Raw genomic sequence first — 115,343 nt, 5'->3', positions numbered from 1 at the left:
ACCAGTTTGTCCAGTTTCAATAGTTCCATCTCCCCAATCTATTGTGTAATTTCTTGCGCCTGTCGATGGAATTGTAATAACATCATTTGCCTTAATATCCCATTTTGTAATAAATGGAATTTCAATTTTAGGACAACTTTTACCAGCATCTTGAAAAACCCATCCATAAGTATCTTTAATATTTTGTCTAGCAGATTCTGCTTCATCACTACAATAATTACTATCTCCAGCCTTAAAAGTAAAAGGTAATTCAGTTAACAATCCACCTCTATTACTCCAGCCAATTAATAATTTGTCGTAGTTTTCACTAGATAATTTTGCTCCTTGTAAAAAATTATTAAGTTTTGAAGCTTCCACAACACCTCTAATATCCCAACTTCCAAGATCTTGATCAAAAGCAGTTGCAGCATTGAACATTCCTGTAATCCAAGTTGCATTACTTACATCCCAACCACTAATATCTTGGTTAAAATTTGGACAGCCAGAAAACATCCAGTCAAATCGATCTCCACTAGAAACAATCCAACCTCCAATTTTCCCATTAAAATTAGAAACACCAAACATGGCATTAAAGTTCTCGACTCCAGAAACATCCCAATTGTTAATAGCATCATTAACTGTTGTTAAATCCGTAAATTGAAATGCATTGCTTAAAAATTTAACATTTTTTGTTGTTAAATCTGGAACATCTGTAGCGTTGATAGCCGTAAGATTTGTACAACCTTGAAAACTCTTGAAGAAGGATGTCCATTCTATACTCCCCCATTGTTCTATGGTTAATAATTTATCTTTAACTGTACCGCTATTATTAAAAAAAATTCGAGGAAAATCTCCAGAAATTTTAATTATTCCGTTAGGACTTGCTCCCATTGTATGAGTAGCATCACCAGTATAATTAGAAATTTCGTTTCCATCACCCCAATCCACGGTATAATTATACCCTCCTCCACTTGTAGGGATTGTAATAACATCTCCGGCACTAACATTCCAAGTTGTAATAAATTCATTCTGGGAAAACCCATCATAAAAAAAGAATAATAGTAAAATCAATAAAGTAATTTTCTTCATAATAAAATATAGTTTGGTTGTATTTAATAATTGTTTGTTATTTGTGTACTCAATAAAAATATGTTCGTTCTAAAAAAAACTATTCCTAAAAATTATTCTTTCTAAAAGTAATTTTAGCTTAATGAATATTTTAAAAATAATTTTTAATTGATTTAAACGAACATCCCGTTAAATGTAGTAAAGTTGGCCTAAATTTAATGAACATATGTATTTTTCAGTAACACAATTGTATTTTTCAGTTAAGCAATCTAAAATCAACTCTTCAAACTATAATTCCTAGCTTCTTTAATTAAGTAGCTTAAATAACCCATCTTATTTGATTTCCCCAACGTTTTAGCTTATTTTTGAGCAACAAATAAAAAGTATAAAAATGAAAAATTTAATAATGTTACTTACCATTATGGTTTTATTTTCTTGCAAAGAAGAAAAAGAGGCTAGAAAACCTAAAAAACAAGTAACTCATGAAGAAAACATCAATGAGATGAGTAATAATTTAAACAAATACACTTCTTTTAAATTAACTTCAGATATAAGTGTGTTATCAGACAATGAACGTAAAATGTTACCCATTTTAATACAAGCAGCTAACAAAATGAATGAGTTATTTTGGTATGAAGCTTATGGCAATAAAAATGAGTTACTTTCAAAAATTAAAGATGACGCAACTAAAAAGTTTGCTGAAATTAATTATGGCCCTTGGGATAGGTTAAATGGAAATGCATCATTTGTTGAAGGTATTGGAGCAAAGCCATTAGGAGCCAATTATTATCCTGCTGATATGACAAAAGAAGAGTTTGAAGCTTTTAAAGATGAAAACAAATCTAGTTTATACACTTTTATAAGAAGAAATGAAGATGGAAGCTTAAAAGTTGTTCCTTACAAAGTTCAGTTTGAAGCGCAAGTAAAAGAAGTTTCAAAATTATTATTAGAAGCATCAAAATTAGCTGAGGATGCAAGTTTAAAAAAATATTTAGAATTACGTTCTCAAGCATTTTTAACAGATAATTACCAACCAAGTGATTTTGCTTGGATGGAAATGAAAACTAATAGATTAGATATTGTAATAGGACCAATTGAAACATATGAAGATCAATTATTTGGAAACAAAGCCTCACACGAAGGTTATGTGTTAATTAAAGATATGGTTTGGAGTAAAAAACTAGAAAAATTTGCTCAGTTTTTACCAGAATTACAAGTTGGATTACCAGTTGACGATGCTTATAAACAAGAAAAACCAGGAACTGATTCTGAATTAAATGCATATGATGTTGTGTATTATGCAGGTGACTGTAATTCTGGAAGTAAAACCATTGCTATTAACCTGCCAAATGACGAAGAAGTTCAGTTAAAAAATGGATCAAGACGCTTGCAGTTAAAAAATGCGATGCGTGCTAAATTCGATAAAATCTTAATTCCAATTTCTAATGTTTTAATAGAAGAAAGTCAACGTAAACATATAAAATTTGATGCGTTTTTTGCAAATACAATGTTTCATGAAGTTGCTCACGGTTTAGGTATTAAAAATACCATCAATGGTAAAGGTACAGTTAGGTCTTCATTAAAAGAATTGGCTTCAGCATTAGAAGAAGGAAAGGCAGATATACTAGGATTGTACATGGTGCAACAATTGCACAAAAAAGGTGAAATTGATGGAGATATGAAAGATTACATGACCACTTTTATGGCTGGTATTTTTCGTTCCGTTCGTTTTGGCGCCTCAAGTGCACATGGTAAAGCAAATATGATTCGTTTTAATTTCTTTAAAGAAAAAGGTGCATTTTCTAAAAATGAAGATGGAACTTATAAAGTAAATTTTGATAAAATGGAAGTTGCAATGAAAGATTTATCTAACGTAATTTTAACCTTGCAAGGAAATGGAGATTATGATGGGGTACTTAAATTAGTAGAAGAAAAAGGTAAAATCCCTGCTGATTTACAAACTGATTTAGATAAATTAAGCCAACAAAATATTCCTGTTGATGTTATTTTTGAACAAGGAATTAAAGTTTTAGGGTTATAAGTTTTATACTAACAAATGTAAAATACCCCTAAAAAGTCAAAACTTTTTAGGGGTATTTTACATTATATCTGAAATTAAATTTAATTAAAATAAGTTAAATGTATTTAAATTTCAAATTTAATTGTAACAAAACAAATTAAATTACTACTTATAACTTGAAAATAAATTAACCTGTGAATAAAGAACTTGAACATAAATTTATTTCTGAATTTCAACAACATCAGAATATAATTCATAAAGTATGTAGGATTTACACTAACAATCAAGATGCACACAATGACTTGTTTCAGGAAATAACTATACAATTATGGAAAGCATACCCAAAATTTAGAGGTGATTCGAAACTAAGTACATGGATGTACAGAATTGGATTGAATACAGCTATTACATTATACAGAAAATCAACGCGAACTGTTAAAACACAAGATTTTGATACGGTTCTTCATAAAATACAATCGAGCGAATATGACAATACTGAAGAAGAACAATTAAAACTAATGTATAAGGCAATACATCAGTTATCAGATATTGATAAAGGTTTAATTTTCTTGTATCTAGAAGATAAGAATTACAAAGAAATATCTGAAACTTTAGGTATTTCAGAAGTAAATGCAAGAGTGAAAATGAATAGAATAAAGACGCGCTTAAAAACAATTTTAAATCCGTAAAATATGGATGAATTAGATTTATTAAAAAAAGACTGGAAAAAGCAGAATGCTAATTATCCAGAATTATCGTATAACGATATATATAAAATGATACATAAAAAATCCTCTTCAATTGTAAAATGGATTTTAATTATTTGTATTATCGAACTACTTTTTTGGAGTTTGTTAAATTTAGCTATCCCTGAAAGCTATATGGAAATATATGATAAATTTAACCTTAAAACCTTTTTATACATTACACAAGGAGCTCACTATCTTATTGTAATAGGTTTTATTTATTTATTTTATAAAAATTACAAATCAATTTGTGTAATCGATTCAACAAGCAGGTTAATGCAAAAAATAATTAATACCCGAAAAACTGTTAATTATTATGTTTACTATAATTTGGCATTATATATTGTTATTTCGGTAGTAATTAATATGATTATGTTTTCTAATCCTGATATCATGTTAGAAGCACTTATGCCAAAAAACACCTCTATTGAAGGTGACACATTTTTAACTATTATGTTAATTACTCAAATAGTAACACTATTTGTAATTATTGGTTTACTATGGCTGTATTACAGAATTATTTATGGAATACTTCTTAGAAAACTGAGTAAAAATTATACAGAATTAGAAACTTTGGAATAAAACTTAAATAAAAAAAGGATTCTGCTCTCAACAGAATCCTTTTTTTTTTCAATATTATATAAATCTCAAATTCTATTATCTCCATCTAATATATCTCCAATACCTCCAAGAATACTTCCCTCTCCTCTTGTTTTATTTCCCGTTCTTGGCGCTAAGGCTAATACTCTACCTGCCAACCTGCTAAATGGTAAAGATTGTACATAAACTGTTCCAGGGCCTTTAAGAGTCGCAAAAAATAATCCTTCTCCTCCAAAAACTGTATTTTTTATTCCTCCAACAAATTCAATATCATAATTAACATCTTTTGTAAAGCCAACAACACAACCTGTATCTACCTTTAAAACTTCTCCTTCTTTAAGTACTTTCTTAGACATATTTCCGCCTGCATGAACAAACGCCAAACCATCTCCCTCTAATTTTTGCATTATAAATCCCTCTCCTCCAAATAATCCTCTTCCAAGTTTTTTAGAAAATTCAATTCCAACAGTTACTCCTTTTGCAGCACATAAAAATGCATCTTTTTGACAAACAAACTTCCCTCCCAATTCGCTCAAATCTATTGGGATAATTTGTCCTGGATATGGAGCGGCAAAAGAAACGTGTTTTTTTCCTTGACCAATATTTGAAAATACAGTCATAAATAAACTTTCTCCTGTTAACAATCTTTTACCCGCCGAAAAAAGTTTTCCTAAAATTCCTTCATCTTGGTTTGATCCATCTCCAAAAATTGTATCCATTTTAATTCCGTCAGTCATCATCATAAAACTTCCTGATTCTGCTACAACGCCTTCTTGCGGATCTAATTCAATTTCAACATATTGCATTTCTTCACCATGTATGTGAAAATCTATTTCATGTGCATTCATATTTTTTAGTTTAATTAATTTTCTTTTTTAGTTTAATACTCCATTCAAATTCATACTGAGAAACCTGATCCCCTTCCTCATCAATTCCAACAGATTTCATAATAATAGTTTGTCCTTCTCCAGTTTCAATAGTTCTTTTTAATGCTTCATCAATTAATTTTCCATCATTACATATAAAATTTATTCGTCCAACAGCTTTTTTAGTAAAGCTTCCATTATGGTTAGTAACTAACATTGAAATTTTTTCGCCAGATTCTCTTATTTTTTTTATTACAATAGACCCAGTAGTTAATTCTGCCGCCATCGATTGAACAGCAAAATACATGGAACTAAAAGGATTTTGATTAATCCATCTATGTTTAACTGATACCACCGCTTTCTTATTATCGAGTTCTTTTAATTTAACCCCACATATGTAAGCAGATGGTAACTTAAACATTAAAAACCTATTCATATTTTTTACATTAACTTCCATTTCTCCAATTTAACAAGCAAACAAGTTACTTAAAAAAAAATTAGTTCAAAAAACAAATTTTTGTTAATATTATGTTAAATTACAGTACTATGTGTTGCATACTACCTTCTTTTATTTATATATTTGCATAAGATATTACTATATACTTTAAATCATGATAACTCAAAACGATAAAAATTACAGTTCAATAACTCATTTAAGTGGCTTCGCAGGTTGGCTATTTCCGTTTGGAAACATTATAGCTCCACTCGTTTTATGGGCTGCAAAGAAAAATGAAAGTACATATATAGATGCTCATGGAAAATCAGCTGTAAACTTTCAATTAAGCATACTTGTTTATTGTTTTTTATTAGCAATATTAATTGTACCTATTGCAATTTTAACTTTAGGCCTAGGGTTAATTGCAATTGTATTAGGAATAATACCCGCAATAATTTTAAAATTCATTTTAATAATTAGCGCCAGTATTAGAGCAAATAATGGGGAAGAATATCATTATCCTTTCACCATAAATTTTATAAAATAGCAATTAGCTTTTAATATAATAAATCTCAACACATGAAGATAGAAAACACAAAAGCGCAAATGCGAAAAGGAGTTTTAGAATTTTGCATATTATCCATTTTACAACATGGTGATGCATATACTTCTGAAATACTTTCGCAGCTGAAAGATGCCAAATTACTGGTGGTTGAAGGCACCATTTATCCTTTATTAACTCGACTAAAAAATGCCGGATTATTAAGTTATAGATGGGAAGAATCTACATCGGGACCGCCAAGAAAATATTATGCTTTAACCGAAACCGGAAAATTATTTTTAAAAGAATTAAGTACAACCTGGAGCGAACTTGTTGAAGCAGTAAACTTAGTAACTTCCAATAAACCAACTGAAAAATGAACAAAACAATAAATATAAATTTAGGAGGCGTCTTCTTTCATATTGATGAAATTGCTTATCAAAAGCTGAAACTATATTTAGATGCCATTAGACGATCTTTAAGCGATGATCCGCAAGGAAGAGATGAAATATTAAATGATATAGAACATCGCATTGGCGAATTACTTTCAGAAAGAGTTAAAGATACACGCCAAGTTGTTAACGAAACAGATATCGATGAAATAACTAAAATAATGGGTAAACCAGAAGATTATTTAGTTGATGAAGAAATTTTTGAAGATGAACCAAAATATGGCCATAAATCCTCTTCTAAAAAACTATTTAGAGATGGTGAAGATAAATTTTTAGGTGGTGTTTCATCAGGTTTAGGGCATTACTTTGGAATTGATGCTATTTGGATTCGTATTTTATGGATAGTATTAGTAGTTGCAGGTTTTGGAACAGGAATCCCAATTTACATTTTACTTTGGATTTTATTACCAGCAGCTGAGACTACAGCTGAAAAATTACAAATGAAAGGTGAACCAGTAAACATAAGCAATATTGAAAAAAAAATTAGAGAAGAATTTAATGAAGTTACATCGCGTGTAAAAGACGGTGTTAATGATGTTTCTGAAAAAGTAAAAAACTCTGATTTTAAAAAAAAAGTAGGTAGCAAAACAAAATCAGGTTTTCAAGAAATATTAGATACCCTAGGTACTATTATAATAACACTTTTTAAAGTTTTAGGAAAAATAATTGGAGCTCTATTAATTTTTATTGCTGCAGCAACTTTAATTGGTTTAATAATAGGAGCATTTTCTGTTGGAAGTTACGAAATATTAGGTTTTGGTGATGATTTTATACACTATCCACCTTTCTTTTTCGATTCCATTATACCTGCTTGGTTGTTAATTCTATTTGCATTCATAGCCATAGGAATTCCATTTGTAGTACTGTTTATTTTAGGTTTAAAAATTTTAACAAGTAATACAAAATCTCTTAGTACTACAACCAAATTATCATTGTTAGGTGTATGGATTATCTCAATTTTAGGGCTCGGTTTTGCAGGTATTAATTTTGCCGCCCAAAATGCCACAGAAGGAGTGCATAATAAAACAGAGGAACTACCAATTATTGCAAATGATACCATTCGTATTAAAATGATTGATAATGAAAATTTATCGAATAACGAAGAACTTCGAAGACGCTATAATTTTGAAACTGTTTATGACAATGATGTTAAAAAATTATATTCTTCTAGAATAAATGTTGATGTAAGACCTACAGACAAGTCGAATGCATTTATAAAAATTAGAAAAGAATCTTCTGGAAAAAGTAGGTTAAGTGCCAATAATAATGCCGAATCAATTGAATACCAATTTAACTTAACAAACAAAGATTTACTATTAAACGGTTATTTTCTAAGTGATTTTAAAAATATAATTAAAGAACAGTTAATTGACATTACAGTTTATTTACCTATTAACAGCGTAATTTATTTAGATAATTCTACTCGAACATTTTTGGATGATGTGGAAAATATTCAGAATATTTATGATAGAGATTTGCCAAAGAACTATTTTAAAATGACCGAAGATGGTTTAGAATGTTTAGACTGTGATCCTAGTATTTTTAGTGACAGCTTTAAAAAAGAAAACGAACATTTTAAACTAAATATTGATAAAAATGGAGTGGAAATTAAAGTAAAAGATGGTGATGATGCAGCAGAAATAAAAATTGGTAAAAACGGTATGAAAATTAAATAATTACAGTTCATAACCAAATATTAACAGTTTGTCCAAATAAATTTACAAATACGATTAAATGAAAATATATTTGAACAAATTAAATAACTAAACAATGAAAACATTAACCAAATTAGCAGCGGTAGTCATTCTATTAATTTCAACAACTTCTTGTTTTATTGATGGTATGACCGGAATTAAAGGAAATAGAAATGTTGTTTCCGAAGAAAGAGCAATTAGTTCAAATTTTGATGAAATAAAGGTTCAACAAGGTATACGATTATTAATAACCCAAGATAATTCAACTAGTCTAAAAGTTGAAGCAGACGAAAACATAATTGATTTGCTAAGAACCGAAATTCAAAATAATCAATTAAAAATATATTTTGAAAAAAATGTGTACAAAGCAAAAGCTCGAAATGTTTATTTAAGTACTAACGATATTAAAAAAATAAAAGCTTCTAGTGGATCTTCCGTTATATCAGAAAACACACTACAATCAAATGCTTTAGAGCTAGATGCAAGTAGTGGAAGTTCAATGAAAATTTATGTTAATGCCGAAAAAGTAACAACAGAATCCTCTAGTGGGGCAAACATAAGAGTAAATGGTAAATCTAAAATACTATCGTGTAGTGCAAGCAGTGGTAGCTCTATAAACGCAGATGACTTAAAAACAATTGATGCCACTGTAAAAGCAAGTAGTGGTGCAAACATAGATGTAAATGTAACAGGAATATTAACTGCAAAAGCAAGCAGTGGCGGAGATATTGACTATGAAGGAAACCCCAAAGATGTAAATAAAAACACCTCTTCAGGAGGAAGTGTATCGGGTAGCTAATTCCAATTTATATATTTAAATTGTAAAAGTCAGTTCAACTAGTTGAACTGACTTTTTGTTATATCACAATATTTTAGTTAAATAATGACAACTATCAGTATTATTAGCAATTAGTTAACTATTTTTGCACACACTAACTGATATAGATATCAATTAAAAATATATAAAATATGTCTGATAAAAATAATTCTCATACTTTCCACATACCAGTTATGGGATTATCTTTTACTTTAGATAGTCCAATAAAAGTGGCCAAGTATGGTATTTCTTCTGTTATTTCAATTGTTGATGATGTTATTATTGAAAAAATGAATGAGTATTACTCATCCAAATTTGAGCTTCCATATAAAGCCATTTCTAATAAGGCTGATGACTATAGAGCTAAAAGAATTACATCTTATTTGAACACAGTAGACTCTATTGTAAAGCGAAAATTTGAAGATCTTAAAAAAAGTTTTGAAGATAAAAGTAGTGAGTTTGAAAAATACATTGAAATGCTTCCAGATTTTTCTGAATTAAAACAAAACTTTACTCATACTTTTCATAATAACAAAGTTAAAGATGAAGTACATCAATGGATTGAAAACAACCTAAAACCAGGTAGCATTGATGTTAACATTATGACCAAGCTTGACAAAGCAAATTACAAAGGAAAAGAAAAACTTTCTTCTGAATATAACGATGCACATGCCGCATTAAGAGGTTTTGCAAATAGTAATTTAGAATCATCTATAATTCTATCTGCAGGAATGAACCCTAGATTATATAGTTATTTCGAAAAATTCAATGATTTTTTCCCAAGAAAAGATGGCTATTTAAAAAAGAAAATAATATTAAAAGTAAGTGATTACAGATCTGCAATTATCCAAGGTAAATTTTTGGCTAAAAAAGGCTTATGGGTTTCCGAATATAGAATTGAATCTGGGTTAAATTGTGGAGGTCATGCTTTTGCCTCAGATGGTTTTTTAATAGGTCCTATTTTAGAGGAATTTAAAAACAACAAAGAAACACTTAAGCAAGATGTATTTAGCATTCTTAAAAGTGCTTTAGAAAATTCAGGAAAAGAAATACCAAGTGATTTAAATTTAAGTATAACTGTGCAAGGAGGTGTAGGAAATTCTAAAGAACATGAGTTTTTAATGGATAACTACAATGTAGATTCCATTGGTTGGGGAACACCCTTTCTATTAGTTCCTGAGGCAACTACAGTTGAACCAGATACATTACAAACTTTAATTAAAGCTAAAGAAAAGGATTTATTTTTAAGTAATGTTTCTCCTTTAGGAGTTCCTTTTAACAGTTTAAAAGGTAGTTCTAATGACAATATTAGAAATGCTAAAATTAAAGCTGGTAAACCTGGAAGTCCTTGTCCTAAAAAATTCTTAGCACTTAGCTTGGACGAAAATGGAAAACCAATTTGTACTGCTTCTAAAAAAATGCAAACTCAAAAAATTGAAGAGCTTAAAGCTCAAAATTTAGATGAAGAAACATACGAAAACAAGTTTAAACTAATTACAGATAAAACGTGTTTGTGCGAAGGTTTATCTAATTCTTCATTAATTGCCTATGGTGTTGAAAGAAAAGGAGAAGATCAAGGAGTTGCAATTTGTCCTGGTCCAAATATGGCTTATTATACAAAAGAAGTATCTTTAAAAGAAATGGTGGGTCATATTTACGGAAAAAATAATGTAATTGATGTAAATCATAGACCTCATATGTTTATTAAAGAATTATCTATGTATATCGATTATTTTTCAAATAAAGTAAACGAGTTTAAAGATACACTTACTTTAAAAAATGAAAAATATTTAACCACTTTTAAAAATAATTTGAAAGATGGAATTGCATACTATGAGGAATTATTTTCTTGTACAAAAAATTATTTTGAAATTAGTAACTCTGCCTTAAGTTTAGAATTAGATAAACTTAAAAATGAGTTAGTTAATATTCAAATTCCAATATTTGAAAAAGCTTAAAACAAAAAACACTGCCAATTGGCAGTGTTTTTTTTTATAATTTAAATTGCAAACTTATTATTCGCCACAATGGAAATTTTCTAATGTTTTATTTTCTAATATTTTTAAAGTACTATCTCTAACTTCGGCCATTAAACGATTTAAGCTACATGCTTCTTCACTTTTACAATCATCGCACCTTTCATAATAATTTAAACTTACGCAAGGTAACATTGCAATAGGTCCTTCTAAAACTCTTATCACTGAAGATATTTTTATATCCTTTGGCGATTTTAACAAATAATAACCTCCTCCTTTACCTTTCTTTGAGGCTAGAAATCCATTTTTTTTGAGCAAAAGTAAAATACTCTCTAAAAATTTTTTTGAAATATTCTCTGATTCTGAAATATCCGAAATCAATACAGGACAGTTTGGCTCTTGCTTAGCCAAATAACTTAAGGCTTTTAACCCATATTTAGTTTTCATTGAAAGCATCCCTAAAAATACTAAATTATCTTATAATATCTATTTCTTTGGAAGAAAAACTTCAGCCATCATACATCTAGCACTTCCTCCTCCACAAGCCTCAATAGTATCTAATGAACTGTGTAAAATTTTACAATGCTTTTCTATAGTTTTTAATTGCGTATTTGTTAAACTATTAAAGGCTGAAGTAGACATTACTAAAAACCTTTCTTCATTTTCTCCAACAACCTGCAACATATTTCCAGCAAAACTATTAACCTGAGCCTCAGTTATAGCAATAATTTCTTTTCCATCTTCTTTTAAATGTTTAACAACACTTTTTCGTTCCTTTTTATCATCAATACTTTCTAAACAAATAACGGCAAAAGTTTCTGCCAAAGCCATCATTACGTTTGTATGATAAATTGGTAAACGATTATTATTTACACTTTGATATGAAATAAAAGGAATTGGCGTAAACTCAAAATCTTCACAAAATTCAATAAATAAATCTTCATCTGCGCGAGGTGACAAAGCACAGTAGGCTTTTCCATGTACTCTATCTAATAATAAACTTCCTGTTCCTTCCAAAAATAAATCTTCCTCTTCTGCTGATGTATAATCAATAAAATTTTCAATTATAAAACCTTCTTCTTCAAGAATATCAAAAATGTCATCTCTTCTTTCAAGTCTTCTGTTTTCAGCAAACATTGGGTAAATACCTACAGTTCCGTTTTCATGAAAACTCATCCAGTTATTTGGAAAAATAGAATCTGGAGTATCTGTTTCTTTTCTATCATTAATTACAACAACATTAACTCCTATGCCTTTTAATTTTTCTACAAAAGAATCAAATTCTTGTAAAGCCTTAAATTGAATTGTTTCTGGACTTAAACTTTCTAAAGATTGTTGATAGTAATTATTAACAGCAGTTTGTTCGTTCATTCTAAATTGAACTGGACGAATCATTAAAATTGAATTTGTAACTTGTTTCATTTCAATCTCTTATTAATGGCATTGTAGAACATCTTAATAAACCTTCTTGTTTTCCAATTTCGGCATATGGAACTTCCTCAACAATAAAATCATTAGCTCTTAACCAATTATTTAGGCGGGTAAAGTTTTTTTCCGAAACTACTACTTTCTCTGATATTGAGAATACATTTGAAAACATTTGATACATTTCATCCTTTGAAATGTGAAACAAATTATCTAAACCAAAAAGATTTACTAAAAACATATAATCACTTTCATTTTTAAATCCTTCTTTATGAATAATTCCCTTGTTTTTACCTACTGGTTGAAAACAACAATCTAGATGCAAAGCATTCTCTTTTGCATTTGTATTAGATTTCACTAGGTCAAATTCTTTTACAATTTTATTGGGAAATAATTTCTTAATAAAATTTACTCCTTTCATATTGGTGCGAGCAGTAATAATATCTTTATAATCTTCTCCTTTATAGGTTCCTATAAAAATATAATTTTCCCATAGCATAACATCCCCTCCTTCAAAATGCACATCTTCTTCTGCCGAAATAATTTTACTTGGATCAATTTCATCAAGCACATACTGGATAGCTTCAATTTCTTTCTCTCTATCGGGTAAAATATTTGATTTAATTAATTTATCTCCTAAAACAAAGGCAATATCTCTGGAGAATATTTGGTTATAATTTTTAATAATTTTTGGCCTGTATACCTTTACATTATATTTTTCAAAAACTTTATTTAAAGCTTCCATTTCGGAAATCATATCCATTTCTGTTGGATATGTTCCTGCTTTAATATGTTCAATAGACTTAGGGTCATAAGCTTCGTCAATAGTTGGAATAGGTCCAATATTGTTTGCAATACCTAAAACCACAGCTCTAAGCCTAGAGGTTTCATTTTGAACATTAAGGTTTATCATATTATAAACATTTTTGGCTAAAATAGAAAAACCCCATAATTTAATATGAGGTTTTAATATTCATTTTATGTACTATTTTATCTATCTCTTATTTTCTGCAACAAAAGCTCTTTCAGTTGCCCCTACATATAATTGTCTAGGTCTTCCAATAGGTTCTTTATTCAATCTCATTTCTCTCCATTGAGCAATCCAACCTGGTAATCTACCTAAAGCAAACATAACTGTAAACATAGGTACAGGAATACCTAAAGCTCTATAAATAATTCCAGAATAAAAATCTACATTTGGATATAAATTTCTTGATTTAAAATATTCATCACTCAATGCTACTTCTGCTAATCCTCTAGCAATATCAAGTACTGGGTCATCAATTCCTAAATCTGCTAAAACTTCATCTGCTGCAACTTTTATAATTTTTGCTCGTGGATCAAAGTTTTTATAAACTCTATGACCAAATCCCATCAAACGGAATGGGTCATTTTTATCTTTTGCTTTTTCTATATATTTTTGAAAATCTCCACCATCTGCTTTAATATCTTCAAGCATTTCAATAACTGCCTGATTTGCACCTCCATGTAAAGGACCCCATAATGCTGAAATACCGGCTGAAATAGAAGCAAATAAGCCAGCATGTGAAGAACCTGCAATTCTTACTGTTGATGTTGAACAGTTTTGTTCGTGATCGGCATGTAAGATTAATAATTTATCTAATGCATTTACAATTACTGGATTTGACTTATACACTTCATTAGGAAGATCAAACATCATTTTCAAAAAGTTTTCAACATATCCTAATGAATTATCTCCATATTCTAATGGTAAACCTTCTTCTTTTCTATATGCCCAAGCAGCCAAAACAGGTAGTTTTGCTAAAATTTTAACAACTGCATTGTACATTGCTTCTTCAGAATCTACATTTACACTTTTTGGATTAAAAGCGGTTAACGCACTGGTTAATGCAGAAACAACTCCCATTGGATGAGCAGTTTTTGGAAATCCATCTAAAATTTTCTGTACGTCTGTATCAACTAAAGATTGTTTTTGAATATCTCTATGAAATTTCTTATTTTGTTCTTTAGTTGGAAGCTCCCCAAAAATCAACAAATAAGCTACCTCCAAAAAATCGGCCTTTTCGGCTAACTCTTCAATTGCATATCCTCTGTAGCGCAATATTCCTTTTTCTCCATCTAAAAATGTTATAGCACTTTGGCATGAGCTAGTATTTTTAAACCCTGGATCAATAGTTGTAATACCACCAGTAATGGTCCTCAATTTACTTATATCAATCGATACTTCATTTTCGGATCCAATTAAAATCGGAAATTCATACCTCTTACCATCTACTTCTAATATTGCTGTTTTCGACATAGTTAATTCTGAATAATATTATGTTAATTCTTAATACTTAATAGTAGCGAATTTAATCAATTTTAAGATATCATAAAAAAAAATAGACTATTGATTTTCTAATTATGTATATATTATTACAAATGCAAAAAAGCCGAGTTAAAACTCGGCTTTTTTTAAATTTTATTCGCTTTTTTTTATAAAACTTTAAAAGCTTTTTCTTGAGGATAGTAAGCTACGCTTCCTAACTCTTCTTCAATTCTTAATAATTGGTTATATTTTGCCATTCTATCAGAACGAGAAGCCGAACCTGTTTTAATTTGACCACAGTTTAATGCAACCGCTAAATCAGCAATTGTGTTATCTTCTGTTTCTCCTGAACGGTGAGACATTACTGAAGTATAACCAGCATTGTGTGCCATATTTACAGCTGCAATAGTTTCAGTTAAAGAACCAATTTGGTTAACTTTAATTAAAATTGAATTAGCAATACCTTCTTCAATACCTTTTGCTAAACGCTCAACGTTAGTAACAAATAAATCATCACCTACCAATTGTACTTTATCTCCAATTAATTCAGTTAAGTATTTTGTTCCTTCCCAGTCATTTTCATCCATACCATCTTCAATTGAGATAATTGGGTATTTAGCAGATAATTCAGCTAAATATTCAGCTTGTTCTTTTGAAGTTCTAATTACACCTTTATCTCCTTCGAATTTAGTATAATCGTATTTTCCATCAACAAAGAATTCAGCAGAAGCACAGTCTAAAGCTAATTTTACTTCAGCACCTGGCTTGTATCCAGCTTTTTCTATTGCTTTTAATACAGTTTCAATTGCGTCTTCAGTTCCGTCAAAAGTTGGAGCAAATCCACCTTCATCACCTACAGCTGTACTTAATCCTCTATCGTGAATTAATGACTTTAAGTTATGGAAAATTTCAGATCCCATTTTAATTGCTTCTGTAAAGTTTTTTGCAGCAATTGGCATAATCATAAACTCTTGGAATGCAATAGGAGCATCTGAGTGAGAACCACCATTAATAATGTTCATCATAGGAACTGGTAAAGTATTTCCACTTACACCACCAACATAACGATATAAAGGCATTTCTAATTCGTTAGCAGCAGCTTTTGCAGCAGCTAATGAAACACCTAGAATTGCGTTAGCACCTAATTTTGATTTGTTTTTAGTTCCATCTAACTCAATCATTGTTTGATCGATTAAATTTTGTTCAAAAACAGACATACCAACTAATTCTTCCGCTATAATTTCGTTAACGTTTTTAACCGCAGTTAAAACACCTTTTCCCATATAGTCTTTTCCTCCATCACGTAACTCAACAGCTTCGTGCTCTCCAGTTGAAGCTCCAGATGGAACAGCTGCTCTACCTAAAACACCATTTTCAGTTACTACATCAACTTCCACAGTTGGATTTCCTCTTGAATCGAATATTTGACGTGCGTGAACACTTAAAATCATACTCATATTTCTATTATTTTATTAAGTTATTTTTTACTTCTTTTTACTACACCAAAGTTACAAAATTAAGCCTAATTGTTATTTAATTTCATCCCTTTTATACGATAACGTTTTCGTTTTTTACCCAAAAAAATAGCCACTAACTTACTTATTTAGTGGCTATTATATTTTACTGTTTAGATGACCTTATATTTTCAATAAATTGATCAAATAAATACGAAGAATCATGAGGTCCTGGACTCGCTTCTGGATGATATTGTACTGAAAAACAGTTTTTATCTTTCATTCTCATACCCGCAAGTGTATCATCATTTAAGTGAACATGAGTAACTTCTAAATCGTTATGTTTTTCTACTTCTTCACGTTTTACAACAAAACCGTGATTTTGTGATGTAACTTCTCCTTTACCAGTAACCATATTTTTAACAGGATGGTTAATTCCTCTATGTCCATTATGCATTTTATAAGTTGAAATGCCATTTGCTAATGCAATAACTTGATGCCCTAGACATATTCCAAATAAAGGTAAATCTCTTTTAATAATTTCTTTTGCAACTTCTTGAGCTTCTTTCAGTGGATTTGGATCTCCAGGTCCATTTGATAAAAAATAACCATCAGGGTTAAATGCATTCAAATCTTCAAATGAAGCATTGTAAGGAAATACTTTTATGTAACAACCTCTATTTGCTAAGTTTCGTAAAATATTCTTTTTAATTCCAATATCAAGTGCTGAAATCTTAATAGGAGCATCCTTATCTCCAAAGAAGTATGGTTCTTTAGTAGAAACTTTTGAAGCTAATTCTAACCCATCCATTTCTGGTACAGCCATTAATTGCTCCTTTAATTCATTAATATTAGTATTTGTAGATATAACTGCATTCATTGCTCCCTTATCTCTAATATAACTTACTACTGCTCTAGTATCAATATCAGAAATTGCCATAACATTTTCTTTTTCAAAGTAATTTTCAAGCGAACCTTGAGAATTAGGTCTAGAATAGTTAAAACTGAAATTTTTACATACTAAACCAGCTATTTTAACTGAATCAGATTCAATTTCATCTTCATTAACTCCATAATTACCAATATGTGCATTGGTTGTAAGCATAATTTGTCCAAAATATGAAGGATCAGTAAAAACTTCCTGATAACCAGTCATACCAGTATTATAACAAATCTCTCCAAAAGCTGTTCCTTCTCTTCCTATAGATTTTCCTTCGAAAACTGTTCCATCAGCTAATAATAAAATAGCCTTTTTTCGTTTTGTGTACTTCATTAGTTGTAGTTGCTTTTTAAAATTTTAATTTCAGGTTCAAATATAAAAAAAAGGATAAACTATAAATAGCTTATCCTTTTAATATTATCAACGAATTATTATCATTAATTATCGTCTTTCTTTTCTTCAACAGAATCAACCGCCTGTGCTTCAACAGTTTCAGAAGATTTAGACCTACCTCTACGAGTAGATTTCTTCTTCTTCTTATTGTTTGGATTATAAGTTGTGTTATAATCAACTAATTCAACCATTGCCATTGGAGCATTATCTCCTTGACGGTTACCTAATTTAATTATACGTACATAACCTCCTGGTCTATCAGCAACTTTTACAGATACTTCTTTAAACAATTCAGTTACAGCATATTTATTTCTTAAATAACTAAATACTACTCTACGGTTATGAGTGGTATCGTCTTTTGATTTTGTAATTAATGGTTCTACAAATTGTCTTAAAGCTTTAGCTTTAGCAACTGTAGTATTAATACGCTTGTGTTCTATTAAAGAACAAGCCATATTAGCAAACATCGCCTTTCTATGAGCTGTTTGTCTTCCTAAGTGATTAAATTTCTTTCCGTGTCTCATCTCTTATTTCTTATCTTAATTAAAACCTAAGTTTTAAACTAATCTTTGTCTAATTTATATTTACTCAAGTCCATTCCAAAGCTTAAACCTTTATTATGAACTAGTTCATCTAATTCTGTCAAAGATTTTTTACCGAAATTACGGAACTTCATTAAATCATTTTTATTAAAAGATACTAAATCTCCTAATGTATCAACTTCCGCAGCTTTTAAACAATTTAGCGCTCTAACAGATAAATCCATATCCACTAACTTTGTTTTTAACAACTGACGCATATGTAAAGATTCTTCATCATATGTCTCAGTTTGAGCTATTTCATCAGCTTCTAATGTAATTCTCTCATCTGAAAACAACATAAAGTGGTGAATTAATATTTTAGCAGCTTCTGTTAATGCATCTTTTGGATTAATAGATCCATCAGTTGTAATGTCAAAAACTAATTTTTCATAATCAGTTTTTTGCTCCACACGAAAATTTTCAATTGCATACTTTACATTTTTTATTGGTGTAAAGATTGAATCCGTAAAAATCGTTCCTAAAGCAACACCAGATTTTTTATTTTCTTCTGCCGCAACAAATCCTCTTCCTTTTTCAATTGTAATTTCAAAATCTAATGAAACTGATTTCTCCATATTACAAATAACTAAATCATGATTTAATACTTGAAAACCAGAAATATATTTTTGTAAATCACCCGCTGTTAACTGCTCCTGATTAGTTATTGAAATATTTACTATTTCTCTATCAGAATCCTCTATTTGTTTTTTAAAACGAACTTGTTTTAAATTTAAAATAATTTCAGTAACATCTTCTACAACTCCTTTAATTGTTGAAAACTCATGTTCAATACCTTCAATACGAAGTGAAGTTATTGCAAATCCTTCCAAAGAAGATAAAAGCACTCTTCTTAAAGCATTACCAACAGTTAAACCAAAACCTGGCTCTAATGGTCTGAACTCAAATCTACCTTCAAAATCAGTAGAATTGATCATTATTACTTTATCGGGCTTTTGAAAATTTAATATTGCCATATTTTTCTTCGTTTTAATTGTTATTTGGTTGCGCGATTTTAAGTTTGAAGACGTTCTTAATTATCCTTTGGCCAAATACCAATATGGTTATTTATTATTTAGAGTATAACTCTACTATTAATTGTTCCTTAATGTTCTCTGGAATTTGAATTCTTTCTGGGACACTAACAAAATTACCTTGTTTAGTATCAGAATTCCAAGTCAGCCATTCATAAACATCATTTCTGTTAGCCAATGAATCTTCAATAGCAACTAAGGATTTCGACTTTTCTCTTACAGCAACAACATCACCAGCTTTTAAAGAATAAGAAGGTACATTAACTAACTCTCCATTCACAGTAATATGACGGTGTGATACTAATTGACGTGCTCCACTACGACTTGGTGCAATTCCTAATCTATAAACCACATTATCTAAACGTGACTCACATAATTGTAATAAAATTTCACCAGTTACTCCTGTAGATGCAGACGCTTTTTTGAACAAGTTAGAGAATTGTTTCTCTAAAATTCCATAAGTATATTTTGCTTTTTGCTTTTCAGCTAATTGGATAGCGTATTCAGATTTTTTTCCTCTACGTCTATTGTTTCCATGTTGTCCTGGAGGATAATTTCTTTTTTCAAAAGACTTATCTTCTCCAAAAATTGCTTCACCAAATTTTCGAGCAATCTTAGTTTTTGGTCCTGTATATCTTGCCATTTTTATTTGTTAATGATAGGGATTATGAATTAAGGCTTATCCTTCGATAATCTAAATTCCTATCGGTTAAAATTTATAATTATACTCTTCTTCTTTTTGGAGGTCTACAACCATTATGAGGCATAGGTGTAACATCAATTATTTCTGTAACTTCAATTCCTAAATTATGAATTGATCTAATTGCAGATTCTCTTCCGTTACCAGGTCCTTTTACATAAACCTTTACTTTTCTCATTCCTGCTTCATGTGCTACACGAGCACAATCTTCTGCAGCCAATTGAGCAGCATAAGGAGTATTCTTTTTTGAACCTCTAAATCCCATTTTCCCAGCTGAAGACCAAGAAATTACGTCACCTCTTTTATTTGTAAGTGATATAATTATGTTGTTGAATGAAGCCGTGATGTGAGCTTCACCAACTGCCTCTACAATAACTTTACGTTTTTTTGAACTTACTTTCGCCATTTTCTTAGTTATTATTTAGTTGCTTTTTTCTTGTTAGCTACAGTTTTACGTTTACCTTTTCTAGTTCTAGAATTATTTTTGGTTCTTTGACCTCTTAAAGGTAATCCACTTCTGTGACGAATTCCACGGTAACATCCAATATCCATTAAACGTTTAATGTTTATCTGAATTTCTGAACGTAACTCTCCTTCAATTGTTAACGTACCAACAGCTTCACGAATTTCATGAATCTCCTCATCCGTCCAATCTTGAACTTTTGTACTTTCATCAACTTTTGCAGTAGCTAAAATCTCTTTTGCTCTGCTTCTACCAATTCCAAAAATATACGTTAAGGCAATAACACCTCTTTTGTTTTTTGGAATATCAATACCTGCTATTCTTGCCATAACTATCCTTGTCTTTGTTTAAATCTAGGATTCTTTTTATTGATTACATATAATCTGCCTTTTCTACGCACAATTTTGCACTCGGCACTTCTCTTTTTTACTGATGTTCTAACTTTCATCGGTTTATACTTTAGTATCTGTAAGTAATTCTTGCTTTTGTTAAATCGTATGGACTCATTTCCAACTTCACTTTATCTCCAGGTAATAATTTTATGTAATGCATACGCATTTTTCCTGAAATATGAGCTGTTACAATGTGTCCATTTTCCAACTCTACACGAAACATTGCATTAGACAATGCTTCTGTAATTGTCCCGTCTTGTTGTATTGCTGGTTGTTTTGCCATTATGCTACTGATTTTCTTTTAGTTCCTTTTTTCATTAATCCATCATAATGACGATTTAATAAATGGGAGTTAATTTGCTGAATTGTATCGATCGCAACTCCAACCATAATTAGCAAAGATGTTCCTCCGTAAAATAATGCCCAAGATTGAGTTAATCCTAATTTCACAACAAACGCAGGTAATATAGCAACTAAGGCTAAAAATAAAGAACCTGGGAACGTTATTAAAGATAAAACTCTATCCAACATATCAGCAGTATCTTTTCCGGGTCTAATTCCTGGAATAAAACCACCACTTCTTTTTAAATCATCAGCCATTTTATTTGTAGGTATAGTAATTGCAGTATAAAAATAACTAAAAATAATTATTAATACAGCAAATAACAAATTATACCAAAAACCAAACATATTTCCAAATTCAATTCCAATTGCCTTTATCGTATCATTACCCGAACGAGCCAACAATCCAGGTGCAAACATAATTGCCTGAGCAAATATAATTGGCATTACTCCAGATGAATTTAGTTTTAATGGTAAGTAATCTCTTGCTCCTGCAACATTTTTAATGTTACCCGCAACCGTTTTTCTAGCATATTGCACAGCAATTCTTCTTACTGCTGTTACTAAATATACACAAACCAATATTACTAAGAACCATAATATCACTTCGATTAAAATCATAATCAAACCACCATTTGATGCGGTTATCTTCGATACAGCTTCCTGAATAAAAGATCCAGGGAATCGAGCAATAATACCAATCATAATTAATAATGAAATACCATTTCCAATTCCTTTGTCGGTAATTTTCTCACCTAACCACATTGCGAAAATAGTACCTGCGGTTAAAATAACCATAGAACTAATCCAAAACATGCTTCCACTAATGTAAAACGCAGATGAAGGAATTAATTGGTAAATATTAGTAATATAAGCTGGTCCTTGAACCATAGTAATCGCGATAGTTAACCAACGTGTTATTTGATTTATTTTCTTCCTACCACTTTCACCATCCTTTTGAAGTTTTTGTAAATAAGGAACCGCAATTCCCATTAATTGAACAACAATAGAAGCTGAAATGTAAGGCATAATACCTAAAGCAACAATAGATGCTTGTGCAAATGCTCCTCCGGTAAACATATCTAATAAACCTAATATACCTCCTCCACTTGTTTGATTTGCTAATGCTGCCTGAGCAACAGTAATATCAATACCTGGAAGTGGAACCTGAGCTGCAAAACGATAAATAGCCATAAATCCTAAAGTAAGAAGAATCTTATTTCTAAGTTCTTCTATACTCCAAATGTCCTTTATGGTTTGAATAAATTTTTTCATCTATATATCTATTTATAAAGTTTCAGCTGAACCACCAGCATTTTCAATAGCCGCTTTTGCAGTCGCTGTAAATTTATGAACAGTTACATTTAATTTTGCTTTTAACTCACCGTTACCAAGTATTTTTACAAGGTCATTCTTTCCCGCCAATCTATTTTCAATTAAAAGATCTAAAGTTACTGTATCTTTAATTCTTCCATTATCAACCAATTCTTGAAGTTTATGTAAGTTAATTCCTACATACTCTTTACGGTTCATATTGGTAAAACCAAATTTAGGCACACGTCTTTGCAAAGGCATTTGTCCACCCTCGAATCCAACTTTTCTTGAATATCCAGAACGTGACTTAGCTCCTTTGTGACCTCTTGTAGCAGTACCACCTTTTCCAGAACCTTGTCCTCTACCTACACGTTTTCCTTGTGTTTTAACCGATCCTTTAGCAGGTTTTAAGTTATTTAATGTCATCTCTTTATAAAATGTTATTTAATTTCCTCAACAGAAATTAAGTGTTTAACTGTATTTACCATTCCAAGGATAGTTGGTGTAGCCTCGTGCTCAACAACTTGATCAATCTTACGTAAACCTAGAGCTTCCAAAGTTCTTTTTTGGTTCTGAGGACGTCTAATTTTACTTTTTACTTGTGTTACTCTTATTTTTGCCATCGTCTCCTTGTTTTATCCTTTAAATACTTTTTCTAAAGATATTCCTCTTTCTTTAGCAATCATACTAGCACTGCGCAACTGTAATAAAGCATCAAAAGTTGCTTTTACTACGTTATGTGGATTTGATGATCCTTGAGACTTTGAAAGTACATCATGTACTCCTACAGAATCAAGTACCGCACGTACAGCACCACCAGCTATAACTCCCGTACCGTGAGATGCTGGCTTCAAAAATACTCTTGCTCCACCAAATTTACCTTTTTGTTCGTGAGGTAAAGTTTGATTTATAATTGGAATTCTTACTAAATTTTTCTTTGCGTCTTCAATTGCTTTCGCAATTGCAGAAGCCACATCTTTAGATTTACCTAATCCGTGTCCAACAACACCATTTCCATCCCCAACTACAACAATAGCTGAAAATCCAAATGCTCTACCCCCTTTTGTTACTTTAGTAACTCTTTGTACACCAACTAAATGATCTTGAAGTTCTAACCCGCTAGGTTTTACTCTTTCTACGTTATTGTATTTATGATACATAATTTACTAAAATTTTAAACCTGCTTCTCTTGCAGCGTCTGCTAGAGCCTTAACTCTACCGTGATACAAAAATCCATTTCTATCAAATGCAACAGCTTCAAATCCAGCTTTGCTCGCTTTTTCGGCAATACTCTTACCTACTAATTTAGCAACTTCTAATTTTGATCCTGTAGCTTCAATTTCCTTATCTCTAGATGAAACTGATACTAAAGTAGTACCTGTAATGTCATCTACTAATTGAGCATATATTTCTTTATTACTTCTAAAAACCGATAATCTTGGTTGCTCAGCAGTTCCAGAAACAATTTTTCTAATTCTATGCTTAATTCTTTGTCTTCTTTCAAGCTTTGATAATGCCATAATACTATAATTTATTATGCAGATTTACCTGCTTTTCTTCTTAATTCTTCTCCTACAAACTTAACTCCTTTTCCTTTGTATGGTTCAGGTTTGCGCATTGAACGAATCTTTGCTGCAATTGCACCCACAAGTTGTTTATCATGTGAAGTTAATTTTACAATTGGGTTTTTACCTTTTTCAGATACAGTTTCAACTTTTACTTCTGGAGCAAGTTCTAAAACTATATTATGAGAAAAACCTAAAGATAAATCTAAAACTTGACCTTGATTGCTAGCTCTATAACCAACACCTACAAGTTCTAACTCTTTAGTCCATCCTTTTGATACACCTTCAATCATATTAAAAATTAAAGATCTATACAAACCATGTTTTGCTTTATGATCTTTACTTTCAGAAGCACGTTCCAATATAATTGAATCTCCTTCTATACTAACAGTAATACCATCTTTTATCTCTTGAGATAACTCTCCCAATTTACCTTTAATTGTAACTACATTGTCTTTAATATCAAATGTAACTCCTGCAGGTAACGTAACTGGGTTTTTTCCTATTCTTGACATATTCCTTTAGTTCTTTATTAATATACGTAACATAAAACTTCTCCCCCAACATGCTCAGCACGAGCTTGCTTATTTGTCATAACACCTTTCGATGTAGAAACTATAGCAATTCCTAACCCGTTTAAAACACGAGGCATGTCATTTGCTCCTACATATTTACGTAAACCTGGAGTACTAATACGTTGTAATTTTTTTATAACAGAAGCTTTAGTAGCTTTATCATATTTTAATGCAATTTTAATAGTCCCTTGAAAACCATTCTCATCAAACTTGTAACTTAAAATATAACCTTGATCAAATAAGATTTTAGTTATTTCTTTTGTAATTTTTGATGCAGGAATTTCCACAACTCTATGGCTAGCCATAATTGCATTTCTAACTCTTGTTAGATAATCTGCGATTGGATCTGTAATCATATTTATTAATTTGCGGTTCCGGTTTTCCTTATTTTATATAACGAACCTAAAACCAATTATTTAAAATTTTACCAGCTTGCTTTCTTAACACCTGGTATAAGACCTTGATTAGCCATTTCACGGAAAGTTACACGCGAAATTCCAAACTGTCTCATATAACCCTTAGGTCTTCCAGTTAATTTACAACGATTGTGCACACGAATTGGCGATGCATTTTTCGGTAATTTTTGTAATGCGTCATAATCTCCAGCTTCCTTCAAAGCTTTACGTTTTTCAGCATATTTAGCAACTGTCTTTTTTCTCTTAACCTCACGGGCTTTCATTGATTCCTTAGCCATTCCTTAGTTCTTTTTAAAAGGTAAACCTAATTCAGTTAATAATGATTTTGCTTCTTTATCGGTTGGAGCAGAAGTTACAAAGGTAATATCCATACCTCCAATTTTGTTTACTTTATCAATATCAATCTCAGGGAAAATGATTTGTTCAGTAATTCCTAAATTGTAGTTTCCTCTTCCGTCAAAACCATTTGCTTTGATTCCATTGAAATCTCTTACACGTGGTAGAGAAGCTGTAACTAACCTATCCAAAAATTCGTACATCTTATCTCCTCTTAAAGTTACTTTTACTCCAATTGGAACACCTTTACGTAATTTAAAAGCTGCAACATCCTTTTTAGATACAGTTGAAACCGCTTGTTGACCAGAAATATTAGTCAATTCTTCAACAGCATAATCAATTAATTTCTTATCAGCTACAGCTGCACCTACACCCTTACTAATTACAATTTTTTGTAATTTAGGAACTTGCATAACGCTTTTGTAACTATATTCTTTCATAAGAGCATCTTTTACTCTACTCTTATATTCTTCTTTTAGTCTCGGTATATAAGCCATGATTAAATTGCTTTATCAGATTTTTTAGAGAACCTAACTTTTTTATCACCTTCCATTCTAAATCCAACTTTTGTAGCAACATCACCTTCCAGTAACATTAAGTTAGAAATATCTATAGAAGCTTCTTTTTTCACAATACCTCCTTGTGGGTTTTGTGCGCTAGGTTTTGAATGTTTAGATATCATATTAACACCTTCAACAATCGCTCTGTTCTTATTTGGAAAAACTGTAACAACTTTCCCTTCTTCACCTTTATGGTCTCCTGCCATTACTCTAACAGTATCCCCTGATTTTATCTTTAATTTCATCTTTTAATAATTTATTAAAGCACTTCAGGTGCTAATGATACAATTTTCATAAATTGTTTTTCACGAAGCTCTCTAGCAACCGGTCCAAAAACACGAGTTCCTTTCATTTCACCAGAAGTTCCATCTAACAATACACAAGCGTTATCATCAAAACGAATATAAGAACCATCTTTTCTTCTGATTTCTTTCTTCGTTCTAACAACTACAGCTTTGGCAACTTGCCCTTTCTTTACTGATCCGTTTGGTGTAGCATCTTTAACACTAACAACAATCTTATCACCAATAGATGCATAACGTTTCTTAGTTCCTCCTAAAACACGAATAACTAAAACTTCTTTAGCTCCTGTGTTGTCTGCTACTCTTAATCTTGATTCTGTTTGTAACATAATTATTTAGCTCTTTCTAGGATTTCTACTAATCTCCAACGTTTAGATTTACTCATTGGACGTGTTTCCATTATTTTAACAGTATCTCCAATATTGCAATCATTTTTCTCATCGTGCGCAACATATTTCTTTGTGCTTAACACGAATTTTCCGTACATAGGATGTTTCACTTTTTTAACTTCCGCAACAACAATAGATTTCTCCATTTTATTACTTGAAACTACACCTATTCTCTCTTTTCTAAGATTTCTTTTTTCCATCTTTATACTACTGAATACAATTATTGTAATTCTCTTTTAGTTAATTCTGTGGCAACACGTGCAACAGTTCTTCTAAGCGCTCTCAATTGCAATGGAGTTTCCAATGGCGAAATTGAGTGTGCCATTTTAAGATCAGTATAACTTTTCTTTAAACTTCCAAGTTTTTCTTGTAACTCTTCAGTTGATAATTCTATAATTTCAGATTGTTTCATTTTCTTAATCGGTTATTAAGCGTTATCAAAATCTCTAGCTACAACAAATTTAGTTTTCACAGGTAATTTTTGAGCTGCTAAACGTAAAGCTTCTTTAGCTACGTGTGCAGGAACTCCACCTACTTCAAACATAATTCTTCCAGGTTTAACTACGGCAACAAAATATTCAGGAGCACCTTTACCTTTACCCATACGTACTTCTAATGGTTTTTTAGTAATAGGCTTGTCTGGAAATATTTTAATCCATAACTGACCTTCCCTTTTCATATGACGTGTTGCTGCAATACGAGCTGCTTCAATTTGACGAGATGTAAGTAAATTCTGCTCCAAAGATTTAATTCCAAACATTCCATTTGAAAGTTGGTGTCCTCTTTGAGAATTTCCCTTCATATTCCCTTTCGCCTTCTGTACTTTACGATATTTAACTCTCTTTGGCTGTAACATCTTTAATTTCTAAATTTTAAAAATTTATTTTCTTCTACGATTTTGTGGTCTTTTTGAATTCCCTCCTCTATCGTTACCCTTTCCTTGTTTTTTAGAAAGTCCAACTAATGGAGATAATTCTCTTTTACCATAAACCTCGCCTTTCATAATCCATACTTTAACACCTAAGCGTCCGTATGTAGTATGAGCCTCAACAAGTGCATAATCAATATCGGCTCTAAACGTAGAAAGAGGAATTCTACCGTCTTTATAGTGTTCAGAACGTGCCATTTCAGCTCCGTTTAAACGACCTGAAATTTGTACTTTAATACCTTCTGCATTCATACGCATTGTAGCTGCAATTGCCATTTTAATTGCTCTTCTATATGAGATTCTACTCTCAATTTGGCGTGCAATACTTGCGGCTACTAAACGTGCATCCAATTCTGGGCGCTTAATTTCAAAAATATTAATCTGAATTTCTTTACCTGTAATTTTTTTAAGCTCTTCCTTTAACTTGTCTACCTCTTGTCCACCTTTCCCAATAATAATACCAGGTCTAGCAGTAGTGATAGTAACGGTTACAAGTTTAAGTGTACGCTCAATAATTACTGTTGAAACACTTGCTTTTGATAATCTGGCATGTACATACCTTCTTATTTTATCATCTTCAGCTAATTTATCACCGTAGTCTCTTCCTCCATACCAGTTAGAATCCCATCCTCTGATAATTCCTAAACGATTTCCTATTGGATTTGTTTTTTGTCCCATTTCTACTTATGATTAATTGCTAACATTTTTACTTCCTAAAACTAATGTCACATGATTAGAACGTTTTCTAATTCTGTGTGCACGACCTTGTGGTGCAGGTCTTAGTCTTTTTAACATTCCTGCGCTATCTACAAAAATTTCTTTTACAAATAAACCTGCATCTTCAATGCTTGAATCTTCATTCTTAGCTTGCCAGTTTGCGATTGCACTTAACAATAATTTTTCAAGATTTATAGATGCCTCTTTTGAGTTAAATTTTAAAATTTGAAGTGCTTTTTCAACTTCAACTCCTCTAACCAAATCAGCAACCAAACGCATTTTTCTTGGTGATGTAGGACAACCTGTAAGCTTAGCAAAAGCTAATTGCTTTTTCTCCTCTTTTATCTGTTGTGCTCTTATTTTTTTTCGAACTCCCATGATTACCTACTTATTTTTTACCTTTATTTTTTGCACCTGCATGTCCTCTATAAGAACGAGTTGGTGAAAATTCTCCTAATTTATGACCTACCATGTTTTCTGTAACATATACCGGTACAAACTGACGACCGTTATGAACAGCAATTGTTTGTCCAACACTATCTGGAGTTATCATAGATGCTCTAGACCAAGTCTTAATCACCGATTTCTTTCCAGATTCTAGGTTTGCTTCAATCTTCTTCTCAAGTTTATGAAAAACGTAAGGTCCCTTTTTTAATGAACGTGCCATATCTTAATTATTTTTTTCTACGTTCTATAATATACTTATTACTCGCTTTGGTCTTAGATCTTGTTTTGAATCCTTTTGCTGGGATACCATTTTTAGATCTTGGATGACCTCCAGAAGATTTACCTTCTCCACCACCCATTGGATGATCAACAGGGTTCATCACTACCGGTCTTACTCTTGGTCTTCTACCTAACCAACGAGATCTACCCGCTTTACCAGATACCAATAATTGATGATCTGAATTAGATACTACTCCAATTGTTGCTTTACAAGTAACAAGAATCATTCTTGTCTCACCTGAAGGCAATTTAACCGTTGCATACTTACCTTCTCTCGCCATTAATTGAGCAAAAGAACCAGCACTACGAGCTAAAACAGCTCCTTGACCTGGATGTAATTCAATACAAGAAATTGTTGTTCCTAACGGGATATCATTTAACAACATAGTATTTCCAACATCAGGAGTAGCTCCTTCGCCAGAAATAATAGTTTGTCCAACTTGTAACCCATTCTGAGCTATAACATATCTTTTCTCTCCATCTTTGTAAGAAACTAACGCTATAAAAGCAGTACGATTTGGATCATACTCAATAGTTTTTACTGTTGCAGGAATACCATTCTTATCTCTTTTGAAATCGATAATACGATATTTCTTTTTATGACCACCACCTAAATGGCGCATAGTCATTTTACCGCGATTGTTTCGACCTCCAGATCTTTTATTCGGAGCTAATAAATTTCTCTCCGGCTTATCAGCAGTAATGGTGTCGAACCCATTTACCACTCTAAAACGCTGACCTGGTGTTATTGCTTTTAATTTTCTAACTGACATTTTTATCTTTCTTAGATATTGCTATAAAAATCAATACTTTCTCCTTCAGCTAATTGAACTATTGCTTTTTTATAAGCTCCTTTCATTGCTTGCACAATACCACTCTTAGTGTATTTTGTATTACGTTGAACAGGATAATTCATAGTTCTAACACTCTCAATTTCCACACCATATGCTTTAGCTACAGCATTTCTAATCTCAAGTTTATTAGCATTTTTGTTTACAACAAAAGCATAACGATTATATAATTCGCTATCATTTGTTGCTTTTTCCGTTATAATAGGTTTAACTAAAATATTCATATCTACTACCTATTTACTTAAATTAGATTCAATTCCTTCTAAAGATCCTTCAGAAAGAATAACTTTATTTGCATTCAACAATTCATAAGTACTTACCCCAGAGCAAGTTACTGTTTTTGAACGTTTTAAATTGCGCGATGACAAATATACATTATTATTTGATTCAGCCAACACTAATATAGATTTTTTGTTTTCTATACCTAGTGCACGTAAAACCTCTGTATAATTTTTAGTTTTTGGAGTTTCAAAATTAAAGTCTTCAACAACTATAATATTGTTCTCTTTTGCTTGAATACTAAATGCGGATTTACGAGCTAATCTTTTTAAATTTTTATTTAATTTAAAAGAATGATCTTGTGGTCTTGGTCCAAAAATACGACCTCCTCCTCTAAATACAGGAGATTTAATACTACCTGCACGAGCGGTACCAGTACCTTTTTGCTTCTTAATTTTTCTAGTACTACCAGAAATTTCAGCGCGTTCTTTAGCTTTACTAGTTCCTTGTCTTTTATTAGCCAAAAATTGCTTTACATCTAAATATACCGCGTGATCATTTGGCTCAATTCCATATACAGCATCAGAAAGTTCAACTTTTCTCCCTGTATCTTTTCCTTGTATGTCTAAAACTGATACTTCCATTATTTCTGAATGATTACATAAGCGTTTTTATGACCAGGAATTGCTCCCTTAACCACAAGTAGGTTCTTTTCAGCAACCACTTTTAAAACTCTTAAATTTTGAACTGTTACTTTCTTTCCTCCCATTCTACCTGCCATACGCATTCCTTTGAATACTCTTGCAGGATAAGATGCAGCACCAATTGATCCTGGAGCTCTTAAACGATTATGTTGACCATGAGTAGCTTGACCTACACCGCCAAAACCGTGACGTTTTACAACACCTTGAAATCCTTTACCTTTTGATACTGCTGATACATCAACAAACTCTCCTTCAGTAAATACTTCAACTGTTAATTCATCTCCTAATTTGTGCTCCTCATCAAAACCTTGAAATTCGATAACTTTTCTTTTGGCAGTGGTTCCAGCTTTTTTAAAGTGACCATCTAAAGCCTTATTAGAGCTTTTTGCCTTCTTGTCATCGAAACCTAATTGAAGTGCAGAATAACCATCTACTTCTTCGGTTCTGACTTGGGTAACTACGCACGGACCTGCTTCGATTACTGTACAAGGAATATTTTTCCCGTTTTCATCAAATAAGCTGGTCATTCCGATTTTTCTTCCTATTAACCCAGACATTTTTAAATTTATTATTAATTATTATTCTATTTATATTCAATAAAACAGGGTTGAAAATAATTCAACCCTGAATATATTTTCTTTCCGTTTTTCCCTCGACAACCGCTTAGGACATGTAACCAATTATTATTGGCTTTGAGAAATTAAACTTTAATTTCCACTTCAACTCCACTTGGAAGTTCTAATTTCATTAAGGCATCAATAGTTTTTGATGATGAACTATAAATGTCTAATAATCTTTTATAAGAACTTAATTGGAATTGCTCTCTTGATTTCTTATTTACGTGCGGAGAACGCAATACCGTAAAAATCTTTTTATGAGTTGGCAATGGAATAGGGCCATTAACAACAGCTCCCGTATTCTTTACCGTTTTTACAATTTTTTCAGCAGATTTATCTACTAAATTGTAATCGTACGATTTTAATTTTATTCTAATTTTTTGACTCATCGTTTATAATTTAGAGATTAACCTTTTGCTTTTGCTATTACTTCTTCAGCAATATTTGTTGGACACTGCTCGAAATGTGAAAATTCCATTGATGATGATGCTCTACCCGATGATAATGTTCTTAATGTAGTAACATATCCAAACATTTCTGATAATGGCACATTTGCTTTTACAACTTTAGCACCAGCTCTGTCTAACATAGCATTAACTTGCCCTCTTCTTCTATTTAAATCACCAACTATATCACCCATATTTTCTTCTGGTGTAACAACGTCAATCTTCATAATAGGCTCAAGGATTACAGCTTTTGCAGCTTTCGCAGCAACTTTATATCCCATTTTAGCAGCTAATTCGAATGATAATTGATCTGAATCGACAGCGTGGAAAGATCCATCATATAATGTAATTTTCAAACTATCCATTTCATATCCAGCTAAAGGACCATTCTTCATTGCCTCCTTAAATCCTTTTTCTACAGATGGAATGAATTCTTTAGGCACATTACCTCCTTTAATCTCATTTACAAAAATCAAACCTGTTTCATCCTCTCCAGCAGGTTCCATAATAAATTTGATATCAGCAAATTTACCACGTCCACCAGATTGTTTTTTATAAACTTCACGATGATCAGCTTTTGCCGTGATCGCTTCTTTATATTCTACTTGAGGTTGACCTTCGTTTACTTCAACTTTAAATTCACGCTTTAAACGATCAACAATTATCTCTAAGTGTAACTCACCCATTCCAGAAATAATAGTTTGACCAGAAGCTTCGTCTGTTTTAGCTGTAAAAGTTGGATCTTCTTCAGATAATTTACTTAAAGCCATCCCTAATTTATCAACATCCGCTTTGGTTTTAGGCTCAACAGCAATACCAATTACCGGATCAGGGAAATCCATAGATTCTAATACAATTGGATTTTTCTCATCACACATTGTATCTCCTGTTCTAATATCTTTAAATCCAACACCAGCACCAATATCTCCAGCTTCAATATAATCAATAGCATTTTGTTTATTAGAATGCATTTGATAAATACGTGAAATACGTTCTTTTTTTCCAGAACGAGTGTTTAGAATATAAGAACCCGCATCTAAACGTCCTGAGTATGCTCTAAAGAATGCCAATCGACCAACAAAAGGATCAGTTGCAATTTTAAATGCTAAAGCCGCAAATGGCTCTTTTACATCAGGTTTACGTAATTCTTCTTCCTCAGTATTTGGATTAATTCCAACAACACCTTCTTTATCAGTAGGTGAAGGTAAGTATCTACATACTGCATCTAATAAAAACTGAACACCTTTATTTTTAAAAGCAGAACCACAAACCATTGGAATAATTGACATGTCCATTACAGCAGCACGCAAAGCAGCGTGAATTTCATCTTCTGTAATAGAATCTTCATCTTCCATATATTTTTCTAAAAGATTCTCATCATAAGCAGCAACCTCTTCTATAAGTTTACCACGTAATTCGTGAGCTTCCTCTTTTAATTCTTCAGGAATTTCAACTACATCAAATGTAGCACCCATTGTATGGTCATGGAAAATAATTGCGCGATTCTTAACTAAATCTACAATTCCTTTAAATTGATCTTCATCTCCAATATTAATAACGATAGGTACTGCATTAGAACCTAACATTTCTTTAACTTGTGTACAAACAGCTAAAAAGTTAGCACCTTGACGGTCCATTTTATTAACGAAACCAATTCTAGGCACACTATAATTATCTGCTAATCTCCAGTTAGTTTCAGACTGTGGCTCTACACCATCAACCGCACTAAATAAGAATACCAAACCATCTAACACACGTAAAGATCTATTTACTTCTACAGTAAAATCAACGTGACCCGGAGTGTCAATAATATTAAAGTGGTATCCTTTGGCTTCTTTTGTTGGTTGCCCATTCTCAGTTGGGAATTGCCATTCACAGGTTGTAGCTGCAGAAGTAATTGTGATACCTCTTTCTTGCTCTTGCTCCATCCAATCCATTGTTGCAGCACCATCATGCACTTCTCCAATTTTGTGTGAAACCCCTGTATAATAAAGAATTCGCTCTGTACATGTAGTTTTACCTGCATCAATATGAGCTGCAATTCCAATATTTCTTGTATATTTTAAATCTCTTGCCATTATCTAATTATTAAAATCTAAGGTGAGAGAATGCTTTGTTAGCATCAGCCATTTTATGAACATCCATTCTTTTCTTAACAGCAGCACCTTCTTCTTTTGCAGCAGCTAATACTTCAGCAGCTAAACGCTGAGCCATAGATTTTTCATTTCTTTTTCTTGAATAAGAAATCAACCACTTAATAGCCATTGATACTTTTCTATCTGGTCTAATTTGCATAGGAATCTGAAACGTTGCTCCACCTACACGACGGCTACGTACTTCAACCTGAGGCATTACATTACTTAACGCGTCTTTCCAAATTTCTAATGATGATTTCTCATCATCTTGTTTCTTTTGTTCTACGATATCTAAAGCATCGTAAAAAACTTTAAAAGCTACAGATTTTTTACCATCCCACATTAAGTTATTTACAAAACGTGTAACTAACTGATCGTTAAATTTTGGATCTGGTAAAAGAACTCTTTTTTTCGCCTTTCTTTTTCTCATGTCTTTACATTAAAGTTTTTAAATTACTTTTTAGGTGCTTTTGTACCATATTTAGAGCGACGTTGTGTTCTTCCATCAACACCTGCAGTATCTAATGCTCCACGAACAATATGATATCTAACTCCTGGTAAATCTTTAACCCTTCCACCTCTAACTAATACTATCGAGTGCTCTTGTAAATTATGTCCTTCTCCAGGAATGTAGGCGTTTACTTCGTTACCATTTGTTAACCTTACCCTTGCAACTTTACGCATTGCTGAATTTGGTTTTTTTGGTGTAGTTGTGTAAACACGTGTACAAACTCCTCTTCTTTGAGGACATGAATTTAAAGCAGCCGATTTACTCTTCTTAGTTATTTTGGTTCTTCCTTTTCGTACTAATTGCGAAATTGTTGGCATACTAAAATCTTGTTATTAATTGTTTTTTTAATTCTTAGGTTTTTTCTAAGAGTGCGCAAATGTACAAATAATTTATTGTTAATCAAATATGTAGATATTTTATTTTTCAAAAATATTTATACACGGTATATAAGTAGTATATTCACACCTTAATTTTAACTGTTTTGAAGCTTTTTTTTAAAATATTCACTGTTGTGGTTTTCTACTTGCTTTCCGTAAATATTGGAAGCTGCCAAAATTATGAATTAAAAATTGATGCAGCAGAAAGTAAAAATACTTACATCGTTGAATCACTTTTTTACAAGAAAAAACATACAAATAAAACTGAATTAAATAATGAAATAAATAATTTTTCAGAAAAATTAGTTTTAAAAGGTTTTATCAATAACAACTATTCAATCGTTGAAAATGCACATACATATATATGTACATTTAAATTAAATAAACAATTTAAAAGAATTAAAATTTTCTTTGAAAAATCCGATTTAGAAAATAGACTCCTAAAACAGCTTTCGAAAAAACATGGAAATAATAACTTTGAAATTCCTATTGAAAATGTGGAAAATTCGTTAAATAAAATTAAAGATAATCTTATAAAAAAAGGATATTCATTTTCAAAAGTTTCATTGGAGAATCTTCAAGTTAAAAATAACATCATTATTGCAGATCTTACAATTAAAAACACACATAAAAGAACTATAGATAAAGTGGTAATAAAAGGATATACTGATTTCCCTCAAAAATACATTTCTAACGAACTAAATTTAAAAAAGAACAATCTTTTCAATAAAGAAAATCTAAACTCAATTGAAAAACAACTAAATTCAATTTCTTTTATTGAACAATTAAAAAAACCAGAAGTATTATTTACTAAAGATTCTACGATTTTATATTTATACTTAAAAAAACTTAAAAGAAATCAATTTGATGGATTAATAGGTTTTGCAACCGATGAAACAACAAATAACTTAAAGGTAAATGGTTATATTAATCTATTACTTAATAATACATTTAATAACGGCGAATCTTTTAATTTAATATGGAAAAATAGTGGAAATGACCGAACCTCATTAAATTTAAACTTCATAAATCCATACATTTTTAAAAGCAAGTTTACTTTTAAAGGACTATTAAACATACAAAAAAACGACTCTACCTTTATAAATAGGAATACTGAGCTTGGTATTTCATACTCCCTTTCGAAAAACCAAACTTTTGGAGGGATCGCAAATTTTACTAGCTCCAACACCTTAACAAAAACTGCAATTGACAATTATGAAGATTATTCCAAGAATTTAATTGGCTTCTCATATCATATTAAAAAACTTATAAACAACACAAATTCATTTTCTCTAGACTTTAACTATTTAATAGGTAAAAGAGCCAATTATTTAAATAAAATAAAACAAACGAAACTTGAATTAAATACTCATTTTTTAAAATCAATTAATCCGAAGAACAGACTTTACTTAAAAAATACAACACAAATACTAAACTCAGACAATATTTACCAAAATGAACTATTTCAAATTGGAGGAATAAACTCAATTCGAGGATTTAACGAACAAAGTATTTTAACCTCAAGTTATAACATTTCATCAATTGAATTTCAATACCTTCTAACAGACTCAAACTTTTTTTATACGGTTACAGACATTGGCTTCATAAAAAACAACCTTTTAACAGAATTAAAAAACTTATTAGGTATAGGGCTTGGATATAATTTTAGACAAAAAAATACTAACATTAATTTAAGCTATGTTATTGGTAAATCTAACTTAGATTCGTTTAAAATTAACAACGCAAAACTTCACATTAAATTAACATATCTTTTTTAATTTTAATATAATCTTAACAAATTAACAAATTGAAAGCAACCTTTTAAAAAAAAGAGTATCTTAGTAACAAGAAATCATCTTAACAAATTGCACTCCCAAACACAATAACTCTGTAGATTATCATAATTATGTAGTAATTTAACATCTTTTAAGATTTTAACAGATAAAAGTTTGGAATATTAACAATTTATTAAGATTTTTGACCTAATTAATTCAAATAATTATATAATGAAAACAAAGTTTAATGGTTTATTGACGCTTTTACTAGCGTTAGTGGTGCAGATTTCATTTGCACAGGAAAAAACTGTTACTGGTAAAGTTTCCGACGTAAGCGGTCCATTACCAGGAGTAACAGTAATTGTTAAAGGTACGAATTCAGGTACTCAAACTGATTTTGACGGTAATTATTCTATCAATGCTGCTACTGGTGCTGTATTGCAATTTAGTTATATTGGAATGCAAACAACTGAAAAAACAGTTGGAGCTTCTAATTTAATTAATGTTACAATGCAAGAAAGTGCACAAGCATTGAAAGAAGTAGTAGTTACTGCATTTGGTATTAAAAGAAATCCTAAAAGTTTAGGATACGCAGTAAGTAATGTTGCGTCTGACGAAGTCTTAGAGAATTCTGAGCCAGATTTAGTTCGTTCTTTAGGTGGTAAAGTTGCCGGGGTTAACGTAAACTTTTCAACAGGTGTTGCTGGGGCCTCAAACCAAATAAATATTAGGGGTGCAACTACTTTTGGTAGTGCTTCTCAACCATTAATTATTGTTGATGGTATTGCTTATGACAACTCACAAGTATCAACTTCTAGTCAAACAACTGGTGGTGGTGGTTATGAGTCTGGACTTGGATCATTAGACCCTAATGACATTGCTAAAATAAACGTTCTTAAAAGTACCGCAGCAGCGGCACTTTATGGTTCAAGAGCAGCAAATGGGGTTATTGTAATTACTACTAAATCTGGATCTTCAAACAATGCAGGTGGAAAAGTAAAAGTTAATGTTAATTCAGGTACTTATTTTGAAAACATTGCTAACTTACCAGAGTATCAAAACACTTATGGTAACGGAGTTAATTTTGAATATGTAAATGCTAACGGTTCTTGGGGACCACGTTTTGACTCACAAGAAACAATTCCTACTTGGGGAAATTTACTTGATGCATTCCCAGAATTAGGACCTACTCAACCTTATGTTGCGCAACCAGACAATGTTAAGAATTTATTCCAAACAGGTGTAACTACAGACAATTCTGTAAACGTAACTTTAGGAGGAGAAAAAGCTAATTTTAGTGTTACTATTTCTAAATTAGATCAAGAAGGTTATATTCCTTTCAATACATATGATAGGTTATCAGGAGCTTTCGGTGGTAATTTTAAAATTAATGACAAATTCACAGTAGGAGCCTCTGTTAGTGCTTCTGCAACTGATCAGGTTGGAGGATTCTTTGGAGAAAATCAGTATGCTGGTTCATCTTCTTCATTTGCTCGTACTTTATGGTTAGGTAGAACTTGGAATACTAATTTACCTTATACACATCCTGAAACTGGAGCATCTGTTATTCCTAACGGTGGTTGGGATGACCCAAGATGGTCTTGGGAACATGATCAAATTTTAACAAGTACTAAAAGAGAGGTAGCAAACTTTAACGCTTCTTACGTTTTTAATGATCATATTTCTGCATCTTATAGAGTTGGTATGAACAATTACTATTTAGATAGACTTGAAATTAGAGATTTAGGTTCTCGTTCAGATAATGGATTAGGAGCAGTTACTTCTGATATTTATAGTAATAAAGATATTGAATCAACACTTTTAGTAAATTTCGATTACAATTTAGCTGAAGGTTTAGATTTAAAAGCTATTATAGGTAGTAACGTTTTACAAAACACTACAAATAGACATTCTATAATTGGTAACACTTTTAAAGAGCCAGGTATATTTACAATTGCAAATCAAACAAACATTCAAGTTCCAGTTCCTGCTTATGCAAGATCAAGAACAGCGGGTGTTTTAGCTGAGATTGGATTATCTTACAAAGATTACTTATTTTTAAACGCTACAGGTAGAAATGACTGGAGTTCATCTCTTCCAAAAAATAACAATTCTTACTTCTACCCATCTGTTTCAACTTCAGTAATTTTCACTGATGCATTTAACTTAAATAGTGATGTGTTAACATTTGGTAAATTTAGAGCTGGTTACGCATCCGTTGCAAGATCTGCTCCTGCTGAATTTTTAAATAAAACTTTTGCAGTTGGTCAAACTTGGGCTGGTCAAAATAGAATTGGAAATAGAACATCTTTAGGTGATACAGATTTAACTCCTGAGTTTACAAAGGAAATTGAAGTAGGTGTTGATTTAGAATTTTGGCAAAGAAGAGTTGTAGTTGACTTTAGTTGGTATAAAAAGAATACAACAGATTTAATTTCTCAAGTAACTGTTCCTAGTTCAAGTGGATTTGCTGCTTATAACACGAACATTGGAGAAATGCAAAATAAAGGTATTGAAATTGGGTTAACACTTGTTCCAGTTCAAACTGATGACTTTAAATGGTCTTTATTTACAACGTTTACTCAAAACAAAAATGAAGTTTTAGAATTAATAGAAGGTTTAGACAGAATATCATTTAACGCAAATGAGGTTCCACATGCTATTGTTGGACAACCATTTGGTGTATTCTATGGTTCACAATTTGCACGTGATGCTAATGGAGCTTATTTAATCAACCAATCTGGTGGTGGTATTGTTCAAGATTTAGAAAACGGTATTATTGGTGATCCAAACCCTGATTTTAAAATGAGTTTTATTAATACTTTAACTTACAAAAATTGGAGCTTAAAAGGACAATTTGACTGGAGAGAAGGTGGAGATGTTCAAAGTACAAGTATGGCAGCTTTATTAGGTAGAGGTGTTACTAAAGATACAGAAGATAGAGAACATACTTTTATCATTCCAGGTTATTACGGAGACGGTAATGGACAACCAATATTAGATAGTTCAGGAAACCAAATCCCTAATACTACTCAACTTTCAATGAATGAATTGTACTTTTCACCTGCCGGAGGTAATACATTTGGTATAAACTCTGTAGACGAGGCAACTGTTTATGATGGAACTGTATATAGATTGAGAGAGTTAAGTTTAGCTTATAAATTTCCATCTAAATGGATTGAAAAAACACCGTTTACTAGTGCAAGTATAACTGCTGTTGCAAACAACTTGTGGTATTTTGCACCTAACGTACCAGAGTATACAAACTTTGATCCAGAGGTTACTAGTTTTGGATCTACAAGATTACAAGGTGTTGAGATTTCAGCTGCACCAACTGCTAAACGTTATGGATTTAAAGTAAACTTAACATTTTAAAACAATTACAATGAAAAAAATATTAAATACATTTTATAAATCTAAAATCTTTATTGCTGTTATAAGCTCTTTCGTAGCTTTGAGTTGTAATGAATTTTTAGATGTAGATACGGACACTGATAGTCCTACAGTAGCTGCAACTACGGAGCTACTTACTAACATTCAATTAGGCTTGTCAAGCACTAATGATTTTGATCTATACTCGGGTAATATTCTTATCACATATACGCACCAATTTACTTTTCGTGAAGAACAAGATCAATATGGGGCAAAAGCTGATAATATTAACATGAATAATGAGTGGGACAACACTTATTTAACACTTACAGATATGGAAACATTATTTGCCCAAGCAGAAATTGATGGGGATTTAGTGCATGCTGGTGTTACAAAAATAATGAAAGCTTATTTAATGTCTGTTACGGTTGATTTATGGGGTGATGTTCCTTACTCTGAAGCAACACAATTAGAGTTTGGTATAGTAAGTCCTAAATTTGATGATCAAGAAGAAATATACGCAAGTATATTAGCTTTAATTGATGCTGGAAAAGCTAATGTTTTAAGTGGGCAAGGTACGCCTCTTGGATCAGAAGATTTATTCTATGCTGGAGATACTGAAAAATGGGTGAGATTTGCAAATACTCTAAAATTTAAGTTGTACAACCAACTTAGATCAACAGCATTGTTTAATCAATCTGATTTAGATGCTCTTGTAAGTGAAAATAACTTTTTCAAATCAAGCGCTGATGACTTCCAATTTACACACAGTCCAACACAATCACCTTTAGATGAAAGAAATTCATTGTTCTTAGATTGTTATGGTGGAACACAAGTTAGTTATTACCAAAGTCCTTGGTTCTACGAAATATTAAAAGGAATGAATCCTAATATTTTTACAGGATATGAGGACCCTAGAATTCCTTATTATTTTGTTAATCAATTAAAACCAGGAGAATTACCACCAGATCAAGGTAATGCAGAAACAGGTGACCCTAATGCAGATTATTGGGATGCATCAACGGGATTCTTTAGTATTAGATTTGGTAGTATTGGCCCAGATAGAGATCACGCTGTTCAAAAATCAGCTTCATTCCCTGGTATTTTCCCTTGTGGTGGATTCTACGATGATGGTTCTGGACCAACAATTACTATTGCTAGTGGAACAGGAGTTGCTCCTAAGAGAATTTTAACTTATGATGAATTCTTATACATTCAAGCTGAATTAATTCACGATGGTGTTATATCTGGTGATGCAAGTGCTAAATTAAAAGAAGCTATGACTGCAAGTTTTGCTAAAGTTGATGAAGTTGTTTTAGGTACTGGTACTTCTCAAACAGTTCCTGTTTTAAGTGGTACTCCAGAAGTTACTAGCTTTATTGATGATATTATTGCTGAATATGATGGAGCTTCAGCTGAAAAACAATTAGAAATAATAATGACTCAAAAATGGGTAGCTACATTTGGAGATCCTATGGATCAATATAATGACTATAGAAGAACAGGATATCCTGTTTTAGCTAATCCATTAGGAGCGTCTCCAGAATATCAATTAAACAATGACGATGGATTCCCATTAGATGATGGTGTAACTGTACAAAACAATGGTTTCCAACAATCATTTTTCTGGCCACAAGCTGAGTTGAATACTAATGAAAATGCACCTAGTCAAAAAGATGCAACTTCATATACAATATTTTGGGCGAACTAAAAAAATATATAAACATGAAAAATTTAAAATATATAATTTCAATAATTATGATCACACTGTTCTTAGGAGCGTGTGAGAAGGACGGAGGGACCTCTGTAATTGATTTACGCGTTGGTGCGGTGCCAAACATTGAAAAATTAAGTGATTTGGATGCTACTATCAGTTATAGTAAATTATTACAAGGAGAAGACTTTAACATTGGTCTTAAAATGGAAGTTGCACAAGGTGATGTTACTTCTGCTGATTTAGTTGGGTTTTATACTACGGTAGATGGAGATCTTTACGGTCCTGCTACTTTAGTTTCAGGTGTAAGTAGCTTCCCTACAGAAACTACTTTTAACAAAACTTCAATTGTTAATGCTTTTGCAGAATTAACAAGCCCTGATGATATTGCTTTTGGTGATAATTTAACAATTACAGCAAAACTATATTTAGCAGATGGAACGTTTATTAACATGTATAATGATGATGGTACTCGTAATTATGGATCTGATGTTCACACATCAACTCAATATACTACGGTAGTTTCATATGATGTTGTATGTGATTTTGATGCTGCACTTACGGTAGGAGATTACATCGTATACTCAGACGACTGGGGATATCCAGAAGCTAATGTAACTATAGAAGCTGATCCTAGTGACCCTTATAAATTATTTATAGTTGGTCTTGCGGAAGGTGAAGGTCTTCCAGGTAATGGTAATAAAGTTGAAATAAACATCAACCCAAGTGACTTTACTATTACTGGTCCTAAAACCATTATTGCCGCTGACTTATCTGCTTGGGGATTACCATATGTAGATTATTCATATACACCTAATGATGGGGTTTATAAATCTTGTACTGGTGATTTTGAAATAAACTTTGCTATCAACGTATCTATTGGAGGATGGGGTCCACAAGCCTATTTCTTCACACGAGCAAATTAATAAAGAATTAATTTTATAACAGAAACCATTTCATAATTAGTTTTATGAAATGGTTTTTTTTTATATACATTTTAACTAAGAAAATCACACAGTTAAATTCTTCAAAGCCATCTTCATAATATGTTTTTTTATATATCTAATATTTCAATATAATTACCTTTTTAATGTAATACTTTTATTATTTTAAACATATGTGGTAATTAAATCCTCAAATATTAACGACTTTTACAGTATCTTAATTTCAACATAATAAAAATGACAAACAGAATAATTCTTCTATGTTTAGTAGTAGTTATAGGTGTTTCTTGTACAGAACAACCAAAAAAACAAACTACAGAACCAGTTCAAAAGCCCAACATTATTTATATAATGTCGGATGATCATACTACACAAGCCTTCGGTATTTATGGTAGTAGGCTGGCAGGTTTAAACCCTACCCCTACACTTGATAAAATTGCTAGCGAAGGAATTATTTTTGACAACTGTTTTGTAAATAATTCAATATGTACACCTAGTAGAGCCGCTATTTTATCAGGTCAACACAGCCAAGCAAATGGTGTTCTAGATTTAGAAGGTGAACTACCTATGGATCATCAATACTTACCTATTGAAATGAAAAAATTAGGTTACCAAACCGCTATGATTGGAAAATGGCATTTAAAATTAGAACCTAATTTTGATTATTACAACGTATTTACAAAACATGGGCAGCAAGGTTCCTATTTTGATCCTTATTTAACCGAAACTGGAATGCATTTCGCAGAGGAAAAAGATCCTGCCTATGAAGGAAAACAGTATATGGGTTATAGTTCGGATATTGTTACCGACATTTCTTTAGACTGGTTAAAAAACAAAAGAGATAAAACAAAACCATTTATTTTATTTCACCAATACAAAGCACCACATGATGATTTCGAATATGCGCCACGTTATAAAGACTATCTAGAAGATGTTGAAATACCTGAACCTGCTAATTTATATGATAATGCAAACAATGGCTCAATTGCAACAAAGGGAGAAAATGGAGAATTACTTTCAGTAATTGGTTCTTCAGTTTCAAAACGAAATACCATTAGAAATATGGGAATGCGTTTATGGAGCAAACAATATACAAAAAGAAATAATCCAGATTTTGATATCCATCAAGCGGATAATTTAAGCGACAAGGAATATACACATGCAACTTACCAAGAATATTTAAAACGTTATTTACGCTGTGTAAAAGGTGTTGATGATAACGTTGCTCGACTAATTGAGTACTTAAAATCCGAAGGATTATATGATAATACTATAATTGTTTATACTGGTGATCAAGGTTTTATGCTTGGAGAACACGATTATATAGACAAAAGATGGATGTACGAAGAAGCACTTAGAATGCCATTCTTTGTTCGTTATCCTGAAAAAATTAAACCAGGTACTCGTACTGATGCTATTATTAATAATACTGACTTTGCCCCTACTTTAATAGAAATGGCTGGAGGAACTCCACCAGAACAAATGCAAGGACATAGTTTTAAACATATTCTAGAAACAGGTCAAGAACCTGAAGGTTGGCAACAATCTACTTATTACCGTTACTGGATGCATATGGCACACGCACATGCAAATCCTGCACACTTTGGAATTAGAACAAAACAATATAAATTAATATTCTTCTACGGAAAATATTGGGTTGATACCGATAACCCGGATGCTGAGTGGAATAAAGCAAGCTGGGGAAACAGATTTGATCTTCACACTCCTGCTGCTTGGGAATTTTATGATTTAAGTAAAGACCCAACAGAATCTAACAACGCATATAACGATCCGGCTTATAAAGATGTTATAGCAAACTTAAAAGAACAATTAATTGCTAAACGTAAAGAATTGAATGAAGAAGACGGAGATAAGTATCCACATATTCAAAAAGTAATTGATGAATACTGGAATGATTAATTAAATTCATTAATTTTTAAAAATGCCTAATCTATTTAATTAAATAGATTAGGCATTTTCTTTTTATATCAGAGAAAAATCCTTTTTAAATTAAGTTGTGTAAGTTTGGATAAAATTTTCTCCTATAAACTCTTTAATTAATCATATACTATATCAAAAAGACCATATGTAATAAAATATTAAGTCAAATAAAACGAATTTAGCAGTCATAAATCAACTGTAATCATTTTAGTTATGAAAATTACCAATCTATATTTATTAACTCTTCTTACCTTAAGTATTTTATTTACCTCTTGTAGGCAAAAGCAAACAGACAAAAACCCCACTGATTTACAAAAACCTGTGTATGAAGCAAATTGGGAATCAATTAAAAAACATTATAAAGATCCAGAATGGTTTAATAAAACAAAATTTGGAATTTTTATTCATTGGGGAGCATACAGCGTTCCCGCATTTGGATCGGAATGGTATCCAAGAAAAATGTATATGGACACAGCTACATTTACCGCTCAATTAAAGCACCAACAAACTGGTCCAAACGAAGTTTACACGCATCACAAAAAGAATTGGGGAGATCAAAAAACATTTGGTTACAAAGATTTTATTCCAATGTTTAAAGCAGAAAAATTTGATGCAAATGAATGGATTGATTTATTTAAAAAAGCTGGTGCTAAATATGTTATTCCTGTAGCCGATCATCACGATGGTTTTGCAATGTACAAATCTAATACTACACGTTGGAATGCCTATGATATGGGGCCAAAAAGAGACGTATTAGGAGAGTTATTTAAAGCGGGTAGAGAAAAAGGAATGATAATGGGAACATCTTCTCATTTTGCGTTCAACTGGTCTTTCTACAATAAAAAAGATCATTTTGATACTACAGATCCTGAATATGCCGATTTATATTCTTCAAAAGGAAAAGATTTAAGAGAGCCTGTTTCAGATAAATTTAAAGAACGCTGGTGGGCAAGAACAAAAGATGTTATTGATAACTATCAACCAGATATTTTATGGTTCGATTTTTATTTGGACATTCCAGATTTTGCTGATATGAGACCTCAATTAGCTGCATACTATTACAATAAAGGAATTGAGTGGGGTAAAGAAGTTGTTTTACAAGATAAAAACTTTTCTCACGAAGCTTTTCCTGAAGGAACTGTTGTTTACGACTTAGAACGTGGAAAATTACCAGGTATTAGAAAATTGCCTTGGCAAACAGATACTTCAATTGGAAAAAATTCTTGGAGTTATGTAACTAACTGGAAATCTAAAACAGCAAATCAATTGGTTGACGATTTGGTTGATATTGTTTCTAAAAACGGATGTTTATTATTAAATGTAGGTCCTAAATCTGATGGAACTATTCCAGAAGATCAAAAAGAAATTTTATTGCAAATGGGAGATTGGTTAGCAATTAACGGTGAAGCAATTTACGATACTAAATATTGGAAAACTTTTGGTGAAGGTCCAACAGAAGTTAAAAAAGGACATCACTCTGAAGGTGGAAATGAAAATCTTTCGTCAAAAGATATTCGTTTTACACATAAAGGAAATAAATTATATGCCATTGCTTTAGATTGGCCAAAAGATGGAAAAGTAGTTATTACATCACTGGCAAAAAACTCTAAATACGTTAATGATTTAAATATTAAAAACGTTAGTGTTTTAGGAACCAAAGAAAACATCAAATGGGAACAAACAAATGAAGGCCTAAATGTTACAATGCCAACTAAAAAACCATGTGAATTCGCGTTTACAATAGCGATTGATATGTAAAAAAAATATTTTGATTGATTGAAAAAGGTGAGTTTACAGTTTTGTAACTCATCTTTTTTTTTGATAAAGTTCCATTTTTAAAGGCGTTAAAGGTATTTTATACATTTAATAATACAATCGATTGTAAATTATTAAATTTATGTTAAATATTTAAAAAATTATTATTAATTTTAAACAATTAATTTACGTTAAACCTAAACAAATTGAAACTAAGATCAACAAATTAATCATTTTTAAAACTTAATCAATATTTAACCAAAATAAACAGATACTTCTAAACTTAAATTTTAACCTTTTAAGGTAATTTTATTCCAATAATTGGTAAATTATAAACATAAAAAATTTACAAATAAACTTTTATTTGCAAGAAAAGTAAACTTTAACAACAAATTTTATTAACCAAACTCAATTTAATTATGATGAACAGATTTTCAAATCTATTTAGAAAAGCCTCCTTTTTAGGGCTATTTCTAACATTATTGAGCGTACAGCAATTTTATGCTCAAAAAACTGTAACTGGAACGGTTACAGATGAAACAAATCAGGGTATCCCTGGTGTAAATATTATTAAACAAGGAACATCAAACGGTGTCACAACCGATTTTGATGGAAATTACTCAATTACAGCTAATGAATCGGATGTTTTAGTATTCTCATTTGTAGGATATAAAACTAAGAGCGTTACTGTTAGTGCAAGCTCTAACTTAAATGTACAATTAGAACCAGATGTAGCTTCATTAGATGAAGTTGTTGTTATTGGATATGGTACAGCCAAAAAGAGTGATTTAACAGGGTCTGTAGGTTTAATATCTGCAAAAGATTTATTAAAAGCGCCTATTACTAAAATTGGATCTGGTTTACAGGGGAAAGTTACTGGGGTAAACATTCAACAAACATCAGGTGCTCCTGGACAAGGAATGAAAATACGTATTAGAGGTGGTAGTTCTATTAACTACTCAAATAACCCATTATACGTTATTGATGGTTTTATTGGTGCTGACATTGCAACTATTAACCCAAATGACATTGCATCTATTAACTTTTTAAAAGATGCATCTGCAACTGCTATTTATGGTTCTAGAGGTGCAAATGGTGTTGTTTTAATTACAACTAATGCTCCAAAATCTGGAAAATTAAAGGTTTCTTTTGAAACTAATTTCGGTTTTAGCAACGTTATTAACGAGTATGATATTCTTGCTCCACATGAGCAAGCTGAATTAATGAATGAACAAAGAGCTTCTTTAGGACAAAGCCCTTATTTCACTCAAAATGACATTGATGGATTTAAACAAAACGGAGGTACAGATTGGCAAGATTTAGTTACTCAACAAGGTGTTAGATACAATCACACATTAAATCTTACTGGGGGTAATGATGATCTTAAGTATTTCTTTTCTGCTAACCATTTAGATGAAGAAGGAACGGTTAAAAATAGTTTCTACGAAAGAACATCTTTACGTTCTAATATTTCTGGTAATATTAGTGATCGTATAAGCTTCAAGTTTAACACTTATGGAGTTCATACAGATTTTCAAGGTAATGGTGTTGGAACAGCTGGTACAGGTAACATAATGGGTAACGCAGTTATATATCCACAAATGTGGGGATCACGCGATGCAGATGGTAACTTTATAGATGGTAACGATAACAATAGTTATAATGGAGCTTTTCTTGTAGGTAGATTACCTAATCCTGAAATGGATGTTCGTCAAAACCAAGAATCTTTAAGTGATCGTATATTATCTAATTTAGATTTAAATGTTAATTTAACAGATAAAATCACAATGGTTTTAGGTGCTGCTGGTAGTTTAACAAATAACTATTCAGGACAAAGAACATTAGAAGATTTCATTGACATAACAAGAAGTAATGTTACTGCACAACAAAGATATGGTAGAAGCAATAGTTGGTTGGTAAATAGTAGATTTACTTACGAAAACGAATTTGGAGATCATAACTTAAAAGCATCTGCTATTTACGAATTTAGCAAAGCTATCAACCGTAATTTAACATCGGCTGCTGGTGATCTTAATTCATTAGGTAACGAATGGTACCTATTGCAAAACGGACAGCCTTCTTCAACAATTTCTGGATATAATGTAGGGAAAATAAGATCTTATATGGCACGTTTAAACTACAGTTATAAAGACAAATATTTATTAACTGCTTCAATGCGTGCCGATGGTTCTTCTAGATTTCAACCAGATTATGCTTGGGGATACTTTCCTTCTGCAGCATTAGCTTGGAAAATTTCTGAAGAAGATTTTATTCAAAATACAGATTGGATAGATAATTTAAAACTTAGAATAGGTTTTGGTGCAACTGGTAATGCAGCAATTGGTTATGGAGATACACAACCTACATTTGCTGGAGACCCAACAGCAAGAAACTTTGGTTGGTATCCACTAGATAATGGTGTTCCTGTACAAGGTGTAGTTCCTGATGTTACATTAACAAGTTTAGATACACAGTGGGAAACTACTACTTCTTACAACGCAGGTGTTGACTTTGGTATTTTAGACAGCAAACTAACAGGTTCTATTGATATTTATTCTAAAAAAACAACAGACGTTATCATTCAACAATCTGTTGCTAGATATACTGGTTTAACAGGAATCCAAGACAATTTTGCAGACATTGATAACAATGGTGTTGAATTAGGATTAAACTGGAATATTAAAAGTTCTGACGATTTAAATTGGACAGCTTATGCAAACTTTTCAAGAAACAAAAATATTGTTCAAGATTTAGGAGATGGTGTTGATGAAATATTTGTTGAATCTGAGGAAGCAATAGGTATTTGGAGTTTAGTAGGTGGAAACAAAAAATTTGTTGTTAGAAAAGGAGAATCTTTAGGTGCTCTATTTGGATTAAAAGCTATTGGTATTTGGCAAGCAGATGAAGCAACAGAAGCTGCGGCATTTAATTCTGGACCAGGAGAAGTAAAATATGAAGATCTTGATGGTGATGGTGCAATTTCTGCTGCCGATAGACAAATTGTAGGGCAAACAGCTCCTGATTTTACATACGGATTAGGTAGTAGTTTATCTTTTAAAAATTGGGATTTCTCTGTACAGTGCATTGGTACTGTTGGAAACGACATTTATAACTGGACAGATAATAGATTAAATTATGGTATCTTAGATACAGATTACAGAAACAGATGGTCTCCAACCAATACTAGTTCTACACAACAAGTAATGCCTTATGGAACCGACTATTCTTTAACCTATGTGGTAAGTCAATATATCGAAAAAGGTTCATTCTTTAAAGTAAGTAATTTAACCGTGGGATATAGTTTACCTCAAACAATTTTAGAATCTTTAAATATTTCTAATCTTAGACTATATGCTAGTATGGACAATGTATTAACTATAACAAACTATTCTGGTTTAGATCCAGAAGGTTCAAGTACTCCAGCAAATAGTGATTCACAAGCTGGTGTTGACGCTTTTTCATACCCTTTAACAAGAACTGTTTCTGCAGGGCTTAAAGTAACATTTTAACAAAAAATTTTAAATTATGAAACATAATATTTTAACATATAAATTTCTTTTTCTAGCTGCTCTATCGCTATTGATTTGTAGCTGTGAAGAATTGGATGAGGGATCTGAAGGATTACAATCTTCGGGAACATTTTATTCAGATGCGAATACATTAGATGCCGGTATATTAGGAATCTATGGTACCTTAAGAAGAAATAATTGGGGTCTAGATAATTACTCACATTATTGTGGTGCAGATGATTTAACATCACGATTAGGAAGTAATAAATGGGTTGTACTAGAATCTGACCAATTTGCAAGAACTGCAGGTAACTCTTGGTCTACAAACGACTGGAATGGTAATTATAGTACAATATATGCTGCAAACTCTTTTATAAAAAATGCACATCCAGAAGGTGTAGATGAAGCAGTAATAAATGCAGCTCAAGCAAATGCTTATTTTATTAGAGGTCTTTGCTATTTTAGATTAGCAACTACTTTTGGAGATATTCCTATGCCGCTTAGTCCAGATCCTGACTTTGCGATGCCTTTAACTCCAAAAAGAGATGTTCTTGAACAAGTAATTTCAGATTTTGAGTTTGTTATTCAATGGGCTAACAATCCAAGAGAAACAGATCCTACAGTTAATAATGGACGAGTAACTAAAACAGCTGCAAAAGCATTTTTAGCAAAAACCTATATGCAATTAACTGGTTACCCATATAATGAAACAGACAAATGGACACAAGTTAAATCATTAACTCGTGAAATTAAAAACGATGGAGTTTATTCATTAATGGATGATTTTGCTAAAAATTTCCAAGATCCACATCAAGTAAACAAAGAGGTAATTCATGCGCATGTAATGTCTAGTGAATCTTGGCCAATTATAACTCAAAATAGAGTATATGGTTTTAGATGGGCAAACTGGATGGATGCTTACATGGAATGGACTTATTACAATAATTTCCCTGATGGATACAGAAAAGAATTTTCTACTAGTGTAGATCCAGCAACAAATCAATTTTTTGTTGAATTCGGAAACCCAATTGTAACTAAATTTACTTATGCAACTGGTGCTCCTAACTCAACAGATCCTGTTGGTGAAGTAAAAGAACACACATGGCAAACTTCAAATGATAGAATTGCTATGCGTTATGCAGAAGTACTACTTATGTATGCTGAGGCTTGTGCTAATACCGGTGAACCAGATGAAGCACTTGAAGCTTTAAACAGAATTAAACGTAGAGCTTACGCTAAAGGTTCTACTAAACAAGCTCAAGTTGAAGCTTTAGCTGTAGAATTTTGGAAAACTCCAGATCCTATGGTAGATTATACTTCTACTGAATTAAATACAACAGAAAAATTAGTAGATGCAATTGTAAAAGAACGTGCTTACGAATTTTTAGGTGAAGTTGGTGGTAATAGATGGTTAGATTTAGTTAGATTAGATATGGTGGCTGAAGTGAACCAAAATCGTGATCCTAACGATGTTCCACTTATTGGAAATCCAGCGGATAAATCAACTTGGTGGACTCCAATACCTTCAGGTGACGTAGTACTAAATCCTAATTTAGGAAATTAAATTATAAATTAAAATTTTAATAAAAAAGGCTGATTTCGTAAAGGAATCAGCCTTTTTAATTTAACAAAAACTTTATTTTAGTAATAATTGTGATTGTTGTTATACTTTTTATTCTGGATAGATTAATTTTACATTAAATAAAAAACATAATTATGAGTCAGATTATTACATTCGGTGAAGTACTAATGCGTTTATCTCCTGAAGGAAACAAAAAGTTTATTCAATCCAATTTACTTGAATTTTATTTTGGAGGAACCGAAGTAAATGTAGGCATTTCAATTGCCAATTTTGGTGGTGATGTAAAGCACATTTCTTGTATATCTGAAGATTTTGTTGGTGACACAGCAATTTCCTACTTAAGAAAATTTGGTGTAGATACCTCAGCCATTGTACGTTCTAAAAGACCTTTAGGTGTATATTTTTTAGAAGTTGGTGCCGTTATGCGTCCAAGTTCAATTTCATATAACAGATCTCATTCTTCTTTTTCCGAAATAAAACCTTCTATGGTAGATTGGAATACATCTTTAGAAGGTGGAAAATGGTTTCATTGGACTGGCATTACTCCTGCCCTATGCCTAGGTGGTTACGAAACACTTAAAGATGGATTAATTTTAGCACGTAAAAAAGGAATGGAGGTTTCAGCCGATCCAACTTATAGAAGTGGCTTATGGCAATATGGTGGAAATCCAAAAGAAATTTTAGCTGATTTATTAAATTATTCCACAATATTTATTGGCGGAATCAATGAAATTAATGAAGTTTTATCAACAAATTATAGTTATTCAACTGACGATTTTATAAAGGCAAGTAAACATTTAATGAAAGAATTTCCATCAATCACAAAGGTATTTGATAAAATTAGAACTTCAGTGAATTCATCTTGGCACAAAATTAGATCCAGAATGTGGAACGGAGTAGAATTTAGAGAAACTGAAGATTTAGATATTACACATATTGTAGATAGAATTGGAACTGGTGACGCTTATGCTGCTGGATTAATTTATGGTCTACAACATTTTGATGACAACAAATCTATGCAATTTGCAGCCGCAGCTAGTGCTTTAAAACACACCTATGAAGGTGATGTAAACTTTTCTAATGTAAACGAAGTAATGAACATACTAGAAGGAAATACTTCGGGTAGATTTAACAGATAACACCAATGAAAAAATACTTTATTTTAATTGCTACGATGTGTTTTACTCTAATTGCAAATGCACAAAGTAAAACAATTCCACTTTGGAAAAAGAATATCCCAAATCAACTAAAATCTTCAGAAAAAGAAATAATTGAAGAGACTAATATTATAAGAATATCAAATGTTCAAAAACCAACAATAGAAGTTTTTCTCGCTCCCAAAAAATTAAATACAAAGAAAACCGTTTTAATATGCCCTGGAGGTGGTTATGGAATTTTAGCTTGGAATCATGAAGGTACTAATTTTGCCGAACGGTTTGCTTCAAAAGGGATTAATGCAATTGTATTAAAATACCGTTTACCGGGATCAAAATCGCTTACAAAACCTCATTTAGCACCATTACAAGATGCTCAAAGAGCCATTAGAATTATCAGAAAAAACGCTAAAAAATGGAATATAGATGAGAATCAAATAGGTGTTATGGGATTTTCGGCTGGAGGACATTTAGCTTCAACTCTTGGTACTCATTATAATTTTGAAGCTTATAAAAAGCAAGATAAAATTGATAAACTAAGTGCTAAACCAAATTTTATGGGGTTGATATATCCTGTAATATCAATGCAAGATAGTGTAACTCATAAAGGTTCTAAAAAGAATTTATTAGGTAAAAATCCATCTAAAAAAATGGTTGATTTATTCTCAAATGAATTACAAATTACCAAAGAAACCTCACCAACATTCTTAGTTCATTCAACAAACGACAAAGCGGTTCCTGTAAAAAACACCTTGTTGTTTTTTGAAGCACTTCAGCAAAAAAATATTAAAACTGAAATGCATATTTTTCCAATTGGTGGGCACGGATATGCTTTTGCAAAAGACATGAAACAGTTAGAGCATTGGCCTGAGTTATTTTACAATTGGCTTATGAATTTGGAATAAACACATTCGTTCTACATTCAAAAACATTTGTACATTCACTTACTTGATACTTGGTATATTTTTGTAGTGTTCTAAAAATTGAACTTTTCAAAAACTAAAAAAACAACCAAGTAAAATGACTCGATTATCCAACGCATTATCAAGTATTAGCATAGTAATAATCTCTTTCTTTTTAACAATTTCCTGTTCTAAAAAAGAGAATGAAGTTCAAACTGCAGATATTAACTTCAATAAAAACTGGCAATTCTCAAAAGGTGAAATTTCTGAAGCTATTCAACCAAATTTTGATGATTCTAAATGGGAAACTATCAAGGTGCCACATGATTGGAGTATAAAAGGTCCTTTTTCAAAAGAGAATCCTTCATTTTCACGTGGTGGTTGGTTACCTACAGGAAAATGTACCTATAGAAAAACATTTACAGCACCAGGAAATAAAAAAGAAAACAAAGTTTTTGTTTATTTCGACGGTGCTTATAGAAATTCTATAGTTTATATAAACGGACAAAAAGTTGGTTATAGACCAATGGGTTATATTGGTTTTGAATATGATTTAACAAAACACATAAACTTTGATAAAGAAAATGTATTAACAGTAACTTTAGACAATTCGGAACAACCTGGCTCGCGTTGGTATACAGGAACAGGAATTTATAGAGATGTTACGTTAAAAATTAGAAATAAAACCTATATACCAAATTGGAGTTTATATGTTACAACTCCAAATATTTCAAAAGAAAGCGCTACAATAAATGCGGCCTTCAATATTAAAACTGAATTTGATAAAGCCAGTAAAATAATTGCTAAAACAATTGTTTTAAAAGATGATATTGAAATTGCTTCAAAAGAAAATACTGTTGAAATTTCGGCAACTAAAATTGAAAATTTAAATGTTTCAATAGATATACCGAATCCAAAATTATGGGCGCCAGAAACTCCAGAATTGTATACGGTAAAAGTTCAATTATTTAATAAGGGCGAGCTAATTGGTGAAGAATCAACTAGAACAGGTATTAGAGAATTAGGTTATAGTAAAGACACTGGATTTTCAATAAACGGAGTGCAAACAAAGTTAAAAGGTGTTTGTTTACATCACGCTGGCGGTCCAATTGGTGCAGCTATTTACAAAAGAACAATTCAACGTCAATTAGAAATTTTGCGAGAAATGGGTTGTAATGCCGTACGTACTGCTCACAATCCTTTTTCAACAGAATTCTTAGAAACTTGTGATGAAATGGGATTCTTAGTAATGAACGAGGTTTTTGATGAATGGGAAATTGTTAAAAACCCGACAACAGTTCAAGATGGAAAAAAAATTCGTATTCCTGTTAAATATTATGCCGATAAATTTAAAGAATGGGCTGATACCGATTTAACTGATTTTGTATTAAGAGATAGAAACCACCCATCGGTTGTAATGTGGAGTATTGGAAACGAAATTGACCAAATGAAAACCGATGAAGGAATTCCAATTGCAAATAGATTAATTGATATTATTCATAAACTTGATGACAGACCAGTAACAAACGGATTAATTGGTTACGGTTGGGATGCTTGGCCTAGTGAAGGTGCAGCACAAACTAGCGATATTAGAGGTTATAACTATATTAAAGAAAATGGTTTAGATCGTGAAGATAAAATAGCACCTAATGCAATGGGAGTGGTCACTGAATGTGCTTCGGCGCAATCATACTATCCACGTAGCACTTATTTATACGGAAAAGAAAAAGAAGCTTGGTGGAATAAACTTGGTTATACTAGTAAAGAAGCATATGAATGGGTTGAACAACGCGAGTTAATTGGATATAGAGGTGTACAAGCTTGGAAAGATATTAAGAATAGAGACGATATAATGGGTCAATTTATTTGGACAGGTTGGGATTATTTAGGTGAAGTTATTCCTTTTGGATGGCCAGCTCGATCATCATCCTTTGCTCCTATTGATTTATGTGGTTTTCCAAAAGATGGGTATTATTTCTATCAATCTCAATGGTCTAATAAGCCAATGGTTCATATTTTTCCTCATTGGAATTTAGAAGGAATGGAAGGAAAAGAAGTTACGGTTTATGCTTACACAAATGGTGATGAAGTAGAATTATTTCAAGATGGAAAATCTTTAGGGAAACAAAAAAACAACCTAAATGATGTTGAATATCAAGAATGGAAAGTAATTTACAAACCTGGTTCATTAAAAGCTGTTTCCTATAAAAATGGAAAAGAAATTGCAACTAAACAAGTAAACACAGCTGGTAAAGCTGCAAAAATTGAATTATTTGTTAGAAGAACGAACTTAAAAGCCGATGGTGAAGATTTAAGTTATGTTGAATGTACAATACTTGATAAAGATGGAAATGTAGTGCCAAAAGCCAATAATACAATTCAATTTGAAGTTAGTGGTGAAGCTAATTTAATAGCTGTTGGAAATGGAGATCATATGAATTTAGATTCTTTTCAAGCATCAAACAGAAAAGCATTTAATGGAAAAGCATTAGCCGTAATTCAAACTACTGAAAATGCGGGAAATATTGAATTTAAAGCTTCTGCTGAAGGTTTAGAAACTGCAACTATCGCTTTTAACACAACAAAATAAATTATGAAATTCACATTATCATTTCTCTTTTGTTTATTGCTCACATTATCTGCCACTGCTCAACTGGACACAGAATATTTCAAAAAACTACAGACTGAAAGAGTGGTTTCATCTGATAAATTAGAATGGCAGCAAGTTGGACCAGGAATGTCTGGTTACTGTGAAGAATTTTGGTGTCATCCAACTGATGAAAATGTAATGTTCATGTCTCCAGATATGTACAATAGTTATGGTAGTTGGGATAATGGAAAATCTTGGCATACTATAAAAGACTGTGATGGAACAGGAAAAGATATGAGAAGAATTCAATCTATCGTATTTTCTCATCAAGATGCCGATTTTGGGTATGCAATAGATGTTAGAGGTGAATTATATAATACAACCGATAGAGGTAGAAATTGGACTTTTATAAAAGATTTAGGAGGTAAACATGCCGAGCTAGCTGTTGATCCTTCAAATGACAATAATTGGTTTATTGGAGGTGGAGATTTTTGGAATGTAAAAGCTAATCATAGAAAACAAAGTGATTTATTAGGCTATGTTTATAAATATTCTGATTATGGACAAATTTTCAGAAGCACTGATAGAGGTGCTTCTTGGCAAAAGAAAAAGACTGACTTACCTTCTACCCTAGATATTGGAAGAATTATTGTAGACCCAAGAAATTCCAACAACATTATTATGGCAACCAATTCAGGAGTATATAGAAGCGCAAATCAAGGAGATAATTGGACCATAAGTGGTAATGGATTACCCAACAATTTACCTAGGGATATGACCTATTTTTATGATAAAAATACAAATGAATTTATCCTCTATTTAATTGAACAAACGTTTTACGAAGGAAATGGTAATACTACAAAGGCAACAGGTGGAATCTACAAAAGTTTGGATGGCGGTTTAAATTGGACAAGTATAACGGGTAACTTTACCTTTGATTTAACTCAACTAACTAATTATACAACTCAACAAAAATATTGGAAAGCTATTGGTTATTGGTTCGACAAAAGTTCAAACGAAATAAAGAGCTTATATCCAAATTATCCTACCGAAACATTACCAGTTTTAAATAGGCTAGTGGTTAACCCATTAAATAAAGATGAAATTTATATTACTCATAACGTAAAACACGATTATTCATTTTTACCAGGTGATGTATGGAAAACTACTGATGGAGGTCAAAATTGGATTACAACTACCAGAACTGGAAAATATTGGTCTCAGAATAAAGATGCTGCTTATTGGTCCTCTAAAAATAATCCAACAGGACAAAATACTACGTTTGCTCATTTGCATAAAGAGAAATCAGAAAATGAAGAAACTTTTGGTAATAGATTTTTGGAAATTAATGTGAAGGGTGAAGTTTTTATTTGTTTAGATCAACAAACTATGAGGTCTAATGATAACGGAACTACTTGGAACCAAGTTGATGATTTTGAAACTGAACCAGGAAGCAAGCACTGGGTTGCTCGTGGTGACAGTAATTTACCTGGTAGATTTATGCTATTGGAAACTGGAAAAGAAAATAGATACCTTTTTTGCAGCGGTGAACATGGTTTATGGCAAACAGCAAGTTTAGATTCTTATGAAGATAAAAATGCATACGCTGTAGAACAAATTGAAGGTCAGGTTAATCATGGTGGTGCGCATTCTATAGCTACCGTTGCAGTTCATCCAAATAATCCAGAAATTATTTACACACTTCAATTTAGACAAAACCATAGAGGTTATTTTAGAAAATCTACTGATGGCGGTAAAACTTGGAATAATGAATCTTACCCGCTAGCTTATGGTGGTAATTTATCTAGCGACAATATATTTCAATATTCTTTAACCATAGATCCCGATGATCCAAAAAACATTTACTTTTGTGTAATGTCTAAGCCAATTGCTGAAGTATCAAGTAAATTATTACCTGAAGACTTTACCACATTAGGTGTTATAAAAAGTTCTGATGAAGGAAAAACATGGTCTACAATGAACAATGGTTTCCCTACAGATTTTAGTGTTAGGCGTTTAAAAATGGACCCTGCAAATTCTTCTACTTTATATGCAGCATTAAATGAAGGCCCAACAGGACAAAAAGGTGGTTTGTACAAATCTACAGATAGAGCCGGAAATTGGTCAAAAATTACAATTCCTACTGAAATTAAATCCGTTAATAATGTTTTTATTGACAGAAATACGAAACATATCTTTATTTCCTGTGGAAGATACGAAGGAACTTTTAATGAAGGTGGAGTTTGGAGAAGTAAAGATAATGGCTCAACTTGGGCTAAAATATTTGATATGCCTTATGTATGGCAAACCGAAGTTTCTCCTATCAACCCAAATATAATTACAGTAAATGTTGCGTTACAACACGAAAATAAGGGAGCAACAACCTTTAATCCTGGCGCATATTTATCTTTAGATGCAGGTGAAACATGGACTAAAATCAATAAAAATTTAGGTCAACCAGATACCATAACAGACTTAAAACCCGACCCAAATAACGAAAAAGTATTTTGGTGCGCTTTAAAAGGTAGTGGCTGGACAAGAGCTATTTATAAATCTGATACTACTGAAAAGGCAAAATTCACAATACAAAGTACTAGTAATTCTTGTCCAAATACTGAAAATGGAATTATTACAATTAACGCTTCTTTACTTGGTGATTATACAGTTAGCATTACTGGCAACACATTACATAGCTCTGAAAATTTCGCAAACTCTTATACTTTTAAAAATTTAGCATCAGGAATTTATTCTATTAAAATTACTTCTAATACAGATAACTCTCAATCAAGGGAGTATTCGATTAACATTTCAGAACCTGAAAATTTAAAAGTTAGCTCAAAAGTAAACACCAATAATAAAAATATTTCATTAAACTTATCTGGTGGAACTAATTATTCAATATTATTAAATAACACTTTTTTTGAAACTTCAAATTCAAATATAAACTTAACTTTAAAAACTGGAATTAATACTATTGAAATTAGTACAGATAAAGATTGCCAAGGGTTTTATAAAAATGAATTTCATATTTTCAATAGTATAAGTGCATATCCAAACCCTTTTAATTCAAATTTCACAATAAATTTGGTGAACACTTCACATAAAAAAGCTCTCGTAAATTTATTTTCCAGTATTGGAACTTTAACATATTCTGGTGAACACCCAATTACAAATGGAATGATTAATCTTAACCTTCCAAAACTTAACAAAGGTTTGTTCTATTTATCTGTAAATATGGGTGCTAAAACCGAGAGTATAAAAATCTTTAAACAATAATTATATTAATTAATTCAATCGTTTCTATTATTCAATTATAATAATTGGAAATTGCGCTCTAATTGAATACCTAAATTATAAAAATACCGAACCATATGAGAAAACTATTACTTTCAGTTATCTTTTGTTTACTCGTTTCAAATTCCTTTTTTGCTCAAGATATAGTTGATGTAAATCTAGATGTGAAACATTCTGTTGGAGGAGTTTCAGAATTGGATCGTTCAAAATATTTAATGCTTCACGCTGGTGTAAATGATAGTGAGTGGCCTAACGAAGAATTTAAGAGAGAATTTTTAGAAGACTTTGATACTTACTTAGGTCGTAACAATGGCTCTTTACCTTGGAATCACTCTATTTGTGAAGAAGACCCAAATAAACCTGGATGGCCAAGCATTAGTTACCTACAAACTAAAGGTGCACAAGCTATAGAGAAATATAAAAATGATACAAACGAACATAAATATGAAAATAGATTAAGTAGCTATATGATGGGCGGTCAGGAAGGAATGTATCCTAATGGAGATCACGAAATTGGACCAAATGGTAAAAAGTGGACAATGGCAAAAGATGGATACAAACCAATTGCGGAATTCTACGCTAATTATTTTAAGTATTTTCACGGAAATGGCGGTACCACAGGAGAACCATTACCTGTATATATTGAAGTGTTAAATGAACCTTTTGTAAAAGCAACAAAAATAGGAACAACTAGAGAAAATATTTCTGAAATGCACAAAGTTGTTGCTAAAAGAATTAAAGAATTAAATCCAAATGCCAAAGTTGGTGGTTATAGTGCCGCGCATCCAGCTTATGAAGCAGCTGACTTTAACCATTGGAAAAAAAACTGGAAAACATTTATTGATATAGCTGGTGAAGAGATGGATTTCTTTTCACTTCATTTATATGATAATGTACAGAAAACAGGTGAAGGACAATATAGAGCTGGAAGCAATGTTGAGGCAATATTAGATATGGTGGAGCATTATGGTTATTTAAAACTAGGTGAAGTTAAACCGTTTTGTATTTCTGAATACGGATGTTTAAATACAGAAGGCGAATTGTACACCAAGGAAAGAGACTGGCACAATTTACGTTCATTTTCAACAATAATGATGCAACTCTTGGAACGACCAGATGTTATTGATCAAGCCTTGCCATTTATAATTAACAAAGCAAATTGGTGGAAACCATCAGGTGATCAAAATCCGGATGCAAAATATGCGCATAGATTATTTCGTCAAAAGAAAGAATTAGCTGGAGAAACTGGTGATGAATGGGTTTACACAGAAATTGTTAAGTTTTACCAAATGTGGGCTAATGTAAACGGCACAAGAGTTGACACAAAATCGAGCAATTTAGATACTCAAATTGATACTTATGTTGAAGGTAACAAGGCATATGTTATTGTAAATAATATGCATCACGAAGCACGAAGAGTTGACCTTAATCTTAAAGGTTTTGGTGACGCAAAAATTGAATCCATTAAAATTCAACATTTACATGCCGAAAATGCAGGTGTCCCTGCGTTAGATATAACGAATGAAACCTCAGCAATAAGTTCAATAAATATTGGTAGAGAAGCCACAATAATATTAGAATATACTTTTGATAAAACAATTTCAATTTCAGAAACTTCTAATGAAACTAAATATTTTGCAGATGGTTATTTAAAACCAATTAGCGCAAATCAAAATATAAACTTCAATATAAATAATGTAAATTTAGGTTCAATTGGTGAAGCAATTTTACGTGTAGGTGTTGGTAGAGATCACGGTAAATCTCTAAAACCTACTTTAAAAGTTAATGACACATCTGTTAATGTTCCAACAAACTGGAGAGGTAATGACCAAAGTGGTCGAGATGAATTTTTTGGTGTTTTAGAAATCGAAGTCCCTTATAATTTGTTAAAATCAGATAATCAAATATCCGTTTCGTTTCCAGATAACGGTGGACATATTAGTAGTTTAACTATGCAAGTTTTTAATTTTAGTAAAGAAATTTCTAGAAGTGAAGAAAAATTGAGTTCTAATAATTTTAAACTTAAAACTACAGGAGAAACTTGCACAAATAAAAATAATGGACTTGTTGAAATAACAGCTGTTGATAATCTTAACTATACTGCAACAATAAAATCTCTTAATCTAACAAAGAATTTTACACAAAATACCTCTTTTAACAATTTACCAATAGGAAATTATGAATTGTGTATTACCATTCCAAGTAAACCAAACTTTGAGCAATGTTACAATGTAAACATTGTAGAAGCAGAAGCTTTAAAAGTTTCTTCAAAAGTTAATCAGCAAAATAAATCAGTTTTTTACAGCCTCACAGGTGGAAATAACTATACAATTAAAATTAACAATAAAGTTTATACAACTTCAAAATCTACAATTGAATTACCGCTATTAAATGGCAAAAACTCAATAGAAATAACTTCTGAAAAAGAATGTCAGGAAGCTTTTAAAGAAGAATTTTTTATTGGAAACGAAATTACAGCATACCCTATTCCATTTAACAATTATATTACTGTAAATTTAGGAAATGATACTAGTATAAACGCAATTGTAAAAGTATATACAAGTCTTGGCACTCTTGCTATTTCTAAAAAATACCCTGTTACAAATGGAAAGTTAAACTTAAATCTTTCAAATTTAAATTCGGGCATGTATTTTCTATCTGTAGAAACAACTAATTCTTCAAAAAACTTAAAAGTTATAAAACAATAATCAATGAAAAAACTATCAATTGTAGCTCTTTTTATGTTAGCAATTCAATTTTGTTTTGCTCAAAATCCATTAGTAACCCATATGTTTACAGCTGACCCAACAGCTCGCGTTTTCGATGGTAAATTATATGTCTATCCATCAAGCGATACGTATCCTCCTGCTGGAAGAGAAAAAGAATTTCCACGTTTTTGTATGCCTGGTTATCACGCTTTTTCTTTAGAAAATGGATCAACTTGGAAAGATCACGGGTGGATTTTAAAAGAAAATGATGTGCCTTGGGGAGACAAAGATACTTTTGCAATGTGGGCTCCAGATTGTATTAAAAAAGGTGATACTTATTACTACTATTACCCAGCACAACCCAAGGATGGTTCTTCTTTTAGAAGAATAGGTGTAGGAACATCAAAAAACCCTACAGGACCTTTTAAATGGGAAAAAAATTATATAAAAGGTGTAAGCGGAATTGATCCAGGCTTATTTATTGATGATAATGACAAAGCTTACTTATACTTTGGAGGAGGAAAAGAGTTATTTGTTGCTCCACTAAAAGATAACATGAAAGAAATTAGCGCGGAGCCTATAAAAGTTGAAGGTTTACCTGCTGGTTACAAAGAAGGCTCTTTTGCCTTTAAAAAAGATGGTATTTACTACTTTACATTTGCACACGTTTTTCCTGACGAAGGCTATACTATTGGCTATGCAACTGCTAAAAATCCTTTGGGCCCATTTACTTATGAAGGAAAAATTATGGATAATATTGGTAACGGCACCAACCATCATTCCATTGTAAAATATAATGGACAGTGGATTTTATTCTATCACTGGTGGGATATTAGTGGTTATAATAAATTACGTTCTATGCGTGCCGATTATATCACTTTCAAAAAAGACGGAACCATAAAAAAAGTAACTCCAACAATAAGAGGTATTGGAATACCAAAAATTGGAGACACTATTCAAATTGATAGATATAATGAAATTTCAAAAGCAAACATTGCTTTTGTAGGTGGAGAAAACGAACCAAACGGCTGGATGGTTTGTGATACCAAAATGCTGGGATATGTGAAATTTAATAAAGTTGATTTTGGTAATGGAGAAGCAACTAAAATTGAAGCTCGAGTAGCTAGTGGACAACGCACTGGAAGTTTTGAAATTCGTTTAGGGGATCCAAAAGGTAAGTTAATTGCAACATTTCCTATTGAATATACTGGTGGATGGAGTTCTTGGAAAACTATTGAAGCCGATATTACTGAAAAAGTAACTGGAATTAAAAATATAGTAGTGGTATTCAAATCTGATTGGGGTTCTGAAAAAGCTGTGAATTTGAATTGGTTAAAATTAAAATAATTTAAAAATGAAAAATATATTTAAAATATGTTTACTGTTATTAATTCCATTTGTAGGGTTTTCACAAAACCAACCGAATGTAATTGTAATTTTAGCTGATGATATAGGAACTGGAGATATTTCGCATTATAGAAAAATGCATTCGGATAATATTATTGTTGAAACTCCAACCATTGACAAGTTAGCAAAAGAAGGAACTATTTTTACAGATGCACATTCACCTGCGGCTTTGTGTGCTCCTACTCGATATGCAATAATGACTGGAAATCACTGTTATAGAAGCTACGCTCCTTCTGGAGTTTGGGGTTGTTATGAACGCTCTCCTATTGAACCAAACCAATTAACATTAGGTAAATTAATGAAACAAGCTGGTTATAAAACATCGTTTTTTGGGAAATGGGGCTATGGAATGGATTTCAAAAGAAAAAGTACAAACAAACTTTATAGAAACCCAAGAGTTGAGCATGAAACTGATGTAGATATTACAAAAGTTATTGATAGAGGACCTGTTCAAAATGGATTTGACTATAGTTATATGTATCCTGCCGGAATTCAGGCGGAACCTTATGCTGCTTATGAAAATGGTGTTATGGATCCAATAAAAGAAGATTCAGAAATAATGCTAATTACTCAAAAATATGCTGACAAGCTTGGGTTTAAACTTGATAAAAAAGAAGGTTTAGGAGATAGTAACTGGAATCCTTTTAATGCTGGAACTTTACTAATTAATAAAGCTGTTAATTTTATTGAAGAAAGTAGTAAAACCAAAGAACCTTTCTTTATGTATTATTGTTCACAAGCTGTACATAAACCGCATACACCTTCAAAAAAATTGAATGGCACCAAAATAGCTGGCACAACTCCATCTAATCATTTAGATATGGTGAAGGAATTAGATGTACAACTAGAAATGATGGTTCAAACTTTAAAAAAACAAGGTATTTATGACAATACGTTAATCATTTTTACTTCAGATAATGGTGGTTTGTTAATTAAAAAAACAATGCAATCTAAACACAAATCCAACACTATTTATAGAGGTGGAAAAAATCAGGCTTATGAAGGTGGAACAAGAGTACCTTTTATTGCTTGGTGGCCTGGAAAGGTTAAAGCAAATAACGTATCTAACGCGCCTATTATTGGAATTGATATTATGGCAACCTTGGCTGGTTTAACCAATCAAAAAATTGAAGAAAACAATGCAATGGATTCTTCAAACCTATTACCTATTTTGTTAGGTGAAAAGAAAATTCAACCTCATCCTTTTTTAATAACTCAAAGTGGTACAGGTAAACAAGGTATGATTACAGAAGATGGTTGGAAACTAATTATTCAGTTTGATAAAAAGGATAAAACATTTAAAAAGAGAACTCCTATTGCTCTATTTAATTTGAATGATAATATTTCAGAAAACGAAAAAGGCAACCTTATCAGCAACCCAAAATTCAAGGGCAAAATAGACCAATTATTTAAAAAATATAATACTACTAGAGATAGTAAAATTAAAACAGGAATACTTTAAATAGAAGTAAAAAAGAGGAATTTTTAGATTAAAAATTCCTCTTTTTTTTTATAATATTTTTAATAGTGTCTTTTCTTTAATTTCTCTCTTTCAATATCAAAATTAGGGTTTTCTGTCATCATTTGAGCATCAACTGAGGTTCTCCAAGCTTTTAATTTTTTTAATAATAAAGCAGCTTTCTTTGGCTTTGAACTTGCAAGATTTGTAGTTTCGTTTATATCTTTTTTAAGATTATACAGTTCCAAACTCCCATCTTCGTAAAACTCAATTAACTTCCAATTCCCATCTCTAATTGCACCATATGGATTTGTTCTATGATAATGTGGATAATGCCAAAACAGTTCTTTTCTTTTAATTCTTTTTGAAGTTCCTGTCAATAACGATTTAATACTAACTCCATCTAAATGCTGTTTTGGTTTTTGTTCAATTCCAGCTAAATCCAATAAAGTTGGATAAAAATCTGTTCCTATAACCATTTCATCGCAAGTTGAACCTCCCTTAATATTTTTAGGCCATTTTATAACAAAAGGCTCTCTAGTTCCTCCTTCGTGAGAAAACCCTTTGTATGCCTTTAATCCTCCTGTAGTTTCATCATAATTACCGCCATTATCTCCAGTTAAAACAACTATGGTATTATCAGCAATTCCCAATTCATCCAGTTTAACAAGTATACGTCCAACACTATTATCTAGTTTTTCAACCATACCTGCCCTCTTTGGATCTAAATATTGATTCTTTGTGTTTTTAAATGTCTTTGCTTTTTCCTTATACTTCTCAATCAATTCAGGCGGAGACATTACTGGACCGTGAATTGTGTAATAAGAAAAATACAATAAAAAAGGATTTTTCTTATTTACCGTATCTATAATTTGAATTGCAGCATCCGTTAATTTATCTGTCAAGAAATCTCCCTTTTCTCCATCATCAAGATTAGGCATTTCAAAAGGAGAAAAGTATTTACCTCTTCCCTTTGGCTGCCCCCATTCTCTTCCTCCAATGTTAATATCAAAACCGTGATCAGTAGGATAATGCTCTTCAAAATCATCTTGTCCAATAGGCATTAAATGCCATTTTCCTAAAAAAGCCGTTGAATAACCGGCTTCTTTCAAAGCTTCTGGCAGCAACACTTCTTTATGTTCTAATCTCATATTCCAATCTGGAACGGTTAATTTGGCATATGGCCTTTTATGGCCATCAATCCAATCAGTTAATTTTAAACGTGCTGGATATTTCCCTGTTAATATTGCCGCTCTGCTTGGTGAACACACAGTACAAGCAGCGTAACCGTTTGTAAATAGCATTCCTTCATTGGCCAGTTTATCAATATTTGGAGTTTCATTAAATTCTGCACCGTAACAGCCAAAATCTCCCCAACCTACATCATCAACTAATAAGAAAACTATATTCGGTTTACTATTTTGAGCAATAATTATTGTTGGAATTAACAATAACAACTGTAAAAATTTCTTCATTTATTTTAGTTTTGAATTAAAATATCACTTTTCTTTAAAACCTTTCCATTTGCTTTAAGATTTCTACCATAATGATTTTTAACATGGTTCAATATTACAGGTACACGCTTATCTTCAGCATTGGTTTTAATTGAAATGTTTTGCAAATTTAAACCATGTAAATGTCTTGCGTAAATACCATAAGCTGGTAAACCTTCAACAACATAAAATTCTGGCCAACGCTTCATATTATCTAAAGTATATTCTTTAACATCTAATTTTTTTGCATCTTCAATAGTGCCACCTCCTGAAACAATAAAATCTACATTTGAAATTGAAATATCTTCAATTTCGTGTCCTGGAATTCCAGTTAAGAAAAAAGCTGAATGTTTATCTCCTTTTGAATTATCTACAATAATATTATCGAATTTCATATTATGCATTCGTTTTAAAGGCTCATACTCTCCATCAGGAGTTTCAACACAGGCAATTTGCTGGCAGAAAGTCATAAATATAGGTCTTGGAACATTTTCCATAACCAAATTACTAAACGTCATATGACTCATATTTCCACCTTCATTTTGCTGAATTTTCAACCCAGAATCTTGTATATCTCTAAATGTGCAGTTAGAAACCGTAACATACGCAATATCTCCTCTAGACAATAATCCAATTCTAATACCACCCCATTTTGTGGTAAAATTACAATTGGTAATAGTTACATTTCTACACGGTTTCTCTGGAAGTGAAGTTTGCAAACAAATACAATCATCACTATTATCAAAGTTTGAATTACTTACTCTTACATTTTGACAACCATCAAAATCTAATCCATCTCCATTAAAATTAGCTCTACTAATAATTGTAATTCCATCTACGGTAATATTGTTACAATACAAAAATGCCGAAGTCCAAGCAGCAGGATTTATTAAATGAATATCACGCAATGAAATATTAGAACAATCTTTTAAACGTATTAACATTGGACGCATAATTTTAGCCTTTCTAGGGAAATTCTTATAATGCCCGTTACCATCAATTGTTCCGTGACCTTCAAAAGCTATTGAAGTTGCATTTTCAGCATAAATTAAACAAGCGTTTTTTGAAATCTCTCCTTTGTACATATTTTTATGTACACCTTCTAGCGGATAATCATTTTGATTGGTACTTCCTTGCAGCACAGTTCCATTATCCACGTGCAAAGTAACATTGCTTTTCATAAAAATGGTTCCAATAACATAAATTCCTCCACCGTCAATCATAACAGTTCCACCTCCATTTTTGTTACAATCGTCAATTGCTTTTTGAACTGCAATAGTATTTATCGTTTTCCCATCATTTATAGCTCCATAGGCAGCAATATTATATTCTTTTGCAACTACTGATACTATTGTAAGAAGAGTTAATAGTAGTGTTAATTTTAGTTTGTTCATTTTTTCTGATTTTACTGTTTTGGGAAATATCTCATTGAAGAATACCTTTTATAGGTATCAAATATTTCTTTATTTGGACCAACAATTCTTGTGTCGTTAGTTCTTTTCAATTCAGTTAACAATTCTTTTTTTAGGCTATTTTCAATTTTTTTATTTGCTGAAGTTCCTGATAGGTTTTTTAAACATGCGGCATCCTCTTCAATATTATACAACTCAAATTCTGGTCTTTTATCCGTTGCCAAATCAAAATAATAACCATAATCTTTAGAGTCTTTGTTTTTTATAAGGAATGATTTTGAAGGCGAACCATCTATATCTGCATACACATTATCAACTAAATCGCCTTCTTTTTTACCTTTTTTAAACATTTTAGCATCTCCTGCAGGCCAACGTTCAGGCTTCATATTCCAAATTAATAAGTAATCACCCTTTCTTATGCTTCGCTGAGGATAACCCATATTTTCATTTCGTGCTGAAGTATGCCTTTCTCTTCCTGAAAAAACTGCTTTTTTATCACTAACTTCTTTTTTTCCTTTTAACACCTTCAACAAACTTTTCCCCGTTATTGGTTGCATTTTTGAAGCTTTAACTTGTGCAATCTCCAAAATTGTTGGTGCTAATTCAACAAAACCAACTGGCTGACTTATTCTTTTATTTTTTGAAAACTCTTTAGGGTAACGAATTGCTAAAGGTACGTGCACTCCATAATCGTAACAATTGGCTTTGGCTCTTGGAAACGGCATTCCATTATCAGCAGTAACAATAACTACTGTATTTTCGAGTTCCCCAATTTCTTCTAAATAGGTTAGCATTTTAGTTAAATGTAAATCGAACCATTCAATTTCAACCGCATAATCTAGCATATCGCCTCTAATAACATCTGTATCAGGAAAAAATGCAGGAACCTCAACATCTTTTAACTGCTTGTTAGTTCTTTTCCAAGAGTCTTTTTCATAACCTCTATGCGCCTCGTGACCTCCATACCAAAAGAAAAAAGGCTTATCTTCTTTTGAATTCTCCATAAAATATTTGAAATTTTCGAAGTAATTTTTATCACTAATTTTATTGGTAAATCTTTCATCGTTAGATTCATTGTAAACAATTTTACTATGATACGGACCAGCAGCATTTTCTTTTCTCCACAACGAATCTTTTTCACTTAACGCATATCTAAAAGGCGATACACCTTTACCTGCCACACCTACAGCATACCCATTGTTTTTTAATTCATCTGTAAATGGCACATATTTTTTCATCCAAGAAGACCCGTGCTGACCAGATTGTTCGTTTTGCCAAGGATGTCTTCCTGTTACAATTGAACTTCTTGAAGGTGCGCAACCTGGCGAACCTGCATAACAGTTTTCAAAATAAATTCCTTCTTTAGCAATTCTATCAAAAGAAGGTGTATTCACAAATTTACTACCAGCAAAACTTGTATGCGGATAAGAAACATCATCGCAAATTGCAAATAGAATGTTTGGTCTTTTTACATTTCTTTGAGCGGTTACTAATCCTGCAACCATAAAAAATAGTACTATAACAATCTTAATCTTATTCATTAGTTAACTTTAATAGATTATCCACTTTTGTTCCTTCTGGAACTTTCTTAACATTTAAAAGTTCTCTTGCTTTTAAAACTTTATCTCCTGTTTCTTTTTGCCATTGAAACAATATATGCTGATACTTTAAGGTTTTCTCTTTGTAAGCAGAATTTAAGGCTAAGTTTACAGTTTCTTCAGTATCGTTATTTAAATTGTATAATTCAACTGCATAATTTTTTGAAGGCTCAAAATAGGCTCGCTGCAATTCATTTAAACTATCTTTTTTGTACAATTCTAGCATACTTTTAAAAGTAAGTGTTCGTTTTGCATACCCATTCCCTCTAAATGACAACTCTGGAAAAAAGTGATGAATATACTGATATTCTTTTGAAATTACTGCTCTTGAACAATCAAAAAAATTGTTCATACCATCTCGTGTTGCAAAAATGTACTTTCTATTTTTCGGTTTATCACTTAATAAATCTAAACCCTCCATTGTTTTAGGAATTTCAATTCCTGCAGCATTTAAAAAGGTTGGAGCAATATCAATTATACTAGCAAGTTCTTCATTTATTTCTGAAGATTTAATTTTGTTTGGCCATTTAATAATCATAGGAATATGAATTCCTGATGTCCACAAACTTTGTTTGTGTCGCTGTAACGTAGCTCCGTGATCTGACATTAAAATTACCAACGTATTGTTTGCGTAACCAGATTTTTCCAATGCCTTCAAAAATTTGCCAACTTCAAAATCCACATGAGAAACAGCATCTAAACTTGAAGCCAAAACCCTACGAACTTCACCTGTATCTGAATAATGAGGTGGAATTTTAATTTTAGTTGAATCAACTTCAATTCCTCTTTCTTTTGCCCATTTTCTACCAGGAACAAATCCGTGTTTTTTACCTGTTTCAATATTGGCATATGCAAAAAATGGTTGATTTCTTTCCTTTGAATTCCATTTTCCTCCCTTAAAATAAGTTTCAATATTTTCTGGATCTATAGTTTGAAGATATTTAAAAACCTCTTTACCACTTTCTCTATTATTTTCTGGTTTGCCTCTATCAAAATTTAAATCGGTTTTAGCAGTAGCACCGTACAATTTTTGATACATTAAATCTCCTTTACTTCTAAAATTCACTGTAAAATATCCTGCATTATCCATCAACTCTGTAAGAATTGAATAACCATCTGGCAATTTATCGATGTATGAACTTCTGTGATGTGGCGCTCCAATTGTTGAAGCGTAACAACCAGTAAATAAAGTTGTATGGCTAGGACTACATACTGTTGCCGCAGAATAAGCTCTTGTAAATAACATTCCTTCTGAAGCTAATTTATCTATGTTTGGAGTTGTAACTAAGGTATTTCCATAACACCCAAAATCTGGATCTAAATCGTCTAAAAAAAGGATTAAGATATTTGGTCTTTCTTCTTTTATTGATTTTTCTTGAGTTGAATTACACCCAATCAACAAAATAGAAAACAGTACTAAAAAAATTGACTTCATTTTCATTATATTTTAATTTAATTCACTTCTAATGAAGTTGTTCTTGGTCTAATTCCTCGCAGTATTTCTATGCTTTTTATTTTTTGAAGTTCTCCTTTTAACTGGCTGATATGGTTCTTTACCTGTTCCGGGTAATTCTTCTGGATTTATAGCTATTTCTTCAATTTGCTTTTCCAATTCCTTTTCAAGTTTTGAAATCGCTTTTTTATATTTTGATTTACCTGCAACATTAAATAATTGATTAGGGTCTTTTTTTCTGTCAAAAAGTTCTTCAGGATGATCTTTAATTTTTAAATAGGTATATCTTTTGGTTCTTATTCCATAATGAAATGGAGTTGACCAATAATTATAAAATTGTGAAGTTCTCCAATCTTTTGGTGTTTTTTCACCTTTTAACATGGGCAATAAACTTTTTCCTTGCATAGATTCTGGAATATCAACACCTGCCAAATCTAACAAAGTTGGAGCTATATCTACATTCATACACAAATCTGTATTTATAGATTTTGGTTTTATCATTTTTGGATACCTAATTAAAAAAGGCATTCGCATTGAAGTTTCTAATATTAACCTTTTATCATACAATCCGTGTTGTCCAAGCCAATAACCTTGATCTGAAGTATAAATTACAACCGTATTTTCTGCTATTCCTTCCGTATCTAAATAATCTAACACACGTTTTAAATTATCATCATTTCCACTTATACAGCGAATGTATTTATGAATTTGATGTTGGTAAGCAACACGTATTTTATCTTTATCACTATTCGGATTATGTTTACCCATAGCATCTGGTGCTTTATCATCTTTGTGTCTGGCATAATACCCAACGTCATCTATTCCATACAACATATGAAACTTACTTGCTTTAACAAACTCCTTTTTTAAATTTGAATTGCTATTTCTAATATCTTCATATAATGTTGGCGGCTCTGGAATAGCAACATTTTCTAACAAATGATCATATCTTTCTGCGTGTCCGTAATCGTGGTGCGGCGCTTTAAACTGCAAACTCAATAAAAAAGGTTTTTTCTTATCTCTATCTTTCAACCAATCCAGAGCTATATCAGTATAAACATCGGTTGAATAACCTTCTTTTTTCCAAGTTCCTTCTGTGCCTTTAAATGTTGGATTGAAATATTTACCCTGTCCTTTTACAGTCATATGTTTTTCGTAACCTTTAGGATTTGAATCTAAATGCCATTTACCAACCAACCAAGTTTGATACCCTGCTTTGCTCAGTAAATCTGGATATTGTGGCGAAGATTTTTTAATTCCGCCTCCAAGATAAACTACTCCATTTTTATGACTGTATTGTCCTGTTAAAATTGACGCTCTACTTGGTGAACAAATAGAATTATTACAGGCAAAATTATCAAATCGCATTCCTTCATTAAACAACCGATCTATAGTTGGTGTTTTTGCAAAATCCTTTAAATAAGAATTATATGCTGAAATTGCTTCAAAAGCGTGATCATCAACCAATACAACTACTATATTTGGTTTTGTGTTTTGAGCTGAAAGAAATTGATTAAAAAACGCAAGAAAACAAACAATTAAAATTCTTTTACCCATAGTATTTTAATTTGTTTTTGGAAAAATTGTCATTCTTAAATATGTAGCTCCCAAAGGCACTAATTCTAATGTTTCAGTTTTATTATCTAACTCTAATTCATTAGGAAAAGAAGGTGCATGTTTTGTACCATCAATTTTCCAATTATTAACTTTTTTTGCTAAAACTTTTATCTTTACTGGTGTGTTTTCTAAATCCCAAGGGTATTGATTTTCACTTATTGTTGCTTTAGTAAAATTAGCTTCGCTACCATTTTTTATATCTAATGCATAACTCCAATTAGAAGTTGGATACATTAATTTGTTTGGAAAGTTTACCAGTTTTGGATCTCCAATATAAGGGAACATAATTTCCTTTTTATTAACAGGAAGTGAATACACCAAAGGACCTCTTTCAACTGCAAATCCTTCATTTTTTTCTCCCCAAGTAGTTAACTTCAATTCCATTGGAAGTTTAAGTGTTATTTTGTCATTGTCAGCAAATTTTCGTTCAATTTGAACCATTCCTTTTTTAATAACAAACTTTTTTAATTGTTTGCCATTCACTAATATCTCTGGGTTATTACACCATTCAGGAATTCTCATTCTAAAAGCAAACTTATTTTTTTGCTTCATATTAAAGGTAAACGAAATAGCTTCATCAAACGGATAATTTGTTTCTTGCTTTATTTTTATCTCTGCTTTATTTTGGTTGAAACTAAATTCTGAAGCACCATACAATGCCGCCGTTACACCTGAATTATCTGAATTTTGCAACCACATTCTACTTACATAAACAGGCATCATTCGTTGAATATTTCCAGTACAACATTCTGTATCATGTCCTGTCCTATAACACATTCGACCTGTAGCCATTCCACCCCAATCTAAATGTATATTAAACTGACTTGTTTCTTCTGCAGCAACTGGTTGATTGGGCGCTGAATAATATTGATGTGCTTTAAAATTTTTATCCAACGATCCTAAACCTGCATTAAAAATTGCTCTTTCAATAATATCTCCCCAATGTCCATCATTAGTCGCCATAAACATATATCCTGCACTCCAAGAAAGGTCTACAATATCGCAAGTTTCGTGAGCCATATTAACGGCTTTACCACCTAAATGTTCTACAGAACTTTGACAACCATCTACCAACATATGGTGTTTCTCCAATTTATGTAGAGCATTTAATGATGCATCTAAATATTTTTGATTACCTGTGTACAAGTATAAAATTGCCGGGATTTTCACTTGCTCAACAAAACCAACTCCGTGTCCTGAAGGTGCTTTATCAGAAAGCATTCTATCTAACAATTTCGAAGGCAAATTAACTCCCTTTTTTTCATTTCCATATTCTCCACCCAAACTTGTTCCTTTGTTTGAATGAAAACTATTAATTGCTAATTCAAGTAGTTTGTTATTGTTGGTTTTGCTGTAGAGCCACAAAATCTGTTCAATATTCAACAATACTCTTCCTTCATTAAATAAACGTGGTGTTTTCAAGAAATTATCTGTCATTTTAGATAAAATCTCTTTATTTTTTGTAACCTCGTACTCTGCCATTAATGCCCTAAAATAAACCACTCTCGCCCAACCATCTGCTTTTGGTTGTCCAAGTACGCCGCTTTCATCTATATTGTTAAATGTATATTCAAAATTTTGTTTGGCATAATTTATCAAAGCAGTATCGTTTATTAAATAACCGCATCTTAAAGTACCATCAATATAATAAGCTGTTTGTTCATAAGGCCACCAATCTTTTCCAGCGTGCCCTACAGGAATATTAATATCTTCCATCCACATATTGGTATTGAAAGGGTATCCTGAAACTGTTGGGCTTCCCCCTAAACCATTAGCTTGTCTTTGTAAAAATTCTTTTATCCATCCTTCAGGTTTTATTGAAGTTAAAGCAGCTTCTTTACTTTTTCCAAAATATTGTTGAGCGTTTATACTAAACACAGTTAACAACAATAAAATAATGCTTGTTATATTTTTCATTTTGTAGCGTTAATTAATAATAATCCCAAAAATCAACAGGGTAATTATTGTGTTCTTTATAATCGTTTAGTTCAATTGCTTTTGCTCTCATTTCTTTTCTCATAGAAGCTAAAAGCTCCTTATATTCAGGTAAAAATGCCAAATTAGTCGTTTCCCAAGGGTCTTTTTTAAAATTGAAAAGCAAGGTTGTTTTAGTACCAGAAACAAATGTTGCATTCGTTTTTTTATCACTGTCTGGTGCTCTTACAAATTCTATTAATTTATATTCACCTTTTCTAAACGCTCTTTGGTGTTGTCTGTACGCGTGATACGTATAATTTCTCACCTGTTTTTTTTCACCATTTATAACTGGTAATAAACTTTTACCAGTTACTGAATTAGGAATTTCAATATTAGCAATATCGCAAACTGTTGGATAAATATCGTGTATATAACTAAAGGCATCATATCTTTTTCCTTTGCCTTTAATTTTTCCTGAAATAATAAAAGGAACGTGAATTCCATCTTCATCATATACATTTTGTTTTCCTAACAATCCGTGATTTCCAACACCTAATCCGCTATCTCCAGATAAAACAATAATAGTGTTTTCATATTGTCCTGTTTTTTTTAGCGTTTTAATTACTCTTCCTATTTGAGCATCTAAATGTGTAATTATTGCATAATAATCTGATAAATGTTTACGGGCAATTTCTGGAGTTCTTGGCCACGTATCCAAAGCTTCGTCTCTAATTGTCATATGCCCATTATCAAAAGGATGTTGTGGCATATATGAAGGTAATAACTCCATTTTATCTTCAGGATACATATCCTTATATTTTTTTGGAGCTTGTCTAGGATCGTGTGGAGCGTGAAAAGCCAAGTACATAAAAAATGGTTTTTCTTTATTATTTTCTGAAATAAAATCTATTGCTTCATCAGCATATATTTCAGAAGTATGAGGCCCATTATGCTCGTTATTTATTGGCCCTCTTACTTCACTTTTATCAACTGCTCTTTTTACAATATTTCCTTTTTTATCGTACACAAAAATATAAGCTTCATCTTTTTTATATTTTCCATCTGCTCGCCAATCCCATAAAGGCATTCTATAATGATCTGTTAAATAAATTCCTCTACTCATTACTGAACCTCCACTTGTAAACATTCTACCCAAAGATTGATTGTCTTGATGCCATTTACCTACAAAATGTGCATTATAACCTTCAGATTGAAATGTTTCTCCTATAGTTTTATGTTCTTTTGGTATAACACGTCCTATACCTTTTAAATTGAATAAATTTCTACCTGTTAATAATTGAGCTCTACTTGGCATACACGTTCCGCCATTGTATGCTCCCATTAAGTACGTGTTTGTAAAAATGATTCCTTCTTTAGCTAAAGCATCAATATTTGGAGTTTTTACTGCTTCGCCTGCCAGTTCATGAATACCAGAATACCTATGGTCATCTGTATAAATTAAAAGCACATTTGGTTTATCTGGTTTTTTTTGAGCTTTTATTTGAAATACCGATAAAACGGCTAACACACAAATAATTACAATTCTATTCATTCTATTTTATTTTTTGATTATAACTTCTTTATTTACAATGTTTCCATCTACATCGTGATGTAGAAATTCTATGATTGGAGTATTTTTATCTCTGTAAACTTTCACGGAAATAAATCCTCCATTAACTCTTAAAAACTTATGATTTTCTCTTTTATCATCTTGACTCCAACCTTGCGCATGACAATCGCTTGTTGGTCCAGCGCTAAATTCTTTTAACCCTGTTTTTTTATCTTCAGAAACATATTGCCAATGTCTATCACCTATAACAACTTGCATATCGTTATCAGCTAAATATTTACGAAGCCAATCACCTTCTGTTTTGAAAGCTAAGTTTGCGTGGTTATCATTTTTTCCTTTTTCTCTATCTGGTCCAACAACGGGAGTTGCAGAAATTAATACTTTGAATGTAGCATTAGATTTTTCAACAGTTTCTTTAAACCATTTTATTTGTTCTTTACCTAAAATTGTTTTATCAGGACTATCTGGTAAGTGATTTGGAGAACGATATTCTCTTCCTTCAACAAGCCAAATTTGCAAATCTTTCCCCCATCTAAAAGTTCTGTATGGTTTACCTTTCAATGGAACTTGCTCATACCAAATATCTAATCCATCTTCATAAGTTATTTCACCGAAAGGAGGCATTCCTGGGTAAGAATCATTACTTAATAAATCGTGATCATCTTTTTGTATATATAAAGGAACTTCAGAATAAAAATCTACAGAAGCTGGCCAAGCATTTATTGCGTGCCATTTATACCTAGCTTGCTCAATGGTTAAAGCCATTGGCCCTGGTTTATCGTAATAGACAAAATCACCTGTTTGACAATGAAATAAAGGGTTCAATTTTCTCATAGCATCGTATATTTTGAAGCCCCGTTCTTTATCGTCATAATCCCAAAAATATTGGCAAGTTGAAGATGTAAATGTTACTGGAATAATATCTTTTGCTGAAGGCGAAGTTGTAAAACTTCCTTTAATTGAGGTTGAAGGTTTTAGAGGTTTTTCAACCCCTTTTTTTGCTCTTCCTCTAAATTTTCTCCCTAATAATTCAACAGCATATTTTGTGTTTGATTTTAAACCTTCAATCTTTTTATTGAACGTATAATCATTTAACGACGATACAAATTCCCAATCTGTTTCTAAGTTATGACCTATACTTTTAAGAATTATTTTTACTTCTCCAAAAGTTCCTGCAACTTCTCCGTCCATTTCACTCACTGGCATTTTTGCATTATATTTTTTTGGAGCTCTATAAGGAGCAGGTCTCCTTTCGTGTTTAATTGGGTTTGGCTTTTCCGAAGCACATAATCTTGTCCATATTATAGCTGAGGATTCAGTAACCTCTCCAATTTTTATTCCAGTTGTAAAAAAAACATTTTCTTGAGCCCGACAAAAACTATCAACAAAAAGAATTAAAAAAATTATAAAAATTTTGAAACCTTTAGTTTTCATTACGAACTAGTTTACATTAATTTTAACAACTTCTTTTCTTTCATCTTTTCCTCTAAGGGTGAAAGAAATATTGTTGGTTTTTAAATTTTCGATATGTCTTGCATACAATCCGTAAGCTGGTGTTGCTCCTAATTTGGTAAACTCAGGATATTGAATTTCATTTTCTGGAACTACAATTTTAGCATCTTCTAAAGTTCCTCCTCCTGGCAAATCAACCTTGACATTATCAATAGTAATTTTTCCTAATTTATGATTTGGTGTCCCTGAAAAATAAAAACCTGTTGGTGGATTCATTCTTAAGTCTGCAGTATCTGTAACTTTAGCTGTAATATTTCTAATTACTACGTTATTAATGCTTCCTACCGGTTTTCTTTCAGCATTTCTATAAACTAAACGACGCTCACATAAACGGATAAAGATTGGCATCTCAACATTTTCCATAGTAATATTTTCTATTAAAATATTATCTACATTGGCTCCATCGGCACTTAAAATTTTAATACCTCCACCTTTTGTATCGTGAACAAAACAATCTCTAACAGTAATATTTTTAAAATCACCCATAGATTCTGTTCCAAATTTTATGGCTCCCCAATGGCTTTTTAATTTACAATCGTAAACTTCAATATCTGTAGTTGGTTTTGGACTTGTAGATTTAAAGCAAATAGCATCATCTCCAGAATCTATAGTTGCATTTCTAATTACACCATTTGTACTAGAATCTATATCAATAGCGTCATTGTTTTTATTTGCATGACTATGAATACTAATTCCATTAACTTCAAAATTATTACATTCTAAAAAGTGCAATGTCCAAGCGGCAGGCTGACGTAAATGAATATCAACTAATTTTACATTTTTTGAACGAACCATACGAACCAAAAAAGGTCGGTTTGAAGTTCTAATTGTACTGCTAACGTATTTATTGGTTTTTGAAATTAATCCAGTTAAATCTGGTTTAGCCAACGTTATCCCTAATTTTTTAACTGTCTTTTTAATATTTGCAGGCGTAAACATTTCTCCTTGACCGTTAATGGTTCCTTTACCTGTAATTGAAGCATTTTCAATATCTATTGCTCCAATAAAACATTGCCCTCTATATTGCCCTGTAGCGTCAATAAATGGTTCAACTGCTGGATAATCATTAGGATTGATACTTCCCAATAAAGTAGCTCCTTCTGCCACTTTAAGGTTTACATTACTTTTCAATAAAATTGTTCCAGATAAATAAGTTCCTTCAGTTATTAAAACTGTTCCTCCACCTGCTTTGTTACATTCATCAATTGCTTTTTGAATGGGATTGGTATTAATAGTTGTTTTATCTGCAACTGCTCCATAATCTCTAACATCCCAAACAGTTTTAGTAGAACAAGACACAAATAATATAATTAACGAAACGGCTAATAAATACGCTTTAATTTTTCTCATGATTCTTTTTTCTATTGTAAATTATAATTAACACTCTTAAATATATATACAAATAAAAGAACTACTAGATTAAAAACTAGGTAAATAAAAGGGTTAAAAAAAGGGTTAAATAGCTGTAAAACACATATGTTTTAGAACTAAAACATACATTCTTCAAAAGTTAAAGGAAATTCTTGAACTAGCATCACTTTGTAATTAGCCGCAAATGATTTAAAGCAATTTAATGCCAATTGCTTTTCATTTAAACCTACTAAAGCTGTTATTTTATACTTTAATGCCAATTCAGATAAAGGGTCAATGCTTAGCAATAAACTAGCACTTTTTCTAAGAGTTTCCCAATCTTCAACATCTAAATTTCCAGCACAAATATCTTTTGTTTTTTGAATATGTTGCTCATTAAGTTGAGAAATTACAGTATCGAAATTTGCAATTTTTAAAGACTTGCATAATTGTAAATTTTTAAATGGGTAGGCAATTACTTTTTCATTGGAAGCTTCATTATAAAAAACAGCATCTATAAATAATTGTTCATCTAAATTAAATTTCCACTTTTTATCTTCATAATTTAAGGTTATGCCATTAAACTCCTTTAAAATTTTACGAAGCCTATGCATATTTGCACCTCTATTATTTTTTTGTTGCGAAACAGTATCGGTTTCCCATAAAACATCTGAAAGTTCAGCCGAACCAATATGTCTCTTAACAACTCTTGGAAACAGTAAAATTAAACTGAATAATCGTACTAATGTTGGTGTAAATTCGTGTGAAATATCATTACCATTTTTGTCGAAGGCTCTAAAAACATCAAACAAATAAATAGCGTTTTTCTGCGGAAATTGCAGAGTTACAACAGCTTTTTTCACTCTAACTTTTTGTTGTTTTCTTTTTTTTAAAATTAAATATACAAGTACAAAAACTATTACTAGTAAAAATATTGTTATTAGATATACTGTTGTATTATTCTTCTTTTTATACAGCAATTTATCTGCTTCTAACTTTCCTTCAAAAACCGATTTAATTTCTTTTGGTGAAAGCACTTTATTCCAAATAGCAAATTGACTCATTTGCCCCTTAAAAGTATCACCCCAAAGACTTTTACCAATTTCTAAATAATCCTCTTTCCCTGTATTTCCTCCAATAGTTTTACTATCTACAAGTTTGCCATTTATAAAAAAATTAACTCTATGATTATAATTTACTGTAACCGCCAAATGCAACCAGTTTGTAATATCTTCTTTTGGTTGTGTACTAACAGTTTTAAACATCATAGGTACACTAAACCATAAGCTTTGAGTATTGGGTTTATAACGAAAAGAAAAATCTTTATTACCAGCAATTCCCATAACTCCCTCTTGCTTAACTGGATTTATCCAAGCGGAAATGGTGAGCTGTTTATCAAACTTTAAATTTTTAATTTTTAAAAGTGAAGTTTCTTTGTTAAAATTAGCGACAATTCCTTTTTCAGAATCATTTACAAAGTCAATATCCCTTACAAGTTCAATATCTTTTGATTCTAAAGATTGATCTTCAAAATTACCCTGCAAAGGCAAATATGCTTGTAATTTGTGATAAAGATTTGTTTGAAAAGATGAAGTTTCGAAATCATTTTTAAATTCTTTGGAAGTCAATGTTCTGTTCCAAATTTTTAAACGGTCTATACTTCCTTCAGCCTTTACGCCATACCTATCATTTCCTATAATTATTTTTGAAGCTTCTTGTTTCCACCAATTAGAAGAAATGGTTTCCTTTAAAACTGGTTCGCCATTAAAATAAATAGTTAGTTCTCCTTTTTTAGACAAGGTAAAACCCAAATGTTGCCAAACATTATTACTCAGTAAACTTTCTGTATTTATATCTGCTCTATGAAAGTGATTGAATTGAATTTGTCGGTTAGACAAATAACGAAAATAAAAAACACCATCTTCACCAATTAAAGTACCTGAATGCACATCTAATTGTTTAGGCAAAAACCAAAAACTAACCGATATATCTTTACTTCGTTTATTTGATTGTATTGTAAAACAACTATCAGCTTCCACCAAAAAATCAGCTACTCTACCTCTTACAGCATCATTACTATTTGGCTTTAAATTACTTTCTACTCGACTACTTTGCGTAAATAAGTCTTCAGAAAAGAAAGGTGCATCTTCTGAATTTTGAGCATGCAACGTTACCGTTAGTATTGAAACAAAAAATAAAAGTGTTGCTAATCTCATTTAATTACAATCTGTAATTTGTTTTATTGAATTGATAAAAATAACTCTTTTCCTTCAATTTAAAATATAATATACTTCAAATATAAAACATCTTAAAGCTACACCATAGTACAAATGTTTTTGAAAATAGCTTAAATGACCTAAATTAATGTGGTTATTATCTAAAGGATATTTGATTGACTGCCCACTTCAAATTTCAACATACTGTAAACTTAGTAGAATTACAACAGAACATTTTAGCTTCCTATGTTAGATATGTATGTATAATACACTCCGTATTTTTCTTTTCCTTCAATAAAATCATTTACTAAAAAAGTTTTTCCTTTTTTAAGATTCACTTCAAAAACTACTTCTTCATCATTAACTCCGATTTCTTTTTCAAACATTTGATTGGCTATAGAAATTCTAATTTTTTCAGGAGAGATTGTTTTATAATCAAACCAATTTTTTGGATTTTCAGAAGGGATTCCTAGTATGGGTCCTGAACATTCTTTTGGCCATCTTCTACAAGAAATTAAATACGTTCCATTCTTTTCAATTTTTAAAGCATGTGTATTATTTGTGTTCTTCATTCCTGCTGCAACTTGCTCACTTTTCCAAATACCTCTGTCTTCACCAATAGCATGTTGTATTGTTAGCTTAATTTCTTTCTGATTTTTATTTCCTATTACTGAAGATGGAATTTGATTGTATTCAGAATTCAATTTTGAGATTTTTAAAAACTTGCTATTATCCACTAATAATTTTTCTACTATTTTAGAATTCTGCGCTGAAATATCATTTAGCTGTTTTCTATCATTTTCAACATTGTATAATTCTTTCCCGTGAACTAATCGCCATTTACCATTAACAATACACGTTTCAACCACATCAGTTGGAGGTCTCCAATCTTGTCTACTATGCACAAAAACAGATCTTTCATCTAACTTTCCTTTTTTATTATTGAAAAGTGAAGTTAAATCAACTCCATCAAGCTTTTTACTTTCTGGAATATTTAAATTACAAAGTGAGGCAAGTGTTGGCATTAAATCTACATGAGCTGTTGTTTCACTTATATCCTTTCCTCCTTTAATTTTTCCGTCTTTCCATCTAATAAAAAATGGCACTAAATGCCCTCCATCGGTTCTATGACCTTTTCTTCCTCTAAGTCCCATATTGTAACCTCTCTTTTCATCACGACTTACACCTCCTGTAGCACCGTTATCAGTCATAAAAATTAAAATGGTATTATCGGCAAGTTTTTGCTCTTTTAGAAATTTTTCAAGCTTCCCAAAATTCTCGTCAATATTGGCTATCATACCAAAGAATTTTGCATTTACAATTTCCGTTCCTTCTTTTTCTCTGTAAGGTTTAGCATATTTTTCATCAACATAATGTGGTCCGTGAGGTGCATTGGTTGGAAGATAAATGAAAAATGGTTTTTCTTTATTGTTTTCAATAAATTTCATTGCTTCATTAAACCAAACATCGGTACAGTAGCCTTCAAATTGTTTTGGTTCATTATTAACATAGTAAATATCATTAAAATAATTATTACCCCAATAATCAGATAATTCGCCAACACCACCCGCTTTATGGTGTACCGCAACATCAAAACCACAATCTGTTGGTCTTACCGGATAATTATCACCTAAATGCCATTTACCAAACATTCCTGTTTTATAACCTCCTTTTTTAAATAAATCAGCCATTGTGATGGCTCCTTCTGAAAGTGCGTCCCTACCTTTGTAAGTTGCCCAAGCACCATTATTAATAGGATAACGACCTGACATTATTGCTCCTCTCGTTGGTGTACACACCGGACTTACGTGAAAATCGGTAAATCTTACAGATTCTTTATAAAATGAATCGATATTTGGTGTTTTTAACCAAGGATTTCCATGGCAACCTAAATCTCCAATTCCTTGATCATCCGTTAGAACTAATATAACATTTGGTTTTTTGTTTTGACTAAAGACATTAAAGCAACTAGCTATTATGATAATTGTTATTAGTATTCTCATTGAAAAAAATATTTATTTTAACCTTCCCATTTCTCTAGTTCCACTACCAGATTTAATTCCAACATTTAGATCTCCCAGCTCTTTTCTTGCCTTCTCAACAACAACCATAATCTCCTTTACCTTTTCAGGGTAAGATTCAATTACATTGTATTGTTCGCCAGGATCACGCATCATATTATAGAGCTCCATTTTTTCAACATTCATTTTAATTCTTTTACCTCCAACACCATCATTACCCGGTTTTGTATTGTATGAATTCCAAGAATGTGGCAGTACTAATTTCCAATTACCTTTTCGAACTGCATTCAAATTATTTTTTCCGTAGTAATACAAAATTGATTCTCTTGGTTCAGATTTAAAATCTCCTTTCCAAAGAGAAGTAATATCAACACCATCAATTTTATTTTCTGATAATTTACCATTACTTACGGCTGCAAATGAAGGTAACAAGTCAATAGCACACGCTAACTTATTACAAACTGTACCTTTTGGAATATTATTTGCCCATCTAATAATAAACGGTACTCTTTGGCCACCTTCCCAACTAGTTGTTTTTCCTTCTCGTAAACCTCCTGAAGAACCTGCATGATTTCCAAAATTTAGCCAAGGACCATTATCTGTTGTAAAAACAAAAATTGTATTATCAGCAACTCCATTTTTTTCAAGTGCTTTCCAAATTTCACCAACCGACCAATCGATCTCCATCATAACATCTCCGTACAAACCTTGCTCGCTTTTACCTCTAAATTTATCTGAAACTCCTAAAGGAATGTGACCCATTGTATGCGGTACATAAAGAAAAAATGGTTTGTCTGATTTTCTATTTATAAAGTCAACTGCTTTTTCAGTATAAAGTGTTGTTAATATATCTTGATCTTTTAAGCTCTTAATTTCATTAATCTTCATATTACCTTCAATTAAAGGCAATTCAGGCATTTTTGAGCGGTTACTTTCTTTTGGTAATTTGTGTCCAGTTGCGTTATTGTATGGCCACATATCATTTGAATATGGTAACCCAACATACTCATCAAAACCATGTTGTAATGGTAAAAATTCTTTTTGCCACCCCAAATGCCATTTTCCAAAACAAGCAGTTGTATAACCTTGATCTTTAAACATTTCGGCCATTGTATATTCCGTTGAATTTAAACCTACCTTATGATGTGGAAATAGTGCTCCATTAATTCCAATTCTGTTTGGATAACAACCTGTTAAAATTCCAGCTCTTGAAGCACTACATACTGGTTGAGCCGAGTAAAAGTTTGTAAAACGCATACCTTCACTTGCCATATTATCCAGATTTGGTGTTTCAAAACCAGTTGCTCCATAAACTCCTACATCTCCATAACCTTCATCATCAATAAATATTAAAACTATATTTGGTTGTGACTTGTTATTGTTTTGTGCCTGAGAAATGCTAAATAATAAAACAGTTAATATGATTAAAAAAATACTTTTTTTCATTTCAATGTGTTTTTTTATTTGGCCTTCTTACCATTAATAGGATCTGCCATTTGCAATCTCCATTTTTTATACAAATTTTCCATTTCAACAACTTTTTCAGGATTTGAAATTGCAAGGTTATTTGTTTCGTTTGGGTCTTCTTTTAAATTATACAATTGCATTCCATTAGTTAATGGAATTTCTATTAATTTATCTTTTACAAGACCATTATCATCCAATTCGAATTTATGGTAATTCTTAGATTTATCACGAAAAACCAATTTCCAGTCTCCATCTTTAACTACCCAATTTTTTTCTCTAGGTCCAGAATCCCAAAACAGCGGTTCTGAATGTAATTTTACTGTTTCTCCCTTTAATAATGGAATTAAACTTTTTCCATCTAACTCCTTTTTAGGAGGTATTCCGGTAATTTCTGAAAGACTTGCATATAAATCTCTATGCGTTACAGTTGCATCAACTTTGTGGCTTTTTGAAAATTCTTTTGGCCAAGAAACAAACATTGGAACTTTAATTCCACCATCCATTAAACAATATTTATACGCATTTATCGGTTCATTGTTGGCATAAGATTGATCTGAACCTCCATTATCAGATGAAAAGAAAATAATTGTATTCTCAAAAATTCCTTTTTCTTTTAATGTTTTAACAATATTCCCAATCATCATATCCATATATTCTAAATGGGCCAAATAGATTTTTCTTCCATAGGCATCAGTTATACCTAAATGACATGTTTGATCATACCACTCATTATAATCAGGTTGAGCAATTGGATCCCAATGAGGGTATTCCCACACCTCATCTTTACGATTAAAAGGTCTTTTTGGAACATTATATTTTTCCTGAAGAATCTTTGGAGCTCTTGTTAATGCTGTATGAACAGCGTTATATTCTAATTGCAGATAGAAAGGTTCATCATCACTTTCTTTTATAAACTTAATGGACTCATTTGTAAAAACTTCTGTTGTATTTGTGTTTTCAAAAGATTCTGTTGTTTTACTATCTCTCGTTAATGGACCAAATGGAGCCATTTTTGCTTTTTTACTACTACCCGGAGATTTTTTCTCATAAGCTTCAACATCTTTTTCGCTTAGTAAAAAATAATCCCATGAATGATGTTTAAACCCTAACCAGTGATCAAAACCGTGTTTCATAGGATCAGATTTTGGACCATTATTTAAATGTGTTTTTCCAACCTTCATTGTTTTATAACCAGCCTCTTTCATCATTTCGGCAATAGTATATTCATTTGAAGGTAAACCACCTTGACCATAATAATAGGCGCCCCAACGTTGTTGATAGCGACCCGTTGATAGTGCTAATCTCGAATTACTACAAACAGGAGAACTAGCATAGGCATTTCTAAAAACAATACCATTTTCGGCTAGTTTGTTTAAATTTGGTGTAGTTATATCCGGTTGAACAACATCTTGAAAACCAACATCTGCATAACCAACATCATCAGCCAAAATAACGATTACATTAGGTTTTTGAATCTTTTTAATTTTCGTTTTCTCTACTTGAGCACAACTATTTATTGAAATACACAAAAGAACATTTAGTAATAATAATGATAGCTTTCTCATAGTTATTTTTTCCAAAGATTTTCTCCATACGACCAACCTGAACGTACTTCTTCTTTAACATATTTATTTAATTCTGGATGATTTGTAACCTCCATATTCGCTGCATCATACACAATTTTTTTATTAGATCTTTGAGCCAATGCACCCAATAAAGCAACTTCAGTTAAATCTGCACCATATTCAAAACTAGACCCTGGTTTTGATCCATTTCCTCTAATTGCATCAATAAATTCAGCATGTGGACTTTCATCTTTTATACGTGGTATACTTTTTTCCCAGCCTTTTTTATTAAATGCTTCCCAATCTGCTTTCGGCATTAAAATTTTCGGTGCATAAGGTTTTCCCCCTGTAAATACCGTTGCTTTCTCTCCAACCATTAACATACCATTTCCTGGCACTTTATTCATTCCCCATTCAGATCTGTTTTCAGGTTTTTTACCACCTTCATACCAGATTAAATCCACAGCTGGTTTATTCCCTCTTTCAGGAAATTTAAAATTCAATATGGATTGATCTGGTCCAAAATCAGCAGGAACTGGACTTAATTTACTAAATGTAGGTTTTACCGATGTTGGCATACCTAAATCTAATGTCCAAAATGGCGCATCTAAAGTGTGACAACCCCAATCTCCAAGCATTCCCGTACCTAAATCTAAATAAGACCTCCACCATTTTGGTAAATAATAATGGCTAAAATCTCTCTTTTTTGCAGGTCCTAACCATAAATCCCATTCTAAAGTACCTGGAATAGGTTCAGCGCTTGGCGGATAATTTTTTGGTTTATTAAACCATAAATGATCTCCAAATTTAGGCCCATTAAACCACGCATGAATTTCTTTTACTTCACCAATTAAACCCAAATCATACCACTCTTTAACACTTCTTATTCCATCAGAAGCATGACCTTGGTTTCCTAATTGTGTTACAACTCCATAATATGCGGCTGCCTTTTTTAAAGTACGAAGTTGCCAAATATCATGAGCTAAAGGTTTTTCAACATACACATGTTTTCCTCTTTCCATTGCGGCCATTGTTGCAGCGAAATGAGTATGATCTGGAGTCGATACAATTACTGCATCAATATCTTTATCCATTTTATCTAACATCACCCTAAAGTCCTTGAAAACAGGAACATCAGGTAGTATTTTATAGGCTGGTGCAGCTTTATTATCATCTACATCACAAAATGCAACTATTCTAACATGTGGATGTGCTTTTCTTGGTCCAGCAGGCTCTAAACCATCCTTAATTCTTCTACCATCTCCTCTAATCCCCAACATTTGAGTCCAGTTATTCAATCCTCTTCCTGCAACTCCAATAACGGCAACATTAACGGTACTATTTGGTGAAAAACTCATTAAACTTGGAACCAACATTACTCCTGCTGCTGCAGCTCCCGAGGTATATAAAAACTTTCTTCTTGAAAAATTAGTCATAATATATTTGGTGTTAAATTCTAGCAATAACTATTTTAAATTCGCTTTAATTAATTCTAAATTTACTCTCATATCATCCATTATCACATCTTTCTTTGCAACGTGCTCAATGATATAATTTCCTTTAAAATTTTGTTTTTTTAATTCTTGAAACACATCACTCCAAGGAATTATTCCTTCACCCATTGGAACCCATTTAGCATTTAATGTTGGTATATCCACATCTTTAACATGTAGTTCAAAAATTTTACCTTCTAACAATTTTAAAGATGAAATGATATCTAAATCTGATCGTTTCCAATGTCCAACATCTGCACAAACTCCTAAATATTTACTTCTATTAAGAATACCATCTTTAACATTTGCTGGGTTCCACCAATGTCTTTTTGGTTTTGCGTGGTTATGAATTGCTGCATAAATTTTATATTTCTGACAAAGTTCATCTATAACAGGAATTTGATTTTGATCTGGCTCTGTTACAATGGTTTTAATCCCCATTTCCTTTGCAAACTCAAATAACTGAACCCAATCTGATCTTTTTCTTAATGAAATTACCCCATAACTAATAACCTTAACGTGGTGCTTTTTCAGCATTGATTTTAGTTTTACAATTTGATCTTTAGGCATTTTAAAGGTAGTAAAACTGCTATCTGAAGGACTCATTCTTTGTTTAGGATACATCTCAAGATATTTTATATCAAGACTTTCCATTTTTTCTAGTGTTTCTTCCAGTGTATAGGCATTAAAGGACCAAGCCTGACAACCAATTTTATTTTGACCAATCAAAACTGTTGCAGCAGCCATAAAAAACATTACTGAACTAAATATAAAAGTTTTCATAATTATTGATTGAAATTAATTTTTCCGCAAAGTTTCGGTTTCAGAATTAATTCTTTTTTTCTGCTTTGCCGTTAAATTTTGTTTGAAATAAAAATCAGGACCATACATAACTCTAGGTTCTTTAAAAATATGGTCATTTACATCTCTACTTAAGTCACAATCAAAACGAGCTAACATAGAATGAAATTGACCTTTTCCTCCCAAATTAATAAAGTGAGATAATCCCCAAGTAATTCCTCTACCATCTTTAGTATCTGTAAAAGCATCAGGAACAAATGGTGCTGCTGCATAAGGCATTAATTCAGATATTGCCGCAATTTCAAAATTCACTCCATCTTCTGCATATTGAACTGTATTATGCTCGTTACCGTCCTTATAAACTAAAGCTGCTATTCCGCTTTTAAATGGGAATAATGAAGTTTCGTGACCTGAATTTATTACAGGATTTAAAGGATGTTTTGTAAAAGGTCCTAATGGATTATCAGCAGTTGCTAAACCTTGCATACGAATCCAATCTCCTTTTTGCCCAAAATCTGATTTATAGTATAAATAAATTTTTCCGTTATGAACCAATGGATATGGATCGTGAATAGAAAATTGATCCCAAGCTCCTTCACCTCCATTTGGAATTACAATTTTATTATAAGGCGTCCAAGGTCCGTCAGGAGAATCGGCATATGACACAGCAACAGGGCAATCATCTCCACGCTTTCCACTTGCTTCCATAAAACCTTGATAGTATAAATAATATTTTCCTTTCCATTTTAAAATATCAGTAGTAGTAACTGCTCTCCAACCAACAATTGGTTTTTCAGGTCTTTTTATTGCAACTCCTTGTTCTTCCCAAGTAAAACCATCTTCACTTGTTGCATACCAGATTTCAGCTAAATCCCAATCTGATGAAGGAATAACATCTGTACATTCCTTTGCTCCTCGTGGTGGTGTTGGTGTATTTCTATAAGTATACCAAACATAATACTTCCCATTTTCGAAAATTACTTTTGACGGATCTCTTCTTGATATTGTTCCGTCATGATTATTGTAATCAAAACCTTTTAATTCGGTATATTTAAATTGAGAAAATAATTCGTTTTCCTGCGGTTTTGGTGCTGGATATGCATCATATAATCTATTTAATGCAGCACTCAGTTCCATATCTGGTTTTTCCATAGGTAATTTCTGTGGAAAAACTTTAATCGGTTTTTCATTTATTTCGGCTTCTGAGGTTTCTTTTTGAGTTTCAGTTCCACATGCAACCAACGCAATTAATAGCCCAAATAAAATTAAACTTTTAAACATGTTTTTGATTTTACTCATAATTATTCATTTTTTTCTTATTGATTTTTTTTAATAACTAATTAAAACTTCTATCATTATTTTAAAAAAAAGAAGCCTTTCAAATTTAGTTTTAAATATCCTATATCAAAAATAAAAATACATACGTTGCATATAATTATTCTATTATGCAAGAACTTTTCTATTGATTTGTCTAAATGTATTATTTGCTCGAAAAAAAATCTTAATATTAATAAATTAAAAAAGTTCTAAATAATTGAAATTAAGCAAACCAAAATATATAAACATTATACAAGAATAATATTTTTGTACTTTTACAATTGTTACTAATATGAATAATAATGCACTAAAGTTTACAATCAAAAACCCTATAGATTTGATAACTAAGAATTTAACTCTTTCTTTTTTTGTTTTCATCCTAATTTCACCAATTGGAAACGCTCAAAAAAAGAATAAACGAATAAAAACAGATTCAACATCCTATTATACAGCCTATATATCTGATATTTCTAAAACATCAAAACAATTCCCTGATGAAGCCTATGAAGGCTTAAAAAAAGGTTATATTTTTTTTAAAAAAACAAACAATTCTAAAAGGACTGTTCAATGCCTTTTACAAATGTCTGATATTCAAAAATCAAAAGGAAAATTCAGTCTTTCTTTTGACCATTTATGGGAAGCCCTGTATTTGGTAAAACAAACCGATAACAATTCTACAAAAGCATCGGTTCATAGAAAACTATCCGTTTTATATGAAATATTCAATAAAGATGAAGAATCTTTATATCATTTAGAACGCGCATTACAGTATTCTAAAGAAATACTTATTGAAAATAGTGAAAACGCACAGCAATTAAATCTTAATTATTTAAATCTTGCCGGTAAACAGCGTAAAACTGGAAATTTCAACAGAGCTCTTAAATACCTCGACTCTTGCATTTTTACAGAAAAAATAATTAACAATAAAAGCTATTTAATGGCTAATATTGAAATTGAAAAAGGTTATCTAATGTTAAAATTAGACCGATTAGATGAAGCTTACAAACTTTTACACAATTCAAAATCTAAAACAGAAGATGAAAATGTAAGTCAAAATATTCGAATATTTTCATATTTAGGTGAATTAAAAAGTAAAGAAAATCAATTAGACAGCTCTATTTATTATTATGAAAAGAGTTTAAAGATGATGGAAGATTTAAATATTTCAAAATATCAAACTTCTACGGTTTTAGCTCAACTTTCGAAAGCTTACTTTAACAAAAACCAATCAAAAAAAGCATATAATTATCTTGTAAGAAAAAATAAAATTACTGATAGCATTATGCGATCTAAAAACAATTCTTATAGTGAATTATTAGAAATAAAAAACACTTATTTAGAATCACTTAGAAAAAAAGACGACTTACTTAGTGAACAAAACATTACCATAAAAGAAGGTGAGCAAACCCAATTTAGGTTAAAAATAATTCTTGTGCTTGTGTTTATTCTTGGAATTGTGCTTTTTTGGGTTTCTAGAATTCGTTTAAAATTAAAAAAATCTCTACTAGACAAAGCTGAAACAGAATTAGAATCTAAATTAGAAAAGGAAAAAAATGAGGCAGCAATGAAATTAAAAAGCAAAGAACTAACCTCTTACGCTTTACAACTAATTGATAAAGACAGTGCAATAGATGAATTATTAAAAATTCTACAAGAAAAATCACCAACTTCATACAAATCTTTAAATTCAAAATATAAAAAAGGTGCTAAAGACTTATGGGATGAATTTAATTTAAGATTTACAGAAGTTAATTCTGAATTTTACAACAGATTAAAATTAAAACACCCCAATTTAACTATTACAGAACAAAAACATTGTGCTTTAATAAAATTAAAATTTAGCACTAAAGAAATGGCTCGAATTTTAAATATTGAACCCCATAGTGTTAATATATCTAGGTCTAGAATTCGTAAAAAACTTGGACTTGAACGTTCCGATAGTTTAGAAGACTATATTACAAACTTGTAAAATTAAATTTTCAAATACTATACTTCTCGGGTTCTTATTATAATTAAGTACCAATCTAATTAGATTCTGAAACAAGTTCAGAATGACGATTTCAATAATATAAAAAGGGTTATTAAACAGTGTTTTATAACCCTTTTTTAATAATACATTATGAATATTTATTCTAATTCAAGCTTTAAAACAGTAGCTATAGGATTATAATCTACATTTGGCATTGTAAGTAATAAGGTTTGTGGAGTTAATTTCCATTCTATATCAATATTTGCACCCAATAATTTAATATTTTTTATAGGAGAAGGTGGTAAATTACGGTGAAATCCACCAATAGCTCTCATTTTAATAGTTTTCCCCGCTTTAGGAACTCCTAAAAAGAATACATACATTGACTTTTTATCTTTAGCAACGGTATAACGAACATCACTAGCCGTGTATTTCACTTTAGCCGATTGCCCATCGTGAGAAGCATCTGACGCATTAGCGTTACCATATCCAAAAATTTTAAACGGTCGTGTGCCATAAACCGCCTCGCCATGAACTTCCATCCAAGCTCCAATATCCTTTAAAATAGCTCGTTGTTCTTTATTAATAACTCCATCGGCTCTAGGTGAAATATTAAGTAATACAGTCCCGTTTTTGCTCCACACGTCGATCATATTTCTTACCACCAATGCCGCATCTTTATATTTTTCACCTTCCACATACATCCAACGACTATTACTTAAAGTAATATCCGTCATCCAAGGTAAAGGGTAAATATCTCTGCGCCCACCTTGCTCTAAATCATCAATTCCAATCTCTAAAGGAATATCTTGATGTTTACTACAAACTACAACTTCCTGGTTGTTTTCAATACCACTATTAAAATGATAAGCCAACATTTCATTGATTTTATTTTCAGGAATCATATTTAGCCACGAATCATACCATAAAATATCTGGTTTATAGTTATCTACAACCTCTTCAACTTGATCTAGCCAATATTGGTTGAAGTCTTCAATGTTTTCCCAATTCCCAAATAATTTACGAAGTTTTGGATCTGTTGTTGCTGTTGGCAAATCTGGTTGATATGGATAATGACTGTTAAAACCATTACGCCCCCAATATTCTGGTGTATCAGCATTTCTTTGACCATTACGCGCATGATGAAAAGTAGCTAAGGTTTTAATGTTACGTTTTTTCAAAGAGGTAAACAACTCTCCTAAAATATCCTTTTTTGGTCCCATATCAACTGCATTCCACGGATTTACTTTGCTTCCCCACATTGCAAAACCATCGTGATGTTGAGCAACAGGGCCTGCAAATTTAGCCCCGGTCATTTCAAATAAATCTGCCCAATTTTCAGGGTCAAAATGTTCAGCAGTAAACATTGGAATAAAATCTTCGTAACCAAACTCATCAATTGGCCCAAATTTTTCTTCGTGAAACTTATTTACCGAACTTCCTTTTATATACATATTAGCAGGATACCAAGCACTACCATAGGCCGGAACACTATAAGGCCCCCAATGAAAATACATTCCTAATTTTGCATCCTGAAACCATTCTGGCGCTGCTTTGTGCTTGGACAACGACTCAAAATTTGGTTCAAAATGAGTTACTTTTTGTTCTTCCTTATTTTGCTGTGCAGCCTTTTGCTCTGTACAAGCCAAAAGACTAGCCACTACCAATACTGCAATTATTAAATTTCTGATATTCATTATTAATTTCATTTACTTTTTAAAGTTAAAGACTTTCATTGTTACAGTTGCTAAATGCCCTCCGTTATCAGCAAATTTCACACTTATTTTATTGTTTGTTGTAAGTAATTTGGTGTCAATTGGTATTTCTATAACACCATAAAATCTATCTCTTTCAGCTTGTGGTAAACCCGCATAATTATCTGGAACGTTAATATTTACTCCATTTATCTGAACTTGTGGCTTCAAGCTTTTACCGTGATCTCTTCCTATTCCAATTCTTAAAACTGCTTTAGAATTTTCAACAATTTCAACATTATTTATATTAAAATTTAATTCTTCGTTAGCTTTAATTGGCTTTAAATATTCTTCTGAAAAATATTTGGTTTCCTCTTTTCTTTCTGAAAGTTTAATTGATTTTTTGAAAGTATACTCTAAAATCATAGTCCCTTCGGCCTCTAATTCTATTTCGTCCAAACTTTTAACTACTTTCTCTTCAACCATACCTTCTCTTTCAATCTCTACAGGTTTATAAGGCGCATAATGATGTTTAATTTTTATTCTTTTTAGCACATTATTTTGCTGATTGAAAACATTCAATTTTAATGAAACCTTTTCTTCAGTTAAATTATTCAAAATTATATAGGCTTTTTTACCGTTTACATAAGCATCTGTTTGAATATCTATATTGTTTGAAGTAATATCAACTCGTTTTCCTTTAACGTCAGACCATAATTGATAGAAATGAACCAAATCCGTATACACCCATTGATCTCCTGTTTCTCCTTGTTTTTCAAATTGCTGACGGAACAATCTACTACGATATGGATGACCATCTTTAGTTCTTCCCCATTCAGATTTCAACATAAAAAATGGAATTGACATTGCCACTGAATTTGAGTGATCCATAAAAGTCATCATCATTGAATTAGCACTTTTCACATACAAAAAATCTCGCCAAGGTGTCCAAGCCAAGTCTCTATACCTATGTGCTTGAACCGAGTATTCTGAAATTACCATTGGTTTAATTTTACCAAACTTTAGCATACTGTACTGCTCCAACATATCTAAAGAAGCCTTAATATTACTTCCTTTTCTATACTTTTTAACATAAGTCAACTTTCCATTTTCGTATTTCTGTTTACACGGAAAATCGTAAAAATGAAGTGACCAAAAATCCATATCATCTCCAGTTAGATCAATAAATTGTTTCCATCTATATTCCCATCTATTAAAGTCGTAAAATTCAAAATCGGGAAACGCACAGGTAAAACCACCTACCAACACATCTGGGTTTATTTTTTTAATTTCACGTGCCACTGAAGAATGAAATTTGGCCATTTTCTGAACAGCTTCATTTTCTTTTTCTGCTATTCCTCTATTTTTTCTAGGTATTAAATCCCACATTGGTTCATTAATAACCTCTATAAACTTTGGTCGTTTTTTATCTGAAGAAAAAAACTCTTTGATATAATGCGCCATATATTCACCACTTGCAGTTCCTAAAGGTTCTTGTTCGGTATCTTTTTGTGATAGTGACCAGCCTTGTTGCGTTTTAGAACCATCTGGCCAAATAGGATGAAATTGTGAGCCAATTACCATATTGTTTAGCCTATTATCATACTGTTTTAGGTCTTTTTTCTTGTAGGAATTAATAGTTTTTTGCCCTAACTTTTTTAAGTGTAAAACATCTGCAAACCCCTTTCTGTTTGGATCTTCTTTTACACGGTTTAGTGCTCCTTTTAAACCTCCGGTTTCTCTTCCTAAATACACATCGTATGTATTTAAAAATTCTGATCTAATATCTTCACTAACGTGATCTCCAGACCAATCACTCTCTATACTTGCGTGAATGGTTATGTATTTTTCACGATCAAAGTCTTCAATTTCCCCAACAACGTGTTTGGTTTGCAGGTTTACATTAACTTCTGTTTTTTGAGCCCAACCAACATTGAAAATTGTTATTAATGCTATTAAAATCTTTATTTTTTTCATTCTTTTTGAAATTAAGCTATTCTTTCAATTTATACTTAGGTGTATTAACAGCTATTTCATTGTTTGCTTTAGTTTCTATTAATTTTAAATACAAAGGCATTATTACATGGTTTTTTCGTTGGAAGTTTAATTTCCAATGAAAGTTCTTTTTGTTCCCATTCTAACTTCTCGTTACAGCCAATTAGTTCAATGCTATTAATTGCTCCATTATAAGCTGTATTTCCCAATGATTTTATTGGTAAAACACCCGATTCTGGCCAACCCAATGCAATGGCATATAATTGACCATTTCTTGTTGTAAAACGAATATCTTCATCAGTAAACCCATCAAATCTCTTATCAGCCAAATGTCCTGTTTTTGTTTCAGTAGGTCCTTCTCCATAAATTAACCATGGACGACTTTTATAAATTGCTTCACCATTTAATTTCAACCAGTTTCCCATGGCTAATAAACGTTGTTTTTGTTCTTCTGGAATTGTACCATCAGGGTGTGGAGCAACATTAAGCAGTAAACATCCATTTTTACTAACAATATCTACTAAATCATCAATCAATCTATTTTCTGAATAACATTCTAAATCTGTAGTCCAACTCCAAGTATTTCTTGAAATTGAATTATCTGTTAGCCAAGGCTCAGGATAAATTTCTGGCATACGCGCCCTCTCTAAATCCACTGTCCCAACACCAAGAGGTAAATCTGGGCGTTTAAAAGTAAGTACGGCTTCTATATTGTTTTCTGCAGCAAAATTATAGTAATGAGCTACCATTTTTTGCCTTATGCTTTCTGATAAAATCTCCATACGATTATCAAACCATAATAAGTCGGGCGAGTAGCCTTCAACAACTTCTTTTACCTTTTCTAACCACACTTCTTCAAACTTTTTACTAGGCATAGGATTACAATTTTTAACCCTTTCTTTAGTTTCTATTTTACGAGATGTTTTAGGTAATTTCTCGCCATATAAAGAAGCGTTTTCTGGGTTAAAACAATCAGTTCCTTCTTGCCAGGTTGGAAACCATCCCCAAAGCCAAGAGTGATGTAAACTTACCACATATTTTAATCCTCGTTTACGAATTGCTTTCTCCATTTCAGCAACAATATCTCGTTTTGGGCCTTTGCTTACGGCATTCCAAGGATTAACCTTTGAATTCCACATTGAAAAACCATCCGCATGTTCACCAGCCGGACCTGCAAACTGGGCACCAGCTTTCACAAATAAATCGGCCCATTCATCAGCGTTAAACTTTTCGGCTCTAAAAAGTGGTACTAAATCTTTGTATCCAAATTTATCTACTGGTCCAAAATTTTCTAAATGATGCTTATTATTTGATGTCCCTTCTGCATACATAAATCGTCCATACCAATCTGTTTTCCCTGGTGCTTTTGGAACAGAATATACTCCCCAATGTGTGTAAATTCCAAATTTGGCATCTTTAAACCATTCCGGACATTCATACATTGACAAAGATTCCCAATTGGGCTCAAATTGCTCATTTATCTTGTTTTGACCAGAAACTGAATGCACAAACAAGAAAACACTTAATAATAATCTAAATTCAAATCTCATATTTAATTCTAAAATTACATTAATTTACACTATTAGTTTTTGTCAAACTCTTTAACTGTTGGTAACTTTTCGTCTGCTTGTTTTACTCCGCGAGCACCGTTTAAACCTTCAAAATATCTTAAATAATTGTGCGAACCATATTTCGCTTTTTTATCAATAGCTTCTTGTCCAATTTCTCTTAATCTAGGTAAATCAACTTTTTCATCACCAACTAATAACAAATAGTTATTTTCTGAAACTACTTTACCAGATTTGTCTTTCATTTCAATTTCTACGTGAAATTGATCTCCTAATTTACCTGGAACTTTACACTTTAAAGTTGCATATTTTTTTGAGCTGTCTTCAGCTACATTTCCAATAGTTACAATTTCTCTTTTAACTTCATTTTTATTAGTATCATAAAAAACAACTTCAGCTTTACAAGCTTTAAAGTCTTTATATAAATCGTTTACAACCCATAACTTACCAATAAAATCTTCTCCTGGCAACCAACGTCTTCTTTCGTGCTCCAAACTCACTAATAATGGTTGATAAGCTCTTTTCACATAGTCATAAGATATTTTTGGCTGCTTGTAATAATCTACAATTCCCCATTTCATATCTGGTGCAAAAGTGATATAATGACAAATACTTATAGCACTAGATTTTGGTTTTCTTCTTCGGAAGTATTCTAAACCATATTGAAAAATAACACCTTGTGCAATTTGAGTAGCATCTACAAATTCTTGCATACTTCCAGTAGCCTGCGTATTTAAAGCATCGAAATTTAAGGTTCTAAACGTATCAAAATCTGTCCAATGATGTCCCCAACTTGGTCCTGGCGGCCATAATTCATCTTTTGGAATGAATTTCTTAATGCTTTCAACATTAGGACACGATGAAATGGCTAATTCTGGCACCGCTGCAAAATCTTTGCTATTAAAGAAACGTTCCATATTCTTTCTTCCTTCACCATAAAATAATCCATTTGCGTGAGTACTTTCTTTCGGTTTAAAACCTAATTCAATACCAACGTGGTCACTTAATGGTGAAACTGGAACATAATGTAAATCGGTATATGGTTTAACTACCTTTCCTAATTCTTTCATTAAATTAAGATTGTATAACGGATCAGAAGCTGTCATTAAAATTTCTTCTCCACCTTCAATAATAACCATACAAGGATGATTTCGTAAATCTTTCACAACAGAAATGGCTTCAGAAAAAATAGCCTTTTTAAACTCTTCTGTTTTAGGTAACGATAAACTTGCAATTGGTAAAATATCTTGCCAAACCGTAATTCCTTCTCGGTTACACAGCTCATAGAAATAAGGAATTTCTGTTGGGTGCCATCCAAAAATTCGAAGGTTATTCATATTTCCTTCTTTAGCTAAACGCACAAATTTTTCATACTTTTCATTTGATGCTCTTCCAAAGAAAATATCTGGTGGCCCACCCCAAGTTCCTGAACGAATAAAGTGACGTTTTCCGTTTACCATTACCGTCCACGGATTTTCTACTTCGTCTTTAGTATAACCTGGATTCATTTCCATTTTTAGCTCTCTAACACCAAATAACAACTTATCTGCATCTAACAGTTTATTATTACTTTTTACAGAAACATTGGCTGTATATAAATTTTGATCACCCAAATCCCACGGATACCATAGTTTTGCATCTGGAATTTTTATTGAAGTCTTCAATGTATTTGTTCCAGCCTCTAAAGTTTTTTGAATTGTTTTTGTATACGTTTTTGATTTGAAATTTTCTCCTTGAACTTCAATTTCAATATCAACAGATGTCGCAATGCTTGTAGTATTATCAACTTCAACCTGAATATCTAAAGTTGCATCATTCTTCTTTCCTAGTTTAGATTTTACGTAAATATCTTTCACTTTTGCAGCATCAAAAGCCTCTAATCGAACTGGTTTCCAAATTCCTGTTGGCACCACATCAACCCAATAGTCTCCGTGCCAAGCAGGTTTTCTTCCTGCTACCTGACTGTAACGCCTTGGTGCTGGATGCAAACGAACTGCCAATGTATTTCTTCCTCTACGCTTGTATTCAAAACTTACTAAATCTGTAATATCGTAAGAAAACGAAGTAAACATTCCTTCGTGCGTACCCAACATTTTTCCATTTACAAAAACATCACAAGCATAATCAACTCCATCAAAAGTCAATTCAATGGTTTTACCTTTCATTTCCTCCGGCACATTGAAAATGTTCAAATACCACCACTCATATTCGTTTACCCATTTAGCTTTAACACTATTTCTTCCAAAATGAGGATCTTCAATACGACCAACTCTCCATAAATCTGTAAACACATCTCCTGGAACGTGAGCTGGTGCCCAGTTCAAAGCATCTCCCATATGATCGTAACTAATTTCAGGAAATTTTTCTTCTAAACCTCTACCAGGTAATGTTCCTTGTACTTTCCAATGGAATCCACTTAAATCGTGGACTATTCTTTTTGGCGATTTCTTCTCTTGAGCTATTAACGAAATACTCATCAACAGAAATAACCCAAATACAAATCGAATTTTTGAAATTAACCTCATTATTATTGTTTTTTAAGTTCGTCTGTTTGCTTTTTTATACGTGCCTTTTGCTTCGCATTTAATCCGTGTTTGTACAAAAATTCTGGTCTGTAATTCATATAATGATCTTTCATTTTTTGATCATCTACATCTTGACTTAAATCACAATCAAAACGCACCAAAATAGTATGTCTCCAATTTCCACCTGCGTTAATTACGTGTGAAATTCCCCAAGTAATTCCTCTACCATCTTTTGTATTTGTAAATGCATCTGGAACAAATGGGCCAGCAGCTACAGGTAACATTTCCGTAATTGAGGCTATATCAAAATTCACCCAGTCTTTAGCGTATTGAATGGTATTATGCTCTTGTCCATCGCGTTGAACAATTGCGGCAACACCTTCTTTAAAAGGAAATAATGTTGTTTCGTGTCCAGAATTAATTACTGGGTTTAATGGATGCTTGGTAAATGGACCCAAAGGATCTTCAGCAATAGCTAAACCTTGCATTCTTATTTTTGAAGGTTTAAATTCAGGGCGTTTATCGAAATCTCCTTTGTAATACAAATAAATTCTTCCATCGTGCACTAATGGATACGGATCGTGAATTGAGTATTGATCCCAAGAACCTTCTGGTCCGTTTGGAATTACTATTTTTCCGGTATGATGCCACGGACCATCTGGAGAATCAGCCCAAGCTACAGAAACTGGACAAAAATCACCACGTAATCCACTTGCTTCCATAAAAGCCTGAAAGTATAAATAGTATTTTCCTTTAAACTTTAAAATATCGGTTGTAGTAACTGAACGCCAACCTGGTTGTGGTTTTGGTGGACGAGGAACGGCAACGCCTTGTTCTTCCCACGTAAAACCATCTTCTGAAGTTGCATAAAAAATATCAGACAAATCCCAATCTGCAGATGGAATTACATCTGTTGCTTCTTTTGCTCTTGACATTCCAACTGGCTTAACTGGAGATTTTCTATGTGTATACCAAACGTAATATTTTCCGTTTTCAAAAATCACTTTTGATGGATCTCTACGGGTAATTGTTCCATCACCATCATTATAATCAAACCCTTTTAACTTTGTGTATTTAAATTGCGTGTATAATTCCGAAGCTTCAGGACGAATATGTTCATAAGCATCATAATTTCTTTTTACTGCTTTACTTAAAGGCCTATTTGGTTTTTCTGAAGGAATAAAAAACGGAAATTCTTCAGTTGAAGAAACCTCTTTAGTTTTATTTTGTTCCGTAGCTTGTTTTTGCTCGCAAGAGTACATAACTAAACTTGCTACAATAATGTAAATTAGTTTTTTCATAATACTGCTTAAAATTCAAAGGTTAAATCTATTTTAATTGGCTCATCATCGTTACCAAAAATCATTTCTTCGTTACTTGTAGGTCCCATTTCTCCAATTTCTTTAAATTTAGATCCAATAGGTGAAATATTTTTCACAAAAGAAATATCTCCACTAGGCCATTTTGTATCATCTGAACCTCGCAATGCTTCAAAAGGTTTATCTGGAGTAAGCATACGTAAAAAAGTATGTGCATTATGGTTATATACATTAAAACCATTGTTATTATTGCCACGTAATTGCATCCAATATAAACTTGAGAAATAACCTTTAAATTCTGGATACACATAACCAGATTCTCCTGTTATTGTATTGTTATAATCGCTTTCCCAAACTTTTAATTGAGTTCCTTTCATTCTATTTCGCCAAACTCTGTACGGTCCGTCACCTAACCATTTCATACCTGCAACTTCTTTCTCTGGAAATGAAAATGTAATTCCTTTAAAGCCTTTTGTTTTACGTGTACTTTTTATTTCAACATTTAAATCTACAATACCGTTTGAATGAATTGTCCATTTAATAGATTCTCTTGTCATTTCGTTATTATCTTTCCAATCATAGTATTTTTTCTTGGCTTCAAACAAGGCTATTACTTCTACTTTTTCTTCAGAAGAATTTACGTAAACAGTATCTATTTTGTTTTTACTATCTAAAATAATTGGTCCATTTGATAATGGAATCAATACTCCGTTTTTAACAACCTTTTCAATTAAACCTGTTTTAGCAGAAAATGTTAAGTCTAATTCTTTTACTGTAATTTCAATTTTAGAATCGCCAGTTTTGGTTATTATTTTCCCATTTCCAGAATAACTGATTTTATTTTTATTATAGTTTTTTGGAAGTTTAACAGGATACGACCACGTAAAAATTTCCATTCCGTGTTGATCTGTAGCTGTTAAATACAATGCATCAGCTGAAGTCCAATTTTGAGGTAAATCAACTTTAAAAATTCCTTTTTGTTCTGGTTTTACTGAAGGTAGATTTACATTACTTTCTGAAATTATTTGCTCTTCTGTTGAACCTTTTGGGCCATCAAACTTCACCCATTTCGCTTTTATAGTGCAAGCATTCAAATTTGTGTAGTGATAGCGATTTTCAACCCTAAATTCACCGTTAAAACTTTCTCTTATATAACGATCTTCAATATAAATTGGAGACCAAACTTCTTTAATAGTAAAGTAACTTCCTTCTTTTTCTCCGTAAGGACCAACAATACCGTCAGGTGCGTGATTTCCATCGGCATCTAAAGCTCTATTTTTATCTGTTCTAACAACTGCTTCATCTGCAAAATCCCATAAAAACCCTCCTGCTGATAATGGTAAATCCCACATTATTTTCCAATATTCATCTAATCCAGCTCCGTGACCACCATCATACAATCCGTGTAAAAATTCGGTAGGAAATGATATTTTATCTTTTACATAGCCATCATAAGCCAGTCCGTGATATGGTAAATAGTGGAATGTATTTGTTTTTTTGAAAATTCCCCACGGATGAATTACCTCTCTATTTTGAATATCCCATTTAGAAAATTCATCATCCAATTCAGTATTCCATCCACTTTCATTTCCATTATCCCAAAGTACAATTGATGGATGATTGACATCTCTAACTACCGTTTCTTTAACCAGTTTTTTTCCAACTTTGGTATCTAAATACGGTGTGTGCCAAGTACAAAGCTCATCAAGTACAAATAATCCTAAAGAATCACAAGCCTCTAAAAAGTGAACATCTGGCGGATAATGCGACATACGTACGGCATTCATATTCATATCCTTCATCATTTTAATATGCTCAATACTCAATGCTTTTGAAGTTGTTCTCCCTGATTCTGGATGAAACGAATGACGATTTACACCTTTAAACTTAATACGTTGGTTGTTTACATAAATTCCATCTCCTTCTCTAACTTCAACAGTTCTAAATCCTATTTTTTGGATATAAGTATGAAGATTTTTTCCATTTTTATCCATTAAACTAAAATGTAATTGATACATCACTGGTTTCTCAGGATTCCAAGATTTTATATCTGAAGCTTTGGTTGAAACCGTCCATTTTCCATTTTCTTTAGCCAATTGCTCTACATTTAAATCATTTATTTTCTCTCCTTTAGCATTCGCTAAAACAATTTTAGTTTGTAAAGCTTTTTTAGATTTTGTAAACAGTTCTGCCTTAATTGTTCCATTTGCTTTTGCATCAACAGCAACACGCTCAATGTGTTCTTTTGGAAATGCTTGTAAATACACTGGGCGATAAATTCCACCAAAAATCCAGAAATCTGTATTACGTTCAGCACTATTAATAGATTTGTTTGAAGACATTTTATTCACCTTCACTTCTACTAAATTCTCTGCTCCATATTTTAATAATTTTGTAATGGAATATTTGAATTCATAAAAAGCTCCTTGATGAATTTCTCCGGCTAATTTTCCATTAATTTTTACTTCAGCATCCGTCATAACACCTTCAAAAACAATTTTCACTTCTCTATTTTTCCACGCTTTTGGCACTATAAATTTGTGTTTATATAAACCGTATTCATCGTGATACTCTTTTGGAATTTTATAATCACGTCCGTAATTGTAGTTTCCAAAACCTTGCAATTCCCAACAAGAAGGCACTCCAATTTTAGCCCATTCTTTACTGTTCATTCCATCTGAACAATAAAAATCCCATTCAACCAAATTGTCTTTATCTGTACCAGACAAATATTGAGTTTCAATTAAATTTTGGGCCAAAACAACTTCTGAATTACTGAATAGAAAAGCAACTATTAGAAGTGTATATATTTTATAGTATTTCATTTTTTATCAATTAAAATTCAAATGTTAAATCAAGAATTATAGGCTTGTCATCATTTCCAAAATAGTGTTCACTATTTCCTTGTGGACCTGTACTTTCTGGGAACTGAAATTTTGTACCAATTCCAGGAATATTCATTACAAATGAAATATCTCCTTTTGGAAATTCAGGATGTGTTTTTCCTTTTTTATTCTCTTTTGGTTCTTGCGGAGTGAGCATTCGCAAATACGTGTGTGGCGTTTTGCAATACACTGTAAATCCGTTATTGTTATTTCCTTTTACTTTTGACCAATATAAACTTGAAAAGAACCCTTTAAATTCTGGGTACACAAAACCAGATTCTCCTGTTACGGTGTTGTTATAATCGTTTTCCCAAACTTGGAATTTTGTTCCTTTCATTCTATTTCTCCACACTCTGTATGGGCCATCACCCAACCATTTCATACCTGCAACTTCTTCTTCTGGAAAAGAAAACGTTATTCCTCTAAACCCCTTTAAATTTCTTAATCCTTTAAACTCAACTTTTAAATCTAATAATCCGTTAGAATGAACGGTCCATTTGATAATATCTGAACGCTTTTCTTTAATTGTTGACCAAGCTGGCATCCATTTTTTCTCTTCAAAAGTTACTTGAATTTCGGTTTTACCTTCAAGTTCTTTTACACTCACATCAATGATTTTATCCTTCTGATTTAAAATAATTGGACCATTATTTAATGGAATTATTTTGTTCCCTTTTTTCACTTCTTGAAGTAAACCGTTCTCTTCTGAAAATGAATACATAATTCCATTTGCCTCAACTTTAATAGTTTTGTTTGTTGTTTCAGTTTTAACACTTCCTTTTGTTGAATAATCAATTTTTGAGTTACTTACTTCTTTTGGTGAAGCTACTGGGTAAGTCCACGTGAAAATTTCCATTCCGTGAGCATCGATTGCTGTTAAATGCAACGCATCAGCTGACTGCCAATTTTGAGGTTTTTCAATATTAAAAATTCCCTTTTCTGAAGGTTTTAAACTTGGAAGTTTCACTTTATTTTCAGCTAAAATGGTTGTTTTCAATCCCTCGTTTGGAGCTTCAAACTTTACCCATTTAGCTGTCATTGTACATTCTTCTAAATTGGTGTAATGGTAACGGTTTTCAACTCTAAAAACTCCATTAAAATCATTTCTAATAAAACGATTTTCAATATAGATTGGCGACCAAATTTCTTTAATAGTAAAATAACTTCCTTCTTTTTCTCCATAAGGTCCAACTATACCATCAGGAGCTTTATTTCCTTGTAAATCAATCTCATTATTTCGGTCAGTTCGCTCAATACCTTCATCTGCAAAATCCCAAAGAAAACCTCCAGCACTTAATGGTAAATTCCACATTACATTCCAATAATCATCTAGTCCTGCACCGTGACCACCATCGTATAAACCGTGTAAAAATTCTGTTGGAAATAAAATTTTATCTTTTGTATAAGCATCATTAATTAACGAGTGATAATGGCCATAATGAAGTGTATTTGTTTTTTTGTAAATACTCCAAGGGTGAATTACTTCTCTGTTTTGAATATCCCATTTTGCGTAATCATCATCAACTTCTGGATTCCAACCTTGCTCATTTCCATTTGCCCACAATAAAATTGATGGATGATTTACATCACGAACTACCGTTTCTTTTACAATTTTACGAGCAACTTTAGTTTCTAGCATTGGATTGTGCCAGGTGCAAATTTCATCAATAACAAATAATCCAATAGAATCACATACTTCTAAAAAATGAGTGTCTGGCGGATAATGAGCCATACGAACCGCATTCATATTCATATCTTTCATCATTCTTGCGTGCTCAATACTAAATGCTTTTGATGTTGTTCGTCCAGATTTTGGATGAAAAGAATGACGGTTTACACCTTTAAATTTAATTCGCTCACCGTTTACATAAATTCCATCACCTTCTAAAATTTCAACGGTTCTAAACCCAACACGTTTATTCACTGTATGTAAAACATTTCCTTTTTTATCCAACAAATCAAATTGTAACACATATAAATTTGGCTGTTCTGGATTCCAAGATTTTACATTGTTTGCTTTTCCTGAAACTTTAAACTTTCCAATTTCTTTTTGAATATTTTCTACTGTAATATCTTGAAGTTTCTTTCCTTTTAAATCGAATAAAGACAATTCAACGTTATCAGCTTTTTTTGAATCTATAAAAACATCTGCAATAATGTTTCCATCTGCTTTTGCATCAATTGCAACTCTATCAATATTGTCTTTAGGTGAAATGGTTAAATAAACTGGACGATAAATTCCTCCAAAAATCCAAAAATCTGCAACACGCTCTGCGTGGTTGATAGATTCGTTTGCTGAAACCTTGTTTACTTTAACCTCTAATACATTGTCTTTACCATATTTCAATAATTTTGAAATGGTATAATTAAATTCATAAAAAGAACCTTGATGAATTTCTCCGGCCAATTTTCCATTAATTTTCACTTCGGCATCCGTCATTACACCTTCAAAAACAAGTTTTACATCTTTGTTTTTCCAGTTGTTTGGCACATTAAAAGTATGCTTATACAAACCAAACTCTTTGGCTCTATTCTTCTCATCATCACTTCCATAATTGTAGTTTCCAAAACCTTGCTGTTCCCAACAAGATGGTACTCCAATTTTTGTCCATTCACCGCTTTTTCGTCCTTCCGAACAATAAAAATCCCATTCAACAAGGTTGTCTTTATCTGTACCAGATAAATATTGAATTTGGGTTTCGTGTTTACCTTGTGCATTTCCTAACTGAGTTGAAAATACAACTAGCATTAGCAGAACTATTTTTAAAACTTTCATACTTCGACATTTAAAATTTGAAATAATTTTTTGCGTTGTTATAGCAAATATCCTCCACCATACTTCCCAACAATTTCATATCATTAGGTAACAATCCATTTTCAACATCATTACCTAATAAATTGCATAAAATACGTCTAAAATATTCGTGACGTGGATATGACATAAAGCTTCTAGAATCTGTTAGCATTCCAACAAACCGACTTAACAAACCAAGGCTAGACAATGTATTCATTTGAGCTTCCATTCCCGTTTTTTGATCTAAAAACCACCAACCTGAACCAAATTGAATTTTACCGGGAACTGTACCATCTTGAAAATTCCCAATCATTGTGGCAACAACCTCATTTTGTGAAGGATTTAAATTATAAATAATTGTTTTAGTCAATTTATCTTCACTATCTAATAAATTTAAATATTTAGACATAGCAGCCGCACTATTTAAATCGTGAATGGAATCAAATCCAGTATCGGGACCTAACTTTGACAATAATCTACTATTATTATCTCTAATTGCACCATAATGAAATTGCTGAACCCAACCTTTTTTATGATCCATTACTCCTAATTCATAGAGCATTGCAGATTTAAATTTCGCTATTTCAATTGAACCTAATTCAATCCCAGATCTAATTTTAAAGAAGATTGTTCTAATTTCGGCTTCTGTATAATCTTCAGCATAAAAAACTTCAATTCCGTGATCTGATAATTTACAACCTATTTCATTAAAGAAATCGTGACGAGTATTTAAGGCGCTTAATAAATCTTCATAACAATTGATATAAACACCCGAAACCTCAGATAATTTCACCATATAATCATTAAAACTTTCTGCATCTTCAACAGCCATTGCTTTATCCGGCCTCCAAGTTGGCAATACCTTAATTTCACAATCGCTTTTTGCAATTTGGATATGATATTCTAAAGAATCGATAGGGTCATCAGTTGTGCAAACTACTTCAACATTCATCATTTTCATTAACCCTTGTGGTTTAAATGCTTCTAACTGCAACTTTTCATTGGCTAAGTCCCAAACTTCTTTTGCAGTTTCACCATTCAAAATTCCATCGAAACCAAAATAATTTTTCAGTTCCATATGTGTCCAGTGATACAATGGATTTCTCAATGTAAATGGAACTGTTTGTGCCCATTTTTCAAATTTTTCCCAATCTGAAGCATCACCAGTACAAAATCTTTCATCTACACCATTTGTTCGCATAGCTCTCCATTTATAATGATCACCATACAACCAAATTTCTGTTATATTTTTAAAGTTTTTGTTTTCGGCAATTTGTTTTGGACTCAAATGACAATGGTAATCTATAATTGGCATATGTTCTGCACTCTTGTGAAAAAGCTCACTTGCTGTTCTTGTTTCAAGAATAAATTCACTATCTAAAAAAGGTTTCATAAAATGTTATTTAATTTGAATAACTAATGTCGATTTTTAACGTCTGAATTAACCTATATTAAAAATCTTATCTCAAATGTATTTATAAAGAATCGTTTTAGTAACTTTAACGCAACTTTAACGGTAGCTATAACGGTTAAAGCACTAAACTAATTATCAGAAAATGAGACTTTCAGATGAACAAAAACAAGAGATTACAACTAAAATAAGAAATAGTAAAACATTTAAAAATGCCCCAACAAGTAATGCCCTTTTACAATACTTATTAGATGCTACATTAAAAAAAACTCCTTTAAAAGAAAGTGTTATTGAAATTGATTTTTTTGGAAGCAAAGAAGTAAGCGATAGGAATAACCCACGAGTTAGAGTTAATGTTTACAATTTAAGAAAGAAAATTACTAGCTATTACGAAAACGAAGGTAAAGATGATATTTGGCAACTGACAATTGATAAAGGGCAGTATCAGATTCGTTTTTTCAGAAAACAGCTTAAAAGTCAATTTACAAAACACTTCAGTTGGTCAAAAGCCATTCCATATGCAGCCTTAGTAATGGCAATATTAGCGCTTATTATTACAAATTCTACTCCTAAGCCTCCAAGAATTTGGAAATCGTTTATCACTACAAAAAAACCAACTAATTTAATTATTGGAGACCATTTTGGCGCTATGGGAAAAACAGTTACTGGAGGAATAGGTTGGACACGTGATTTTGAGTTGAACAACGTGAACGAATTTTATGATCTTCTCGAAGTAAACCCAGATTTAAAAAACGCTCTAAAACCTGCAAACTACACATATACTACAAGAATGGCTTCATTGGCCACACAACAATTTGAACGTTTTTTTCAACATTACAATAAGGATTTTGATATCAGATTTTCAACATTAACTTCAATTTCAGAAATAAAAGAAGGAAATGCAATTTACGCTGGTCCAATAAAAAACGGAAACCAATTCACTCACTTTTTCAACGAATCAAATCCATATTTTAAAGTTTCGAGAAATGAATTGACTCTATCGAATCATCCAAAAATAAAGGATACCATTATACATTTTAATATTGGAGAAGTAGATGAAGAATATGCCATTGTATCAAAATACCAAGGTATAGATAACACCGAACATTTTGTTTTTTTCTCTGAACACGATATTGGCGTTAGTGCTACAGCAGAATATTTCACCAATAAGGATAGTATTCAAAGTTTTATAAAGACTTATTTAAACAATAAAAAATATTTTACAGCACTTTTTAAAGTAAAAGGACAACACCGAACTAATACTGATATAAAACTAGAAATGGCAGTAGGTTTTTAAACTTACTGCCATTTTATAATTCTTTAAAAGTTAATTTTATTCATTTACATCAACCAATACAATTTCTTTACGCTTGTCTTCACTTCTTAGCGTAAACTTAATGTTTTTAGTTTCAAGGTTTTCAATATGTCTTGCGTAAACACCATAAGCTGGTGTAGCTCCTAATTTTGTAAATTCAGGGTATTCTGTTTCATTTTCTGGCACTTCAATTTTTGCATCTTCTTCAGTTCCTCCACCGGGCAAACTTACCTCTATGTTTTCAAATTTTATGCTTCCAATTTTATGATTAGGAGTTCCTGTAAAAAAGAAACCTGATGTTGGAGTTAATCTTAATTCAGACAAGTCTGAAACTTTAGCTTTTATATTTCTTATTACAACATTATTGATACTTCCAACCGATTTTTTCTCAGCACCTCTGTAAGTTAAGCCTCTTTCACCTAAACGAACAAAAATTGGCATTTCGACATTCTCCATTGTAATGTCTTCAATTAATACATTATCAATATTAGCTCCATCAACACTTAACATTTTAATTCCTCCACCTCTTGTATCGTGAATAAAACAATCTTTAATGGTAATATCTTTAAAATCTCCCATAGATTCTGTTCCAAACTTTATAGCTCCCCAATGACTTTTCAACTTACAATCTTTGACTAAAACATTTTGAGAAGGTTTTGGACTGGTACCTTTAAAACAAATAGCATCATCACCTGAATCGATGGTGCAATTTTTTATAACTCCATTGATACTTGAATCTATATCTATAGCATCATTATTTTTGTTTGCGTGACTGTAAATATCTATTCCGTCTACCTCAAAACCATCACATTGATAAAAATGAAGTGTCCAAGCAGCAGGACGTGTTAAATGAATATCTTTTAATTGCACATTTTTAGAACGTACCATACGTACTAAAAAAGGACGATTTGAATAACGAATATTATTATTTACATATTTACTATCCTTTGAAATTAAATCTGAAAAATCTGGTTTTACAATTGTAAGTCCTAGCTTTTTAATGGTTTCCTTAACTTTTTTAGGCGTAAACATTTCTCCTTGTCCGTCAATTGTTCCCTTACCTGTAATTGCTACATTCTCCACATCTACAGCTCCAATAAAACACTGACCTCTAAACTGACCAGTCGCATCAATAAAAGGGTCAACAACGGGATAATCATTCGGGTTAATACTTCCTAATAGAGTAGTATTTTCAGTAATATTTAAAGTAACATTACTTTTTAACAATAAAGTTCCCGAAACAAAAGTTCCTCCATCTAAAGTTACAGTTCCTCCGCCCGCTTTGTTGCATTCATCAATTGCTTTTTGAATGGCTTTTGTATTTATTGTTTTATTGTCATCTAATGCTCCATAATCTTTTACATTCCATTCTGTTTGTTTTTCACAAGAAAACAATGTAATTACAACAAGACTTAAAACTATTGCTATTTTATTTTTCATATCTATACTATATTTTAACTTCTAATCTTTAGTTTGAAAACTTCCCCACCAATTATTTTTAGGATCAAAATCTGGTGATAAATATGCTTTACGTTGTTTTTCTAAACTTTGCAGTTTTTTAGTAGCCATTTTATTTAAATGTTTGGCTTCTAGCTCTGCACTATATAATGGATCTTTTTCAGGGAAATTTGCTCCTACTTCTTTTAAATATTCGAACAATTCTGATTTTAATGAAGCTACTAATTCTGAATTCTCTTCTGAAACTTCATTCATTTCACTTAAATCACTTTTCAAATTGAATAGTTCATTTCTACCATCCTCGTAATAATGAATCAACTTCCAATCACCTTTTCTAATAATTGAAGAAGGCTCTCCTCCTTGATTTCCATAATGTGGATAATGCCAAATAAGTGGACGCTCATTAATAGTTTCTCCTTTTAAAAGCGGTAATAAACTTACACCATCTAAATGCTCTTCAGGCTTTAATTTAGCTCCAACCAAATCTAACAATGTTGGATAAAAATCTGCTCCAGAAACTGGTGTATTGCTTTCTTTTATTCTATTTTTCAACCAAGGAACTTTTATAAAATATGGTTCTCTAATTCCTCCTTCATATTGGTAACCTTTACCACCTCTTAAAGGCAAGTTTGAAGTAGAATAGGCATCACCTGCTGAAACACCTCCATTATCTGAAGTAAACACAACAATGGTATTTTTATCTAATCCTAAATCTTTTAATCCTTTAAGCACAACTCCAACTGCATCATCCATTGTTTCAACCAAGCCCGCATATACCGGATTGTCTTGAGTTTCTCTCATTGGAAAGAATTTCTTCATTTTAAAAGAGCTTTCAGCAATACCATTCTTTTCTGCTTTCTTTCGGTATTTTTCCCATTTTTCTTTTGAAGTTTGAATTGGACCGTGAACAGCATAAAACGACAAATAAGCAAAGAACTTTTCGTCTTTATTAGCTTTCATAAAATCTACTGTTTCTTTAGCCAAACGCATACTTAAACTCTCACCATCTTCTCCATCTTTTAAATTTGGATTGCTGTATGGCGAATAATAACCTCCACGTGGTCCGCCTGCATCCCAGCCTCCTTTATTTACATCGAAACCGTGATCTTCAGGCCACGAACCTTTCTCACCTAAATGCCATTTCCCTGCAAAAAAGGTAGCATAACCTTCTTCTTTTAAAGCTTCCGGTAACGTAACATCTTTATGCGCCAAATTGTGCTTATAGCTCGCTGGCATTAACTTTGAAAATCTCTTTTTCTCTCTCCATTTTTCACCTTCACGAGCTCCAATCCAATCCGTAATTCCATGGCGTGCAGGAAATTTACCATTCATAATACTTGCTCTTGAAGGAGAGCAAACTTGACAATTTGCATAACCATTATTAAAAACTGTTCCGCTTTTTGCAATAGCATCAATGTTTGGAGTTTCATAAAAACTATCGTTTCTAAAACTCATATCATTATAACCATAATCATCTGCAAGAATAAATAGAATGTTTTTCTTTTCTGGTTCAGATGCTTTCTTCTCAACTTTTTTATCTGTATTGCACGATACAAATAAGGCAAAAACTAGAGTTAGAAGTGTGATTAATTTTTTCATTATTTTTATTTTTCAATGTTATTATATTCAATTGGAATGGCAATATTTCCGTTTACATTATTATCGTAAACCGCCACATATATCATTGTTGGCTGTCCTTTTTCATTGGTTAAAACAAACGGACGCTCAACTCGTTTTGGCTTCCATAATGTTCCATCCGAAAGTACAAATTCTTTCTTCATAAAAACACTTCTTTCATCTTGTTGCCAATCAAATCCATTTTCTGAACTAAACAAAGCCAAATCTTTTTTACCCATTACGTGACAAACCATATAATACTTATTCATCACTTGATCAAACCACATACAAGCATCTTCTGTTTGAGCCTCTGCGTACACAGGTTTTTCTATGAAATCAAAAGGCCCTTCAGCATTTTTAGAACTACCTACCAATTGAATTCTAAAAGGTTTTTCGTGCTTTAAATCATCACCTTTCATAATCATTAAGTATTTACCATCTTTGTGAATTACCGCTGGATTTACTGCTATCTTTTTAAATTTCACATTATCCGGTTCCACTACCACTTTTTCTGAACGCACAAATGGCCCTGAAGGATTATCTGCTATTGCAACACCAATTCGTTGACTATCACGTAAAGGTTTTCTGTTTTCATTAAACCAATCTTCGTTTGGATACTCAATTTTATCTTTCTCAAGTAAGGATTTAATATCATTTGCTATGTAATACAAACATATTTTTCCTTCAGCAATTGTTGCATACGGATTGTGAGAATTGTTTAAATCCCAACCTGTTGTTTTTTGATCTTTTAAAACCACGTTTACAAATTCAAAAGGTCCTTCAGGAGTATCTGAAACAGCGTGTGCAATTTCACAATTTGTCATCCAACCTTTATGTTCATATTTTTTATTCCAACGAGAATAATATGCGTGATATTCTCCTTCCCATTTAACCACACTCAATCCCCAAACAAAGTTATCTGGCTCCACCAATACTTGTTTTGTTATCTTATTATTTTGAAAACTTGCAACCGTTTCTGGTGAAATTGGTGTAAAGCCTAAATTTTTATAATCTTTTATTTCTGAAGTTGTTTTAACTCCACAAGAAAATAAGGTTAAACAAGCTATTAAAAGTAATATGCAATTTTTTATCATCTTAAAATTATTTTAACCGAAATGGCTCAATAAAAAAAGCCCAATCTTAAATATAAAACTGGGCACTTTTTAAATTTTTATTTAGTTTCTACAACAACTACAGCACTTTTTAATCGTTTAGATTTAGCTGTTAAAATTATTTTTCCTGATGTTTTTGAAGACTTTAAAATTGCTAAACACATTCCGCTAAATGCTTTTCTGTGATTTGCTTGAAAAGACTCTAAACTAATTTGATTTCCGTTATCAACTCCAACCAATTCTCCTGCACCTTTTACAGAAAAGTTTACCAAGTTTGTTGCATTTGGACATAAATTTCCGTTTTTATCTTCAATTCTAACGGTTACATAAGCTAAATCTTCACCATCTGCATTAATTTCTCTTCTATCAACTTTTAAGCTAACTTTTGCAGGTTTACCGGCTGTATTAATTTGCTTTTCTAATACTTGTTTTCCGTCTTTATACCCAACTACTTTTATGTTTCCGGCTTGGTAAGGAACATTCCAAGATAAACGGTATTTTGATTGAAATGAGTCACCTTCATATCTCGTAAACTTAACAATTAACTCTGTTAAATCTTTTCCTTTAACTTTTTTCCCCATTGATTTTCCGTTCACAAAAAGTTCTGCTTCATCACAATTTGTATAACAATAAACCGGAATATCTTGTCCTTCCATTCCTTTCCAATTCCAATGTGGTAATAGGTGAATCATAGGCTTTGAAGTCCACTGACTTTGGTATAAATAAAATCTATCTTTTGGGAAACCACATAAATCTACAGCTCCAAAATATGAACTTTTAGAAGGCCAGTGACCATTCCAATATCCGTTTGTTGAATTGTCTTTACCTCCATAAGGTGTTGGCTCACCTAAATAATCAAATCCAGTCCAAATAAACTCACCCATAATGTTTGGATTTTGTTCTTGAAAATGGAATTCTACATCTGGTGGATATGCCCATGGTGGACCAATTAAATCGTAACTAGTTACGTGTAAAGATTCGTGTGTGGTGTATTTTTCTATTGGTAAATGATATACTCCTCTACTACTTGTACAACTTGAAGTTTCTGAACCATACAATGCTAATTGCGGGTAAGTTTCGTGAATATAACCATATTTTGTTGGCTTATAATTAATTCCTGCAATATCAGATTGTGCAGCAAAATTCATTTTATAAGGCGCTTCAAAATTGTTCATCCCTAACGTTGTAGGGCGCGTTGGATCAATTTCTTTACAGTAATTATGAAGCATTCTTGCAACTTTCCATCCGTTCTTTTTATCGTGTTGTTCGTGAATTTCATTTCCTGTACTCCACATAATAATTGATGGGTGATTTCTATCTCTTTTCACCATATCTTTAATATCACGCTCGGCCCATTCTTTAAAAAATACATTATAACCATTTGGAACTTTTTCTTCAGCCCAAGTATCAAAAGCTTCATCTAAAACTAGTAAACCAAGCTCATCACATAATTCTAAAAACTCTCTAGAAGGCGGATTATGACTTGTACGGATTGCATTTACACCCATACTTTTCATAATTTGTAATTTACGTTCGTCTGCTCTTCTATAAACAGCTGAACCTAACGCTCCGTTGTCGTGATGTAAGCAAACTCCGTTAAATCTAATTTTCTTTCCGTTTAAGAAAAACCCTTCTGTAGTGAAAGAAATTGATCTAAACCCAAAAGTTGAATTATATGTGTCAATTACTATTCCATTTTTAGAAACAGTAGTAACCGCTTTGTAAATATTTGGATTTTCAGTATCCCATATTTTAGGATTCTTGACATCAACGTATGTTCCTGAAACTTCTTTTGAATTTGCTTTTACTGTAATTTCATCTTCAATTGATGCTGCTAATTTTCCATCAGGTGAAAAATACTCTTGCTTCACCACAACTT

At 31.8% G+C, this 115,343-nt stretch carries 94 protein-coding genes (2 of these 94 only partly in view); 25 read left to right on the top strand and 69 right to left on the bottom strand.

Features of this window, described 5'->3' with window-relative positions; genetic code table 11:
* Positions 1-1,068 carry the 5' end (the start) of a BspA family leucine-rich repeat surface protein gene (locus Q0776_RS14905; RefSeq protein WP_298369921.1) on the bottom strand. Its footprint begins 5,889 nt before the window's first position, so the window shows 1,068 of its 6,957 coding nt (coding positions 1-1,068); the start codon lies at positions 1,066-1,068; its stop codon lies beyond the left edge, outside the window.
* Positions 1,069-1,438: 370 nt separating this feature from the next.
* Between Q0776_RS14905 and Q0776_RS14900 the strand changes: the two genes are divergently transcribed.
* The 3 genes from Q0776_RS14900 to Q0776_RS14890 all read left to right on the top strand — a co-directional run bounded on the left by Q0776_RS14900 (position 1,439) and on the right by Q0776_RS14890 (position 4,395).
* On the top strand, positions 1,439-3,088 hold the full coding sequence (locus tag Q0776_RS14900; protein ID WP_298369919.1) for a Zn-dependent hydrolase: 1,650 nt from the start codon (positions 1,439-1,441) through the stop codon (positions 3,086-3,088).
* A 173-nt stretch (positions 3,089-3,261) separates the two neighbouring features.
* Positions 3,262-3,756, top strand: coding sequence for a sigma-70 family RNA polymerase sigma factor (locus tag Q0776_RS14895; protein ID WP_298369916.1), 495 nt, complete (start codon positions 3,262-3,264; stop codon positions 3,754-3,756).
* 3 nt (positions 3,757-3,759) lie between these two features.
* Positions 3,760-4,395 carry a hypothetical protein gene (locus Q0776_RS14890; RefSeq protein WP_298369914.1) on the top strand — a complete coding sequence of 212 codons (636 nt, stop codon included), beginning with the start codon at positions 3,760-3,762 and terminating at the stop codon, positions 4,393-4,395.
* Between the two features lie 65 nt (positions 4,396-4,460).
* On the opposite strand, the gene Q0776_RS14885 is transcribed toward Q0776_RS14890, so the two are convergent.
* The gene (locus Q0776_RS14885; protein WP_298369911.1) at positions 4,461-5,261 is read right to left on the bottom strand and encodes a TIGR00266 family protein; all 801 of its coding nucleotides are present in this window, start codon (positions 5,259-5,261) and stop codon (positions 4,461-4,463) included.
* Positions 5,262-5,271: 10 nt separating this feature from the next.
* Positions 5,272-5,736, bottom strand: a complete 465-nt coding sequence (locus Q0776_RS14880) for a DUF4442 domain-containing protein (protein WP_298369908.1) — start codon at positions 5,734-5,736, stop codon at positions 5,272-5,274.
* A 154-nt stretch (positions 5,737-5,890) separates the two neighbouring features.
* Between Q0776_RS14880 and Q0776_RS14875 the strand changes: the two genes are divergently transcribed.
* The 5 genes from Q0776_RS14875 (at position 5,891) to Q0776_RS14855 (ending at position 11,177) form a co-directional block, all read left to right on the top strand.
* Positions 5,891-6,262: a DUF4870 domain-containing protein gene (locus Q0776_RS14875; protein WP_298369905.1), complete on the top strand. Its 372-nt coding sequence runs from the start codon at positions 5,891-5,893 to the stop codon at positions 6,260-6,262.
* Positions 6,263-6,294: 32 nt separating this feature from the next.
* Complete coding sequence (locus tag Q0776_RS14870) at positions 6,295-6,636, top strand: PadR family transcriptional regulator (RefSeq protein WP_298369903.1); 342 nt, start codon at positions 6,295-6,297, stop codon at positions 6,634-6,636.
* Positions 6,633-8,384: a PspC domain-containing protein gene (locus Q0776_RS14865; RefSeq protein WP_298369901.1), complete on the top strand. Its 1,752-nt coding sequence runs from the start codon at positions 6,633-6,635 to the stop codon at positions 8,382-8,384. The genes Q0776_RS14870 and Q0776_RS14865 overlap by 4 nt, the downstream gene beginning before the upstream one ends.
* A gap of 94 nt (positions 8,385-8,478) precedes the next feature.
* Positions 8,479-9,201 (top strand): head GIN domain-containing protein, encoded by a 723-nt coding sequence (locus tag Q0776_RS14860; RefSeq protein ID WP_298369899.1) that lies wholly within the window; start codon positions 8,479-8,481, stop codon positions 9,199-9,201.
* Positions 9,202-9,371: 170 nt separating this feature from the next.
* Positions 9,372-11,177: a hypothetical protein gene (locus tag Q0776_RS14855; RefSeq protein ID WP_298369896.1), complete on the top strand. Its 1,806-nt coding sequence runs from the start codon at positions 9,372-9,374 to the stop codon at positions 11,175-11,177.
* 57 nt (positions 11,178-11,234) lie between these two features.
* Here the strand turns inward: Q0776_RS14855 and Q0776_RS14850 are convergent, their stop codons facing one another.
* From Q0776_RS14850 to rpsL, 38 genes are all read right to left on the bottom strand, one after another.
* Positions 11,235-11,651, bottom strand: a complete 417-nt coding sequence (locus tag Q0776_RS14850) for an Rrf2 family transcriptional regulator (protein ID WP_298369895.1) — start codon at positions 11,649-11,651, stop codon at positions 11,235-11,237.
* Between the two features lie 30 nt (positions 11,652-11,681).
* Positions 11,682-12,617 carry a citrulline utilization hydrolase CtlX gene (gene ctlX / locus Q0776_RS14845; RefSeq protein ID WP_298369893.1) on the bottom strand — a complete coding sequence of 312 codons (936 nt, stop codon included), beginning with the start codon at positions 12,615-12,617 and terminating at the stop codon, positions 11,682-11,684.
* A 1-nt stretch (position 12,618) separates the two neighbouring features.
* Positions 12,619-13,533 carry an arginine deiminase-related protein gene (locus tag Q0776_RS14840; RefSeq protein ID WP_298369890.1) on the bottom strand — a complete coding sequence of 305 codons (915 nt, stop codon included), beginning with the start codon at positions 13,531-13,533 and terminating at the stop codon, positions 12,619-12,621.
* An 81-nt stretch (positions 13,534-13,614) separates the two neighbouring features.
* Positions 13,615-14,901, bottom strand: coding sequence for a citrate synthase (locus Q0776_RS14835; RefSeq protein WP_298369888.1), 1,287 nt, complete (start codon positions 14,899-14,901; stop codon positions 13,615-13,617).
* Positions 14,902-15,077: 176 nt separating this feature from the next.
* Positions 15,078-16,367 carry a phosphopyruvate hydratase gene (gene eno, locus Q0776_RS14830; RefSeq protein WP_298369886.1) on the bottom strand — a complete coding sequence of 430 codons (1,290 nt, stop codon included), beginning with the start codon at positions 16,365-16,367 and terminating at the stop codon, positions 15,078-15,080.
* 163 nt (positions 16,368-16,530) lie between these two features.
* Positions 16,531-17,637: a glutamine-hydrolyzing carbamoyl-phosphate synthase small subunit gene (gene carA, locus Q0776_RS14825; protein ID WP_298369885.1), complete on the bottom strand. Its 1,107-nt coding sequence runs from the start codon at positions 17,635-17,637 to the stop codon at positions 16,531-16,533.
* A gap of 104 nt (positions 17,638-17,741) precedes the next feature.
* Positions 17,742-18,221 carry a 50S ribosomal protein L17 gene (rplQ, locus tag Q0776_RS14820; protein WP_298369883.1) on the bottom strand — a complete coding sequence of 160 codons (480 nt, stop codon included), beginning with the start codon at positions 18,219-18,221 and terminating at the stop codon, positions 17,742-17,744.
* Between the two features lie 38 nt (positions 18,222-18,259).
* Positions 18,260-19,252: a DNA-directed RNA polymerase subunit alpha gene (locus Q0776_RS14815; protein WP_298369881.1), complete on the bottom strand. Its 993-nt coding sequence runs from the start codon at positions 19,250-19,252 to the stop codon at positions 18,260-18,262.
* 94 nt (positions 19,253-19,346) lie between these two features.
* Positions 19,347-19,952: a 30S ribosomal protein S4 gene (rpsD, locus tag Q0776_RS14810; RefSeq protein ID WP_298369879.1), complete on the bottom strand. Its 606-nt coding sequence runs from the start codon at positions 19,950-19,952 to the stop codon at positions 19,347-19,349.
* 79 nt (positions 19,953-20,031) lie between these two features.
* On the bottom strand, positions 20,032-20,415 hold the full coding sequence (gene rpsK, locus Q0776_RS14805; protein ID WP_298369877.1) for a 30S ribosomal protein S11: 384 nt from the start codon (positions 20,413-20,415) through the stop codon (positions 20,032-20,034).
* An 11-nt stretch (positions 20,416-20,426) separates the two neighbouring features.
* On the bottom strand, positions 20,427-20,801 hold the full coding sequence (gene rpsM / locus Q0776_RS14800; protein ID WP_298369875.1) for a 30S ribosomal protein S13: 375 nt from the start codon (positions 20,799-20,801) through the stop codon (positions 20,427-20,429).
* Between the two features lie 2 nt (positions 20,802-20,803).
* Positions 20,804-20,920: a type B 50S ribosomal protein L36 gene (gene ykgO / locus Q0776_RS14795; protein WP_081932050.1), complete on the bottom strand. Its 117-nt coding sequence runs from the start codon at positions 20,918-20,920 to the stop codon at positions 20,804-20,806.
* 11 nt (positions 20,921-20,931) lie between these two features.
* Complete coding sequence (gene infA / locus Q0776_RS14790; protein ID WP_068206835.1) at positions 20,932-21,147, bottom strand: translation initiation factor IF-1; 216 nt, start codon at positions 21,145-21,147, stop codon at positions 20,932-20,934.
* Positions 21,147-22,481, bottom strand: a complete 1,335-nt coding sequence (gene secY / locus Q0776_RS14785; protein ID WP_298369873.1) for a preprotein translocase subunit SecY — start codon at positions 22,479-22,481, stop codon at positions 21,147-21,149. The genes infA and secY overlap by 1 nt, the downstream gene beginning before the upstream one ends.
* A gap of 12 nt (positions 22,482-22,493) precedes the next feature.
* Positions 22,494-22,946, bottom strand: coding sequence for a 50S ribosomal protein L15 (rplO, locus tag Q0776_RS14780; protein WP_298369871.1), 453 nt, complete (start codon positions 22,944-22,946; stop codon positions 22,494-22,496).
* Positions 22,947-22,960: 14 nt separating this feature from the next.
* Positions 22,961-23,143, bottom strand: coding sequence for a 50S ribosomal protein L30 (gene rpmD, locus Q0776_RS14775; RefSeq protein WP_298369869.1), 183 nt, complete (start codon positions 23,141-23,143; stop codon positions 22,961-22,963).
* Between the two features lie 12 nt (positions 23,144-23,155).
* Complete coding sequence (gene rpsE, locus Q0776_RS14770) at positions 23,156-23,680, bottom strand: 30S ribosomal protein S5 (RefSeq protein WP_298369867.1); 525 nt, start codon at positions 23,678-23,680, stop codon at positions 23,156-23,158.
* A gap of 6 nt (positions 23,681-23,686) precedes the next feature.
* Positions 23,687-24,040, bottom strand: coding sequence for a 50S ribosomal protein L18 (gene rplR, locus Q0776_RS14765; protein ID WP_298369865.1), 354 nt, complete (start codon positions 24,038-24,040; stop codon positions 23,687-23,689).
* A 14-nt stretch (positions 24,041-24,054) separates the two neighbouring features.
* Positions 24,055-24,600 (bottom strand): 50S ribosomal protein L6, encoded by a 546-nt coding sequence (gene rplF, locus Q0776_RS14760; RefSeq protein WP_298369862.1) that lies wholly within the window; start codon positions 24,598-24,600, stop codon positions 24,055-24,057.
* A gap of 17 nt (positions 24,601-24,617) precedes the next feature.
* Positions 24,618-25,016 carry a 30S ribosomal protein S8 gene (gene rpsH / locus Q0776_RS14755; RefSeq protein WP_298369858.1) on the bottom strand — a complete coding sequence of 133 codons (399 nt, stop codon included), beginning with the start codon at positions 25,014-25,016 and terminating at the stop codon, positions 24,618-24,620.
* Between the two features lie 68 nt (positions 25,017-25,084).
* Positions 25,085-25,354 carry a 30S ribosomal protein S14 gene (gene rpsN / locus Q0776_RS14750; protein WP_298369855.1) on the bottom strand — a complete coding sequence of 90 codons (270 nt, stop codon included), beginning with the start codon at positions 25,352-25,354 and terminating at the stop codon, positions 25,085-25,087.
* A 3-nt stretch (positions 25,355-25,357) separates the two neighbouring features.
* Positions 25,358-25,909: a 50S ribosomal protein L5 gene (rplE, locus tag Q0776_RS14745; protein ID WP_298369854.1), complete on the bottom strand. Its 552-nt coding sequence runs from the start codon at positions 25,907-25,909 to the stop codon at positions 25,358-25,360.
* Between the two features lie 2 nt (positions 25,910-25,911).
* Positions 25,912-26,217, bottom strand: a complete 306-nt coding sequence (gene rplX, locus Q0776_RS14740; protein WP_298369852.1) for a 50S ribosomal protein L24 — start codon at positions 26,215-26,217, stop codon at positions 25,912-25,914.
* 14 nt (positions 26,218-26,231) lie between these two features.
* On the bottom strand, positions 26,232-26,603 hold the full coding sequence (gene rplN, locus Q0776_RS14735; RefSeq protein ID WP_298369850.1) for a 50S ribosomal protein L14: 372 nt from the start codon (positions 26,601-26,603) through the stop codon (positions 26,232-26,234).
* Between the two features lie 2 nt (positions 26,604-26,605).
* Positions 26,606-26,863 carry a 30S ribosomal protein S17 gene (gene rpsQ / locus Q0776_RS14730; protein WP_291973826.1) on the bottom strand — a complete coding sequence of 86 codons (258 nt, stop codon included), beginning with the start codon at positions 26,861-26,863 and terminating at the stop codon, positions 26,606-26,608.
* Positions 26,864-26,883: 20 nt separating this feature from the next.
* Positions 26,884-27,075, bottom strand: a complete 192-nt coding sequence (rpmC, locus tag Q0776_RS14725) for a 50S ribosomal protein L29 (protein ID WP_298369845.1) — start codon at positions 27,073-27,075, stop codon at positions 26,884-26,886.
* A 15-nt stretch (positions 27,076-27,090) separates the two neighbouring features.
* Complete coding sequence (rplP, locus tag Q0776_RS14720) at positions 27,091-27,519, bottom strand: 50S ribosomal protein L16 (RefSeq protein WP_298369842.1); 429 nt, start codon at positions 27,517-27,519, stop codon at positions 27,091-27,093.
* 24 nt (positions 27,520-27,543) lie between these two features.
* A complete protein-coding gene (gene rpsC / locus Q0776_RS14715) occupies positions 27,544-28,269 on the bottom strand; it encodes a 30S ribosomal protein S3 (protein ID WP_298369840.1) in 726 nt (241 codons plus the stop codon).
* A gap of 12 nt (positions 28,270-28,281) precedes the next feature.
* A complete protein-coding gene (gene rplV / locus Q0776_RS14710) occupies positions 28,282-28,686 on the bottom strand; it encodes a 50S ribosomal protein L22 (protein WP_298369836.1) in 405 nt (134 codons plus the stop codon).
* Between the two features lie 10 nt (positions 28,687-28,696).
* The gene (gene rpsS / locus Q0776_RS14705; RefSeq protein ID WP_111708144.1) at positions 28,697-28,975 is read right to left on the bottom strand and encodes a 30S ribosomal protein S19; all 279 of its coding nucleotides are present in this window, start codon (positions 28,973-28,975) and stop codon (positions 28,697-28,699) included.
* 7 nt (positions 28,976-28,982) lie between these two features.
* Complete coding sequence (gene rplB / locus Q0776_RS14700; RefSeq protein ID WP_298369830.1) at positions 28,983-29,807, bottom strand: 50S ribosomal protein L2; 825 nt, start codon at positions 29,805-29,807, stop codon at positions 28,983-28,985.
* A gap of 11 nt (positions 29,808-29,818) precedes the next feature.
* Entirely contained in the window at positions 29,819-30,109 is a 291-nt protein-coding gene (gene rplW / locus Q0776_RS14695; RefSeq protein WP_298369828.1) for a 50S ribosomal protein L23, read from the bottom strand.
* A 9-nt stretch (positions 30,110-30,118) separates the two neighbouring features.
* The gene (rplD, locus tag Q0776_RS14690; RefSeq protein ID WP_298369825.1) at positions 30,119-30,748 is read right to left on the bottom strand and encodes a 50S ribosomal protein L4; all 630 of its coding nucleotides are present in this window, start codon (positions 30,746-30,748) and stop codon (positions 30,119-30,121) included.
* Entirely contained in the window at positions 30,748-31,365 is a 618-nt protein-coding gene (rplC, locus tag Q0776_RS14685) for a 50S ribosomal protein L3 (protein WP_298369823.1), read from the bottom strand. Before rplC ends, rplD begins: the two co-directional genes overlap by 1 nt.
* 143 nt (positions 31,366-31,508) lie before the next feature.
* Positions 31,509-31,814 (bottom strand): 30S ribosomal protein S10, encoded by a 306-nt coding sequence (gene rpsJ / locus Q0776_RS14680; protein ID WP_070237956.1) that lies wholly within the window; start codon positions 31,812-31,814, stop codon positions 31,509-31,511.
* 17 nt (positions 31,815-31,831) lie between these two features.
* Positions 31,832-33,949: an elongation factor G gene (gene fusA / locus Q0776_RS14675; RefSeq protein WP_298369820.1), complete on the bottom strand. Its 2,118-nt coding sequence runs from the start codon at positions 33,947-33,949 to the stop codon at positions 31,832-31,834.
* 10 nt (positions 33,950-33,959) lie between these two features.
* Positions 33,960-34,436, bottom strand: a complete 477-nt coding sequence (rpsG, locus tag Q0776_RS14670; protein WP_298369817.1) for a 30S ribosomal protein S7 — start codon at positions 34,434-34,436, stop codon at positions 33,960-33,962.
* Between the two features lie 23 nt (positions 34,437-34,459).
* Positions 34,460-34,834: a 30S ribosomal protein S12 gene (rpsL, locus tag Q0776_RS14665; protein ID WP_068206887.1), complete on the bottom strand. Its 375-nt coding sequence runs from the start codon at positions 34,832-34,834 to the stop codon at positions 34,460-34,462.
* Positions 34,835-34,998: 164 nt separating this feature from the next.
* Between rpsL and Q0776_RS14660 the strand changes: the two genes are divergently transcribed.
* From Q0776_RS14660 to Q0776_RS14590, 15 genes are all read left to right on the top strand, one after another.
* Complete coding sequence (locus Q0776_RS14660; protein ID WP_298369814.1) at positions 34,999-36,672, top strand: POTRA domain-containing protein; 1,674 nt, start codon at positions 34,999-35,001, stop codon at positions 36,670-36,672.
* A gap of 228 nt (positions 36,673-36,900) precedes the next feature.
* The gene (locus Q0776_RS14655) at positions 36,901-40,044 is read left to right on the top strand and encodes a SusC/RagA family TonB-linked outer membrane protein (RefSeq protein WP_298369812.1); all 3,144 of its coding nucleotides are present in this window, start codon (positions 36,901-36,903) and stop codon (positions 40,042-40,044) included.
* A 10-nt stretch (positions 40,045-40,054) separates the two neighbouring features.
* Complete coding sequence (locus tag Q0776_RS14650) at positions 40,055-41,752, top strand: SusD/RagB family nutrient-binding outer membrane lipoprotein (RefSeq protein ID WP_298369809.1); 1,698 nt, start codon at positions 40,055-40,057, stop codon at positions 41,750-41,752.
* Positions 41,753-41,766: 14 nt separating this feature from the next.
* Positions 41,767-42,681 (top strand): hypothetical protein, encoded by a 915-nt coding sequence (locus Q0776_RS14645; protein ID WP_298369807.1) that lies wholly within the window; start codon positions 41,767-41,769, stop codon positions 42,679-42,681.
* A gap of 255 nt (positions 42,682-42,936) precedes the next feature.
* Complete coding sequence (locus tag Q0776_RS14640) at positions 42,937-44,619, top strand: sulfatase (protein ID WP_298369804.1); 1,683 nt, start codon at positions 42,937-42,939, stop codon at positions 44,617-44,619.
* A 234-nt stretch (positions 44,620-44,853) separates the two neighbouring features.
* A complete protein-coding gene (locus Q0776_RS14635) occupies positions 44,854-46,398 on the top strand; it encodes an alpha-L-fucosidase (protein WP_298369802.1) in 1,545 nt (514 codons plus the stop codon).
* A gap of 416 nt (positions 46,399-46,814) precedes the next feature.
* A complete protein-coding gene (locus Q0776_RS14630) occupies positions 46,815-49,904 on the top strand; it encodes a TonB-dependent receptor (RefSeq protein WP_298369798.1) in 3,090 nt (1,029 codons plus the stop codon).
* Between the two features lie 16 nt (positions 49,905-49,920).
* Positions 49,921-51,468, top strand: coding sequence for a RagB/SusD family nutrient uptake outer membrane protein (locus Q0776_RS14625; protein WP_298369795.1), 1,548 nt, complete (start codon positions 49,921-49,923; stop codon positions 51,466-51,468).
* A gap of 152 nt (positions 51,469-51,620) precedes the next feature.
* Positions 51,621-52,625 (top strand): sugar kinase, encoded by a 1,005-nt coding sequence (locus Q0776_RS14620; protein ID WP_298369792.1) that lies wholly within the window; start codon positions 51,621-51,623, stop codon positions 52,623-52,625.
* Positions 52,626-52,630: 5 nt separating this feature from the next.
* Complete coding sequence (locus Q0776_RS14615) at positions 52,631-53,545, top strand: alpha/beta hydrolase (protein WP_298369789.1); 915 nt, start codon at positions 52,631-52,633, stop codon at positions 53,543-53,545.
* Between the two features lie 115 nt (positions 53,546-53,660).
* Positions 53,661-56,132 (top strand): glycoside hydrolase family 2 TIM barrel-domain containing protein, encoded by a 2,472-nt coding sequence (locus tag Q0776_RS14610; protein WP_298369787.1) that lies wholly within the window; start codon positions 53,661-53,663, stop codon positions 56,130-56,132.
* 3 nt (positions 56,133-56,135) lie between these two features.
* Positions 56,136-59,408 (top strand): T9SS type A sorting domain-containing protein, encoded by a 3,273-nt coding sequence (locus Q0776_RS14605; protein ID WP_298369784.1) that lies wholly within the window; start codon positions 56,136-56,138, stop codon positions 59,406-59,408.
* Between the two features lie 95 nt (positions 59,409-59,503).
* Positions 59,504-62,134: a T9SS type A sorting domain-containing protein gene (locus tag Q0776_RS14600; protein WP_298369781.1), complete on the top strand. Its 2,631-nt coding sequence runs from the start codon at positions 59,504-59,506 to the stop codon at positions 62,132-62,134.
* 3 nt (positions 62,135-62,137) lie between these two features.
* On the top strand, positions 62,138-63,481 hold the full coding sequence (locus Q0776_RS14595; protein ID WP_298369777.1) for a family 43 glycosylhydrolase: 1,344 nt from the start codon (positions 62,138-62,140) through the stop codon (positions 63,479-63,481).
* A gap of 7 nt (positions 63,482-63,488) precedes the next feature.
* Positions 63,489-65,003 carry an arylsulfatase gene (locus tag Q0776_RS14590; protein WP_298369774.1) on the top strand — a complete coding sequence of 505 codons (1,515 nt, stop codon included), beginning with the start codon at positions 63,489-63,491 and terminating at the stop codon, positions 65,001-65,003.
* 59 nt (positions 65,004-65,062) lie between these two features.
* On the opposite strand, the gene Q0776_RS14585 is transcribed toward Q0776_RS14590, so the two are convergent.
* The 16 genes from Q0776_RS14585 to Q0776_RS14510 all read right to left on the bottom strand — a co-directional run bounded on the left by Q0776_RS14585 (position 65,063) and on the right by Q0776_RS14510 (position 89,784).
* Positions 65,063-66,475, bottom strand: coding sequence for a sulfatase (locus Q0776_RS14585; protein WP_298369773.1), 1,413 nt, complete (start codon positions 66,473-66,475; stop codon positions 65,063-65,065).
* Positions 66,476-66,480: 5 nt separating this feature from the next.
* The gene (locus tag Q0776_RS14580) at positions 66,481-67,887 is read right to left on the bottom strand and encodes a glycosyl hydrolase family 28 protein (RefSeq protein ID WP_298369771.1); all 1,407 of its coding nucleotides are present in this window, start codon (positions 67,885-67,887) and stop codon (positions 66,481-66,483) included.
* An 11-nt stretch (positions 67,888-67,898) separates the two neighbouring features.
* Positions 67,899-69,446 carry a sulfatase gene (locus Q0776_RS14575; RefSeq protein WP_298369769.1) on the bottom strand — a complete coding sequence of 516 codons (1,548 nt, stop codon included), beginning with the start codon at positions 69,444-69,446 and terminating at the stop codon, positions 67,899-67,901.
* The gene (locus Q0776_RS14570; protein ID WP_298369767.1) at positions 69,439-70,938 is read right to left on the bottom strand and encodes a sulfatase; all 1,500 of its coding nucleotides are present in this window, start codon (positions 70,936-70,938) and stop codon (positions 69,439-69,441) included. Before Q0776_RS14570 ends, Q0776_RS14575 begins: the two co-directional genes overlap by 8 nt.
* Before the next feature lie 48 nt (positions 70,939-70,986).
* Entirely contained in the window at positions 70,987-72,513 is a 1,527-nt protein-coding gene (locus Q0776_RS14565) for a sulfatase (RefSeq protein WP_298369765.1), read from the bottom strand.
* Between the two features lie 6 nt (positions 72,514-72,519).
* Complete coding sequence (locus Q0776_RS14560) at positions 72,520-74,490, bottom strand: beta-L-arabinofuranosidase domain-containing protein (protein WP_298369764.1); 1,971 nt, start codon at positions 74,488-74,490, stop codon at positions 72,520-72,522.
* A 13-nt stretch (positions 74,491-74,503) separates the two neighbouring features.
* Entirely contained in the window at positions 74,504-76,042 is a 1,539-nt protein-coding gene (locus Q0776_RS14555; RefSeq protein WP_298369762.1) for a sulfatase-like hydrolase/transferase, read from the bottom strand.
* 6 nt (positions 76,043-76,048) lie between these two features.
* A complete protein-coding gene (locus tag Q0776_RS14550) occupies positions 76,049-77,494 on the bottom strand; it encodes an alkaline phosphatase D family protein (protein WP_298369759.1) in 1,446 nt (481 codons plus the stop codon).
* Positions 77,495-77,500: 6 nt separating this feature from the next.
* On the bottom strand, positions 77,501-78,922 hold the full coding sequence (locus tag Q0776_RS14545; RefSeq protein WP_298369757.1) for a glycoside hydrolase family 28 protein: 1,422 nt from the start codon (positions 78,920-78,922) through the stop codon (positions 77,501-77,503).
* A gap of 137 nt (positions 78,923-79,059) precedes the next feature.
* Positions 79,060-81,138: a LamG domain-containing protein gene (locus Q0776_RS14540; protein WP_298369754.1), complete on the bottom strand. Its 2,079-nt coding sequence runs from the start codon at positions 81,136-81,138 to the stop codon at positions 79,060-79,062.
* A 236-nt stretch (positions 81,139-81,374) separates the two neighbouring features.
* The gene (locus Q0776_RS14535) at positions 81,375-83,141 is read right to left on the bottom strand and encodes an arylsulfatase (RefSeq protein WP_298369751.1); all 1,767 of its coding nucleotides are present in this window, start codon (positions 83,139-83,141) and stop codon (positions 81,375-81,377) included.
* Between the two features lie 12 nt (positions 83,142-83,153).
* Positions 83,154-84,605: a sulfatase gene (locus tag Q0776_RS14530; protein WP_298369749.1), complete on the bottom strand. Its 1,452-nt coding sequence runs from the start codon at positions 84,603-84,605 to the stop codon at positions 83,154-83,156.
* Positions 84,606-84,619: 14 nt separating this feature from the next.
* On the bottom strand, positions 84,620-86,191 hold the full coding sequence (locus tag Q0776_RS14525) for a sulfatase-like hydrolase/transferase (protein WP_298369746.1): 1,572 nt from the start codon (positions 86,189-86,191) through the stop codon (positions 84,620-84,622).
* A 2-nt stretch (positions 86,192-86,193) separates the two neighbouring features.
* On the bottom strand, positions 86,194-87,627 hold the full coding sequence (locus Q0776_RS14520; RefSeq protein WP_298369744.1) for a Gfo/Idh/MocA family oxidoreductase: 1,434 nt from the start codon (positions 87,625-87,627) through the stop codon (positions 86,194-86,196).
* Between the two features lie 30 nt (positions 87,628-87,657).
* Positions 87,658-88,467 carry a sugar phosphate isomerase/epimerase gene (locus Q0776_RS14515; protein ID WP_298369741.1) on the bottom strand — a complete coding sequence of 270 codons (810 nt, stop codon included), beginning with the start codon at positions 88,465-88,467 and terminating at the stop codon, positions 87,658-87,660.
* A gap of 15 nt (positions 88,468-88,482) precedes the next feature.
* Positions 88,483-89,784: a family 43 glycosylhydrolase gene (locus Q0776_RS14510; RefSeq protein ID WP_298369738.1), complete on the bottom strand. Its 1,302-nt coding sequence runs from the start codon at positions 89,782-89,784 to the stop codon at positions 88,483-88,485.
* A 355-nt stretch (positions 89,785-90,139) separates the two neighbouring features.
* Here Q0776_RS14510 and Q0776_RS14505 point away from each other — a divergent pair, with 355 nt between their 5' ends.
* Positions 90,140-91,771: a hypothetical protein gene (locus Q0776_RS14505; protein ID WP_298369735.1), complete on the top strand. Its 1,632-nt coding sequence runs from the start codon at positions 90,140-90,142 to the stop codon at positions 91,769-91,771.
* Between the two features lie 158 nt (positions 91,772-91,929).
* Here Q0776_RS14505 and Q0776_RS14500 read toward each other — a convergent pair whose 3' ends face one another.
* The 8 genes from Q0776_RS14500 to uxaC all read right to left on the bottom strand — a co-directional run bounded on the left by Q0776_RS14500 (position 91,930) and on the right by uxaC (position 107,944).
* On the bottom strand, positions 91,930-93,468 hold the full coding sequence (locus tag Q0776_RS14500; RefSeq protein WP_298369732.1) for an alpha-L-fucosidase: 1,539 nt from the start codon (positions 93,466-93,468) through the stop codon (positions 91,930-91,932).
* Positions 93,469-93,480: 12 nt separating this feature from the next.
* On the bottom strand, positions 93,481-95,442 hold the full coding sequence (locus Q0776_RS14495) for a hypothetical protein (protein ID WP_298369730.1): 1,962 nt from the start codon (positions 95,440-95,442) through the stop codon (positions 93,481-93,483).
* 68 nt (positions 95,443-95,510) lie between these two features.
* Positions 95,511-97,010: an alpha-L-fucosidase gene (locus Q0776_RS14490; RefSeq protein WP_298369727.1), complete on the bottom strand. Its 1,500-nt coding sequence runs from the start codon at positions 97,008-97,010 to the stop codon at positions 95,511-95,513.
* 32 nt (positions 97,011-97,042) lie between these two features.
* Positions 97,043-99,553: a sugar-binding domain-containing protein gene (locus Q0776_RS14485; RefSeq protein ID WP_298369725.1), complete on the bottom strand. Its 2,511-nt coding sequence runs from the start codon at positions 99,551-99,553 to the stop codon at positions 97,043-97,045.
* Positions 99,554-99,555: 2 nt separating this feature from the next.
* Complete coding sequence (locus Q0776_RS14480; RefSeq protein WP_298369723.1) at positions 99,556-100,854, bottom strand: family 43 glycosylhydrolase; 1,299 nt, start codon at positions 100,852-100,854, stop codon at positions 99,556-99,558.
* An 8-nt stretch (positions 100,855-100,862) separates the two neighbouring features.
* Complete coding sequence (locus Q0776_RS14475; protein WP_298369719.1) at positions 100,863-103,697, bottom strand: glycoside hydrolase family 2 TIM barrel-domain containing protein; 2,835 nt, start codon at positions 103,695-103,697, stop codon at positions 100,863-100,865.
* A 10-nt stretch (positions 103,698-103,707) separates the two neighbouring features.
* The gene (locus Q0776_RS14470; protein ID WP_298369717.1) at positions 103,708-106,533 is read right to left on the bottom strand and encodes a glycoside hydrolase family 2 TIM barrel-domain containing protein; all 2,826 of its coding nucleotides are present in this window, start codon (positions 106,531-106,533) and stop codon (positions 103,708-103,710) included.
* Between the two features lie 10 nt (positions 106,534-106,543).
* The gene (gene uxaC, locus Q0776_RS14465; RefSeq protein WP_298369714.1) at positions 106,544-107,944 is read right to left on the bottom strand and encodes a glucuronate isomerase; all 1,401 of its coding nucleotides are present in this window, start codon (positions 107,942-107,944) and stop codon (positions 106,544-106,546) included.
* A 163-nt stretch (positions 107,945-108,107) separates the two neighbouring features.
* Here uxaC and Q0776_RS14460 point away from each other — a divergent pair, with 163 nt between their 5' ends.
* The gene (locus Q0776_RS14460) at positions 108,108-109,259 is read left to right on the top strand and encodes a hypothetical protein (protein ID WP_298369712.1); all 1,152 of its coding nucleotides are present in this window, start codon (positions 108,108-108,110) and stop codon (positions 109,257-109,259) included.
* A gap of 36 nt (positions 109,260-109,295) precedes the next feature.
* Here the strand turns inward: Q0776_RS14460 and Q0776_RS14455 are convergent, their stop codons facing one another.
* The 4 genes from Q0776_RS14455 to galB form a co-directional block, all read right to left on the bottom strand.
* Positions 109,296-110,717, bottom strand: coding sequence for a glycoside hydrolase family 28 protein (locus tag Q0776_RS14455; protein ID WP_298369710.1), 1,422 nt, complete (start codon positions 110,715-110,717; stop codon positions 109,296-109,298).
* 21 nt (positions 110,718-110,738) lie between these two features.
* Entirely contained in the window at positions 110,739-112,334 is a 1,596-nt protein-coding gene (locus tag Q0776_RS14450) for a sulfatase (RefSeq protein ID WP_298369707.1), read from the bottom strand.
* 5 nt (positions 112,335-112,339) lie between these two features.
* Positions 112,340-113,446: a glycoside hydrolase family protein gene (locus Q0776_RS14445; RefSeq protein WP_298369704.1), complete on the bottom strand. Its 1,107-nt coding sequence runs from the start codon at positions 113,444-113,446 to the stop codon at positions 112,340-112,342.
* Between the two features lie 77 nt (positions 113,447-113,523).
* Positions 113,524-115,343, bottom strand: partial view of a beta-galactosidase GalB gene (gene galB / locus Q0776_RS14440; RefSeq protein WP_298369701.1) — the 3' portion only. Its footprint extends 643 nt past the window's final position; 1,820 of the gene's 2,463 nt are visible here — the last part of the coding sequence; its start codon lies off the right edge, out of view — the gene reads right to left on this strand; it ends in the stop codon at positions 113,524-113,526.

The sequence above is a fragment of the uncultured Lutibacter sp. genome (assembly GCF_947495725.1).
Taxonomy (GTDB): Bacteria; Bacteroidota; Bacteroidia; order Flavobacteriales; family Flavobacteriaceae; genus Lutibacter.
This window is presented reverse-complemented; position numbering and strand designations above follow the sequence as displayed.

What these genes read in the sequence shown, in the direction of transcription:
- Q0776_RS14630 (WP_298369798.1), top strand. Translation starts at nt 46,815, where the DNA reads ATGATGAACAGATTTTCAAATCTATTTAGAAAAGCCTCCTTTTTAGGG.
- Q0776_RS14610 (WP_298369787.1), top strand. Translation starts at nt 53,661, where the DNA reads ATGACTCGATTATCCAACGCATTATCAAGTATTAGCATAGTAATAATC.
- Q0776_RS14550 (WP_298369759.1), bottom strand. Translation starts at nt 77,494, where the DNA reads ATGAAAACTAAAGGTTTCAAAATTTTTATAATTTTTTTAATTCTTTTT.
- Q0776_RS14535 (WP_298369751.1), bottom strand. Translation starts at nt 83,141, where the DNA reads ATGAGAATACTAATAACAATTATCATAATAGCTAGTTGCTTTAATGTC.
- Q0776_RS14625 (WP_298369795.1), top strand. Translation starts at nt 49,921, where the DNA reads ATGAAACATAATATTTTAACATATAAATTTCTTTTTCTAGCTGCTCTA.
- rplW (WP_298369828.1), bottom strand. Translation starts at nt 30,109, where the DNA reads ATGAATATTTTAGTTAAACCTATTATAACGGAAAAAGCAACAAATGAT.
- Q0776_RS14635 (WP_298369802.1), top strand. Translation starts at nt 44,854, where the DNA reads ATGAAAATTACCAATCTATATTTATTAACTCTTCTTACCTTAAGTATT.
- Q0776_RS14455 (WP_298369710.1), bottom strand. Translation starts at nt 110,717, where the DNA reads ATGAAAAATAAAATAGCAATAGTTTTAAGTCTTGTTGTAATTACATTG.
- rpsD (WP_298369879.1), bottom strand. Translation starts at nt 19,952, where the DNA reads ATGGCAAGATATACAGGACCAAAAACTAAGATTGCTCGAAAATTTGGT.
- Q0776_RS14875 (WP_298369905.1), top strand. Translation starts at nt 5,891, where the DNA reads ATGATAACTCAAAACGATAAAAATTACAGTTCAATAACTCATTTAAGT.
- Q0776_RS14885 (WP_298369911.1), bottom strand. Translation starts at nt 5,261, where the DNA reads ATGAATGCACATGAAATAGATTTTCACATACATGGTGAAGAAATGCAA.
- Q0776_RS14595 (WP_298369777.1), top strand. Translation starts at nt 62,138, where the DNA reads ATGAAAAAACTATCAATTGTAGCTCTTTTTATGTTAGCAATTCAATTT.
- Q0776_RS14600 (WP_298369781.1), top strand. Translation starts at nt 59,504, where the DNA reads ATGAGAAAACTATTACTTTCAGTTATCTTTTGTTTACTCGTTTCAAAT.
- rplN (WP_298369850.1), bottom strand. Translation starts at nt 26,603, where the DNA reads ATGTTACAAACAGAATCAAGATTAAGAGTAGCAGACAACACAGGAGCT.
- rplP (WP_298369842.1), bottom strand. Translation starts at nt 27,519, where the DNA reads ATGTTACAGCCAAAGAGAGTTAAATATCGTAAAGTACAGAAGGCGAAA.
- Q0776_RS14840 (WP_298369890.1), bottom strand. Translation starts at nt 13,533, where the DNA reads ATGATAAACCTTAATGTTCAAAATGAAACCTCTAGGCTTAGAGCTGTG.
- rpsN (WP_298369855.1), bottom strand. Translation starts at nt 25,354, where the DNA reads ATGGCTAAGGAATCAATGAAAGCCCGTGAGGTTAAGAGAAAAAAGACA.
- Q0776_RS14650 (WP_298369809.1), top strand. Translation starts at nt 40,055, where the DNA reads ATGAAAAAAATATTAAATACATTTTATAAATCTAAAATCTTTATTGCT.
- Q0776_RS14880 (WP_298369908.1), bottom strand. Translation starts at nt 5,736, where the DNA reads ATGGAAGTTAATGTAAAAAATATGAATAGGTTTTTAATGTTTAAGTTA.
- rplV (WP_298369836.1), bottom strand. Translation starts at nt 28,686, where the DNA reads ATGGGAGTTCGAAAAAAAATAAGAGCACAACAGATAAAAGAGGAGAAA.
- rpsG (WP_298369817.1), bottom strand. Translation starts at nt 34,436, where the DNA reads ATGAGAAAAAGAAAGGCGAAAAAAAGAGTTCTTTTACCAGATCCAAAA.
- ctlX (WP_298369893.1), bottom strand. Translation starts at nt 12,617, where the DNA reads ATGAAACAAGTTACAAATTCAATTTTAATGATTCGTCCAGTTCAATTT.
- Q0776_RS14620 (WP_298369792.1), top strand. Translation starts at nt 51,621, where the DNA reads ATGAGTCAGATTATTACATTCGGTGAAGTACTAATGCGTTTATCTCCT.
- Q0776_RS14530 (WP_298369749.1), bottom strand. Translation starts at nt 84,605, where the DNA reads ATGAAAAAAAGTATTTTTTTAATCATATTAACTGTTTTATTATTTAGC.
- rpsH (WP_298369858.1), bottom strand. Translation starts at nt 25,016, where the DNA reads ATGATTACAGATCCAATCGCAGATTATCTAACAAGAGTTAGAAATGCA.
- rpsS (WP_111708144.1), bottom strand. Translation starts at nt 28,975, where the DNA reads ATGGCACGTTCATTAAAAAAGGGACCTTACGTTTTTCATAAACTTGAG.
- uxaC (WP_298369714.1), bottom strand. Translation starts at nt 107,944, where the DNA reads ATGAAACCTTTTTTAGATAGTGAATTTATTCTTGAAACAAGAACAGCA.
- rplO (WP_298369871.1), bottom strand. Translation starts at nt 22,946, where the DNA reads ATGACATTAAATAACTTAAAACCTGCTAAAGGATCGGTTAAAACACAA.
- Q0776_RS14575 (WP_298369769.1), bottom strand. Translation starts at nt 69,446, where the DNA reads ATGAATAAGATTAAGATTGTTATAGTACTATTTTTTATGGTTGCAGGA.
- Q0776_RS14605 (WP_298369784.1), top strand. Translation starts at nt 56,136, where the DNA reads ATGAAATTCACATTATCATTTCTCTTTTGTTTATTGCTCACATTATCT.
- carA (WP_298369885.1), bottom strand. Translation starts at nt 17,637, where the DNA reads ATGAAGTACACAAAACGAAAAAAGGCTATTTTATTATTAGCTGATGGA.
- Q0776_RS14485 (WP_298369725.1), bottom strand. Translation starts at nt 99,553, where the DNA reads ATGAGGTTAATTTCAAAAATTCGATTTGTATTTGGGTTATTTCTGTTG.
- Q0776_RS14500 (WP_298369732.1), bottom strand. Translation starts at nt 93,468, where the DNA reads ATGAATATCAGAAATTTAATAATTGCAGTATTGGTAGTGGCTAGTCTT.
- fusA (WP_298369820.1), bottom strand. Translation starts at nt 33,949, where the DNA reads ATGGCAAGAGATTTAAAATATACAAGAAATATTGGAATTGCAGCTCAT.
- Q0776_RS14495 (WP_298369730.1), bottom strand. Translation starts at nt 95,442, where the DNA reads ATGAAAAAAATAAAGATTTTAATAGCATTAATAACAATTTTCAATGTT.
- Q0776_RS14450 (WP_298369707.1), bottom strand. Translation starts at nt 112,334, where the DNA reads ATGAAAAAATTAATCACACTTCTAACTCTAGTTTTTGCCTTATTTGTA.
- rpsQ (WP_291973826.1), bottom strand. Translation starts at nt 26,863, where the DNA reads ATGGAAAAAAGAAATCTTAGAAAAGAGAGAATAGGTGTAGTTTCAAGT.
- Q0776_RS14555 (WP_298369762.1), bottom strand. Translation starts at nt 76,042, where the DNA reads ATGAATAGAATTGTAATTATTTGTGTGTTAGCCGTTTTATCGGTATTT.
- Q0776_RS14565 (WP_298369765.1), bottom strand. Translation starts at nt 72,513, where the DNA reads ATGGGTAAAAGAATTTTAATTGTTTGTTTTCTTGCGTTTTTTAATCAA.
- Q0776_RS14900 (WP_298369919.1), top strand. Translation starts at nt 1,439, where the DNA reads ATGAAAAATTTAATAATGTTACTTACCATTATGGTTTTATTTTCTTGC.
- rpsK (WP_298369877.1), bottom strand. Translation starts at nt 20,415, where the DNA reads ATGGCGAAAGTAAGTTCAAAAAAACGTAAAGTTATTGTAGAGGCAGTT.
- Q0776_RS14850 (WP_298369895.1), bottom strand. Translation starts at nt 11,651, where the DNA reads ATGCTTTCAATGAAAACTAAATATGGGTTAAAAGCCTTAAGTTATTTG.
- rpsJ (WP_070237956.1), bottom strand. Translation starts at nt 31,814, where the DNA reads ATGAGTCAAAAAATTAGAATAAAATTAAAATCGTACGATTACAATTTA.
- rpmC (WP_298369845.1), bottom strand. Translation starts at nt 27,075, where the DNA reads ATGAAACAATCTGAAATTATAGAATTATCAACTGAAGAGTTACAAGAA.
- Q0776_RS14580 (WP_298369771.1), bottom strand. Translation starts at nt 67,887, where the DNA reads ATGAACAAACTAAAATTAACACTACTATTAACTCTTCTTACAATAGTA.
- rpsM (WP_298369875.1), bottom strand. Translation starts at nt 20,801, where the DNA reads ATGGCAAGAATAGCAGGTATTGATATTCCAAAAAACAAAAGAGGTGTT.
- Q0776_RS14490 (WP_298369727.1), bottom strand. Translation starts at nt 97,010, where the DNA reads ATGAGATTTGAATTTAGATTATTATTAAGTGTTTTCTTGTTTGTGCAT.
- Q0776_RS14655 (WP_298369812.1), top strand. Translation starts at nt 36,901, where the DNA reads ATGAAAACAAAGTTTAATGGTTTATTGACGCTTTTACTAGCGTTAGTG.
- Q0776_RS14585 (WP_298369773.1), bottom strand. Translation starts at nt 66,475, where the DNA reads ATGAAGAAATTTTTACAGTTGTTATTGTTAATTCCAACAATAATTATT.
- Q0776_RS14865 (WP_298369901.1), top strand. Translation starts at nt 6,633, where the DNA reads ATGAACAAAACAATAAATATAAATTTAGGAGGCGTCTTCTTTCATATT.
- eno (WP_298369886.1), bottom strand. Translation starts at nt 16,367, where the DNA reads ATGAGTATGATTTTAAGTGTTCACGCACGTCAAATATTCGATTCAAGA.
- rpsL (WP_068206887.1), bottom strand. Translation starts at nt 34,834, where the DNA reads ATGCCAACAATTTCGCAATTAGTACGAAAAGGAAGAACCAAAATAACT.
- Q0776_RS14515 (WP_298369741.1), bottom strand. Translation starts at nt 88,467, where the DNA reads ATGAAAACTTTTATATTTAGTTCAGTAATGTTTTTTATGGCTGCTGCA.
- Q0776_RS14815 (WP_298369881.1), bottom strand. Translation starts at nt 19,252, where the DNA reads ATGGCAATATTAAATTTTCAAAAGCCCGATAAAGTAATAATGATCAAT.
- Q0776_RS14510 (WP_298369738.1), bottom strand. Translation starts at nt 89,784, where the DNA reads ATGAGTAAAATCAAAAACATGTTTAAAAGTTTAATTTTATTTGGGCTA.
- secY (WP_298369873.1), bottom strand. Translation starts at nt 22,481, where the DNA reads ATGAAAAAATTTATTCAAACCATAAAGGACATTTGGAGTATAGAAGAA.
- rplQ (WP_298369883.1), bottom strand. Translation starts at nt 18,221, where the DNA reads ATGAGACACGGAAAGAAATTTAATCACTTAGGAAGACAAACAGCTCAT.
- rplC (WP_298369823.1), bottom strand. Translation starts at nt 31,365, where the DNA reads ATGTCTGGGTTAATAGGAAGAAAAATCGGAATGACCAGCTTATTTGAT.
- rpsC (WP_298369840.1), bottom strand. Translation starts at nt 28,269, where the DNA reads ATGGGACAAAAAACAAATCCAATAGGAAATCGTTTAGGAATTATCAGA.
- Q0776_RS14460 (WP_298369712.1), top strand. Translation starts at nt 108,108, where the DNA reads ATGAGACTTTCAGATGAACAAAAACAAGAGATTACAACTAAAATAAGA.
- ykgO (WP_081932050.1), bottom strand. Translation starts at nt 20,920, where the DNA reads ATGAAAGTTAGAACATCAGTAAAAAAGAGAAGTGCCGAGTGCAAAATT.
- Q0776_RS14855 (WP_298369896.1), top strand. Translation starts at nt 9,372, where the DNA reads ATGTCTGATAAAAATAATTCTCATACTTTCCACATACCAGTTATGGGA.
- Q0776_RS14540 (WP_298369754.1), bottom strand. Translation starts at nt 81,138, where the DNA reads ATGAGATTAGCAACACTTTTATTTTTTGTTTCAATACTAACGGTAACG.
- Q0776_RS14470 (WP_298369717.1), bottom strand. Translation starts at nt 106,533, where the DNA reads ATGAAAGTTTTAAAAATAGTTCTGCTAATGCTAGTTGTATTTTCAACT.
- Q0776_RS14445 (WP_298369704.1), bottom strand. Translation starts at nt 113,446, where the DNA reads ATGATAAAAAATTGCATATTACTTTTAATAGCTTGTTTAACCTTATTT.
- Q0776_RS14525 (WP_298369746.1), bottom strand. Translation starts at nt 86,191, where the DNA reads ATGAGAAAGCTATCATTATTATTACTAAATGTTCTTTTGTGTATTTCA.
- Q0776_RS14520 (WP_298369744.1), bottom strand. Translation starts at nt 87,627, where the DNA reads ATGACTAATTTTTCAAGAAGAAAGTTTTTATATACCTCGGGAGCTGCA.
- Q0776_RS14890 (WP_298369914.1), top strand. Translation starts at nt 3,760, where the DNA reads ATGGATGAATTAGATTTATTAAAAAAAGACTGGAAAAAGCAGAATGCT.
- rplR (WP_298369865.1), bottom strand. Translation starts at nt 24,040, where the DNA reads ATGGCATTATCAAAGCTTGAAAGAAGACAAAGAATTAAGCATAGAATT.
- rplX (WP_298369852.1), bottom strand. Translation starts at nt 26,217, where the DNA reads ATGAAATTAAAGATAAAATCAGGGGATACTGTTAGAGTAATGGCAGGA.
- rplB (WP_298369830.1), bottom strand. Translation starts at nt 29,807, where the DNA reads ATGTCAGTTAGAAAATTAAAAGCAATAACACCAGGTCAGCGTTTTAGA.
- infA (WP_068206835.1), bottom strand. Translation starts at nt 21,147, where the DNA reads ATGGCAAAACAACCAGCAATACAACAAGACGGGACAATTACAGAAGCA.
- rpmD (WP_298369869.1), bottom strand. Translation starts at nt 23,143, where the DNA reads ATGGCAAAAATAAGAGTAACACAAGTAAAAAGTAAAATTAGACGTCCT.
- rplD (WP_298369825.1), bottom strand. Translation starts at nt 30,748, where the DNA reads ATGGAAGTATCAGTTTTAGACATACAAGGAAAAGATACAGGGAGAAAA.
- Q0776_RS14475 (WP_298369719.1), bottom strand. Translation starts at nt 103,697, where the DNA reads ATGAAATACTATAAAATATATACACTTCTAATAGTTGCTTTTCTATTC.
- Q0776_RS14570 (WP_298369767.1), bottom strand. Translation starts at nt 70,938, where the DNA reads ATGAAGTCAATTTTTTTAGTACTGTTTTCTATTTTGTTGATTGGGTGT.
- rplF (WP_298369862.1), bottom strand. Translation starts at nt 24,600, where the DNA reads ATGTCAAGAATAGGAAAAAACCCAGTTACGTTACCTGCAGGAGTTACA.
- Q0776_RS14640 (WP_298369804.1), top strand. Translation starts at nt 42,937, where the DNA reads ATGACAAACAGAATAATTCTTCTATGTTTAGTAGTAGTTATAGGTGTT.
- Q0776_RS14545 (WP_298369757.1), bottom strand. Translation starts at nt 78,922, where the DNA reads ATGAGAAAAATTAAAGCGTATTTATTAGCCGTTTCGTTAATTATATTA.
- Q0776_RS14870 (WP_298369903.1), top strand. Translation starts at nt 6,295, where the DNA reads ATGAAGATAGAAAACACAAAAGCGCAAATGCGAAAAGGAGTTTTAGAA.
- Q0776_RS14860 (WP_298369899.1), top strand. Translation starts at nt 8,479, where the DNA reads ATGAAAACATTAACCAAATTAGCAGCGGTAGTCATTCTATTAATTTCA.
- Q0776_RS14560 (WP_298369764.1), bottom strand. Translation starts at nt 74,490, where the DNA reads ATGAAAAATATAACAAGCATTATTTTATTGTTGTTAACTGTGTTTAGT.
- Q0776_RS14615 (WP_298369789.1), top strand. Translation starts at nt 52,631, where the DNA reads ATGAAAAAATACTTTATTTTAATTGCTACGATGTGTTTTACTCTAATT.
- rpsE (WP_298369867.1), bottom strand. Translation starts at nt 23,680, where the DNA reads ATGTATCATAAATACAATAACGTAGAAAGAGTAAAACCTAGCGGGTTA.
- Q0776_RS14590 (WP_298369774.1), top strand. Translation starts at nt 63,489, where the DNA reads ATGAAAAATATATTTAAAATATGTTTACTGTTATTAATTCCATTTGTA.
- Q0776_RS14835 (WP_298369888.1), bottom strand. Translation starts at nt 14,901, where the DNA reads ATGTCGAAAACAGCAATATTAGAAGTAGATGGTAAGAGGTATGAATTT.
- rplE (WP_298369854.1), bottom strand. Translation starts at nt 25,909, where the DNA reads ATGGCTTATATACCGAGACTAAAAGAAGAATATAAGAGTAGAGTAAAA.
- Q0776_RS14645 (WP_298369807.1), top strand. Translation starts at nt 41,767, where the DNA reads ATGAAAAATTTAAAATATATAATTTCAATAATTATGATCACACTGTTC.
- Q0776_RS14480 (WP_298369723.1), bottom strand. Translation starts at nt 100,854, where the DNA reads ATGAAAAAACTAATTTACATTATTGTAGCAAGTTTAGTTATGTACTCT.